This is a genomic window from Pseudomonas weihenstephanensis (assembly GCF_001043055.1).
Classification (GTDB): domain Bacteria; phylum Pseudomonadota; class Gammaproteobacteria; order Pseudomonadales; family Pseudomonadaceae; genus Aquipseudomonas; species Aquipseudomonas weihenstephanensis.
Map to the genome: position 1 here is coordinate 1 of NZ_JYLF01000005.1, position 115,343 is coordinate 115,343.

Below are 115,343 nucleotides of genomic sequence, written 5' to 3' on the forward strand. Positions count from 1 at the left end.
ATCACAAACTAATCATGTTCTTGTGATTGCAGATTATATTTAATTCATTACTTTCAATTTTGTTCACGCTATACAATTACGTAATACACAGACTTACCCTATGAAAGACATCATCCGCCTAGGCGACGCCACAACCCATGGTGGTGTCGTGCTTGAAACTTTCCCCCGGACTGACGTCAACGGTAAATCGATTGCCGGTGTTGGTCACAACGACAGTTGCCCGTTGTGCAAAGGGGTTTTTCCCATTGCCGAGGGCAGCGCGACTTACTCCGTTGACGGCATTGCCGTTGCACTCGACGGAATGAAAACAGCCTGTGGTGCCGCACTGATTGCCAGTGGCCCGAAAGGCGCAGTCAACCGTTGAACCGCTACACCGTTCTTTAAAAACTCAGCCGGTACGGATTGATATTCACTGCTGGCACAACGGCCAACAAAGCCAAATGCGCTGGGATCTGTTCGACCGTCTGGTGCGCTTTAAAACTACACACAACGAACGGGCGCGCAAACAGCGCGAACTGGGTTGCGGCTTCACTTCATTCGGCCGGGACGGCGACACACTCGGCGATATCATTGGCATAGCCACCTGACAGCAGAACAGGCAGCGAAGTACCATTGGCAATGTACGGAATATGATGTCGGGTCATCAAATCACGCCTCAATGCTTAAATCCACCCTCTCTAAACCACGTCATAAGTGCATGGGCATCCAGTGGCTGGGTTATCAAGAACCCCTGAGCCTCCGAGCATCCCCACTCAGTGATGAGGCTCAATATTGCTTCGTTTTCAACACCCTCGGCCACCACTTGGTAATTCAGTCCTTTGGCCAGCTCGATTAATGTTTTCACCAAACGTCTGTCTTGCGTGCTGTTTTGGAGTGTGGATATAAGCGATTGGTCGAGTTTTACTGTCTGTGCCGGAAGTTGTCGCAGGTAAGCCCAATTGCTATAGCCCGTACCGAAGTCATCAATGGCAATTTTTACCCCAAGGTTTCTGGCACGTATCAGCTCACGCACAACTGACCCCGGCTTGGATATAAGCATGCTTTCAGTCAATTCAAGTTCTATGGCTTGAGGGTTTAGGCGCTGGTTGTTGATGAGCTGTTGTATTTTGTCGACAAGACGGGAGTCCTTGAAATCACTGACAGTGACGTTCATTGCAATTCGCAGTGCCAAGCCTTGGTCAGCCCACGCACGAGCCTGTTTAACCAGGGCCTCTAACACCCAGAAAGTGATCGACTGCATCAACGCTGTTGTTTCAGCCAGTGGAATAAACTCCGCTGGGCTGACAGCTCCCAGTATCGGGTGATTCCAACGTAGCAGTGCTTCAACGCTTTCACAGGACCAACCCGGCAGTTTCACCTTCGGGTGATACACCAGACTGAACTGGTTATCACTGCACAGCGCTTGCGGGAGTGAACTCAAGAGCATAAAAGCCCGGCGCTGTGCGGCATCAAGTTTAGGCTCGTAGAGGGACCATCCTGAATGTTGGTCTCTGGCAAAATCAGCGGCACTCACGACCAGACGTAACCAGTCCTGGTCTTTCTGAGCCGCATCGACGATGGGGAGAACGCCAACCCCGATTTGCAATGGAACAGGGATGTTCCGGCATTCAACAGGCGCTTTAAAACCCTCAATGATTGTTTGGCACACTGTGTCAATTGACGTCTGCTCTGAAAGAATAAAACCAAAACGCGTGGGACTCACTTTATAGAGCAAGCAACCGGGAGCAAGCAGCGCTTGCAAGCGAGCCTTGATGGCAAGCACCAGGTCGTTGGCGAAATTGTACCCAAGGGCTTTGACGACATCATTGAGAAACTGGGGCGTGATCACGTCCACTGAATAGACGTGGCACGTTTTATCGTTGGAGAGGATTTGCCGAATGTCTTCTTCGAAGCGAAGTCTATTGAATAATCCCGTAGGTTGGTCCACAAAATTGCGCGAACGCACGCCCGAAATCCGCAGCATCGTCAGTTCAGCAAAATCCATGAGCATGCTGGCGGCCCGCTCGCTCATGGGCGGGCGTGGCCGAGTATCAATAATGCAAAGACTGCCCAAGTTGAAACCATCAGAGGTTATCAACGGGGCGCTGGCGTAATAACGAATGTTAGGGCTGCTTACGACGAGATCGTTATCTTTGAAGCGTGGGTCTTGGGTGGCGTCAAGCACCTCGAACAGCCCGTTCTCGGTCAGGGTGTGCGCACAAAATGACTGGTCTCTGGGCGTTTCATGCCGGTCAAGTCCAACATGCGCTTTAAACCATTGGCGATGTTCTTCGACAATCGAGATCAACGCAATGGGGGCATCGAAGTAGGCAGATGTCATCGCGACTATTTTGTCGAATGCTTCATCTTGTGCTTCGTGAGGCGGGCACAGCTGGGCGACGCGCCTGAGTCGTTTAATTTCATAAGAGTCGATCCATTCATGCTCATCCATCATTCCCCCTCCCTAGCCAGCAACCCGGACAACGGTAGCAAATTTGCGTGGCGCATCAAGTGAAGTGATTGCTAAATTCGGCGCGGTTTATCCTCTTATGCAACTGGCATTTACTGAGCTGGATTGCGGCTGTCAGCCAGGTCAAGGTTTTTCGATCTCGCACACGTCTTTTTTCATACACCATGCTAGCTTTGTGCCCGCAGCGCGCGAATGTCAGCTTGATAATCCAGGCTGCGCCGATAGGTTCGATGAACAGGCAGGGCAGAGGGTATTTCTTTGGAATATTACGCGTGGGTATTGGCAAAATTTGTCGCGGGGTTTGTGATCATTGCGACCCATATGTATCTGTCGGGGCGTACGCAACTGTCTCAGATGACCGCTATCGATCTGATCGGCAACTTTATATTGGGCGGTATCATCGGTGGGGTCATCTACAGCGATACGATCCCCTTTCGGCAATATCTGACCGTGCTCTTACTGGGTGTGCTGTTGATTTATTTGCTGAACGCGGCAACGAAACATATTCAGGTGTTGCGCGGGTTCGCCATTGGCAGCCCTATCCCGATCATTAAAGATGGCAAGTTTTTGGTTGAGAATCTGGTTAGCAATAAACACAAGATTGATATCTTGCGGGTGGCTTCTCAGTTACATGCTCAGGGCGGGCTCGCTTTTCAGCAGGTTTATTACGCGCAGATCGAACCGGGCGGTGAACTGACCATCATTTGCGATGAAAAAGACATGCCCTCGGTGGTTGTGATGTACAACGCAGAGGCGCGAATCGCGCAGTTGGAGTCGATCGGGCACGATGCCGAGTGGCTGTTTGCAGAACTCAGTGAGTTGGGTGTTGAACGCGACGAAGTGTTTTTGGCAGAGTTCTGGCGTGGGGAATTGTGCGTCACACTCAAAGACGGCAGCGAATTGTGTCGCAATCAACCCGCTTGAATGCTTGCTCATTATCAGTGGCGCCTGGCATGACGTCAGGCACCCCCGCAGGCGCGCTTGGCTGTTGTTTAAAACGTTGCTTTTGCTTGCAGCCCCATCACCAGTGCGTTTTGAATCTGTTCGCCAGAGAAAGCACCGGGCTCGATGATGTATTGCAGATCCGGGCGTAATAACAGCCAGGGTGTAGCCTGATAGCCGTAGCTGATTTCCAGCAATTGTTCGCCCGAGTCAAGGTTGGGTACAAACTCACCGTGGGCTATTGCAGCATTTTCCAGAACGTCGCGGCTGCGCGGGTTGGGCACTGCGCGACCATAGCCGATGCCAAAGGTGTCGTGCGGGCGTGCCGCGAATGGCTTGTTCAGCACCATACCCACGCCACACCACTTGGTAAACGGTGATGCAGCACTGCTCGCTGCCGAATACTGCCCAAACACATGCACGCTGCGACCTTTGGAAGTGGTTGAGTTCCACACCGCCTGATCGACCAGCAAGTAGTGTCCACCCCGGCCGGCTACCTCTTTATCACTGCCAATGCGTTTGGCATCGGAGCTGTCGTAGTAATACCCCAGTTTGTATTCGCCAGGCAGATCGCTTTGTTGTTTGTACACCAACTCAATTGGCACCACAGTGCCAGTGGTGTGCTTGGGGCCCACGTGCCAGGCTCGGCTGGAGTTGCCGTTGCTGGTTGGGTCGACGTTGAAGGCCGCCACTCGCAGTTGCCAAGAGGGCGAGAGGTCGTATTTGATGCGAACGCCCAGATGCGCATTGGGGTAGTTGGTCCAGCCACTGCCGCCTGACATGTTCAGCGGATGGCCGCAAAAACCTGCGTTCATGAAGTTGCACAGGATGCCGCTGTCCAGGCCGCCGATGTCATTGCCCATTGCCATGTAGCCGAGCTTGACGTTCAGGGCCGGGGTAAACAGGCTGCGCTCGTAGCTCAGCTCGGTGAGACGGGTGTAGAGCCCGCCGTAGTTTTCCTGGATGGGGAGGCGGTTACCTACCAAGTCTTCGGATGCGCTGTTACCTCTTCGGTCATTGAGGGTGAGTTGCACCTTGCCCGCGTTGTCCAGCCCATACAGTTTTGAGAGGTCAAACTGCACGCCCAACTTGATGTTTTGCGAGTAACGGGCCGAGCGGTGCAGTCCGCCGTGCAGGTTATAGGCGGTTTCGCCGGTGTAATCGCCAGTGAACTTGAGCCCGTCATCTTCCAGTTGATGACGCAGGCCGCCCCAATTGCCGATGAGGGTTTTGCGTGAGAACACATCCGTATCGTTATCAGGCACATCTGCAAACGCAGATTGAGTCATGGCGCAGGCGAGTCCGACCAGAAGACCTGGTATCAACGGAGCGCGGTGGGGAAGGGAGCAGAATGAGTGCTTCATGTAAAACCTTCTAACACTTAAACAGAACGCGGCGCCCGAAGACGCCGCGTGGAGGAACAAACCGAGGCTTATGGCAATGCGTAGGCCATGACGTAGTCACCACGATCAGGTGACTGTCGGGCACCGCCAGCCGTGATGACGATGTACTGCTTGCCGGTTTTCGGCGAAACATAGGTCATCGGGCCGCCTTGGCTGCCGACGGGCAGGCGTGCTTTCCAGATTTCATCACCGTTGCCGCTGTTGAATGCCCGCAGGTAGAAGTCCTGTGTGCCCGCGATGAAAATCAGCCCGCCCTGAGTCGAGAGGGTGCCGCCCAGCGTGGGTAGACCCACAGGAATCGGCAAGTGCATGCGGATGCCCATCGGCCCCGTGTCTTCAACAGTGCCGACCGGCACTTGCCACGCGATCTTTTGCGTTTTCATGTCAATGGCGGTCAGGGTGCCAAAAGGCGGTGCCTGGCATGGAATGCCCGCGACGGACAAGAAACGGTTTTTATTGACCGCATACGGCGTGCCTTTGAGCGGCACTGCGCCCATGCCGGTGTTAAGCGCTTCACCGCCGCTAGAAGCTTTGGCATCTTTTGCCTGTGGAACCATTTGGCTCCACAAACCCAGACGCATGTCGTTGATGAAAATGAAACCGTGAACCGGGTCTGTCGAGATACTGCCCCAGTTCATGCCGCCCAATGAGCCAGGAAAACTCAGCGACACATCGGTGCCCGGCGCTGTGTACAGACCGTCGTAGCGCATTTTTTTGAAGTCGATGCGGCACAGCAATTGGTCAAACGGTGTAGCCCCCCACATGTCGGATTCAGTCAGGTGTTGTGCGCCGATTTGCGGCATACCCACGGACAAAGGCTGGGTAGGGGAGTATGGCTCGTTCGGGATGTCGGCGGCCTTGACCGGGACTTCTTTGACGTCGGTCAATGGCTGGCCGGTCTTGCGATCAAGGACGTAGATCTGGCCCGCTTTGGTGCCGATTACCACAGCAGGTACTGTGCTGCCGTCGGCTCTATCGAAATCAATCAGGCTGGGCTGCATAGGCAGGTCAAAATCCCAGAGGTCGTTATGCACCGTCTGGTAGACCCACTTCTCATCGCCTGTCGTCGCGTCCAGCGCCAGGATCGAAGCACCGTATTTGTGGTTCAGTGCGGTGCGTTCAACCCCATAGATATCAGTAGACGAGCTGCCCATTGGCAGAAACAGCGTGTTCATCTGTGGATCGTAGGACATCGGTGCCCAGCTGTTCGGCGTGCTGCGCACATAGGTGCTGCCCGAAGCGGGTGCCTGCTTGTCATCAGGGTTGCCCGGATCGAACGCCCAGCGCATGTTCCCGCTGATGACGTCAAAGCCGCGAATCACACCACCCGGCATGTCGGTCTGAACGTTGTCAGCGACCCGACCGCCCACTACCACGGTCGTACCGGCCATCAGCGGCGCGGAAGACAATTGGTAATACGAGTCTGGCACGTTGCCCAGACCGGCTTTGAGATCCACCTGACCCTTGTTGCCAAAGCCTTGGCAGAATTCGCCGGTGTCGGCGTCAACAGCAATCAGGCGCGCATCAATGGTGTTGGTCAGTAAGCGACGCTGGCAGTTGGACCCGGCCGGTACGGTGGCAGCCATAATCGGCGAGCTGTTGGCTTGTGTCGGCTGGGCGATCGGTGCGGTGGCATCGAAGTAGGCCATGCCGCGGCAACGTTGCCACACCGCTGATTGAGCGTTGATCTGGTTTTTCCACAATTCTTTACCCGTGTCGGCATCGAGTGCGATCAGGTTGTTGTGAGGCGTGCAGATAAACACTTTGTTGCCCACTTGCAGGGGCGTCAGTTGGTCTTCTGCACCGTTACCGTCGCTGATGGCCACGTCACCGGTGTGATAGGTCCACGCCACTTTAAGTTGATTAACGTTGTCACGGTTGATTTGGTCCAGCGCCGCGAAGCGGCTGCCACCTTCGGTATTACCGTAGTGGCTCCAATCCTTCTGCTCGTGGCCAGGATCGACTGCAGTCAACCCTGGGCCATTGCCGGTCGGGGAAACACTTGGATGCGCGACGAACATATTGCCAGCAGCCACCACCAGCAATACAGCCAGTGCCCCGGCGATTGCATAAGCGCGGTGACCGGGTGTGCGCCCGGCAGCGCGGATTAGCTGCGGATAGATCAGCAACACGACAAGGCCGATGGCACTGAACATGAACAGGCGCGAAAACAGGGGCCAGAAGTGCAAGCCTGCATCAGCCACCGCCCATACCAGGCTAGCCACAAGAAACAGGCCATACAGCCAGGCGCCGACGGGTTTGCGCAAAGCAATCAGGCCGCCGGATACAAACATGGCGGCACCGGCGCAGAGGAAATACCAGGAGCCGCCCAGTGTCACCAATTGGATGCCTCCGGCTGCCAGTGCAATGCCGAGCAAGGCAATGACAATGCCCAATCCAATGGAAATAAATGTGGAAGCGCGCGCGCGCTTTTTTGCAGTCATGCGTGGGGGTCTCGCGTAGGAAGAGTCTTGGACTAGATGATTAGCTTGCTAAGTATAAAGTTGTTACAAATCGGGATGCCAGTAAAAAATACCAGCCTCTTTTGAACCCAGTGTGCGCAAGGACAAGCGGACAAAGAATCAGATGATTCTTAAAGCATCAGCCGATGCGACATTGCCCATGCAGTGACCACTCATTGAACGCCGCGATGCTGTGCTCAACGGCCTGGATGAGGGTGGGGGCGTCTTGCCACAGCGAGTCGTCAACCGATTCAGAAAAAATCTCCAGCACATAATCACCGGCGTAACCGCTCGCTGCCAGTGCGCCCAGCAGGTCTCTAAAGGGGATTTCCCCGTCACCCAGCGCGCGACGATCATGCAATGAACGAGGTCTGCGCCAGTCAGCCAACTGCACAATAAACAGCTTGTGCGCGCTGATGCTCGTAAGCAGTGCTGCATCCTGCCAACTGTTGTACAAGTCCAGGCAAAGGCCGAAGTGCGGGTGGTCGACCGCATTTGCCATCGCGTGTGCCTGACTGAAGGTGAACAGCACCGAGTTACGGTTCATCAACGACGGACCCAGTGCTTCGAGCGCGATACGCATGCCTTGGCGCTCGGCATGCACGGCCAATGTTTGATAATGCTCAACGCAACCGTCCCACACCCGGGCTTCATTGCCGTTGCTGTCAGCACCGGTGTTGGTGATCAGGGGCAGCCCTGGCCAAAAGGAACTGAAGCGCTCCACTGACATCATCAATTGCTCAAGCCGGACCTGGGGGTTGCTCGGCTGGGGCGCCGAGGCAGACGGAAAAATGGTCAATGTACGTGGCTGTATTGAGGTAATGCGTACGCCACTTTCCTTGATCTGCTCCAGCTGTTCGCGCGCGCGTCCTGAATCGTCAGACAGTTTCTTTTCAGCAATTTCCAGCGCGCAACCCAATCTCAGGCAGAGCAGCAAGTCTTGTTCCAGAGTAAGCGGGGACGTAGTGATCTGACTGAGAGCCAAGGGCTGCATGATGACCTCTGTGGTTTGACGCGATGGCCAATTCAGAGCTTGCGCCTGATCTAAAAGTTCAGCATGCAGGCACTTTGATGCCGATGTGTGCTATTGCTTGCCCCGCGGCATGGAGCCGTTTCAAGGAGTGAACATGCAGATCAAACACCGCATTGCAGTCTTGGGCTGTGCTTTTTTGTTTGCCGCATTGTCGGGCTGCGCCCACAACCCTCAATTCAAGGGCCAATCGGTCACCGACCCAGTGTTGCGCAAGGATGTGATGAAAAGCGTCAAGTTAATGTTCTCGGCCATGACTCAATGCGGCTCTATTGACACCGTCACTACGACTATTGCCGCCATCAGTCAGCAACCCTCAGGGGCTGTCGACCGGGCCACTGAAACCTGGGACGTCACAGGTTGTGGCACGTCCAAGTCTTATAAAGTCGAGCTGCGTTCAGATGCCAGAGGTGAAACGGACTACTCGGTTTCGCCCCGGCTGTGACGCCTCGCAGGGCCAAAGGCGCTTATTTGACCTGTGGCAAGGGCATTTAAACCGAAGACTGCTTTACTGGACCGCATGACTTTTGAGCTGCCCGTCATCCTGCAAGCGATGACGGACACGACAGACTTCTAATCGGATAAAGGAAAGCCACCATGAAAGCGCTCACTTATCAGGGGCCCGGTCAAAAAGCATGGGCCGACATCCCCAAACCCGTTATCGACAAGCCCACCGACGCCATTGTGCGAATTCTGCACACCACCATTTGCGGCACCGACCTGCACATCCTCAAAGGTGACGTGCCTGCGGTCACGCCGGGCCGGGTACTGGGCCACGAAGGGGTCGGGATAGTAGAAGCCGTGGGGCCAGCCATCCGTAATTTCAAACCCGGCGACCACGTTCTGATTTCCTGTGTAACTTCCTGCGGCAGTTGTCCAAACTGCCGGCGCCAGATGTATTCCCATTGCGCTGACGGCGGCTGGATTCTCGGTCACATGATTGACGGTACGCAGGCCGAATATGTACGCATCCCCCATGCAGATAACAGCTTGTACCCTGTCCCTGAGGGGGCCGATGAGCAAGCGCTGGTGATGCTGAGTGACATCTTGCCGACCGGCTTTGAAATTGGGGTGCTCGCAGGCAAGGTCAAGCCAGGGGACAGCGTGGTGATTGTCGGAGCAGGGCCAGTGGGCATGGCCGCGCTGTTAACCGCGCAGTTTTATTCCCCGGGCCAGTTGATCATGGTCGACGGCGACAGCAATCGGCTCGAGGTGGCCACACGTTTCGGTGCGACCCACGTCATCGACATCAAGACCGAAAACGCGGTTGAACGTATTTTTGAATTGACCGGCGGTGTGGGCGTAGACGTTGCGATCGAGGCCGTCGGTATTCCCGCATCGTTTGATACCTGCCAGTCGGTGATTGCGCCCGGCGGCAATATTGCTAATGTCGGGGTGCATGGTAAAAGTGTGGAACTGCACCTTGAGAAGTTGTGGATTCAAAATATTAATATTTCCACCGGGCTGGTCAATACAAATACCACTCCGATGTTGATGAAGACCGTACAGTCCGGGAAAGTCGATGCGGGCAAATTGATTACTCACCGTTTTGCGCTGGGCGATATTCTTCAAGCCTATGAAGTCTTTAGTAATGCCGCCCAGGAAAAAGCCATGAAAGTGATACTTACGCAGCAGTAAGCGGATCTAAATAATCCCGTACTTGCCTGGTTAAAGGCGGGTTGACCTATGCGCAGGCCGGTGCCAGACAGTGTCAGGCACCGGGCGGCGTTAATGTGGTCGGTCGATTATTAAGTCTGCCGCGACGGCATTGAACATTCAGCCCTTATTGCGACGTAGGATGTTTGGTTTTATGAGTTATTGCGCTTTTCTTTTTGACAGTCGCCGCCTGCGCAACTATGTTTCTTGCGGCGCAAGTGACGTCATTGCCATCTTTGATAATAGGGAAATGTTCAGATGAAAAAGCACATTGTTTTAGTCGGCGCTGCCGGTTTGTTTGCACTCTCGACACTGGCTCAGGCCGCGGATGCCAAGCAGCCTGTTTCTGCATGGACCTGTGAGAGTTTTCTTGCCGTAGATGAGAGTTTTCGACCTACCGCAGTGGGTTTGGGCGAGGCGGTGAACAAGTCTGGCAAAGTTGAAGATGCGGTGCTGGACGTGGCGGGTGTAGAAAAAATCACGCCACTGGTGGTGACGGCCTGCGAGAAAGATAAAAAAGCCAGCTTCGTGCAAAAACTCAAAGAAGAGTGGGCCAAAGTCAAAAAAGACGTTTAACGTTCCACGCCTGCACTTGTTGCGAGTGCAGGCATTTTTGCCCCTTTGCAGCCTTCCACCCTGTCGCTCTGGTTGATATTTCGTTGAATTTCTCTGTCTGCTGACGCTCTACATCCTTGCAGCCGTGTTTGGGCCGCTTCAGGCCGTAGTAGACTGCTCGCGTTATGTCTTTATTTGTCAGGGGAATTTCATGTTAATCAGATCATTGGCCGAACTTGATCGCATTCGGGACGAGTGCAAATCCATGGTCACCCGGCGTTCTGCGGTCTCCGCAGGGGCGGCCGCCGTTCCGATCCCCGGACTGGACATCGGCACGGATGTGGCCTTGCTGGTTGAGATGTTGCCAGCCATTAACAGCAAATTCGGACTGACGCCTCAACAGATCGAGCAGTTGGATACCCGCTCCAAGCGCTTGATCGTGGTCGCTGCCTCGGGCATTGGCAGCGAGATTATTGGCAAGTTCGTCAGCCGTACCCTGGTGATGTCCTTGTTGCGCAAGATGGGGGTCAAGGTCGCGACCAAATCCATTACCCGTTTCATTCCCTTGGTAGGGCAGGCCGTGGCCGCCACCATCAGTTTTGGGGTGATGAAGATGGTCGGCAACGACCACGTCGAAGATTGCTACCAAGTCTGTCGCCAGGCACTGCTCGACGAAGCCAAACAATCGACAGTGATTGAAATTGGCCCCGAAGACTACGCACACGTTGAATCACCAACTCATCCGTAAACCCAGCGAACCACTGATAGCCTCTTGATTGCGACTGTCGATGTTGGTGCTGTAGTCGGTGCTGGCATACACGCTGATGCTGGGGTTGAGGTGAGCGACAATGCCTGCGCCCATGTCCATAGTGCTGGCACTGTGATCGGTCTTAAGCGCTTGTTGCCCATCGAAACGGGTGGCGTGCCGCCCCCCGAAACTGCGCCATACGTTAGCGCGCACGTAAGGTTCTACAGGGACATCGCCCACGGTATAGGCGCCTTTGAGGCGTGCCCCGGCGCGACCTTTCAAATAATCCTGAGTGTCAAAACCAACGCGAGAGATGCCGTCATTGGCCGTGTCCATTGAGACGCGCTGGCCTATGAGTTGCAGTTGAGGCTCAATGTGCCAGTGCGTCGACAGCGCGACCGGATAGCCCGCTTCTGCGGACACGCTGGCGGCATGCCCGTCCAGGTCCAGCTTGACGCCGCGTTCTGACCGGCTGCGACCGTCATAACGCGTGCCCATCGCAACAATATCCAGGTAAGCCGATTGCGGGCTGATCAGGGTCCAGTAAGCGCCCAAGCTATCGCCGTCGAGTCGCACATCGCCGGCCTTGTTGTCTTCGAAACCCACATTAAATCCGCGCACATCGCCGTCCAGACGTGCATGGCTGATGAATAACCCGACGCGCTGCCGATAACCATTGGCGTGTGTAAAACCGTAGATATCGTGGCCCACCTGATAACCACTGATCGAGCCATCGAAGCTGGGTGCCACCGTACCTGACCAGCTTTGACGCACCGAGCTGCCAAAAGCCCGTACCCATCCGCCCGGCAGCGCGCCGGTTTCGGTCAACAAACTCTGTTCACCCTGACGTTCGTGAAAGGTGCCTAGTGTGGTCTGGGCCAGCAGTGCCGCAACCGGAGGCACGACGGCATACAGCGGCACTTCCTGGCGATACAGCACAATGCTTTGCCCTGGGGCGGCGACGGGCAGAGCAGGCGTACCGACCGCCGCTATCGGAGGCGGTTGCACGGGGGTGACAGGCGCGGGTTCTCCCGGTACAGGCGTTACCGCTGGCGGGGTGGCAACCGTTGAGCGCAAGAACCAGCTGTTTTCACTGCCCGCCGTAACGCCACCTTTAAACAAGTAGTACTGGTAGGCGCCTGCCGAGAGTGGTTGGCCGAGGGTGAAGGCCCCCGCGTTACTGGTGGCACCTTGATTGGCTTCAACCACTTGGATCCCGTTCTGCGTCGTGAGGGCGCCGGTCCCGCCGATGTTGGTCACATTGATGGCGGTCAGGCCACTGATTTGACCGCTCGATACAACCAACCGGTCCGACGCCGCATCGTCGGCGGCCAAAACACTGTTTAGGTTCAGCCGCGCGCCGTCGCCCTGATAATTACCCACGATGGTCAACCGATCAGCTGTCGAAGCGCCGCTGGCGGTGAGGTCAATGAGCCCCGCATTATTCACGCTGACTTTTTGCCCGTTGATTAAAGGCGAAATGACGCCTTGGCCCGCATTGACACGGCTGCTGGCATCAATAGTGAGGACGCCTGTACCGCTCACGCTGTCGCCGAGAACCAGCGTGTCGTTAAGTGTCAGGCGAGTGTCTTTACCCAGGTTGATGTTTTCCCAATTGATATAGCGCGCACCGGTTTCAGGGCGGCTGGTTTCAAAGGTCAACGTGTCGGTGCCTGGCCCGCCATCGACGCGCGGGGTGGATGACACAATGCTTTCAGTCAGGTTGGCCAGTAATGCTCTGTCGTTACCGTCGCCCATCAGCACGGCGCCTTTGATCGTGCCGCCATCGCGCCAGGTGAAGGTGTCATTGCCGAAACTCATGAGGATTTGGCCGCCCACCGAGCCGCCGCTGATCGTGACGTCATCATCGCCACCGCTGACGCTGATATTGCCGCCGATGCTGCCAGACGAAACGATGATTGTATCTTTGCCAAACCCGGTGACCAGGTTGCCCAGGATTTGGCCTCCAGACATATCGAAAATATTGTTGTCGAGCTTCATGTCGACCCGGCCAATGCTGCCGCCGGTCATTTTCGCTACATCACCGTCTTCAAAGGCACCCACGATGGTGCCGCCGGTCATCAGGAAAGTATCGCGACCATCGCCTTGGGCCAGCGACTGAATTTGCCCGCCTGTCATCACAAAGTCATCAATACCGTCGCCTTGGCTTACTGCCCCGGAGATCAGGCCGCCATGAACGGTGATGCGGTCCGCGCCCGCGCCGAACCTGACAGGCCCGATGATGCTACCTGTGCTGTTGGCCGGCAACGTCAGGCTGTTGTCGCCCTGTAAATCAATCAAAGATGGGGCGCTGCCGCTGTCGCAAATAAAACTGTCGTTGCCCGCGGTAGGCGTGAAGTTGCACGCGGCCTGCGCATTGTGCAAGGCGAGGCTCAGCACAGAGAGCGCAAACAGTTGAGAGGCATGTCGTTTGGTCATGTTGATCATCCTGATCTGATGCCTTGGGCAGAGGACTCTTACGGCTAGCCACTCAGGCAGAGGTTCACATTAGGACTGGTTATAAACATATCGGAATGCCCACGTAAGCTGTCAGAAGTGACAGCTTGTTCATATAGGAAACTAGATGCTTATTGGTGAGCTTAGTTACATCACGTCACATATCGGTGAGTGCGCATTGGCTGTGCACGTTTTAAAACGAACCTGTCGACTCAAACGTAATCCAACTCTCAAGGGCAACTCACTCAAGGAGAGCGTGATGAAATGCATCAAGTACGGTCTTTTAGTGGTGTGTGCAAATTTCGCCCTGACGGCCCACGCGTTTGCCCCGGTTGAACCCGACACTCAGGTGCTGGCTCAGAACAGCCTGACCACGGGCAGCGCGCCCACCGACAACACCATCAGGCGCATCAACCCCAACAGCCGCCAAGGCACCACATCGAGTGTGCCGCCGGTTCGAGGGCCTTCGACGTTGCCTATACAGCCGACCCCCTCGCTCGAAAATGGCCAGATCCGCAATGGTTACTCACGGCCCACGACACCGCCACCGACACTCAAACCCACCGCGCCGTCGTTGCAACCACGCGATAAACGCTAAATCAAACAAGGAATGACTGATGTTAAGAAAAACCTTGCTGGCAACCCTCTGTGCCACCTCATTGCTGAGCACGATGGTGTTGGCTAACCCGCAGACCTTCGACTCTGAATTGGGCACGGTCAGTGCCGAAACGGTGGTGCAGGGCCTCAATCATCCTTGGGCCTTGGCTTTTTTACCGAATAAGCAAGGCATGCTCATAACAGAGCGTGGGGGCAACCTGCGGGTGGTCAGCCCCGAGGGCAAATTGTCGGCGCCGGTTTCAGGCGTGCCTCAGGTGTGGGGCAAGGGGCAGGGCGGTTTACTGGATGTGGTGTTGTCGCCGAATTTCCAAAAGGATCGGTTGGTGTATGTGTCCTATGCCGAGGGCGGTGGCGAGGACGGCAAAGCGGGCACTGCGGTCGGGCGGGGACGCTTGTCCGATAACCTGACCAAACTCAGTAACTTTGAAGTGATCTTTCGTCAGCAACCCAAGCTATCGACGGGCAACCACTTTGGCTCGCGGTTAGTGTTTGATCGTGATGGCTATTTGTTCATTACCTTGGGTGAGAACAACCAACGCCCAACGGCGCAAGACCTCGACAAACTGCAGGGCAAAGTGGTCCGTATCTTTGCTGACGGGCGAGTGCCGGATGACAATCCATTTGTCGGGCAAAAGAATGTGCGGCCCGAAATCTGGTCGTTTGGGCACCGTAACCCGCAGGGCGCCGCCTTGAATCCGTGGACGGGAACGCTGTGGACCCATGAACACGGGCCGCAAGGCGGTGACGAGATCAACCTGATTGAGCGCGGCAAGAACTATGGCTGGCCGCAGGCAACCCACGGCATTGATTATTCCTCAAAACCGATTCCCGAAGCCCAGGGGCAAACGGTCGAGGGAACGGTCATACCGCATCATGTGTGGGAGAAATCGCCAGGCATCAGTGGCATGGCGTTTTATGATGCCGCGCGTTTCAAACCGTGGCAGCACACTCTGTTTATTGGCGCGCTGGCCGATAAAGACGTGATCCGATTACAGCTCGATGGCGACAAAGTAGTGCATGAAGAGCGCCTCTTAGGCGAATTGAAATCACGTATTCGCGATGTGCGCCAAGGGCCGGACGGTTACCTCTATGTACTGACTGATGAAGACAACGGCGCCTTGTATAAAGTCGGGCTGCAGTAGGTATCAAGCGTGTCGATGGACCTGCGCCATAAGGCGCAGGTCGATCACAACGTTACTCAACGACGGCTTGTTTGACTTGCTTGGAGGCGGACCAAATGCGGTAGCGCACTTCAATGTCCTTGGGTACATACACCACGATCGGCAGCTTGCTGTTGTAGCGCAGCATGAAACCATCGCCAACGACCGGGACAAATTCAGCATGGGTTTTGCCTTCAGGGCAAGCCATCATCGTACTGGCAGGGCCGCTGACTTTGTTCAGGCGGTACATCGGATAGCCCCAACCCTTGAGGGTTTTCTCTTCGAGCTTGCCACCCAACCGCTGTTTGTTGCAGTCGACTTGCAGGGTCTTGCCCGCAATGATCTGGACTTTGTAGTCGTCTTCGTTTTTCTGCGTCGGCAGGTGAATGACTTGTCGGCTGAACCCGGCTTCGGCTTTAGGGTAAGGCGCCACGTCTTCCAGTTTGGCGGCGTTGGCAACGCCGCACAGCGTGCTCAACGAAAACAAAAGTGCCGCGCTGATGACCAGTGGTTTCATGTTGTGTCCTCAATTCAAAGCTTAAAATGTGCGCCCATTTGGATCATCGAAACGCAACTAAGTGCCATAGTTGTGCCATGTGGCTGCACGTGTTGCAAATGCATGCTGCTCAAAACACACGAACTAGAGCATTAAATCAATAAAATTGAGCTCAGTTTGGTGCTGAAGGGATAGATCGCTTCTCGCCAGTGTCGAAGTGCCAGTAAACTGCGTTTTTTCCTCCGAATCATTTATTTCCCGAGGTTTTGCATGACACTCAGTCCTCTTGCGGGCAAACCGGCTCCAGCAAACCTGCTGGTCGATATTCCGCGACTGGTGACCGCTTATTACACCGGTCAACCCGATGCAGCGATGGCTACTCAGCGTGTCGCGTTCGGTACGTCCGGGCACCGCGGTAGCTCGTTTGATTTGAGCTTTAATGAGTGGCATGTGTTGGCCATCAGCCAGGCCATTTGCCTTTACCGCCAGTCCAAGGGTATCAACGGCCCGTTGTTTGTCGGGATCGACACACATGCGTTGTCGACCCCTGCCGGGGCCAGCGCCCTGGAAGTGTTTGCCGCCAATGGTGTTGAAACCATGATCGCTGCACATGACGAATACACGCCAACCCCTGCCATTTCCCACGCCATCATTTGCTATAACCGGGGCCGTACAAGCGGGCTGGCTGACGGGGTGGTCATTACGCCTTCGCACAACCCGCCGGAAAGCGGCGGCTTCAAGTACAACCCGCCCAACGGCGGCCCTGCTGATACCGATGTGACCAAGTGGATTGAGGCTAAAGCCAACGAACTGCTGGCGGCTAAATTGTCGGGCGTCAAGCGCATCAGTTACGAACAGGCGCTTAAAGCCAGCACCACACACCGCCACGATTACCTGAACACCTACGTTGCTGACCTGAAAAATGTCATCGACATGGACACGCTGCGCGGTGCGAACTTGCGTTTGGGTGTGGATCCGCTGGGCGGGGCGGGCGTGCGTTACTGGTCGGCCATCGGTGAGCATTACGGCCTGAACCTGGAAGTGGTCAACACCGCAGTCGACCCAACTTTCCGCTTTATGTGTGTGGACTGGGATGGCCGTATCCGTATGGACCCGTCCTCCAGCTACGCCATGCAAGGCTTGATTGGGCTCAAAGATCGTTTCGACGTGGCGTTCGCGTGTGACCCGGACCACGACCGTCATGGCATCGTGACGCCATCGGGCGGGCTGCTGGCGCCCAATAACTACTTGGCGGTGTCAATTGACTACCTGTTCCAGAACCGTGCGCAATGGCGTGCAGACGCAGCCGTCGGTAAAACCGTGGTCAGCAGTGGCTTGATTGACCGCGTCGCCGCGCGCCTGGGGCGCCGTTTGTATGAAGTACCGGTCGGGTTCAAGTGGTTTGCCGACGGTTTGTTTGAAGGTTCGCTGGGCTTCGGTGGGGAAGAAAGCGCCGGGGCCTCGTTTTTGCGTCTCGACGGCACGGTATGGTCGACGGACAAGGACGGTTTGATTCCTTCATTGCTGGCTGCTGAAATGACCGCCCGAACAGGGCGCGACCCTTCACAGCTGTATCAGCAAATGACGCAAGACTTGGGTCAGCCGTATTCCACCCGCGTAGATGCCAAGGCCACACCGCAGCAAAAAGCCTTGCTTGGCAAGTTGTCGCCGCAGCAGGTCAAATCCACCACCTTGGCCGGTGAAGCCATCACGCAAATCCTCAGCCATGCGCCCGGTAACAATCAGGCGATTGGCGGGCTTAAAGTGATGACCGAAAACGGCTGGTTCGCTGCGCGGCCGTCAGGCACCGAAGACATCTACAAAATTTATGCCGAGAGCTTTGTCGGTGATGCGCACCTCAGCCGTTTGGTCGAAGAGGCTCAAGTGCTGGTAGACGCGGCCATCGCGTAAAACCGCCCGTGCAAAAAAAACCTGACCCCGTTACCGGGGTCAGGTTTTTTTATTTCAGCGTCAAGGGTTTCAGGCCTTGGTGTTGAGTTGCACCACTTGCAGCATTTGCTCGTTGCAGTTTCGTGCGTCTTTGAGCATCGCTTCAAACGGCGCGCTGATAATGTCGTCGTGGCTCAGCCAACTGTGCTTTTGGGTGACGGTGTACAGGTAACGGTACTCACCTTTACTGCGTTTACCGCTCAGTTCGACATCAAACCATGGCGAGTTCACCGTACACGTTTTGATCTCTTTACCCACTTTGGCGCCAGACAGCGTGATGTCATAGGTCAGCTTTTCTGGATCGCCCAGGTACAAGTCGGCCAATTGCCCGTTGCGCCGGTAGTTCATCAAACCGTCCCAACGTTCACCCATAAAGGCCGGTTTGTACACGTGTTGCCCTGACAGGCTTTCAAGGGGACGCAAATTGGTCAGGGTGGCGTTGATCCGGTAGTGGTCAGGCACCACGAAACCGGTTTTTTCACGGGTAATGTTGCAGTCCGTGACTTCTTTGCCAAAGTTGTTGCACAGGTCCAGGTTGGTACCGGACACGCCCGAGGTGGTGTCGAAATAGCTGAGTTGCATCAGCGTCATCTGGCTCATTTCGACAGTTGCCGTGGTGCGAGCCTGCCCCTCGCGATTGAAGTGCTCGAACTTTTTCAAGTTCATGCTCAACGCGGGTTTCTCTTCGGGGATATGGTCTTCGCGCACCTTGCCCTGCGCATCGATAACCAACGCCCAGCGGTCTTGAATGTCGGGCATGCTGCGACCCGGCAAAAACACAGGGTTGGTCGGGTCGAGCCACCAGACCTGGCCGTTGACTTGCGCCCTGACGATGGCATGGTTAGGTGCGTTGGTGCCTGGCAGCATCAGGCTGAGCGTGTTGGTGCCACGGCTGACCCAGGTGGTTTCAGCCTTTACGCCGCTGGCATTGAGCATGGCGGTCAGCAATACGGCGAGGTCCTTGCAGTCGCCGTAGCCACGGTCCTCGATCTCGCTCAGGGTAAAGGGCACATAACCACGGTCAGTGGCACGCCAGTCGCCCATGTAGCGATAGTGATCGTGCAGGTACTGCATCAGCCCAGCCACTTGTTGCTCTGGGGGCAATCCCTTAAGCCCCGAGACCGCTTTGGCAGCACTGGCAGGCAGGCGGGCGGCCAGGATTTCGTTGTAACGCTTGGCGAACTGACCGAAATAGTCTTGCAACTGGGTTGAACTGCCCAGTTCGACCCGGGGTACGTGGCGAATATAAGCGTTGCCTGATTCATTGATGTAATTCACGAAACGCGGCTTTTTTTGCTCAATGACCAACGTTTTGTTATCGGCAGACGGGGTGAAGGTGAAGTCCTCCATCAACTCACTGCGCCACACAATCGGCTTTTCGGCACTGAAGGTGCTTTTGAAACGGTCGGAGCGCACAGCGTTTGGACCGAACATCATGACGTAATGGAAGTTGTCCATCAGCGGCTTGGCGGCAGTATGTTCACGCAGGGTGTAGGTGATCTGAGTGCCGATGCGCAAATTTGGAAAGGCAATCGAGGTCTGCTTGGAGCGTAAAAAACCCTGATCCGGGTTAGGTGCCATGCGCGTGTCGATTTGCGATTCGGCTAACGCAATGGGCTTGCCGCCGGGCTGGGTCGATTGTGCGTTGATGACCTCCAGTTGGTCGGTTTCCGCAAAACTGAAGTCGATACGCGACAACATCTCTCGACCATTATTGGTGAGGAGGGTGTAGCGATAGGTGGTGGTGCAATCGGTACTGGTGTCTTTATTGAAGTGGCAGGCCTTGTCGATTTCGCTGGCCAGGTCAGCTTCGGACTCTGGTTGAAATGCCGCAAAAGTCGGCAGACAGACAAACCCCAATGTTGCGCAAATCAAAGATTTGCTAAAAGTAAAGCGGTGCATGAGCGCCTCAGGTTATTCCCTTAAAACAGCACCCAGCGACGTTTTTTTGAGGTTGATTTGAAGTAGAAGGGTGCTGCGCGAGCGGCGGATGATAATCGATCTCAACAATAATTACTATATTGTCAGACAATTAATATCGCTGAGAGGCCCGACCTAGAGCCTTCGCTCTAATTTAATGGCTGATTTTGGCGTTGTGTTGGCGTTAAGCCCTCGAGTATTTAATCGCGCGGACCGCACCTGTTGCGGGCATCGCTTGGGTGGACCATTTTGAGACATGAAGCCAGAGGCGCGCCGGGAATGCGCGCTCTGGCTGAGTGGCGGTTAGATATCGAGGCAGATTTTGCCGAAATGCTGGTTGGTTTCCTGATATTTGAACGCTTGCACAATCTCGCTCAGCGGGAAGTGACGATCAATCACAGGGCGCATGCCGTTGGCATTGATGGCACGAATCATGTCTTGTTGCTGGCTACGGCTGCCCACCAATACACCTTGCAGGCGCACTTGTTTGATCAAGGCGGGCACAAAGTTCATTGCGCCGCTGACGCCGCTCAAAATGCCGATGATGGAAATGTGCCCGGCCACCCGGATCGCGATCATCGACTGCTCAAGGGTCGCAGGACCGCCCACTTCAATAATGTGATCCACGCCACGCCCCCCCGTGAGGGCGCGTGCCGTTTCACCCCATTGGGTGTCTTTGCGGTAGTTGATGACGTGGTCGGCACCCAGTGCTTTGAGGCGTTCCAGCTTTTCATCGCTCGAAGAGGTGGCGATCACGGTAGCACCGGCCATTTTGGCGAATTGCAGGGCGAAAATTGAAACACCGCCCGTGCCTTGTACCAGCACAGTGTCACCGGGCTTGAGCGAATCGTCGGCCATCAGTGCACGCCAGGCCGTCAGGCCAGCAGTGGTCAGGGTTGAAGCTTGGGCGTGGCTATAACCTGTTGGCGCGAGGGTGAAGGCGGTGGCTTTGGCAGTCACTTTCTCACGGGCATAGCCGTCAATGCCGTCACCCGGCACGCTGACAAAGCCTTCAACCAGCGGGGTGCCATCAATCCACTCGGGGAAGAACGTGCTGACCACCGCATCGCCCACTTTGAACTCGGTCACGTGCGCACCGACTGCAATCACTTCACCGGCACCGTCGGCCATCGGAATGCGCTTTTCACTCGGCGCCCACATGCCACTGACCACGGCAAAATCGTGGTAGTTGAGCGAGTTGGCATGCAAGCGCACAGTGATTTCGTCACTTGCAGGCTCGCGCACGTCACTGCTGCCGACAACCACGTTGTCATAGCCGCCACCCGGTTGGACGAAGATGGTTTTATTGCTCATGGGGCTTCCTCATATTTTCTAATTACGCAAAATAACGAAATGAATGGTTAAAAATTACAACTCGATTTTCAGCCTAGCCGCAAAGTCATTAATCGCCTGCTCGTTGCGTCGGTAGTAGGTCCACTTGCCAATGCGGGTGGTCAGTACAAAACCGGCCCTTTGCAAAATGGCTAGGTGCGCTGAAGCGGTCGACGGCGACAAGCCTGCCTTGTGCTGCAAATGCGTCACGCACACACCGATGGCAGGATCTCCATGATCTTGCGGCGGGAAATTAGTCAGCGGGTCTTTAAGCCACTCCATCATTTGCATGCGAGTGTCATTGCCCAGCGCTTTGAGCTGTTCGAGAATCATGGGCGGCGATACTACGCTTTTTAACGAAATGTTCAACCCTCCACGCATTGCGCTGATTGACGCAGAACACGCCAACCCTCAGCGCTTGCGGTGGCTCAAAGGCGGGCTGGGTGTGCTGCGGCAATGGGCCGCATGCTTTGCATTTGCTGTTTCAATCCTGTATTTGTGGCGCCATTGAGCCTTGGCCAAGGCTCGCTTGTCTTATGAACCTGCCCTCAGGAACCATGATGCCTAACCAGTTCCCTTCTGTTCGCCCGCGCCGCCTGCGCCGTTCACAAACCCTTCGTGACATGTTTCAAGAAACCGAATTCAGCCTGAGCGATTTGGTGCTGCCGATCTTCGTCGAAGAAGAAATCGACGATTTTGTGCCCATCACCAGCATGCCGGGCGTGATGCGCATTCCTGAATCGAAACTGGCGGGCGAAATCGAGCGCTACGCCCGCGCAGGCCTCAAGTCGGTGATGTTGTTTGGCGTCTCCCATCATCTGGACGCTACCGGCAGTGATGCCATGCGTGAAGACGGCCTGGTGTCGCGCATGGTGCGTATCAGTAAAGATGCCGCGCCAGACATGGTGGTCATGAGTGACACCTGTTTTTGCGAGTACACCTCCCACGGTCATTGCGGCGTAATGCACGACCACGGCGTGGACAACGATGCAACGCTGATCAATCTGGGCAAACAAGCCGTGGCCGCTGCTGCGGCGGGCGCGGACTTCATCTCGCCCTCGGCGGCGATGGACGGACAGGTGCAGGCGATTCGCAGTGCGCTGGACGGCGCCGGTTTTCTCGACACCTCGATCATGGCGTACTCGACCAAATTCGCCTCGGCCCTCTATGGCCCGTTCCGCGAAGCCGGTGGCAGCGCACTCAAAGGTGACCGTAAGTCTTACCAGATGAACCCGATGAATCGCCGCGAAGCGATTCGTGAGTCGCTGCTGGACGAGCAGGAAGGCGCAGACGTGTTGATGGTCAAGCCCGCCGGCGCCTACCTGGACATCATTCGCGACATCCGCGAAGCCTCGCGCTTGCCTTTGGCGGCCTATCAGGTCAGCGGTGAGTACGCGATGATCAAGTTCGGCGCTCAGGCGGGGGCTATTGATGAAGCCCGTGTGGTGCGTGAAAGCCTGGGCTCGATCAAGCGCGCAGGCGCTGACATGATCCTCACCTACTTTGCTATGGACCTTGCCCTGCAAGGCATCTAAGCCCTCCTGGCGGCGGCGGTGCTCACACCGTTTGCCGCTCATTGCACCTTCCTTGACGTCCATCAATATCGTTTCAGCGCTTTTTGTCATATTACTTGGGGTTGATTTTTCCTCGCGTGCGAGCGGAAGTTGGCTATGGTCATTAGATAAAAAAGCCTGAGCGTATCCTGTCACCGTGAGACAGGAGCGACTCTGTATCCGGCATAGCGCACGGATGTTGAGGAGATTTATGGACGTCGGCAGAAGACAGTTCGTCAAACTTTGTACGGCCGGTGTTGCCACGGCCACGGTAGCATCACTCGGTTTTGCCCCCGGACTTGCCCAGGCAGATCCCTCCCGCCAATACAAATTGCTGCGCGCCAAAGAAACCCGCAACAACTGCACCTATTGTTCGGTGGGTTGCGGGATTTTGATGTACAGCCTGGGCGACGGTGCCAAAAACGCTAAAGCGCGAATTTTTCATATTGAAGGCGACCCGGATCACCCGGTCAGCCGTGGCTCGTTGTGCCCAAAAGGCGCGGGCCTGATTGACTTCATCTACAGCGAGCAGCGGCTTAAATACCCTGAGTACCGCGCCCCCGGCTCCAACGAGTGGCAACGCATCAGTTGGGACGAGGCGATCACACGCATCACCCGGTTAATGAAAGATGACCGCGATGCCAACTTCATTGAGAAGAATGCTGACGGCGTGACGGTTAACCGCTGGCTGACCACGGGCATGCTGTGCTCGTCGGCAGCCAGTAATGAAACCGGTTTTCTGGATCAGCGTTTTACCCGTGCTTTGGGCATGCTGGGCATCGACTGCCAGGCACGGCTGTGTCACGCCCCGACGGTATCGGCACTTGCGCCAACGTTGGGCCGGGGCGCCATGACCAACAATTGGGTCGACATCAAGAACGCCAACGTGGTGTTGATCATGGGCGGTAACCCGGCTGAAGCGCACCCGGTAGGTTTCAAGTGGGTGGTCGAAGCCAAGATCCGCAATGGCGCCAAGGTCATCGTCGTCGACCCGCGCTTCAACCGCAGTGCGGCCGTGGCTGACATTTACTCGCCGATTCGCGCCGGTTCCGACATCGCTTTCCTGATGGGCATGATCCATTACCTGATCACCCACGACCGTATCCATCATGAATACGTGCGCGCCTACACCAACGCGCCGCTGATCGTGCGCGACAGCTACACCTTCGAGGAGGGCCTGTTCAGCGGCTTTGACCCTGCCAAGAAGCAGTACGAACGCAGCGAATGGATGTACGAACTCGACGCCGACGGTTTTGCCAAACGCGATGAAACCTATAGCCACCCCCGCTGTGTCTGGAACCTGCTCAAACAGCACGTCAGCCGTTACACACCCGAGGTGGTGACCGACATCTGCGGCACGCCAAAAGAAGACTTTCTGGAAATCTGCCGCATCATTGGCGAAACCAGCGCGCCAAATCGCACTACTACGTTCCTGTATGCGCTGGGCTGGACCCATCACTCCAGCGGCGTGCAAATGATTCGCGGCGCCGGGATGATCCAGCTGCTGCTCGGCAACATCGGCATGGCGGGTGGCGGGGTCAACGCTTTGCGCGGGCACTCCAATATTCAGGGCTACACCGACATCGGGCTGCTGTCGCTGCGCTTGCCGGGTTACATGAACTTGCCCAGCGATCAACAAACCAACCTGGCCACTTACCTCAAGCAAACCACGCCCAAGGCGCTGCTACCGGAGCAGGTCAACTACTACCAAAACACGCCGAAATTTTTCACCAGCATGATGAAAACGTTCTGGGGTGATAACGCGACGGCGGCCAACGACTGGGGCTTTGACTGGCTGCCCAAGTGGGACAAAAGCTACGACGTGCTGCGTTATCTGGAAATGATGCATGACGGCGAAGTCAATGGTTACATCGCCCAGGGTTTCAACCCGATAGCGGCCTTTCCGGACAAAAACAAGGCCAGCGCGGCATTGGCCAAACTCAAGTATCTGGTGATCATCGACCCGCTGGTGACCGAAACCTCCAGCTTCTGGAAAAACTACGGCGACCAGAACGACGTTGATACGGCCAGCATTAAGACGGAAGTCTTCCGCTTGCCGTCTTCGTGCTTTGCCGAAGAAAACGGCTCCATCGTCAACTCGGGTCGCTGGCTGCAATGGCACTGGGCTGGTGCGGCGCCGCCGAACGAGGCATGGCACGACGGCAAGATTCTAGGTCACCTGTTCGTCAAGTTGCGCCAAATGTACGAACAGGAAGGCGGTGCCAACCCCGCGCCACTGCTGAACATGGCCTGGAACTACCGCGACCCGCTGGACCCGACCCCTGAAGAGGTGGCGCAAGAGGCCAACGGTTTTGCCCTGGAGGACTTGAAAGACGCGCAAGGCAACATCACGGTGCGCAAAGGCGAATTGCTCAGCGACTTCTCGCAACTGCGTGATGACGGCAGCACCGCCAGTTTTAACTGGATCTTTGCCGGCTCCTGGACCCCGCAGGGCAACCAGATGGCACGCCGCGATAACGCAGACCCGTCAGGCTTGGGCAGTACCCTGGGATGGGCCTGGGCCTGGCCACAAAATCGGCGCATTTTGTACAACCGCGCCTCGGCTGATCTACAAGGCAAGGCGTGGGACCCGCAGCGAGTGGTTATCGAGTGGAACGGCCAGCGCTGGACCGGCATTGATGTGCCCGACTTCCCGGCGACGATGCCGCCAGGCAGCAAGGCCAACCCCTTTATCATGCTGCCCGAAGGCGTCGGGCGCTTGTACGCCATCGATGCGTTGGTCGACGGCCCGTTCCCCGAGCACTACGAACCAACAGAATCGCCTACGGGGCGTAATCCCTTGCACCCGAGCATGGTTTACAACCCGACCGTGCGTATTTTTCCTTACGACCAGGCCCGCCTGGGCACTGCGGCAGAATTCCCTTACGTCGCCACCACCTATTCGATCACTGAGCTGTTTCGTCACTGGACCAAACACTCACGGATCAACGCAGTGTTGCAGCCCGAGCAATTCATCGAGATCGGTGAAAACCTGGCGAAGAAAAAAGGCATCGTCCAGGGCGATTGGGTCAAGGTCAGCACCAAACGCGGCTACATCAAGGCCAAAGCGGTGGTGACCAAACGCATACGTACGCTGCAAGTGGGCGGACAAGAGGTCGATACCATCGGCATTCCTTGCCACTGGGGCTATGAAGGTGAAACCCGTAAAGGGTATTTGGCCAACACCCTGACCCCGGCCATCGGCGACGCCAACGCGCAGACGCCTGAGTACAAGGCTTTCCTTGTCAACGTGGAAAAGGCGTAAGGGAGAAAGCTCATGTCCATGCAATCCCAAGACATTATCAAGCGCTCTGCGACCAATAGCCTGACGCCTGCACCTCAAGTGCGTGACAGCGAAGTGCAAGTGGCCAAACTCATCGACGTGACCATTTGCATCGGCTGCAAAGCCTGTCAGGTGGCGTGCGGGGAATGGAACGACCTGCGTGACGAGGTGGGGCATAACGTCGGCGTGTACGACAACCCGGCAGACTTGTCGGCTGAAACCTGGACCCTGATGCGGTTTGACGAGGTTGAGGATGAAAGCGGCAAGCTCGAATGGCTGATCCGCAAGGACGGCTGCATGCACTGCGCCGACCCCGGCTGTCTCAAAGCCTGCCCGGCGCCAGGGGCGATTGTGCAATACGCCAACGGTATCGTCGATTTCCGCTCCGACCACTGCATTGGTTGCGGCTATTGCATTGCCGGCTGCCCCTTTGACGTGCCGCGCATCAGTAAAAAAGACAACAAAGCTTACAAATGCACGCTGTGCATTGATCGGGTGAGCGTGGGGCAAGAGCCTGCGTGCGTTAAAACCTGCCCCACCGGTGCCATCAACTTTGGCAGCAAGGCCGACATGAAGCACCTGGGCAATGAGCGGGTGGCAGAACTCAACACCCGGGGTTTTGCGAATGCGGGGGTATACGACCCGCAAGGAGTCGGCGGCACCCACGTGATGTATGTGTTGCAACACGCTGACAAACCGCAGCTGTACCACAACCTGCCAGCCGATCCGCGTATCAGTCATGTGGTTGAAGGGTGGAAGGGCTGGCTTAAACCGGTAGCGGCTGTGGCGTTTTTTGCGACCCTGGCCGGAACACTGTTCCATTACATCGGGGTTGGTCCACTCACCACCGATGACGCCGACGATGAAGTTGAACGCGAAGAGGGCGCGGCACACCAGGATCAGGAGAAGCACTCATGAAGCATAAAGACATGATCTTGCGCACCCCGTTCGCGGAGCGGATTTGCCATTGGGTGATGGTGATCTGCTTCATGTTGGTGGCGTTAACCGGGTTGTCGTGGTTCTTCCCCTCCATGAGTTGGCTGAGCAACGTGCTGGGAACGCCGCAACTGGCGCGCATTCTGCATCCGTTTTTGGGCGTCGTAGTGTTTTTGGCCTTGATGTTTTTATTTGTGCGCCTGGTCAAATACAACTTGCCTGAACCCGAAGATCGTCTGTGGTTTGCCAACGTTAAAGACGTGCTGATGGGGCGTCACAACAAAGCGTTGCAGGTGGGTAAATACAACGCCGGGCAAAAGCTGTTGTTCTGGGGAATCATGGGGCTGATTAGCCTGCTGCTAATCAGTGGTGTGCTGATCTGGCGCCCGTATTTCGCACCGTTTTTCCCCATTCCCGTGATTCGCGTCGGGGCGTTGATGCACTCGCTGACGGGCATCTGCCTGATCCTGTTGATTATCGGTCACGCTTACATGGGGTTCTGGGTCAAAGGCTCGATTGGCGGCATGGTCACCGGTTACGTTTCGCGAAAATGGGCCAAAACCCACCACGACCGCTGGTTCAAACAGATCAATACCAAGAAGGACAATCAATGAGCAGCATTAAGCTCACGCCGATAGAGACACCTACCGGCGGCATTGGCCGGATAACGCCGTTGTTGTTACCCACCCTCAAGCAGCACTACACGCGGCGTGCCGAACGGTTGCAGGCGTTGGCCATCGATCATCCGATGGGCGATTACCTGAACTTCGTGGCCAGTCTGGTACAGGCTCAGCAGCGGGTGTTGGAACAGCAGCCATTACCGCGCAATCTGGCCGAGCGCGCGGCGGCGCGAATAGGCCAGCCACTGGCGCCACTGGATTACGTGAGCATGCAGCGCGACAGCTACTGGCAACAGGCGTTGGGGGCGTTACTCGATCAATTACCCTTGGCGACAGTGGCCGTCCAAGAGGTGGTTGCAGCATTGCGCGATACGCCACCTGAGCAACTTGAACAGCAGGCCAGCGCTCTGCTCAGCGGCCACCACGGCGAAGTGGGCAGCGCTCGCGCGTTGTTTATCTGGGCGGCACTGTCGTTGTATTGGACGCAACTGGCGGCACAATTGCCCGCCAGTGGCCACGCGGACTATGGCGAGCACCGCCAGTTTTGCCCGGTGTGTAACAGCGAGCCATCCGCCAGTGTGGTGTTGGGTGGCGCACAAAGCGGCCTGCGGTATTTGCATTGCCGTTTATGTGAAAGCCGCTGGCACATGGTACGGGCCAAGTGCAGCAACTGTGAGCAAACGGGGAAACTGGACTATTGGTCACTGGACACCCAGGAGGCGAGTATCAAAGCCGAAAGTTGCATGGATTGTCACAGCTACCTGAAGGTGTTGTATCTGGACCGGGACACACAGCTGGAAACCTTCGCCGATGATCTGGCGTCACTGATACTCGACGCCAACATCGAAGAGCAAGGGTTCGCGCGCAGTGGGCTGAACCCATATTTGTTTCCGGGATAAACCATTCGAACGCATGCCGGTGGAGCGTTTTGGCTGCATCCATCGGTGTGAAGCCCTGAATTTTTTACGCGATCGGCGTTCAATGCTGTACACCGTGATAACTAAATCTTACTTAATAAAAGTTAGGTTTCTGATGAGCCAGGCAGCAACTTTATCGAGCGCTTAGTGTCAGAGCAGCCAACGTTATAATGCGCTGGCTGTGAGGGGTCAGGGCGACCTCTGGAACTTATTAGGGCATGACTGCCACACACGCAATACCTGTGACTTACTTTAGAACGCCTTCACTTGTGACTGGGAAGGTGATGTCAGCAGGACGGTCATGCACATAAATAGTTTGGAGATTCGCTATGTCTAACACGCTCTCTCTCGGCCCCGTCTTTACTGCGACACTGCCTGCAGCGCGTAAACCAGGGCTTGATGACACGCCTCAACATCACCCACGTGCATCGGAACAGAGCGCGGGAAGTTTGAATTTCGGCTCGATAAAAGTGGGGCCAAGGAATGGGGTAAAATTCCACGAAGCTTATAATGCTACGGTCATTCTTTCTGGTACTAATCAATTTTCGGGTAAAACTGACAGAGAAATCGCCCAAGCGCTGAGGAACAATTTTGATGCGTTCGAGGACCCCAATAATCCGGGGACTATTTCTCAGAAAATGCTACGCAATATGGCCAATAATCAGTTAACCGGCAACTATGCCGACGATCAAAATATCATGCTGGCGCGTGAAATCCTTAACCGGCCTGACTTGAATAAACTGCTGGATCAAGATAGCGAAACCGGTAAGCAAGACGGCTTGATTCATAGGGAGAATGCGGAAATTGCTGCGAACGGCGGCAATCCACTCTCCGCCAAGTCGGACAAGAAAGTTGCCCAGGAAATGCTTAAGAACTTTGACAAGCTCAAGGATGATTACTGGACGAGTTCAATTAAGATCGACACCCTCAAAGAGATATCTAATCGCACGCTGACCGGTAATGCTGACAAAGACCGACTCACTCACATTGCAAGAGAAGTGCTGAGCCGCCCTGAACTTCTTAAGAAGCTGGACAATATATACAGTAAAGATGGTGACGGCTGGATACGTTGGGAAGCACTTAATTACATGAAGGATTAAGTAATCACTGAGTCGCTTTCTTTACCAGGAAGAATGCCCCGATACTGTCGCGGCATTCTTTTCCATGTGCAGGATGTTGTTATTTAAGCCCAATGGGTCGGGTCATCCACGACGGCCTGGAGCCCCTCTAATGTCTTGGGAATTTCCTGCTTAAGAAATTCGACCCACGTCTTGACCTTGGCATCCAAAAACCTTCGCGAAGGGTAGAGCGCATAGATGCGCTTCTCATGCAGCCGATAGTGGGGCAGCAAACGTACCAGAGCGCCACGCCTGTAAGAGCCAACGGCGACGTAGTCCGGCAGCAGGCAGACCCCCAGCCCTGCTTCCGCCGCCTGCGCCATGGCTTCGGCCACATTGACCTGAAACACGTCCCCGGGACGAACAGACTGCTCACCCTGAGCGTCGTGAAAGGTCCAGCTATCCGTAAATAGCGGGTCAACCAGATGCAAACACCGGTGCTGTTCGAGGTCATTGGGGGTGAGCGGGGTACCGTTTTTTTCAAGGTAGGAGGGGGCGGCACTGATCACGCTAGAGATCGTCCCCAATTGTTGGCCTACCAGCTCCGAGTCGGGCAGGTGAGATGACAGTGTGATGACCACGTCATGGCCTTCCTCCAGCAAGTCGGGCTGACGTTGTGAGAGAGTCAAGTCCACACTGACCTGCGGATACAACTCAGCGTAGCGAGCAACCAAAGGCGCCAACAGTTGAATGCCGATCCCTGTGGTTGATTGCACCCGCAAATGGCCCCGCGGCGTCAAATGCGCACCGCCTGCCTCGGCGTTGGCGTCTTCAACCTCTTTCAAAATCAGACGGCATCGCTCCAGATACCGGGTCCCGACTTCCGTCAATGCCAAGCGCCGTGTGCTGCGTTGCAACAGCCGGGCCTGCAATGAACCTTCTAGCTCTGATAACAGCCGCGAGGTTTGGGCCGTGGAGTAACCCAACGCTTGAGCCGCTGCCGTAAAGCTGCCGGTTTCGACCACGCGCACAAAGACACGCATCGCCTGGAAAATATCCATCCTGATTTTTACCCCACACGTAAGCGTGTTTTTTGTCGGGGGATGATTACACAGACTGATCAAATATGCCGCTTTGACATCATCGCGCCGGGGCTGATCCGTGCGCGCAAGCTCGTGGCAAAACCGGTGGCCATTCTATCGGGGGCGCATCACTCAAATGGCATATGTGAACCGCTGTGTTGAGAAAAAAACCTTAAAACCTGTTCTACGGCGTGAATAATGCCTTAGGGACTTTCTGAAATTTATGTAAGTCAATTGTCAATGAAATGAGAAACAGCCGCTGAAAACCATAATTATGCTAGATATCACTTTGGCATCACTTGCTTTTATTGAGGTATGTGCTTGATTCTTAAGCGTAGGGATCTTTTTCAGGAATGGTCTGTCAGATAGGCATTGAAAACGACCTAACCTAGATCTGCTTAAACAGTCAAGCGGTGAACTTGCCAAGAAGTTCTACTCACAAGGTGCCTTTTTTTGAAAACTATTCAGCATCCGCTAGCAGAGACTTCGCCTGATGAAATCGACCTGTTTGCTTTGATTCAATCGTTATGGCAACAAAAAAAGCTGATTGCAGGTACCACCGCTGCGGTGGGTGCGCTCGCGTTGGGCTATGCGCTGCTGGCGCCGAGTGTGTACCAGGCCAGTACCGTGTTGCGGCCTGCGGCCATTAATGAACTCGATGCCCTGAACCGCTCCGAGGTGTACAAGCTTCCACCGACCGATGCGTTGCTCAAAGTCGGTTCAGCGCTGGACTCTTATGAGACGCGGCTCAACTATTTTGAATCGCATCAGGAACTGTTCAAACCGCTGGAAAAGAAAGGCATCTCGCTGGAGCAGAGTTTCGAAATTTTCAACCGCGATGCGATTAATCTCACCCAACCGGATCCAAAAAAGCCGGACTCGCTAAGCCCCTTCATCAAACTGGAACTGACTTACCCCGACAACGTTGACGGGGTAAAAATCCTTAACGGTTTTGTTGAATACGCGATTAACAATCAACGTGCGCAAATTGGGGCTGACCTTAAAGTCATCATTAATAATCGCCTCAGAGAGCTGGAAGAAAAAATTGATGCGGCCCGCTCAGGTTATAAATCTGACAAAGAGGGCAAGATCGCGACGTTGGTTGAATCAGACACGTTGCAGCGCGCCAAGCTCAATGACGAATTACAGGCCCTGCGGTTGCAGTTAAAAATCGAGCGGGAATCGCGGATTGCCCAGTTGTCCGAAGCGATCTCGATAGCCCGCTCATTGGGTATCACGCGCCCGACGACACCTTCAGCCATGTCGGATGCAGCCCAAGGTTCGAGTCGAGTCATGCGCACTGAAATCACATCGCAGAACATCCCTCTCTACTTTATGGGGACTCAGGCGCTGGAGGCTGAGCGCACGGCGTTGCTCAAACGCACCTCGGATGATTTCAGCGACAAAGGCATTTCTAATATTGGTAAAAAACTGCACATGCTGGAGGTTAACCGCCAGGTCGAAATGCTCGGCAAGCGTGCCAACGAGGATCTGTTTCTGAAAAACATCGAGCCGTTGCGGGCAGAGGTCGTCCGCCTTGGCAACCTGAACACGGATATGGGCAAGCTGGGACTCGTCAGCATTGATCGCAAGGCCCAAACGCCGATCAGCCCTATCAAACCCAAAAAGGCGCTGATTATCGCATTGGGTCTGGTGTTGGGCTGCTTGCTGGGTATCGCAATTGCGAGCACACGTTACTTGATCAGTCGACGCCGACCATTGCTCTGAAGCGATCAGGCCAGTACGGCCACGGATTTGATTTGCGCCCACATCTGCTGGCCCGTGGTGAGATTCAATTGATCGCGCGAGTAGCGGGTGATACGTGCCAAGAGCGCTGTGCCACAAGCATCGAGGTGGACCAGCACATGGGCCGGATTGTCGGCGGGCGCCTCGCTGATGACCGTCACTTGCAGGCAGTTGAGGATGCTGCTGTGTGCGCCCGGCTCAAGGTTCAAGCTGATGTCGCGTGCCTGGACCTTGATTCGCAGGATTTGGCCCACAGGCAAAGAGACATGCGCTACCCGCAACCCTTGGTTGCTATTGGGCAGGCGCAGGCTCAGTAATTGATAGTGGGCATCGTATGCGTTGACCACGCCCTCAATGACTACCCCGGCGTCATCGCCTTGTGCCAAAGGTAAGTCGAGCCTGGCGAGGGTGTGCGCAATCGGGCCGCTGGCCAATGCTTTTCCTTCACTTAGCAGCACGATGTGGTCGGCCAGGCGCGCGACTTCATCCTGCGAGTGGCTGACGTACAGCACTGGAATATCCAGTTGCGCATGCAGGCGTTCAAGGTAGGGCAGGATTTCGCGTTTACGTTGGTTATCCAGTGCCGCCAGCGGCTCGTCCATCAGCAGCAACTTGGGGCTGGTCAGCAATGCGCGGGCTATGCCCACGCGCTGGCGCTCACCACCGGACAGATGACTGGGCGAACGGTCGAGCAAATGGGTGATACCTAACAGTTCGGCGGCGTCAGCCAACTCGACGCGACGCTCATTGCGTGCGATACGCCGCAGCCCAAAGGTAAGGTTTGAACGCACCGACAGGTGTGGGAACAGACTAGCTTCCTGAAAGACATACCCCAAAGCACGTTTGTGCACGGGCACAAACAGACTGCGTCGAGTGTCTTGCCACACTTCACCGTTGATCGCTACATAGGCCTGACTGGCACGCTCAAGCCCGGCAATGCAGCGTAAACAGGTGGTTTTGCCCGAACCGGAATGTCCATAAAGCGCAGTGACGCCTTTGCCGGGCAATTGCAAATCCAAGTCCAGGGCAAAGCCGCTGTAACTGAGCTGGAGACGAACGTGGATATCCGACTGCATGTTCATCCCCATTGGCTTTGGCTTCGCCGGCTTGAATACAACGCCAGTAGCACCACAAAGGAAAATACCAGCATCGCCCCGGCCAACCAATGTGCTTGAGCATATTCCAGCGCCTCTACGTGATCGTAGATCTGCACGGATACAACGCGGGTTTTCTCTGGAATATTACCCCCGATCATCAAGACCACACCGAATTCGCCCACGGTATGGGCAAAGCCTAGAATCGCGGCAGTCACAAAACCGGGCCGGGCCAGGGGTAATATCACGCTGAAAAAAGTATCCCAGGGGCTCGCGCGCAACGTTGCGGCCACCTCAAGCGGTCGCCGGCCAATGGCTGTGAATGCGTTTTGCAGAGGCTGTACGACAAAAGGCATTGAATAGATCACAGAGCCAATGACCAGTCCGGCAAAGCTGAAGGTCAATGTGCCGAGGCCGATAGACTGCGTGAACTGACCTACAAGGCCATGCGGCCCCATCGCCAGTAACAGGTAGAAGCCGATGACCGTGGGTGGCAATACCAGGGGCAAGGCAACAATCGCACCAATAGGCCCGCGTAATCGCGAGCGGGTATGCGCCAGCCATAACGCGATCGGCGTGCCGATCACCAACAAGATCACCGTGGTTAACGACGCCAGCTTGAAGGTCAGCCAAATAGCGGCGAAGTCAGCAGCCGAGAGCGGCATTTAAAGCTGGTAACCGTAAGCTTTGATGATGGCCGCCACTTTAGGCCCTTTCAGGTAGTCCGCAAGGGCTTTGGCAGCCGGATTGTTCGCGCCTTTTTTAAGGATCACGGCATCTTGTTTGATGGCGTCATGCATCGAGTCTGGAACGATCCAGGCAGAGCCGGCGGTGATTTTGCCATCTTTGTAAATTTGCGACAGGGCGACAAAGCCGAGTTCAGCATTACCGGTAGAAACAAACTGGTAGGCCTGAGTAATGTTTTGCCCTTCGACAATTTTGTCTTTGACCTTGTCTGTCAGCCCCAGTTTGGCCAGTACCTGTGTGGCGGCCAGCCCGTAAGGCGCGGCTTTGGGATTGGCGATAGACAAGTGGGTAAATTTATTCGCGAGTAACGCCTGATCAGTGCCATTGATGTAGCCGTCTTTGGCTGACCACAACGCCAGTGTGCCAATGGCGTAGGTGAAGCGCGAACCTGGGACGATGTCGCCTTCTTTTTCGAGTTTTTGCGGCGTGCTGTCATCAGCCGCCAGAAATACTTCAAAAGGCGCACCATTTGTTATCTGCGTGTAAAACTGCCCGGTCGCGCCGTAGGCTGCGATTAATCGGTGCCCCGTGTCTTTTTCAAAGTCACGGGCGATGGCCTGGATCGGGGCCGTGAAATTGGCGGCTACGGCGACTTGAACTTCATCCGCTTGTGCTGACAATGCACAGAGGCACCCGATCAGTGTGGCGAGGACCGCAGGGGCAAAGCGAAACGCTTGGGCAGTCATGTCAAAACTCCTTTTAATGGCGAAGGCAGCCCAAGATTTTCAGGGTGTAGTGGGCGATAGGAAGATAATCGGTATGTATAAAAATATATAGCGATTTGTCAGCCTGCGCTCTGCGCTAAAGAAACCCGTCTGGGTGTGGCGATTCAGCCTGCCTTGCGCAGAGTGATATTGATCCGTTGTTCCCCCAGCAATGAATGGTGCCCCGGCTTTATCGGCAGCACGCCATGAAAGCGCAAGCGATCAACGCCGCCCCATACCACGATGTCGCCATGGAACAGTGAGATGCGTTGCGTGGGATCGTTGCGCTCAAAACCGCCAAACAGGAAGATAGCCGGCAGCCCCAGCGAAATCGAAACAATGGGCGCAGTGTAGGCGCGCTCGTTCTTGTCTTGATGCAAGGACATTTTTGCACCCGGGGCGTAGGTATTGATCAAGCACGCATCGGGCGCAAAGTGATCAAAACCTGCTGCGTGTGCAGCGGCCTCGGCCAACTTCAGGAAAGGATCGGGCATTGCAGGCCAGCGTGCCCCGGTCAAAGGGTCCAGGGCGCTGTACCGATAGCCTGCAAGGTCGGTGGTCCAGCCCAGATCACCGCAATTGCTCAAACGCGCTGACATGATGGAGCCGCCAGGCGTTTGCATCTGTCGAAAAGGGGCCTGCGTCAAAACCTGCTCAAGCGCCGTGAGCAGTGTATCTACCCATGGCAAAGCAAAACCGCGCAATACAAACGCCTGCTCACTGATTTTTTCAATCCGTGCGGGTTGTTGCAGGTCCTGCTCGGCAAACAGGTCAAAAGACATGGCGGGTTAGAGTGCCTTGCTCACTTTGATCTCGGTGATGACTTCATCGCTCTTGTGAATTTTCTCAAGCGCTGCGCGGGCTTCTTCTTCGGAGCCAGTCTGCAGCTGAGCAAACTCAAATCGGCGCTCGCCATCGAGTTTGTACTTAATCACGTACTTAGTGGTTTCCACGGGATGTCCTGTCTAAAAGGGTGCTGATGTCAGGCTTAGCGGAGTTTGGAGCTAGAGCGACGAACAATTTTGATCGAGTGCTTCAAGGTCGGTTTGCGCGTCACGCTCACAGCACGGGTGCTGACGGTATCGATCGTGATGTTCCAGAAACCGGTGCTCGGCGCAGTGATGCGGGCCGGAAATTTATCAAATGCACCGCCATGGTAAGAGTGGCGGCCACCGTTTTTAAAGCTGCGAAAATGTGCATCGCTCATCAAGCGGATATTGCACGGGTGTGAGCACTCGATGACGACAATGTCATCTTCATTGAGGTGCTCACGCTGGTGAATAAATTTCATTGGGGCTCCAAAGGGGGCATTTGTTAAAAAAAATAGGACGATAGCATGTGCTTTAGTCCAAGTTGGAGGCGAAAGCAGCTTATTATGCCGCCGCGCAGAAAAGTCTGACGTCTGGCAAGTCGAAATTGCTACTTTTTAAGTATTAATTCCCTGTCATCAGGGAGAAATTTTAAAGATCGCTGGTCGTAAGGTCTTTAACGGAGGATTTGTATGAAGTGGGGCGTGTTGGTCGCAGTGCTGGCTTTGGGAGGCTGTGCATCAGTTACAGATATTGAGCAGACAATGCCCACCATGAGCGTGATCTCGGGAAAGAAACCGGACGCTTACGCCCAATGCTTGGTGCAGCAGTTGTCGCGCACGCGCAAGGCCCCGCAAATAGAGCCTCACAAGGAAGGTTTGCGGGTAATCGTTCCGCAAAAACTGACCTCGGGGCCTACAGCGGTGATTGATATCGAAGAGCGCTCAGGCGGGAGCAGCATCAAGGTGTATGAAAGCATGTCGAATGTACCCATTCGTCCGGGTGACATCCGCGGTGCCGCAACGCACTGTATTTCGGGCGACTAAGCGTCAAATCTGATTTATATCGTTTGACGACTCAAAAGCCTGGCGTCGCTTTACGTGATGTCAGGCTTTTTTTCGCCTGATGACCAGGGTGCCGCGTCAAAGCAAGTGACGTGGCGACAGCGTTGGAGGTCAAACGCTCAGTGCTGATGGACTGAAGTCTTCAGTAAACTGCGCGCATTTAGATGTACTGGTGCTGAAGCCCTGCGCTTGGGCGCCAATTTTCAGGAGAACGCGATGAAGCGAGAACACGTCAAGCAGCGACATGCCGAGGGCAGCATTACAGCGACCCATGCCATCCAAAACCCGGCGGCGACGGGGGAGTGGATCGTATTTTTTAAGAAGAGTGCAGGGCGTAGCTTCTTTTTAGTTGACAACAACGACGAAGTTGAGTCGTTCGAGAGTCTGGATGCGCTGGTCGAAACCATTCGCTCGCTCGGGATCAAGTTCGTCGAAGTGCATATCTGACGCCAGGCAGGTGCTAATTATTTGCACATCACCACGACAGTCCGGCTTGTGAAATTACCGACATCGACCCCCAGGGTTTTTTCACTGTCCTGGACAGTTGATGAGCCATCGGTGCCCACAATGGTGTATCCCGTTCCGGCACACGAGGCGTCGGCTTTTTCATAGCATTTGCCCCAAGACATGGCTTCGCCAGAACAGTCTATGCTCAACCCTTGCTTGCCATCGGGCAGGTAGGTATTGGATGCAGTGGCGCAGCCGCCAAGGGCTAGCAGTACAGCTATCAGGGTCTTTTTCATTGAGTGCCAGTTACCGCGAAATAAGGGTCAGATTTTGTTTTTACGTTTGCGTGCAGGTGCATCAGGTTGATCTTGAAGCACAGCAGCCACTTCCATGGCGCTGGTTTCAGAGGCAAAAGGGCCCGCTACCTGCGCCTGGGCTGCGTCCAGTACCCACCATGCGCCCGGTGTAACTTCTTTGATCAGGTAACCGTTGACACTTTTGATATCCGACATTGTGAGGCGTGCTCATTGATTTGAAAGTGCGCAATAGTACCGTCAAACAGCCGTGGCGTGCTCTGGTGCATACTCAATGGCCATTACGTCCAAGCAGACCCTGTCGACGCTTCATAGGTTCAAGACAGTGATCCAAAGCATGAAAAATAAGTCACAAAGGAACTAAGTGGCACAAATTTTCTCTATGTTGGCATCAGTATGCTATCGGGGGCATTGTAACGTCGCTGCCGCCTGATTAGACTGCGCCAAATTCGTACGCACAGCCCTTTTAAGGACTCATATGATCAAGAAATGCTTGTTCCCAGCAGCCGGCTATGGCACTCGCTTTTTGCCAGCGACCAAAGCGATGCCTAAAGAAATGCTGCCGGTGGTAAACAAGCCACTGATCCAGTACGGCGTTGAAGAAGCACTGGATGCTGGTTTGAACGAAATTTCCATCGTGACCGGTCGCGGCAAGCGAGCGCTGGAAGACCATTTCGACATCAGCTATGAGCTGGAAAACCAGATCAAGGGCACCGATAAAGAGAAGTATCTGGTCGGTATTCGTCGCCTGCTGAGCGAGTGCTCTTTCTCTTACACCCGCCAAACCGAAATGAAAGGCTTGGGGCACGCCATCCTGACTGGCCGTCCGCTGATTGGTGACGAGCCCTTTGCAGTCGTGCTGGCAGACGATTTGTGCGTCAACCTGGAAGGTGACGGTGTGCTGACCCAGATGGTCAAGCTGTACAACCAGTACCGCTGCACCATCATCGCGATTCAAGAGGTTGACCCTCAAGAAACCAATAAGTACGGCGTGATCGCTGGCGACTTGATCGGTGACGATCTGTACCGCGTGCGCAACATGGTCGAGAAGCCTGCGCCGGAAGATGCACCGTCAAACCTGGCGATCATCGGCCGCTACATTTTGACGCCGGACATCTTCGAGCTGATCAAGCAGACCGAGCCGGGCAAGGGTGGTGAAATTCAAATCACGGATGCTTTGATGAAACAGGCGCAAAACGGTTGCGTAATCGCCTACAAATTCAAAGGCAAGCGTTTCGACTGCGGCGGCGCTGAAGGCTACATTGAAGCGACTAATTTCTGCTTCGAGAACTTCTACAAAACCGGCAAAGCCTACTAAGTAGAGCGAGCCTGCTGACTGCTTCAACAGAAAGCCACCTACGGGTGGCTTTCTCGTTTTTCGTCTTCAACAACGCCCGCGCGCTGTTCAATCGTGCTGGAGCGATTATGCTGATGGACTGCTCAGGAGATAGAAATGTCCTACGAATTTGATTTGTTTGTCATTGGTGCGGGTTCGGGCGGCGTACGCGCTGCGCGCTTTGCGGCCGGTTTTGGTGCAAAAGTAGCGGTGGCTGAAAGCCGTTATCTGGGGGGGACGTGTGTCAACGTCGGCTGCGTGCCGAAGAAACTGCTGGTCTACGGCGCACATTTTGCTGAGGACTTTGAGCAGGCGTCTGGTTTTGGCTGGACCTTGGGCGAATCGAGTTTTGATTGGGCTACCCTGATTGCCAACAAAGACCGTGAAATCAATCGACTCAATGGAATCTATCGCAACCTGCTGGTCAATAGCGGCGTTACGTTGATCGAAGGCCATGCCCGTATTACCGGCCCCAACGAAATTGAGGTCAATGGTCAGCGCCATAGCACCAAGCACATCTTGATTGCCACCGGCGGCTGGCCGCAGATCCCCGAAATTGCTGGCCGTGAGCACGCAATCAGCTCCAATGAAGCCTTCTTTCTCAAAGAGCTGCCTAAACGTGTACTGGTAGTGGGTGGTGGTTACATCGCTGTGGAGTTCGCCGGGATTTTCCATGGTTTGGGCGCGCAAACATCGCTGCTTTACCGCGGCGACATGTTCCTGCGCGGGTTTGATGGCGCAGTGCGTAAGCATTTGCATGAAGAGCTGACCAAGCGCGGTATGGATATTCAGTTCAATGCCGACATTGCGCGCATCGACAAGCAAGCAGATGGCAGTTTGAAAGCCACGCTCAAGGATGGTCGAGAGTTGGAAGCGGACTGTATTTTCTATGCCACGGGGCGCCGCCCAATGCTCGACAACCTCGGACTGGAAACCACGGGTGTAAAACTCGACAAGCGCGGTTTTGTTGAGGTGGATGACCTGTATCAGACGGCTGAACCTTCGATTCTGGCCATTGGTGATGTGATTGGGCGTGTGCAATTGACGCCCGTTGCATTGGCGGAGGGGATGGCGGTTGCGCGTCGCCTGTTCAAGCCTGAGCAATATCGTGCGGTGGATTACGCGATGATCCCGACAGCGGTGTTCAGCCTGCCCAATATCGGCACCGTCGGTTTGAGCGAAGAGCAAGCAATTGAAGAGGGGCATGCGGTACAGGTCTTCGAGAGCAGTTTCCGCCCAATGAAGCTGACCCTGACCGATTGCCAGGAGCGCACATTCATGAAACTGGTGGTGGATGCCAACACCGACAAGGTGCTGGGCTGCCACATGGTTGGCCCTGAGGCCGGGGAAATTGTGCAAGGACTGGCGATTGCATTGAAGGCAGGCGCAACCAAGCAGCACTTTGATGAAACCATTGGCGTGCATCCTACCGCCGCTGAAGAATTCGTCACCATGCGCACGCCGGTTAAGCGTTAAGCAATCAAACCACCACTGGTGAGGCTGTGTTGTTGCGGCCTCACCGGCAGGTAGGTCTGGCTGGCTTACTCCTCGGGTGTCGCATCCCTCGCAATGCTTTGGGCTTCTTTCTGTGCCTTGAAGCTCTCAAGTGCCGCTTGCGCTTTCATCGCTTGCATTGTCAGCTCCGTTTGAGCCTGCTGCGATTGCGCGTAAGCCTGTCTCAAAACCTCGCTTTCTTGAGTGGCCACGCGCAGGCGCTCCTGAAGCAGTGTGCGCTCACTGTCCAGCAGGCTTAATTGCTTGTTCATCTGCTCATTGAGTTGGCTGGTTTTGTGTTGCTGAGCATTGGCGTGCTGCAACTCCTTGGCCAGGGCGCGACTGTCGCTGTGTACGCGCTCGTTATCACGGTGCAATTGGGTGATTTCGTCCTGGCGTACCAGTGCACTTTGTTGCGCCTGGCGTAACTCCATCTGAACTTGCTGAACTTGACCTTCATGCCGGCGCTGATCTTGCTCGCGTTGCTCCTTGACCGAGTTACGGTAGTGCTCAAGGGCGTCGCGCGCGTGCAGGTGTTTTTCTTCCAGCGAGCTGATTTGTTCGTCGCGATCCTTGAGGCGTAGCTCAAAGTCGCTGCAAGCTTGATTCAGGGCGGCGTTGCGCGTCTGCTCGGTTTGCAGCATAGAGCGCGTTGACGCCAGGCTTGCGGTTTCCTCAGTCAAGGCTTGCGCCTGAATCTCCAGTTGCTGCTGCAAAACACCCAGCGCTTGCTGGGCCTCGGACAGCTGATCTTGCAACTGGTTTTTAAGTTGCTCGTAATGAGCCTGTGCGCGATCTATCGGCTCCTGGGCCTGTACCTGCAAGCGATGGGCGAGGCGGGCGACCAGTTCAGCCAGCTCATCCTCCAGCTCGGCATGCGATACGCCGCGGCGCGTATCGCTCTCGTCCAGCTCCTTTAGATACCGGTGAATGGTGGTTTTTGAGCCGGTATTGCCCATTTCAATACGTACAGCATCGATGCTCGGGTGTTCGCCACGGGCAAGGATTGCTGTGCGCGCAATTTGGACCACTGCTTTGTTAACGCCGCCACGGGCCATGGCTGTCTCCTACGATTATGTACTGTGGTATGTATCATGTAATTACATACTATATTGTTTTATAAATCCTGTCTTTTATTCGTGATCTTAAGGCGGGATATACTGGTATTATCCCGTGTCAGAGCCTTGGATTCGTTTTTAGGGCCTGTTTTCAGTACACCCGCCAAGAGAACTACCCCATGAGCGATCTGGATCGCTACCTAAACGCGGCGACCCGCGACAACACCCGTCGCAGCTATCGTGCTGCAATTGAGCATTTCGAAGTGACCTGGGGTGGCTTTCTGCCGGCTACCAGCGACAGCGTGGCGCGCTACCTGGTCAATTACGCAGGACAACTCTCGCTCAACACCTTGAAACTGCGCCTTTCGGCCATAGCTCAGTGGCACAACAGCCAAGGCTTCGCCGACCCCACAAAGGCGCCAGTGGTGCGCAAGGTTTTCAAGGGCATTCGCGCGCTGCATCCGGCGCAGGAAAAACAAGCGCAACCGTTGCAGCTGCAACACCTGGAAAAAGTGGTCGACTGGCTTGAGGACGAAGCACAGACCGCGCGGGCCAACCAGGATCACCCCGGACTGCTGCGCGCCAGGCGTGACTACGCACTGATCTTGCTAGGTTTTTGGCGCGGGTTTCGTAGCGATGAGCTGTGCCGCTTGCAGATCGAGCACGTGCAAGCGGTGCAAGGCGCGGGTATCACGCTGTACGTACCGCGCAGCAAGGGCGATCGCGATAACCTGGGCAAAACCTTCCAGACGCCAGCGCTGTTACGGTTGTGTCCGGTGCGCGCCTATATCGAATGGCTCAATGTATCGGCCTTGGTGCGTGGCCCCGTGTTCAGAGGGATTGATCGCTGGGGCAACCTGGCGCAGGAGGGCTTGCACGCCAACAGTGTGATTGCGCTATTGCGCCAGGCACTTGAGCGCGCAGGTATCCCTGCCGAACAGTACACCAGCCACTCATTGCGGCGCGGTTTTGCGACATGGGCCCATCAAAGTGGCTGGGATTTGAAGTCGCTAATGAATTACGTCGGCTGGAAGGACGTAAAGTCAGCGATGCGCTATGTTGAAGCGACCCCGTTTACCGGGATGAGCGTCACCACTGAAAAAAGTATCGGTCACTGATTGGGATCAAGAGGCGAGGGTGCGCAAAGGGTGATAGTCAGATTCAGGTTTCTTCTATTAATACAGTGACCTGATAGCCAAAACCAATCACCTGCATCAGCTTTCCCAATGAGCCTGATACAAAATGTGTTGTTAGGATTCACCCCATCAACTTTTCAACCCTGACGGAGAGACAACGATGCCTATCATCAACAGCCAAGTAAAACCGTTCAAAGCCACTGCTTACAAAAACGGCAGCTTCGTGGAAGTGTCGGACGCCGACCTGAAAGGCAAATGGTCCGTTGTGTTCTTCTACCCAGCTGACTTCACCTTCGTTTGCCCAACCGAGCTGGAAGACCTGGCTGATAACTACGAAGCGTTCAAAAAGCTTGGCGTAGAAATCTACAGCGTGTCGACTGACACTCACTTCGCTCACGCTGCCTGGCACAACACCTCGCCAGCCATCGGCAAAATCCAGTACACCATGATCGGTGACCCAACACTGGCGATCTCGCGCAACTTCGACGTGCTGATCGAAGAAGCTGGCTTGGCTGACCGCGGTACGTTCGTGATCAACCCGGAAGGTCAGATCAAAATCGTTGAGCTGAACGATGGCGGTGTGGGGCGTGACGCTTCCGAGCTGCTGCGCAAAATCAAAGCGGCTCAGTACGTTGCTGCACACCCGGGCGAAGTCTGCCCAGCCAAGTGGAAAGAAGGTGAATCCACCCTCGCTCCATCGTTGGACCTGGTAGGCAAGATCTAAGCCTGTGAGTCAGCCAAGGGCGGTGACCCGCACCTGAGTTGTAAGCTGCATCGCCCTCAAAACGCCCGGGCGACATTCGCTCGGGCGTTTTTTTTACACAGTCTTAACGTTAAAGGAGATCGCCCGTATGTTGGACGCCAATCTAAAAGCTCAGTTGAAGTCATACCTGGAGCGGGTTACCCAGCCAATCGAGATCGTTGCTTCGCTCGACGACGGCGCGAAATCCCGTGAAATGCATGACTTGCTGAAAGAAATCGCCAGCCTTTCCAGCCAGATCACCTTGCTGGACAACGGCACCGATGCGCGCAAGCCTTCGTTCTCGTTGAATCGCCCGGGCGGCGACATCAGCCTGCGTTTTGCAGGCATCCCAATGGGCCACGAATTTACCTCGCTGGTACTGGCTTTGCTGCAAGTCGGCGGCCATCCCTCGAAAGCCAGTGCAGAAGTGATTGAGCAAATCCGTTCGCTTAAAGGCGAGTTCAACTTCGAGACGTATTTTTCGCTCTCGTGCCAGAACTGCCCGGACGTTGTTCAAGCGTTGAACCTGATGGCGGTACTCAATCCGAACATTCGCCACGTTGCGATTGACGGTGCTTTGTTCCAGGACGAAGTGACCGAGCGCCAAGTAATGGCAGTGCCAAGCGTGTACCTGAACGGGGTTAACTTTGGTCAGGGCCGTATGGGTCTCGAAGAAATCCTCGGCAAGCTGGACACCAGCGCGATTGAACGCCAGGCCGAAAAAATTAGCGCCAAAGACGCTTTTGATGTGCTGGTGATTGGCGGCGGCCCGGCCGGTGCGGCGGCTGCAATTTACGCGGCCCGCAAAGGTATTCGTACGGGGGTGGCAGCTGAACGCTTTGGCGGTCAGGTCCTTGACACGATGGCCATCGAAAACTTTATCTCGGTTCAAGAGACTGAAGGACCCAAACTGGCCACGGCACTGGAGGAGCACGTCAAACAATACGACGTGGACATCATGAACCTGCAACGTGCGGATCAGTTGATCCCTGGCAAAGCGGGCGAGTTGCACGAAGTCAAATTCGCCAGCGGTGCCTCGCTCAAGGCCAAGACACTGATTTTAGCGACGGGTGCACGCTGGCGTGAAATGAATGTGCCGGGCGAGCAAGAGTACCGCAGCCGTGGTGTAGCCTACTGCCCACACTGCGACGGCCCACTGTTCAAGGGTAAACGTGTCGCGGTGATTGGTGGGGGTAACTCAGGTGTTGAGGCCGCCATCGATCTGGCCGGTATCGTTGCGCATGTGACGTTGCTTGAGTTTGATACCAAGCTGCGTGCCGATGCGGTGTTGCAGCGCAAGCTCAACAGCCTGCCTAACGTGACCGTGATTACCAACGCCCAAACCACTGAAGTCACGGGTGACGGGCAAAAAGTCAACGGCTTGCGCTACAAAGAGCGCCAGTCTGGCGAGGTGCGTGACATCGCACTGGAAGGCATTTTTGTGCAAATCGGTTTGCTGCCTAACACCGACTGGCTCAAAGGCACGATTGAATTGACGCCTCGCGGCGAGATTGTTGTCGATGCGCGCGGTGAAACTTCAATCCCCGGCATTTTTGCCGCCGGTGACGTTACCACAGTGCCTTACAAGCAAATTGTGATTGCGGTCGGTGAGGGCGCCAAAGCATCCCTGAGCGCATTCGATCACTTGATCCGCACTTCAGCTCCCGACTGATTAATTGGCAATAAAAAACCCATGAGCAATCATGGGTTTTTTATTGCCTGCGTTTTACAGCGGGGTGGGCTGAATAATCTCGACCCAATAAGCATCCGGGTCTTTGATGAAGGCCAGGGACTTCATGCGGCCATCGGTCAGGCGCTTTTGGAAATCCACACCCAGCGCTTCGAAGCGCTCACACGCAGCCACGATGTCAGGCACCGAAATGCAGATGTGACCAAAGCCGCGCGGGTCCGTATTGCCGTTGTGGTAAACAACACTATCGTCTGTTTCAGAACCATGGTTGTGAGTGAGTTCGAGAATGCCGGGGATCGACTTCATCCACACGGTGCGAGCCGCGTCATCGGACGGGATTTGCGCTTTGTCGACCAGCGCAAGGAAGTACAAGCTGAATTGAGCGTCAGGGAAGTCGCGCTTTTCGACCAGCGAAAAACCCAACACCCGCGTGTAGAAATCCAGGGACTTCTCGATGTTTTTCACACGCAACATGGTGTGATTGAAAACGAAATTTTGGGTAGCGCTATCTGGAGCGGCAGTCACGCCAGAGATGTTGTTCAGGTCTTGCAGGCTCATGAACCCTCCGAATGTATTGCTTGGGTGATCGGTCGCTGCGGTGAGCGTGATGGGCGAATGATACGGAATGTGACGTCGTGCGCCAAACGGGTTTTAGGAAAACGTGAAATGGCGCATCGGATTCGCAATGGGGATTTAGGTAAATTTCAGGCAAAAAGAAGCCCGCCGAAGCGGGCATGGGGCGCTAGTCCTTTAGCAGCCTCCATCCTGATACGTGCGATGTGAAAAAAATGTGAATAAGGGCATGTCTACGACTATTGGTCGAGTTGCGCAGTCAATAAGCCGCAACTCTTCATTTCAGCGATGCATGAACAAACCGATAAAGCGTTGAGTGCGTGTAAACAACGTCTTCTCTGTGGCGGTGTATTTATCCTGAAAAGGAAAAAAACTCTACAGGACAGGGCGGGGCAGGGGAAACAAAATGCATCAGGTACGAACCCAGGTCTCTACAGTGGCGGCCCCGTATTGCTCTTTCCAGGCCTTAAGCCCGCGGTGATTGCCGCCTTTGGTTTCAATGAGTTCGCCGGTATGCGGATTTTGATACACCTTGAGCACACGCGCCTTCCGCTGTTTGGGGGCTGATGATGTTTTGGACGTCGTGGGGCCTGGATCAAGAATGGCAATAATATCCCGCACGTTTTTATTGTAAGACTTCATCAACCCCTGGAGCTTCTGCTCGAACTCAATCTCCTTTTTCAAACCGGCATCATTCTTTAAGGCTTCTAACTGCGCCAACTGTTCTTGTAGCGCCTTTTCGGCAGCGCGAAATTCAGCAAGTCTGGACAAAGTCATTACTCCAATCGTAGGTCGGCAGGCTAAACCGATGAGATGAATGATGTATTAGCCACATGGCATGGACACAATAGTTTTACCGTCGTTCAGCCTGAATCTGGACTCGGCGAAACGAGTATTAAGGTGTTCTGTCATCAGTCAAAAAATTGTAGTTGTTAATTTGCAAAGTGCCAATGGCCCTTCACGGTGACAGTGCTGCGCCGCTCTGCAAGTTCTACCCCCCCCTGTTTTTAGTTCATTGTTTGTTGTGGTCGCGCCTGCACCGATTTAATGAATTGCTCCGGTGGCAGCGGGCGTGAAAACAGATAACCCTGAAGAAACTCGACCCCGCGCGAGGTCAAGTAGTCGCGTTGCTCTTCGGTTTCGATGCCTTCAGCCACAACGCCCAGTTCCAGCTTTGCACTCAGCTCAATGATAGTGTCGAGAATGTGTTTGGATAATGCATCTGCACCGATCATGGCGACAAAGCTCTGATCAATTTTCAAGTAATCAACGTTGAATTCGCGTAAATACGTGAGGCTTGAATGCCCGGTGCCAAAGTCATCGATCGCGATCATTACGCCGATCGCGTGCAGTTCAGCGAACAATTGGAGCGTCACATCGCTTGGCACGATCAACTCTCGCTCTGTCAGCTCCAGTACGAGTTTGATATGGCCGGGTGCAAACGCTTTTAAAAAGGCTCGGCAGTCATCCACCAATCCCAAGTCCTGACAATGGCGGGCGGTGATATTGAAGCCAATATGAAAGCCCTGCGTCAGATTCGCTGCTTGGGGTGAGAGCAAGGTTGCAGCTTGCTGCATGAGCGATCGTGTCATCGGTACGATTAGGCCGCTATGCTCCGCGAACGGAATGAACAGATCAGGGCGAACCAATCCTTCTCGCGGGTGTTGCCAGCGCATGAGTATTTCGACTCCTGCCCACTCCTGCGTGTCGCTGCGCACAATCGGCTGGAAATAAGGAATGAACTCACCCGCCTCTAGGCCACGCTGTAGTTCATGACTGGGTGATGACGCACGCTTTTGCAGCCAGTGCACTGTCCCCGCTGATATCAGTCCCAGAAAAACCAGTAATCCCATCAATACGGGATATTCCACAACGGCGTACCGGCCAATTTCACCCTCACTAAAACCTGCCACGACGCGGTAGGGGTATTGCGCGGAGGGGTGACTGACTTGCGCCACGGGATATTCAGGCAGGGCGGCGTTGCTAACTAGACCATAGCGGTCTATCCAGGTGTTACCCACTTGAATCAATAAATGTGTTTTAGGGTTGATCAACCCCAGCACATTGACTAAATGAAAGCCATACAGGCTCACCAATACACTCTGGTGCCCGTTCTGCTTGCGCAATACCAGTAAAGGTTCATAAGGTGTAACGGGATTACCGGGCATTAACCACAATGTGCCTGCGGTGTAATCGCCGGGATTTACGTTCTCCTTGAAGCGGCCGAACAAGGAGGTGCAATACAGCTTATTGTCCCAGACCAAATTAACCGAGCGCACAAAAGGGCGACGTGTCACTTGATCACGCAACGCCAATTCGACTTGTGCGCATTCTTGTCCAGCCAGCGGTAAAACCACATCGGCGGCCAAGGCTGCATTGTCGAGCATTTGATCGAATTGCCGGGCCGCTTCCTCAGAGGTATGCAGGGCAATCAGTTCCAGCGAGCGGTTGGCCTGCCACGCCAGGATGAACAAGCCAAGTACAACGGGCAGCAAGCCACTGAGTACAATCAACGCGTAACGATCTGTCCACGTGCGGGTCAATTTCAGCGTTAAAGGCATTCAAGTTCCTGAGCGTGCAAATAAAGACGATGTAGAGAGAATAGGCGCAAATCGTGAAAGGCTAGCATCACGAGGCGACTAATTTAAAGGTGGCCGGGACAAACATGATTACGCCATGTAGAATCCGCTTACGCATACAAGAATAATGACTTCTGCAAGCAGAAGCCCCGCCCGTATAGAGATGGGTCGACATGAAGACACTCGGGTTCCAACTGATCTACGGTGATTTCCTTGCGCGCAGTGTACGTGGCATTTCCTGCGCACCGCCTGTCAGCCTCTGCATTCTTAGCAAATAACCCTGCGTTAATTCTAAAAATGACACTGATGAGGCACCAACATGACTGATCTATACGAAAACCCAATGGGCTTGATGGGCTTTGAATTCATTGAATTCGCGTCGCCGGCCCCCCATACACTCGAACCCATTTTTGAAATCATGGGTTTCACCAAAGTGGCCACCCATCGCTCAAAAGACGTGCATCTGTATCGTCAGGGCGACATCAACCTGATCCTCAACAACGAGCCGCACAGTGTGGCGTCCTACTTCGCGGCTGAACACGGCCCGTCTGTGTGCGGCATGGCGTTTCGTGTACGCAATGCCCAGCAAGCCTATTCCCGTGCATTGGAACTGGGCGCGCAACCGATCGAAATCCCGACGGGTCCGATGGAACTCAACCTGCCAGCGATCAAAGGTATCGGCGGCGCGCCGCTGTACTTGATCGACCGTTACGGTGAAGGCAGTTCGATCTATGACATCGACTTTGTGTTCATCGAAGGTGTGGATCGCCATCCGGTGGGCGCCGGCCTGAAAATCATCGACCATTTGACCCATAACGTGTATCGCGGCCGCATGGCGTACTGGGCTAATTTCTACGAAAAACTGTTCAACTTCCGTGAAATTCGCTACTTCGACATCAAGGGCGAATACACCGGCCTGACCTCCAAAGCCATGACGGCCCCGGACGGCATGATCCGTATCCCCTTGAACGAAGAATCGTCCAAAGGTGCAGGGCAGATCGAAGAGTTTTTGATGCAGTTCAATGGCGAAGGCATTCAGCACGTCGCCTTCCTCAGTGATGACCTGATTAAAACCTGGGATGCACTGAAGAAAATCGGTATGCGTTTCATGACCGCGCCGCCAGAGACCTACTACGAAATGCTCGAAGGCCGCCTGCCTAATCACGGCGAGCCGGTGCATGAGCTGCAATCGCGGGGCATCCTGCTGGACGGTTCATCCGATAAAGGCGATCAACGTTTGCTGTTGCAGATCTTCTCCGAAACCCTGATGGGGCCGGTGTTCTTCGAATTTATCCAGCGCAAGGGCGACGACGGTTTTGGCGAAGGCAACTTCAAGGCGCTGTTCGAGTCCATTGAGCGCGACCAGGTGCGTCGTGGCGTACTGACAGCAGACTGACAACACGTGTAAAAAAAACGCCCATCCGCTGTGTCGGTTGGGCGTTTTTTTATGGGTTTAAAACAAGCCTGCCGCGATATTGATCGAAAACCCGAGGACCGCGGTGTTGAACAAAAAACCCAACAACGAATGAGCAAGGACTGCTTTGCGCATCTCGCGCGTCGCAATGGCGACGTCCGCCGTTTGCACCGCCACGCTGAGCGTGAAAGAAAAATACATAAAATCCCAATAATCAGGGCTCAGTTCGCCCTCCGGGAAGCGCAGCGCCGGTTCAGGCCCCTCGTTGTTATAGAACAACCGCGCGTAATGCAGACTGAAAATAACCCCGATCATCAGCCACGAGCCGACGATGGTCATGCCGGTAAAGGCGTAATGCATGATCTGATCGGTATCGCTCAGTTTGCTGTTGCCTGACAGCTCAAGCGTGATGGCCGCTAGGCTGGCCACGGCAGCAATACACACCGTGAATAGCACCATGCTGGCATTTTCATCTTCCACCTCGGCTGTGCGCTTCACGTCACGGGCCTTGGCGCGAATAACCAACCACAGCGTCAACGCTAAATACAGCCAGACACCGGCGTTCCATCCCAGCAAAAATTTAGACGTCAGCGTCGCAGCAGGAGCAAAGATACCAACCGCGCCCCCCAACACAGTGGCAGCGGTCAGGCGAGGGTGAGTGCGTGCAAGATGCGGCATAAACAATCCCTGTTACTCGGTATTGCTGCACCTTAGCACGCGCGGTGGACGCTTAAAGCGATCGCGATTTGCTTCTGACCAGTTTCATCACCACGACGAAGAAGACGGGCACAAACACCACTGCCAGTGTTGCCACAATCATGCCGCCAATCACCCCCGTACCGATTGCCTGCTGGCTCGCGGAGCTTGCACCGGTGGCAATCGCCAAGGGCACCACACCGAGAATAAACGCCAGCGATGTCATTACAATCGGTCGCAAACGCAAGCGGGCGGCCTGCACGGTGGCGTCCACCAAGTCATGACCTTCGTCATACAGCGTTTTGGCGAACTCAATGATCAAAATCGCGTTCTTGGCTGACAAGCCAATGATCGTGATCAAGCCCACTTTGAAAAACACATCGTTAGGCATCCCTCGCAAGGTCACTGCCAGCACAGCACCCAAAACGCCCAGCGGCACGACCAACAGTACCGCCGTAGGAATCGACCAGCTTTCATATAGCGCCGCCAGGCAAAGGAACACCACCAGCAATGACAGGCCCAGCAGAATCGGGGCCTGTGCGCCCGAGATTTTTTCTTCAAGGGACAGACCGGTCCATTCCATGCCCATGCCTGCTGGTAATTGAGCGACCAGGCGCTGGATCTCTTCCATCGCTTCGCCTGTGCTGTGGCCCGATGCGGCTTCACCCGAAATGCTGATGGCCGGGTAACCGTTATAGCGCGTCAACTGAGAAGCCCCTTGAATCCAGCGCGCTTCGACAAACGCTGAAAGCGGCACCATTTTCCCCAAGTTGTTGCGCACATTGATCTTGAGCAAGTCTTCAACCTGACTGCGCTGATCGCCCTCGGCCTGAACCACCACGCGCTGCATACGGCCCTGGTTCGGGAAGTCATTGACATACGCCGAGCCAACCGCCGTGGACAGCACATTGCCAATGTCAGCAAACGAGATGCCCAACGCGTTGGCACGCTTGCGATCAACCTCCAGTTGTACTTGCGGGCTTTCTGCCAGCGCACTTTCACGCACATTAGCCAGCACCGCGCTTTTCTCGGCCAGCGCCAACAGTTCGGTACGCGCTTGCATCAGTACGTCGTAGCCTGCGCCGCCACGGTCTTGCAGGCGGAATTCGAAGCCGCTGGATGTGCCCAAGCCACTGACTGGCGGTGGCAGGATGGCAAACGCCACGGCGTCTTTTAGCTCGCTGAAGGCGGCATTCGCTCGATCGGCAATGGCCGAGGCAGAGTCCTTGGCGCCGCGCTCTGACCAATCCTTCATCGTTGTGAACGCCAGTGCCGCGTTTTGGCCGTTACCCGAGAAGCTGAACCCCAGAATCATCGTCGTATTGCCCACGCCAGGCTCGCCTGCGTTGTGGGCTTCAATCTGCTCGGCGACTTTTATTGTGCGGCCCTGACTGGCTCCCGGCGGTAACTGGATATCGGTGATGGTGTAGCCCTGGTCTTCCACGGGTAAGAACGAGGAGGGCAGACGGGCAAAGCACAGCACCAAGATCACGAGCAGCGCCCCGTAGAGCAACAAGTAGCGGCCACTGCGCTTGATGACGTGCACCACCCAGTGCTCGTAACCTTGGGACATACGCTCGAAGCGTGTATTGAACCAGCCAAAAAACCCGCCTTTGGCATGGTGTTCACCCTTGGCGATTGGCTTGAGCAGCGTTGCGCACAACGCCGGGGTCAAGGACAGCGCAAGGAAGGCCGAGAACAAAATGGAGGTGGCCATCGACAGCGAGAATTGCTGATAAATCACCCCCACCGAACCCGGCATAAACGCCATAGGAATAAACACGGCGACCAGCACCAGCGTTATACCGATGATGGCGCCGCTGATCTGGGTCATGGCTTTGCGCGTGGCCTCACGGGGCGACAGCCCTTCTGTGACCATGATCCGCTCAACGTTTTCCACCACCACAATGGCATCGTCCACCAGAATCCCGATGGCCAGCACCATGCCAAACATGGTCAGCACGTTGATCGAAAACCCCAGGACCAGCATGGTGGCAAACGTGCCCATGAGGGCGACAGGCACCACCAGTGTCGGAATCAACGTGTAGCGCACGTTCTGCAAAAACAGGAACATCACGGCAAACACCAGCACCATGGCTTCGACCAGGGTGTACATCACTTTGGTAATCGAAACCTTCACAAACGGCGAAGTGTCGTAGGGAATGCTGTATTCGACCCCGGACGGGAAGTAACGGCTCAACTCGTCCATTTTGGCGCGAATCAATGTCGCCGTACTCAGGGCGTTAGCTTCGGGCGCTAATTGAACGCTGAACGCGGTGGCCGTTTTGCCATTCAGGCGAGTGCCGTATTGGTATTCCTGACTGCCGATTTCTACGCGCGCCACATCCCGCACGCGCACTGTCGAGCCGTCGGGGTTGGCGCGCAGCACTATGTCGCCAAACTCTTCAGGCGTCGACAACTGACCCTTGACCAGCACCGTCGCGGTGATTTCCTGGGTGGGGCGCCCTGGTAAGTCACCAATGCTGCCCGCTGAAACTTGAGCGTTCTGATTGGCAATCGCCTGATTGACATCGGCAGGCGTAAGGTTAAAGCCAATCAGCTTTTGTGGATCGATCCAGACACGCATGGCACGTTCTGCGCCATAAAGCTGGGCCTTGCCCACGCCCTCGATGCGCTTGATTTCGTTCATCACGTTGCGCGCAAGGTAATCGCTGAGCGCGACCTCATCCAGCGGGCTGTCATTGGCGGTCAAGGTCACCAGCATCAAAAAGCCGGAGGACACTTTCTCGACCTGCAAACCCTGCTGCATCACCGCTTGCGGCAGACGAGACTCCACGGCTTTGAGCCGGTTTTGCACATCCACCTGCGCCATTTCGGGGTCAATCCCCGGCTTGAACGTGGCGGTAATGGTTGCGCTGCCCAAACTGCTTTGGGATTCGAAGTACATCAGGCCGTCGGTGCCGTTGAGCTCTTGCTCAATCAGGCTAACCACGCTTTCGTCCAGGGTTTGGGCCGAGGCGCCAGGGTAGACGGCGTAGATTTCGACTTTAGGCGGCGCCACGTTGGGGTATTTGGCCACCGGCAGTTGCGGGATGGCCAATGCGCCGGCCAACACAATGAACAACGCGACGACCCAGGCAAAGATAGGCCGATCGATAAAGAACTGCGGCATGCTCACTGATCCGTGGAGTGTACGAGAGGGAGTGCGGGGTCATCGATCTGTACCTGCTCGCCGGGGCGCGCATGTTGCAGACCTTCAATGACAATGCGGTCACCGGCCTTGAGGCCGCTGTTAACAATCCAGCGATCATTTTGTGCATTGCCCAGTTGCACGGGGTGTTGCTTGACGCGGTTGTCCGCCTCAATCAGCAACACCTGCGCCACGCCAGCGCTGTCTCGCAAAATGGCGCGCTGCGGCACGCTGATGCCTTGCTTGTTCATCGCCTGCTCCAGGCGCACGCGCACAAAGCTGCCAGGCAACAAGTCGTAATCGGGGTTGGGAAATTCGCTGCGCAGAACCACCTGGCCAGTGCTGGGATCGACGTTGATATCGGTGAACAGCAATTTACCGGGCAAGGGGTAGAGGCTGCCGTTGTCGCGGACTAGCGTGGCGCGAGCTTGATGGGCCCCAACTTGTTGCAGCTCACCAGCGCGAAATGATTCACGCAAGTTGTCCAGATCGCGCGTGGACTGAGTCAGGTCGACGTGCACAGGGTCGAGTTGCTGAATGCGGGCTAGCGGGGTGACTTCTCCCTGACCGACCAACGCGCCTTCCGTGACCAATGCCCGACCGATGCGCCCGGAAATAGGGGCTGTTACGGTGGCATAGCCTAAATTCAGGCGGGCGCGCTGCACAGCAGCCTTGTTTGCGGCGACATCGGCTTGCGCCTGTTGCGATTGGGCACGGGCGTTATCGTATTCCTGACGGCTGATGGCACTGCTTTCAATCAGTGCGCTGTAGCGTTCATCTTGCTGCCTGGCTTGCAGGGCCAGCGCTTGGGATTTACGCAGAGCGGCTTGCGCGCTGTCCAGGTCAGCCTTGAACGGCGCAGGGTCAATCAAGAACAACACCTCACCGCGTTTGACCTCACTGCCTTCCTCATACACGCGCTTAAGGATGACCCCCGCGACGCGGGCGCTGACCTGCGCCACGCGTGGTGCAACGATCCGCCCACTCAACTCGTTATTGATCGACAGGGGAGCGGTTGTAATGACTTCGGTGCGTACCTTGACCAAGGGCGCTTTCTGTTCAGCGTCGGGGCTTTTGCCGCAACCGCCGAGGGCCAGTGCCAGCGCTGAAAGGCATAGCGGGGCAAAGAGCTTTTTCAATGAGCGTGCCTTCTTATAAATGCAGGATAGTTCTGTAAGTGCTTGCGAATGCTAAGCGCAGCACGCAAGAGGCGTTGTGAAGCTGTGTAGGAGGTGTGTGAAAAAGTGTGAAGGTTATGCTCCTATTCATGTGAGGTTGTATATCCTTTGGGTTTCCCCAAGTTGTAAGCATTTATTATGCCCACTATTTTGCTGGTCGAAGACGACGCTGCGCTCTCGGAGCTGATTGCCAGCTACCTGGAGCGTAATGGCTATGAAGTCAGCGTGATTGCTCGTGGCGATCAGGTACGTGATCGAGCCAAAAGTAACCCGCCAGACCTGGTTATTCTTGACTTGATGTTGCCGGGCCTTGATGGCTTGCAAGTGTGCCGTTTGTTGCGCAACGACTCGGCCAGTCTGCCGATCCTGATGTTGACGGCCCGCGACGATAGTCATGATCAGGTGCTAGGGCTAGAGATGGGTGCCGACGATTATGTGACAAAACCTTGCGAGCCGCGTGTGCTACTGGCGCGAGTACGCACTTTATTGCGCCGCAGCAGCCTGATTGAGCCACAAATGGCCAATGACCGAATCCTGATTGGCAACCTGTGCATCGACCTTTCTGAGCGCACCGTATGCTGGCGAGGCCAGGACATCGAGTTGTCCAGCGGGGAGTACAACTTGCTCGTGGTGCTGGCAAGGCATGCCGGAGAAGTGCTCAGCCGCGATCAGATTCTTCAGCGTTTACGCGGTATTGAATTCAATGGCACAGACCGCTCCGTTGATGTGGCCATCTCCAAATTGAGGCGCAAGCTCGACGATTGCGCGGGCGAAGCCCGCAAAATCAAAACAGTGTGGGGCAAAGGGTATTTGTTCAGCCGTTCCGAGTGGGAATGCTGAGCGATGTTCAAGGTTCTGCTACGGCTTTATCTGGTCACGATGGTGACCTTCGGCGCAGCCATTTATCTGGTGCCGGAGCTGATCGTGACGGTGTTTCACGAGCGTTTCATGCATTACAACGTCGACATGTCCCGTGGCATGCAAACCCTTCTGGTCAAACAGTTCCACCCGTTACCCGCTGAACAGTGGCCAACACTGGCCCGCGAGCTGGACACGAAATTCTCCCCGTTGCGGGTCAATTTACTGTCGATCAACGACCCTAAATTCAACGCCCGGGAGCGCCATCAACTGGAGCAAGGCCAAGGTGTGCTGCGCATCGGCGAGTGGGGCTGGCGCACATTAGTGGTTTCCCCCCTGAACCGACAACAAGCGATTGAGCTGGTGATGCCCCCCGACCCGTTCGACATGAACGTGTTGTATTGGAGCATCAACGTTTTGATCGGCGCAGCCTTGCTCGCCTGTCTGTTGCTGTGGTTGCGTCCGCACTGGCGTGACCTTGAGCGGCTCAAGCGCACGGCCGCACAGATTGGCCAGGGCCACTTGAGCGCGCGCACCCACATCTCGCCACGTTCCAATGTTCATGCACTGGCCAGCGCTTTTGACACCATGGCGCAAGACATCGAAAGCCTGCTCAACCAGCAGCGCGACCTGCTCAATGCGGTGTCTCACGAACTGAGAACGCCCCTGACCCGGCTCGATTTCGGCCTGGCGCTGGTGCTGTGCGATGACCTGCCGCCTGCCAGCCGCGACCGCCTGCTGGTGCTGGTTGGCCACATACGCGAGCTGGATGAGCTGGTGCTGGAGCTGCTGTCCTTCAGTCGCCTGAAAAACCCGACGTTGGTGCCGGAACGTGTCGATGTGTCGCTGGACGAGTTCATTGACAGCATTCTTGGCAGTTTCGATGAAGCGCTCGAAACCCCGGACATTGTGCTGGACGTGTTGATGCAAGGGACTCAGGCCCGATTTGCCCTTGATCCCCGGCTGACAGCGCGCGCGCTGCAAAATCTGCTGCGCAATGCCATGCGCTATTGCGATCACCGCATTCAAGTAGGGGTCAATGTCACACCCCAAGGCTGTGAGTTATGGGTGGACGACGACGGTATTGGCATTGCCGAGGTGGATCGCGAGCGGGTTTTTGAACCGTTCTACCGCCTGGATCGCAGCCGGGACCGCGCAACGGGGGGCTTTGGACTTGGATTGGCCATCAGTCGACGCGCCCTGGAAGCCCAGGGCGGTACGTTAAAGCTTGAGCAATCCCCCCTGGGTGGGGCGCGCTTTAGACTGTGGCTGCCTGCCTGACTTAGAGAGAGCGGCGCTGGCGGCTCACATGCTTGAGGCCTTCGAGCACCAGCACCCCGACGGCCAGCCAGATCGGTCCGTAGGTCAGCCATTGCCCTTCTTCCAGGCTGTCGCCCAGCAACAGGGCGACGGCCACCAGTAACACCGGTTCGACGTAACTGAGCAGGCCGAACAGGCTAAACGGCAGCAAGCGGCTGGCCAAGATGTAAGCAAAACCTGCGGCGGCACTGATAATACCCATCAGCGGAACGAGCGCGAACAACAGCGGGCGCTGCGCATCGAGATCGACATGCTCGCCGGCAAGTACAAACCATAGCGCAACCGGCACCATCAACAGCATGTCCAGCCACAACCCGCCCAAGTTGTCGATGCCGATTTTCTTGCGCAGCACGAAATACATCGGGTAGCCGATGGCGACCACCAGCGTGGTCCATGAAAAACCACCGGTACGGTACAACTCGTTGGCAACCCCGACCACGGCCAGGGCGGTGGCGATTTTTTGCAGGCGCGAGAGGCGTTCGCCATACACGATGCGTCCAGTGAGAATCATGGTCAGTGGTAGCAAGAAATAACCCAGCGACACATCCAGCCCGTGGCCATTCAAAGGCCCCCACATAAACATCCACAGCTGTAGGCCCACCAGAAAGCTGGTGACGGCGACGCAAGGGATCAGAGCCGGTTGGGCGCGCAAGCGCTGAAATATGAGCGGCACCCATTTCCAGTCGCCGCTGAGGCAGATAAACAGTGTCATGAAGGGCAGCGAAATCAGGATGCGCCAGCCGAAGATTTCTTGACCGTTGAGCGGCCAGAGCACAGACGTGAAGTAGTACAGGACGCCGAACAGGCACGACGCCAAAATCGATAAAACAATACCTTTAGACACAACAACCTCAATGGATCTACAGCGTTACTCGTGTGAGTGGGCACGTAGCTTGAGGCTGTGGAACATCATTGGCAAATCTCTTTTAAACCAATAAGTTGGCTTTTAAACCTAGCCAAACAGGTAATGCGCGTAACTTCCAAGCAAATACTGGGCCAAAGACGTTTTAAACGAGCGTTCGTGTTTTCAAAAAAAAAGATTAACGGTCATGCTCAGGCCCAGTACGCACCTTCCTAGACTGATTTTCTCTGACGCACCAAATGCTTGAACCCTTCAAAAATCAGCACCAGCACCGCCAGCCATATCGGCAGATACGTTAGCCACTGACCCGAATTGATGCTCTCACCCAGCAGCAAGGCGACACAGACCAACAGCACCGGTTCGACGTAACTGAGCAACCCGAACAGGCTGAATGCCAGCATGCGGCTGGCCATGATGTAGCTGATCAAGGCCAGTGCGCTGATCACCCCCAGCAGCGGGATAAGCGTATACAGCGCAGAGCGCTGACTGGCGACATCAAAGCCATGCTCACCCCCCTGCACGAACAAGAACGCCACAGGCATCAACAACAGCATGTCCAACCAGAGGCCGCCGAGGTTATCGGTGCCTATACGTTTGCGCAGCACGAAGTAGAGCGGGTATCCAATCGCAACCAATAGCGTGGTCCACGAGAAACCGCCCACACGATAGACCTCGTTGGCCACGCCCAGGGTAGCCAGTGCGGCAGCGATCTTTTGCAAACGCGACAAGCGTTCGCCATACACCAAACGGCCGGTGAGGATCATGGTCAGCGGTAACAGGAAGTAGCCCAGCGACACGTCGAGGCTGTGGCCATTTAATGGTGCCCACAGGAACAGCCACAATTGCACACCCACCAACGCACTGGAGGCTATCAGGCCGCCCCAGAGCATGGGTTGTTGGCGCAGACGGGAAACTATCGCCGGAACCAGCCGCCAGTCCCCGGAGCAAAACATGAATACGCTCATGCACGGCAAGGTAAGGAGCATCCGCCAACCGAAAATTTCAGCACCACTCAAGGGATAGAGCAGGGATGTGAAGTAATACATGACACCGAACAGGCTCGATGCCAGAACCGATAGAACAATACCTTTGGACACAACAGCCTCGTTACACGCGCATTTTGATTGTTAGAGGCGCGTAGCTTGAGGCCCTGAAGCCCTTAGGGCAAATGCATAAAAAAATGGTCCGGGGTGGCATAGCCGTTGCCGAAGGCGACCTGCGATGGCGAAGCGCTCGTAAACCCGATAACCGGGGTGTCAGTCAGACACCGCCTCGGATGGGCTTTGACGGCTACGCCGCCGGACGTAGCCTTGCATTACTCGTCAACGGCTAGCGTTTTTAAGTGCGTATGGCCCAGTCAATTACGCGTTGTTCATCCCCCGCGTCATGCGCAGCGCCAACACACTGCCGCCCACAATCACGGCGGCCAGCAAATAGAGCGCGACGTCGGTCGAACCCGTGGTGTCTTTCACAAACCCCACCAGGTACGGGCTCAAGAACCCGGCCATTTGCCCCATCGAGTTGATCAGGGCCAAGCCCCCGGCCGCTGCACCGGCACTGAGCATGGCGGTCGGCACCGGCCAAAACATCGGCAGGCCGGTGAGGGCGCCCATTGTGGCAATGGTCAGCCCCAAAATGGCGATTGCCGGTTGGGTGGCAAAGTTGACGGCGATGATCAGCCCCAGTGCGCCCATCAACATCGGCACCACCAAGTGCCAGCGGCGTTCTTTGCGCAAGTCGGCCGAACGCCCCACCAGCAGCATGAACACTGCGGCGAGCAGGTAGGGGATGGCACTCAACCACCCAATCACCAACGTGTCGCTGAACCCCAAATTTTTGATGATCGAGGGCAGCCAAAAGTTAATCGCGTACACGCCGCTCTGAATGCAGAAGTAGATCAGGCCAAACGCCCAGATCGCGGGGTTCTTGAACACCGCGAGCAGTGAGTCGCTGGTGGTAGGCGGTTTGTTCGCGGCGTCCAGCCGATGATCGGCTTGGAGCACTTCGCGCTCATGAGGTGTGAGCCATTTGGCGTTGGCGAAACTGTCATTGAGCAGAAAGATCGCCAAGCCACCGAGGATTACAGTTGGAATACCTTGCAACAGGAACATCCACTGCCAGCCGGCAAGCCCACCCTGGCCCGCCGCGAAGTGGCTGAGGATCCAGCCCGAGAAAGGCCCGCCCACCAGGCCCGACACCGGGATGGCCGACATGAACAGTGCCATGATCCGGCCACGACGGAATGTCGGGAACCATTGCGACAGATACAGCACCACACCGGGGAAGAAACCGGCTTCAGCTGCACCTGTAAACAGGCGCAGGGTGTAGAACTGGGTTGGCGTGGTGACAAACATCAGGCAGGTGGACAGCAGCCCCCAACTGACCATCATCACGGCGATCCAGCGTTGCGGGCCAAACTTGGTCAACGCCAGATTGCTGGGTACGCCGCACAGCACGTAGCCGATGAAAAAGATCCCGGCACCCAGGCCGTACACGGTTTCGCTGAATTTCAGCGCGTCGAGCATCTGTAATTTGGCAAAGCCAACGTTTACCCGGTCGAGGTAATTGAACAGATAGCAGATGAAAATGAAGGGGATCAAACGCAGGGTGATGCGCTTGTAGATGGCGTTTTTATCGTCATCGCCGGTCAGCGAAGCGGGGGCGCTCTGTGACATCTCTTGTCTCTCTTTATTATGTTTTTTTGCGATCCGAGGTTAACGTTGGTCGCTGCTTGAGTCTCGGTCACCCTTACGTTGCTGTCTTTGTGCTATTGCACAGCATTTTTGCGCTCAGGCTGTGCCTAAGAACAAATGTTTCCAAGGATTGTCACCCTATGTTTGAACTGGATCATGATTTGGCGCAGGACATCGTGGATCGCGCGATGGCCATCTTGCCGTACAACGTTAACGTGATGGACAGCCAGGGGCTGATCCTGGGCAGTGGCGAGCCGGAGCGTATCAACACCCGACATGAAGGGGCGCAGTTAGTGTTGGCCAACGGACGGGTGGTGGAGATCGATGCGCACACCGCCAAGTGCCTCAAGGGTGTGCAGCCGGGCATTAACCTGCCCTTGCTGCTCGATCAACGCCTGATCGGTGTGCTCGGCCTGACCGGTGAACCCGAGCTATTGCGCACCTACGCCCAACTGGTGCGCATGACTGCCGAGATGCTGGTGGGCCAGCGTCATCAGCAGGCCGAGCAGCAATGGCGACGCCAGCGTTGCGACGATTTGGTGGCCTTGTTGCTGAGTGAAGGCGGCGATTCTCCGCGCTTGATCGATGAAGCTCAGCAGTTAGGTCTCAAACCCCAACTGTCGCGTATTCCGTATCTGTTTGAGCTGGGCAAAGGTCTCACCGGCGAAGCCCTCGGCTCGTGGTTGCAGTCACGTTACCCGGACAGCTGGTGCGTGTGCCCGGCCAACGCATCGCTACTGTGGTGCCGGCCGGCCACCACCACGCTGGATGATATGCGGCTGTTGGAGCGTCTCGACACCCAGGGCTGGAACGTGCTGCGCATTGCCGCTGGAGGCCAGGCCGATGCGCTCAAAGGGCTGCGTCGTTGCTACCGTCGTGTCGGGGATTTGCTGGCCTATGGTCGCGATGTATTACCTGACACACGGCTGCTGAGTCTGGATCGCTATCGATTGCCCGTCATGCTGTGGCGCCATCGCAATGACGACGCGCTGGAAGAGTTGCTCAATCCGTTGCACAAGGTGGTGGCCAAAGACAGTAACGGCCAATTGATCGCTACCTTGCGCAGTTGGTGTATGCACGACGGTCAAAGTCAGGCCTGTGCCGACGCGCTGGGTATCCATCGCAACAGCCTGCGCTATCGCATGGAGCGCATTGGCGAGTTGAGCGGAGTCGATCCGCTGAGCCTGAACGGCATGCTGGCGCTGTATCTGGGGGTGCAACTGCTGCCATATACCCGACCTTCAGTGATTTGAACGCAAAAAAAAGCCCCGCGACCGAATGAACGCGGGGCTAAACGGTTGGATGCGACCAACCAAAGGAGCCGTTAAATCAGTTGAAACTTAGCGCGCACTGGCCAGGGTTTCGACCTGCCAGCCGCCACCCAAGGCTTTGTAGATCGCCACAACGCCGCGATACAACTCAACCTCGGCTTGCGCTTGGCTGTCTTCGGCCGCCAGTCGTTCGCGCTGGGCATCGAGCAGCACCAAAAAGTCCACGGTGCCTTCACGGTAACGAATGGCTGCCAAATCCGCCGCGGTGCGACTGGACTCGCTTTGTCGAATCAGCGACACCAAGCGTTGCTGACGTTTGCCGTAGTCAGTGAACGCGTTTTGCGACTCTTCCAGCGCCAACAACACTTGCTGCTCATAGCTGGCCAAGGCGCCATCGGCTTGTGCATCCGCACCGCGCAAGCGGGCGCGCACGCTGCCCAAATCAAATGCAGGCCAAGTGATACGCGGGCCTAAGGCCCAGGCATTGGCAGCAGCCGAACCGATTTGCGATCCACGTCCGGCGGCAAAGCCGAGGAACCCGCTGAGGCTGACCCGCGGAAACAGATCCGCCTTGGCTACGCCGATACGGGCGGTGGCGGCGGCCAACTTACGTTCAGCGCTCATGATGTCCGGACGACGTTGCAGCAGATCGCCGGGGTTGCCGATGTTCAACGCTTTAGCAATGGCAGGCAGTTTGGCCGGGCTCAGATCCACACTCAGTTGCTCTGGCCGTTGGCCCAGCAACGTTGCGATGCGGTTGCGCTCACGCGCCTGTTCGGCCTGCAATTGCGGCACGCTGGCTTCAACGGCGGCCAGACGTGCATCCGCGCGCATCACGTCCAGCTCATCACCCACCCCAGCATCGCGCAGGCTTTCGGTGATGGCTTTGGATTCCTGCTGGTTTTTCAGGTTGTCCAGGGCAATGCGTTCACGCAATTGAGCGCCGCGCAGTTCGCCATAGGCATCGACCAACTCAGCAATCATCGTCACTTGCAACTGATACAAATCCGCTGCCGCTGCTTGCTCGTCAGCGTCGCTGGCTTCCAATTGACGCTGGATACGCCCGAACAGATCGATTTCCCACGCCATGTCCAGGCCCAGGTCGTAGCGCTCACTGTTGACGCGCTTCTCGGTCTGCCCTGGAATTTGCCCCTTGCCCAGGTCACTGCTGGCACGGCTGGTGATGGTCGGCATCGCATCGTTGCTGACGTCATCACGAATGGCCCGTGCTGCACGCAAGCGGGCAAACGCCACGCGCAGTTCACGGTTGCCGGCCAACGACTGAGACACCAATGCATTCAAGGTTGGATCGTCGAACTGTTGCCACCAGATCCCTTCAAAATGCGCACGGTCAAAGCCTTTAAGGGTCTCGGCGCTGATCTGCGCCGGCTCAGTCTTCGGTGTTTGGTAATCCGGGCCTACGGCACAGGCGCTCAACGCCAGGACCAACAGGCTTGGAAGGAAGGCTTTCACGCTCATTGCTGCGGCTCCAACTTCAAGTGCTTGGCGGCTTTGCGCGCTTCACTGCGCTCCACATAACGGCGAATCAAGACATAGAACACTGGCGTCAGCAGCAGGCCGAAGAAGGTCACACCGAGCATGCCGGAGAACACCGCAACACCCATTGCGTGACGCATTTCAGCACCCGCACCGCTAGAGAGCACCAGAGGCACCACGCCCATAATGAACGCGCACGAGGTCATCAGGATCGGCCGCAGACGCAGGCGGCAGGCTTCGAGCACCGCCGCCAGCGGGTCGAGGCCTTCTTCCTGTTTGTCCTTGGCGAACTCGACGATCAAAATCGCGTTCTTGCACGCCAACCCCACCAGTACGATCAAGCCGATCTGAGTGAAGATGTTGTTGTCACCGCCCGAAATAATCACCCCGGTAATCGCCGACAGCAGCGTCATCGGCACAATCAGGATGACCGCCAGTGGCAGGCTCCAGCTCTCGTATTGCGCAGCCAGCACCAGGAACGCCAGCAGCACGCAGAGCGGGAACACAAACAGTGCGGTATTACCCGACAGGATTTGCTGATACGTCAGTTCAGTCCACTCATAGGTCATGCCGTTAGGCAGTTCTTCTTTGAGCAGTTTCTCCATGGCCGCTTCTGCTTGCCCGGAGCTGTAGCCCGGTGCCGCGCCGCCATTGATTTCGGCAGTGACGAAGCCGTTGTAGTGCATCACGCGGTCGGGGCCTGCGGTGTCGCTGACCTTGATGAAGGTTGCCAGCGGGATCATTTCGCCTTTGTTGTTGCGCACTTTCAGTTGGCCAATCTGCTCAGGCTCCAGGCGGAACTGCTGCTCAGCTTGAACGTTGACCTGATAAGTGCGCCCGAAACGGTTGAAATCGTTGGCATACAGCGAACCCAGATAGATCTGCAATGTGTCAAAGATGTCGTTGATGGCCACGCCGTGGGTCTTGGCTTTTTCCCGATCAATCGCAGCATCAACTTGTGGCACGTTGACTTGGTAGCTGGTGAACAACCCGGCCAGCTCTGGCACGTTATGGCTCTTGGCAATCACGTTCTGTACTTCTTTGTACAGTTCGTCATAACCCAGATTGCCGCGGTCTTCGATTTGCAGGCGGAACCCGCCAATAGTGCCCAGACCTTGTACCGGAGGTGGCGGGAAAATCGCGATGTAAGCGTCCTGAATGTCCGCGAACTGGGCGTTCAAGGAGGCTGCAATGGCGGCAGCCGACTGGCTTGGGTCCTTGCGCTCATCAAACGGCTTGAGCGGGGTGAACACGATGCCGCTGTTCGGGCTGTTGGTAAAACCGTTAATCGACAGACCAGGGAAGGCCACCGAGTTGGCAACCCCCGGTTGTTTAAGCGCAATTTCGGACATGCGCTTGATAACGGCTTCAGTACGATCCAGGCTCGCGGCGTCTGGCAATTGGGCGAAGGCCACCAGGTATTGCTTGTCTTGCGGTGGTACGAAGCCGGTTGGCGTATGGGCAAAACCGGCCCACGTCAGCACCATCAAGCCTGCGTACAGCAACATGGCGATACCGCTGCCACGAATCACACGGCGCACAGTGCCGACATAACCGTTACTGGCCTTGACGAAGAAACGGTTGAACGGGCCGAACAGCCAGCCACCGAACAGACGATCCAGCACACGGGTAAAACGGTCTTTCGGCGCGTGATGGCCTTTCAGCAATACCGCTGCCAGTGCAGGGGACAACGTCAGCGAGTTGAAGGCCGAGATGACCGTGGAAATAGCAATGGTCAGGGCGAACTGCTTATAAAACTGCCCGGTCAGACCCGAGATAAAGGCGGCCGGAATAAACACCGCACACAGCACCAGTGCCGTGGCAATGATCGGGCCGGTCACTTCACGCATCGCCCGCTTGGTGGCATCTACGGGGTTGAGTCCCAGCGCGATATTTCGCTCGACGTTCTCCACCACCACAATCGCATCGTCGACCACGATCCCAATGGCCAGTACCAGACCGAACAGCGACAGTGCGTTGAGCGAGAAGCCGAACATGTGCATTACGGCAAACGTACCGATCAACGACACTGGCACGGCCACTAGCGGAATGATCGAGGCGCGCCAGGTTTGCAAAAACAGGATAACGACCAGTACCACCAGAATCAGGGCTTCAAACAGGGTATGCACCACGGCTTCGATCGAACCACGAACGAAAACGGTCGGGTCATACACGATGTCGAAGTCCATCCCTTGCGGGAAGTTCTGCTTGAGTTCGGTCATTTTTGCGCGAACGTCATCGGAAATCTGGATCGCATTGGAACCAGGACGCTGGAAGATCGGTATCGCCACTGCCGGTTGGTTATTCAGCAACGAACGCAAGGCGTACTGACTGGAGCCCAGCTCAACCCGTGCAATGTCCTTCAAACGCGTGATCTGCCCATCGTCACCCGAGCGGATGATGATGTTCTCAAACTCTTCTTCAGTGACCAAACGGCCCTGGGTGTTGACCGACAGCTGGAAGCTGGTGGCATTCGGCGCTGGCGGGGTGCCCAGGGCACCGGCAGCAACCTGACGATTTTGCTCACGAATGGCCGTGACCACATCGGTAGCGGTCAGGTTGCGTGAAGCGGTTTTGTTCGGATCAAGCCAGACCCGCAATGAGTAGTCGCCCATGCCGAACATCTGCACATCGCCGATCCCGTTCAACCGTGCCAACTCATCCTTGATGTTGAGGATGGCGTAGTTAGACAGGTACAGCATGTCGTAACGCTGGTCCGGAGAGGTCAAGTGCACAACCATCGTCAGGTCGGGCGAGGCCTTGTCCACGGTAATGCCGATGCGCGTGACTTCCTCAGGCAGCTTGGGCTGCGTGCGCGTCACACGGTTTTGCACTTGCACCTGAGCGTTGTCCAGGTCAGTGCCCAGCGCAAAGGTGATGGTCAGGGTGATCTTACCGTCAGCGGTGGACTGTGAAGACATGTACAACATGTTTTCAACGCCGGTTATCGCTTGTTCCAGCGGCGCGGCAACGGTATCGCCAATCACTTTCGGGTTGGCGCCGGGGAAGTTGGCACGCACCACCACGGTCGGCGGTACCACTTCCGGGTATTCGCTGATCGGCAATTGGAACAGCGAAATGCCACCCGCAATCAAGATCAACAATGAAAGTACGGCCGCGAAAATGGGCCGCTGAATGAAGAACTGGGAAAAATTCATCGAAGTTATCGTCCCTTAACCACGAGGAGTCGCGACACTGGCCAGTTTCGAAGCGCCAGTGGCGGGCTTGATTGGCGGCAGGTTGCTGGCTTCCAGGGCTTGTCGTTGTTGTGCCAGTGCGGCGAGGGTCTGTTCGTTGGCCATCGGGATGACTTCAGGTGTCACCGGCGAGCCGGGGCGCACTTTCTGCAAGCCCTTGACGATGATCGTGTCGTCTTTGTTCAGACCGTTACGAACAATGCGCAGACCCTCGATTTTTGGGCCCAGATCCACCGCGCGGTAGGTCGACTTATTGTCAGCATCCATCACCAGCACGAACTTTTTGCCCAAATCGGTGCCCACCGCTTCGTCATTGATCAAGACGGCAGAGTAGGTACCGCTGCCCACCAGTTTCAGCCGTGCATACAGCCCCGGCGTGAAGCTGCCATCAGCGTTATCGAACACCGCGCGGCCGCGAATGGTGCCGGTTTTCGGATTGACCTGGTTGTCGACGAAGTTCATTTGCCCCAGGTGTGGATGACCGCCTTCGTTCGACAGCCCCAAGTACACCGGCGTGGTCTGGCCGCGCTGGCCTTGACGGGCCAGTTGCGTGTACTTGAGGAAGACGCGCTCGTCGGCATCGAAATAGGCGTAGACCTTGTCAGTGGACACCACGCTGGTCAGTGGCGAGACGTCGGCCGTCACGATGTTACCGGCAGTGATTTCAGCACGGCTGACGCGGCCGCTGATCGGGGAAGTCACACGGGTAAAACTCAAGTTGAGCTTGGCCAGGTCCAGCTCCGCCTGAATCGCGGCAACCCCGGCACGGGCTTGCGCAGAAGCCGTAGTGCGCGACTCGGCCAACTCGGCCGAAATGGCATTGCTTTCACGCAAGCGCTCACCGCGCTGTGCTTCGTTCTGACTGCGGGTGGCATTGGCGCGCGCCTGCTGCACTTGAGCTTCAAGACGACGCACTTGGGCCTGGAACGGGCGCGGATCAATCTGGAACAACAGGTCGCCTTTCTTCACCAAAGCACCTTCGGTGAAAGCAACCTGATCAATCTGCCCGGACACGCGCGGGCGAATCTCGACAGTTTCGGGGGCCTCAAGGCGCCCGGTGAACTCATCCCATTCATTGACCGGCTGTTCAAGTACTTTGGCCACACTGACTTTTGCAGCAGGCGCTGGAGCAGTCGCTTGTGGAGTTTTGCCGCATGCGCTCATCACCACGATGGCCAAGGCCGCGAGCGGGAAGCGCAAATGTTTAAGTGACTGTTCCATGAGAGGGGAGTCCGCCAATCTATTGAGATGGGGCGGATAATGCTGGCGCGCATGCTGGCGCACGAATCGAACCCAGCGAAGGTCACTATCATCCAGAATGATATAAACCCTGAGCAAGCGCTCTAGCCTGCGCTTTTTGTTAGGGGGCTATCAATTAATCTTTATCGTTTGCTGCGAACAATCAGAACTTGCGCAGAAACATTCAGAAAGGCCCTACAGCATCCCAGAACCTCTTGTCATTAGGGTTTCCCACTCACCGACATAGAGTGGACGTTATGGCTAATCACGGTGACATGACCCTCACGGGCAAAACGTCAGGATTAATATCCGCGGCGTATCTCGCCCCCCGTTCGCACACGCTATTCCTGCTCCGTTTAGCTGTCTGTCCTGCGAGTGCTTACCTGTCAAAAGTGCCCACCATTTTCGTTCGACATGACAAACCAACCGGATCGCCCAAAACATCTGAATACGGGAGCGTAACCAACGTGCCCCCGGATCGTTGTCTTGAGCTCCGCGCCACGCCATATGCACTTCAAACGCCGGGTAGCGGGGATCTTACGCGCACGCACCGCCTAAGGCGGTCAGCGCATCAGCGGTGCAGTCCGGCACAGTGGCGAGATTGTCGGGGCCCGCCAGCAATGTACTCAAACCATTAAATTAGCCATGCAGGCGGCGAAGATGATCCCGGGGATCAAATTGATTGAATTCACCGGTATGGGCCACGCGCCGTAAATGGAAGACCCAACAGGATGCATCGCCCCCCTGATCAAGCACTTGAGCCTGAAACCGGGGCTATTTATTAAGTCCTCATTGCCCGCGCAGCAGACCGGCTAGTGGCCATGCTCTTTGCCGCGAACCTTGATTTAGACGCTTTTAATGCGTTATAGCTAAAAAGGAGACCTATTTGGACACAGGAAATAACATACCTTATGGACGGAAGCACACGTATCCATCGCCAATCCGGCTCACGATCCGCACCCCTGATTGCGAATTGTGGGCCTCACATCAAGCACTGCGCATTCGCAGCTACAGGGTACATTTCCCGACTCCTGATCTTCATGGCCTTACCTTATCTTCGTCCCTGTTTCTCAGGGAACTGCGCCGACTGGCGCCATTGCTACGTCCCCCCGCCTGACACCGACTGAACGCTGCTGCCTCTCGGCACTTCATCTGACCCTCATTGCCTGATCTGAACCCGGTGGACGGCTAAATTCCGTGCACGGCGTGCAGCGACGATCCTCTTTCCACGCGCCTGCCAAACATTTCCACTGGCGCGAGCAGTACAAGGAGTTACACCCCCAATGATCTATTTCCAGGGCAAACGCATCCTTAGCGCCATCTTCGATATGGACGGCACGATGTTTGACACCGAGCGTTTACGCTTCAAGACCTTGAAGCAAGCGGCGATGGAGATTTTCGGCAGCCCGCTGAGTGATGAAACCCTGATCGGCTCACTGGGTTTAAGTGCCAAACGCGCTGAAGCGCTGGCCAAAGCCAATCACGGCGAAGACTTTCCCTACGCCCAAGTCAGGCAACGGGCAGACGAGCTTGAGCTGGCGCATGTGCGCAATCATGGCGTGCCCATCAAAGACGGCTTGCTCGACGTGCTAGAGCGTCTGCGCCGCTGTGGCCTGACCATGGCCGTGGCCACCTCCAGCCGACGCGCGATTGCCGAGGAGTATTTGATCAACGCCAACGTGCTCAAGTACTTCGACATCACGGTGTGTGGTGATGAAGTGGAGCAAGGCAAGCCGCATCCCGAAATCTTCCTCAACGCGGCCAGCGCGCTGAACTGCCTGCCCGAACACTGCCTGATGCTTGAAGACTCTGAAAACGGGTTGCTGTCAGCGATCCGCGCGAACGGGCAACCCATTCTGATCGAAGACATAAAGTCCCCGGCGCCAGAAGTCAAAGCGGGTGCGTTGCAGGCCTATACCAGCATGAGCGAATTTTTGGCGGACTTGAGCGACTGCATGCCTCACTTGGGTGTGCCTGAATTGACCGAGCCGTTTCCACAGGCCCTCAACCAGTTCAGCGTCGGCATCCACGGTTTCGGAGCGATGGGGGGTGGTTACCTGGCGCAAATTTTCTCGCACTGGGATGGTTACACCCGGCCTTGCGAAATCATTGCTGCGACCCGCTCGCCGATGCTGCGCGAAACCATCCAGGCGTTCGGTCGCTACAGCGTGCGCTACGGCGCCACCTCGTTTGATCAAACCATCGAAAACATGAACATGATCGACATGGATGACGAGCAAGCCGTCATTCGCATGTACGACGTGGCCGAAATCGTTGGCCTGAGCCTTCCCGAGTCTGCGATCCGCAAGCAAGCGGGCGTGATAGCCCAGGGCTTGATTCGTCGTTTCGAACGCAGAAGCCGGGTACTCACCCTATTGATTGTCTTGAACAAGGTCGGCGGCGCTGCATTCGTGCGCGAGCAAGTTGAAGCGCATTTACGCCGCCTGGCCTCGCCGCAACTGTGTCAGCGCATCCTCGACAACACGTATTTTGCAGAAACCGTGGTCAGTCGCATCGTGTCCAAACTGTCCACCGACGCGTTGCTGCGACAGTTACGGATCAAGTCGAAAATGTTCGAAAACACCTTGAGTGAAGAGAGCCGCACACCGGCCACAGCCTCGAAAAAACGAGTGCCTGACTATGAGCGGCTGATCAGCCGCTTCCGGCCATATGCCCAATCCAGTCAGGCGCTTAGCCAGTTGCATCTGATCCTGTTCAATAGCGAACCGGACATGCCGCTGTACGCCGAACGCTGCGGCCATTTGCTTGAGCGTCTGCGCCAGGTCAAGACAGTTGCAGACATTACCCAGACCCAAGTGATCAAGAATTTGCTGTGGAATGGCCCGCATGCCGTGATCGCCTGGTACGCCAGCCTGCTGGGGCATACCTGGCTGGGGCAGGGGATGGGCGATACACGGGTCAGCGCGCTGGCCCATCGACTTATCCGCGAAGAGGTCGGTCCGGCATTAATCGCGCAAAACCCGGAAGCGGCTGATGCTGTTGAAGATTTCTCGCAGGTTTTCCTCAAGCGCTGTGCCACCTCCTTCAAAGATCCCTGTGCCCGCGTAGCACGAGACCCACTGCGCAAGTTGCAACGTCACGAACGCATCTTTCGCAGCATTGATCTGGCCCGCAAACACGGGATACCCACTCCATCCCTTGAGTTTGGGGCGGCTTTAGCCGTTCATTACGCCCTGCGCAACCCCAATGAGAAGGATCAGGAGTGCCTGTTGATACGTAAGATCTATCGTGAAAAGGGGGAGCTTTTGTCTGTTCTGAGCTATGTGGGCGACTACAATGGGCGTCCTTATTCAGGGCTGGATCCGGTCACCGACAAGGATTTGCTTGAGTCGATTTCCCGCCGGTTCATTGAACTCAAAACGCCCAATTAAAGCCCCGAAAATCGAAAGGGTGATCCTGTAAAAGGGCTCTCTTTCGTATCAGCGATACTGACGTCAGGTGTGAGATATAACGAGGTGGTTGCGAAAAGTAGCATATAGCCATGATGCGCAAGAAGTTGCGCACTCGAATGTGGATAACCCTGTGCATACATCACCACAGCGCTCATAAGACGTGAGCTGTAGAGGAGTGCGCAAGAAGTTGCGCAGCACTGCGCAACTTCTTGCGCACTTTGTCGATGTTTCTTACGTGGAAATCATCGTTCCGATTGACTTAAACCTGTTATCTCATTGATTAGCATGGTTTTTATTAGCTTTGGCATGAACCTTGACTGTCTCTATCGGCACTTGAACGGCATTTGGGCCTTTCAAGTCCTTTTTTTCAGCAAGGAGAGCATCCATGGCGACGCCAGCGTATATGTCCATCACGGGCACCAAACAGGGTCTGATCACTGCCGGTGCGTTTACCGCGGACTCAGTGGGCAATACCTATCAGGAAGGTCATGAAGACCAGGTCATGGTTCAGGGCTTCAGCCACGAAGTGATCATTCCTCGTGACCCGCAATCCGGCCAACCGACCGGCCAACGCGTTCACAAACCGGTAAAAATCACCAAGGTCTTCGACAAGTCCTCGCCGCTGCTGCTGGCTGCGCTGACCTCTGGCGAGCGCCTGACCGAGATCGAAATCCAGTGGTTCCGCACCTCGGCTGCCGGTACCCAAGAGCACTACTTCACCACCAAACTTGAAGACGCGATCATCGTCGACATCAAGGACTACATGCACAACTGCCAGGACCCGTCGAATTCGCACTTCACGCACCTGGAAGACGTGGAATTCACCTACCGCAAAATCACCTGGACCCACGAAGTGTCCGGTACATCCGGTTCGGATGATTGGCGTACTCCGGTCGCGGGCTAAGGCTGCGCGAGCGCGTTAAAGCCCCGGACAGTCAACTGTCCGGGGCTGCTCACCTTCCAGCGTTTTTACCCGTCGCAAATGCCCACTCTTTTGACTAAGGAACAGTTAAATGCGTCAAAGGGATTTGAAGTTCACCTTCAGCGTACTGACCAGTCGGGCGCAATTCGAGGTAGTAGAGTTCACGTTGGAGGAGGCTATCAGCGAGCCTTTTCGCCTGACTCTGCAACTGGCCAGTGATAACCCCGCCATAGAGTTTGCCCAGATACTGGATCAGCCCGCGTTGCTCACACTGTGGGCTGGCTCCACGGCGGTACGTTACGTTCACGGCCTGGTTTCAAGCTTCACTCAAGGCAAAACCGGCTTTCGCCGCACGCGCTACAGCTTGGTGGTTGAGCCACAGCTTGCGCGGTTGGGTTTGAATAGCGACTGGCGCATCTATCAGCAAAAAAATGTTCCCGAGATCATTAAATCGGTGCTGAGTGAACACGGCATTCTTGAATATGAAACACGCATCAATACTGAGCATTTACCGCGTGAATATTGCGTTCAGGCGGGTGACACCGACCTCTACTTCTTTGATCGCCTTTCATCCGAAGAGGGGCTGTTCTACTTTTTCAAACACAACGACAGCGCCCACACCCTGATTCAAGGCGACAAATTGTATGTGCAGGAGCGCATTGCGGGCGGGCCGGTGCTTTACACCTCGCAACCGGCGGCTGATGCCACCCAACCTGTGTTGTACGCTTTCAGCTACACCGAAAACGTGCGCACGGTTGAGCACACCGAGCGCGACTACACGTTTAAACGTCCTGCATTCGACTTGCAACAGCATGCGGTAGGCGAAGACATGCAGCGTCAATCCTTGCCCTATGAACGCTACGAATACCCGGGCCGTTACAAAGCCAGCACCGCCGGTAAACCGTTCACCCAGGACCGCCTGCGCGGTTACCGTCACGATGTTCAAGTGGCCGTGGTGCAAGGCGATGATCCACGCTTGATTCCGGGGTTTTCATTTCAGCTACGCGGCCATCCACGCGAGGATTTCAACCAGTGGTGGCGCTCAGTGCGCATTACCCACCGTGGGATACAACACGCCAGTCAGGAAGAAGAATCCGCAGATGCTGACATGGGCGTAAGTTATGACTTCACTGCCCAGATCATTCCGGAGTCAGTGGAATGGCGATCATCACCATTGCCCAGACCGCGAGTTGAGGGCCCGCAAATAGCCAGCGTGGTGGGACCTGACGGTGAAGAGATCTACACCGATGAATATGGCCGGGTAAAGGTTCAATTCCCGTGGGACCGTGAAGGCAAAGACAATGACTTCAGCTCCTGCTGGATTCGCGTAGCGCAGAACTGGGCCGGGGCAGAGTGGGGCCATATGGCGATCCCGCGAATTGGCCAGGAAGTCATCGTTGATTACCTGGATGGCGATTGCGATCAGCCGATCATCACCGGTCGCACTTACCGCGCGACAAACATGCCGCCGTACCCGCTACCGAACCTCAAAACCCTCAGTACCATCAAAAGTAAAGAATACAAAGGTGGGCGGGCCAATGAGCTTCGCATTGACGACACCACTAAAGAGATCAGTGCAGCGTTGATGAGCGACCATGGCAGCACCGCTTTGCACTTGGGCTACTTGACCCATCCACGGCCCGAGGGGGGCGCCCCTCGGGGTGAAGGTTTTGAACTGCGCACGGATGAGAAAGGTGCGCTACGGGCGGCCAGGGGTTTGCTGCTCAGTACGGAGGCGCAACTGGAGGCTGGTGGTGGCCATCTTGACCGTGGCACCGTGGTGCAAGTACTCGAAGCGGCACTGCAACTGGCCAAGGGCTTGGGAGACTATGCCGTCGATAACCAAGGTATCGACCATGACACCGATCCGCAAAAAACACTCAGTGAAGCAGTGCGCGATTTGGGCCATGGCGCCAACAACGAACCGGACAAGCCCAATGGCGGCAACCCCGCAATAGCGCTGAGTGGTCAAGCCGGTGTTGCAGTCACATCACCTGGCAGCATTACCGTGGCTGCGGGCGAGCACATCGATAGCGTGGCCATGGAAAATCAGCAGCTCACTTCAGGACAAAAGTTTGTGGTTAACGCAGGCACCGATGTGGGGTTATTTGCGCAAAGTGGTGTGATGCGCCACATCACCCATCAGGGCCTGCTACTGTTGCAGGCGCAAAAAAACAATATTCGGCTGGAGGCGGACCAAAGTGTGGAAGTCACCGCGAGCAACCAGCATGTACTGGTATCGGCTAAAGAGCACATCACCCTCATGTGCGGAGGTGCATACATCACCCTCAAAGGCGGCAATATCGAATTGGGCATGCCGGGTAATTTCACGGTAAAGGCAGCCAAACACAGTCATATCGGTGGCACTAGCCTGGAAGCCGAGTTGCCAGCGTTCAAAGTAGGGGACACCCAGCGGCGCTTCATGCTCAAACAAATTGATGGCGCCACCGCGATGGCCAACGTGCCCTACAAAATCACATTGGGCAATGGCGAGATTATTGAAGGCATCACTGATGCGACAGGCGCCACGGATCTGTTGCAAAAAGATGCGATGAACATTGCCAACGTACGCATGATGCAACCCAAGGCAGAGTCATGAGTCTTATTGACACAACGGACGTGGTTAATCACCAGCAAGGAGCACACCCATGGGCGAAGCCGCTCACATGAGGACTATCGTTTCAGCCAAAGCCATCACCTTGCCCGGCGGCGGTGATGTGCATTTGATTGCACCGCCGCCCAAGCCCTGCGTGACGATCCTCGTGCATGGGGTTAACGACCTGGCGGGGTGTTATGCGCGCATCGAAAGCGGGTTATGCCAAGGGCTGAATGAACGCTTGGACATGCCAGAAACGTTACCGGGCGGCATAAATAATCCCGGCTATATGAGATCGGCGGGTTACAGTTTGCCTTCGGACGACTCCGGCAAAGCTACGAACCCGGATGCGATGTATTACCGGCGAAAATTTAATGCAGCTGACGATGCCAAACCGACGCGTAGTGTAGTGATTCCGTTTTATTGGGGTTTTCGCGAAGAAGAAGCCCACATCAATAAAACCGCCCCGCACGGGGAGTGGATGGACCGCAACAATAACCGCCTGGACAAGGCCGGAACCAAGGAGGGCGGGCAGTTTGCCAACGCCACTACTAACTTGCCGGACATGTGGGGCAAGGGTTTCAACGGCAAGCTGTTTGGTTTCATTTCTCTGGATAAACTTGGCGGCGATATGACCCACCCGCTGCACTCGGCCGCAGGGCGGCGTTACATGGTGCTAGCGGCGATGCGTCTGGCCATGGTGATCAAAATTATCCGTAAACGTTACCCGAACGACACCATCAACGTTGTGGGGCATAGCCAAGGCACGCTCCTGACCCTGCTGGCTCACGCCTACCTCAAAGATGACGGTGTGCGAGCAGCCGACTGCGTCGTGATGTTGAACTCACCGTATAGTTTGTTTGAACCGTTCACCGAAAAATTCCAAAACACGAAGGGCAGTCAGCAAACTTCGCAAGCCCGGATTGCCACACTCAACGGTATTTTGCAGTTCATTGCTCAAGCACCTAATTCATACCCGGCGCTATCAAATGTCGCCCTGAAAAACTGCCCGGGCTACGGTGCCATTGGTGGTTCAGGCTGGACCGGCGGTGCGGGGAGTCAAGCCAGTATCAAAGGGGTAAAAATCCCTTTCAATGAGCGGGATAACCGAGGCAGTACCTACCTCTATTTCACGCCTCAGGACCAGACTGTGGGTTTGGCTAACGTGAAGGGCATAGGCTGGCAAGGGATAGCAGACGAGGTATATGGCCAGCCCGTCCGCTCACTGCTACCCCTACGTTTTCACCAACGGGTGTTCACTCTGCGCAAGCGTGCAGGTGAGCCAGAACTGGTGGGTAAACATACGCCGCCTTACGTCTATCCCCTAAGACTAAAAGGAGAAGGAACATGGGACGACACCGGGCTGCCATTCAAACAAAAACTGTCATTAGTCCGTGCCGAACTTGAAGTGGGCGGGAAAGTGCTGCTTACCGCGCCGTTATTGCCTGTTGCGGCAGTAGCGGATTTCAAAGCAGATGGTGTGGTAACTGCGCCAGGCGGTGATTCGCCAAGTGGTATTTACCAATCGACGGACTCGCTGGACCCTATAGATGCAGCTATTGCCGTTAGCAACAAGGGCTGGATGCCGCAAGACACCCGACATGCCAGGCACGCACTCATGAGTGAAGCCGATGCCTTCAAGCAGGGGCGTGACAACGCAAGTATTGAAGCGGTCCTTAATGAAGGTAAAGAAAAGGCACACATGACTCACGTGTTTAGCGCTCGCGCCAAGGGTGACGGTCAAGTGCTAGTGACACGCTCTGAGACGCCTTATGAAGCAAGATTGCGTTTACAAAAGGAACACAACGAACCGTTGTCGTTTCACTCCGCGATTCCCAACAACCCGGAGCATAGCCGGCAAGTATTAGCGTATGACGTAGCGATTGGGGCAGGGGAGAGCGTGGATGATGTGCCGTTTTATGCGTATCTATGCCGCGTGGCTGATTGGCGGCAGGATTGGAAGGCAAAAGATAAAGGAGGGCGAAGTCAAGCTGATGCCGAGATTGAGATGCCAGATGAAAATGCATTGGTTTTTTACAGAATAGAAAATGACCAAAATCGATTTTTGATTGACTCTACGGTTGCATATCGCATGACCGGCGATTTCCCCACGACGGTGGGTAGCCATATTCCTTCTTTGGTTGTTTCTCAGACATCTGCCAGTCGCGAAGCATCAAAATCTTCTACTGTCGGGAGGAGCGTTTAGTGCAGCGAATATTGACTTATGGATTGGTCTCGGCCCTTTCACTTGCAAGCACTCAAAGCTATGCAAATGAAACGGCGCTTAGAATTAAGCACTGTTTCTCTACTTCAGACACCGCTGTGACTGTTCAAACTTTAGATAAAAAGGCCTTTAGCATGCCTATTGATTCCGCCTACAGAGCGCCAACAACATCCTCTCAACTCCAAACTTTAGATGTTCTTAGTATTGGAATGAGTATGGATGTCTTCAGGCAAGAACAATCTTGGACAGCATTGCAAGCTCAAAACACGACACACCCCGAGGCTTTACATGTTGGCAGCATCCTGCCGATGGATCCGAAAAAATACCCGATAACTGCTGATGATAAAGATGTGGCGTGGGAGAAACGCAAGGCTGATGCACTCGAGATGGGATTGAAAGACTTTCTAGAAAAGTGGCCGATCCCTACCATTACTGTCGTGGGTGATTGGAATCCTGAAACACCCAATTTACGTTTAACTTCCCATGAAATAAACGACATGTTAACGAGCATGGTGAACAGCTACCGAGTCGAAGCAGGTTTACATTGGCACCGGATCCGAAATTTAAAAAACGGCACTGTTTGTCATTCAACTCCCGAAGGGCTGGTGGAAGGTGTATTCCAACTATTTGAGAGTAATCCTGACCTCCCCGCGGTGCTTATCTACAGTGTTGAAGGCTTTAATATGGCCCTGGCCCTGACAACTAAAGATAATAGGCCAATCGGTGTTGGGACAGGCCCTAGACAGCCCGGCGAACTCACTGACGCCATGGTTGCCCTGGTCGTAGGCCGCCCTGAGCGGGTCGAGTGGCTGCGTTACTACGCGCAATACGCCAAGGTCAACGATAACAAGATCGATCCCGAGTTCCGTGGCTGGGGCTGGCGTAAACCACCGGTTGAGTTCCAACCCTCCGAATTCATCCCGCAACCCTGGACTCAGCGCGCTTTTGAGCAATGGGATGCCATGCAGGTTCTGGCCAAAATTCATCGCCCTGTGACGGTCTCACTCAAGCGACCCGATAACGGCGAACGCCTGAAGCGCGAAGCACTCTCAGCACAATTGACTGCCGGATGGGATAAAGCCACAGACGCACTCACCCCCAAACCTGCGCGGCTATTTTATGACGGTGGATTGAACAGCAGCCCCATTGCCGAGCTGTCCCCGGCATTGCACGCCGCCCACAGTTCTCTGGACCTGCTCGATTCGCGCGAAAGCTACGACCTGACCCAGCGCCTGGGCGACACCGGTTCTGCGTCACCGTTTGTGGGCATCGCCCTGGCCACAATGGCCAGTTACCTGAATGCGGACACCAGCGTGGTCATGCCCATGCGCCGTCAGGATCAAGCGACGATTATTCCGATTACCTCCGCCACACCGGGCAAAAAACCTGTCGGCAACCCGTTTGGTATCAACCTCATGCCACAGACAGCCAGCAGCGATGAGACGCCTGAGATAAAACCCGAACCTGTGCGACAAGTGCCAGCCATCCGCCCGCTAGCAGACGAGGACTACACCCTCGAAGAGTTTTTAGCCGAGCAGAACAAGAGCCGAAACTGGATGGATGAGTTGTAAAACTGCGCGAGGCCATTGCTTAAAAGCAGTGGCCTCGCGGGGCCATGCCTGCGTTTTTGACTGAAGTATCAGGCTGCCCCTATGAACGTCTTCCGTTAGCCGAGCCCGCTCGACGTCAACGAACGGTCGATACCAAGGTACTTGACCCATGAACGTGTAAGGTTTGCGTTCGAGATTACAAACTATCCGGATCCCCAAAAAACATTTGAATACGGGAGCGTAGCCAACGTTCCCCTGGATCGTTGTCTTGAGCACCGCGCCAGGCCATATGCAGTTCAAACGCTGGGGTGTCGAGCGGGGGATCTTCCGCGCGCACACCGCCCGCGGCGGTCAGGGCCTCAGCGGTGTAGTCCGGCACGGTGGCGAGAATGTCGGTGCCCGCCAGCAATGTACTCAAACCATTGAACTGGGGAACCGCCAGTACCACATGCCGCTTGCGGCCGAGCTTCTCCAGTTCGGTGTCGATAAACCCGCTCAAATCGCCAGCGAATGAAACCAGCGCATGCGGGCGGGCACAAAAATCATCCAGCGACAGTGCGCCAGGGACCGTGTCGGCCCGCAACAATTTGGGTTTGCTGCGGCGCAACACTTTGCGCTTCGCATTGGCGGGCAGGTCGCTGGTGTAACTGACACCCACCGATATCTCGCCCGACGCCAATAGGGGTGGCATCAGGATGTAGTTCACCCGTCGCACCACCAGAACGATACCCGGTGCTTCGGCACGCAAGCGTTTGAGCAGCATGGGTAGCAGCGCAAACTCCACGTCGTCCGACAAGCCAATGCGAAAGACCGACGTGCTGGTGGCCGGGTCAAACTCCGAGGCACGGCTGACAGCCGTGGAAATTGAGTCCAGTGCCGGTGACAGCAGGGCGAAAATCTCAATCGCCCGTGCTGTTGGCTCCATGCTGCGACCGGTGCGCACAAACAATGGGTCATCAAACAGACCGCGCAGGCGCGACAACGCTGCACTGATCGCCGGTTGTCCCAGAAACAATTTCTCTGCGGCACGGGTCACACTGCGTTCATGCATCAAGGTTTCAAAGACGATCAGCAGGTTCAGATCGACGCGACGCAAGTCGTTACGGTTCATCTAGCAGGCTTCACAGGCGGGTCTACAGACAATGAGGTAACGGATCTTACGGTGATAGATGTCGAATCGTCACTGCCTAGATTGGCTTTCTTATTGCCTGATCCGATTTTCTTGCTACTCAAAACGCCTTCGAGCGTGGGTTCATCCGCTTGAATCTGTCTGCGGATCAATGTCAGGCATGTCGACTATTAATGCTGTCTGGTAGTCTTGCGCCCAAAGCCCCGATAAAGTCCTGGGGTATTAGCGATTTATTTGGCGAGGTTTGCAATGTCGCGCACGATCCGTTTTCACAAATTTGGCTCGGCCGAGGTGCTCAAGTGCGAAGAGCACGAGGTCGCTGCGCCTGCGTCTGATGAAGTGCAGGTGCGCGTCCAAGCCATAGGCATCAGTTGGTATGACGTGCTCTGGCGTCAGAACCTGGCGCCGTCGCAAGCCCGCTTGCCCGCAGGTCTTGGCCATGAAATGGCAGGCGTTGTCACGGCCGTGGGCGAAGACGTGACCGATTTGCAGGTCGGTGACAAGGTGGCCAGCTTTCCCGGTCAGAGTGCCAATGAGTACCCCACGTACGGCGAGCAGATTGTCATGCCGCGCTCAGCACTCACGCGCTACCCGGATGTCTTGACGCCGGTCGAAGCCAGTGTGCATTACACGCCGTTACTGATCGCCTACTTCGCGTATGTCGAGCTCGCGCGGGTCAAACCGGGGCAAACGGTATTGATCACTGACGCCAGCCATTGCTCTGGCCCCTCGTTCGTGCAAGTGGGCAAAGCACTGGGGGTCAAGGTGATCGCGGCGACCAAATCGGCTGAGGAGCGTGACTATCTGTTGGGCCTGGGCGCCGACAAGGTGATCGTGACCGAAGAGCAGGACCTGCTGATGCAGATCAACAAGCTCACGGACAACCGGGGCGTGGACGTGGTATTTGACGGCCTGGGCGGCCCGCAAATGTCGGTATTGGGCGATGTGTTGGCACCGCGTGGCAGCTTGATCCTCTACGGTTTGCAAGGCGGCAACCAAACGCCGTTTCCGGCCTGTGCCGCGTTCCAGAAAAACATTCAATTCTACGTACACTGCATCGGCAACTTTACCGGCAAACCTGAACTGGGTATTGCGCAGGACGTCGAGGCCATGCAGCGCGCACTGCGCGATATCAATCAATTGACGGCAGATAAAATCTTGCGGCCGTTGGTGGTTCGGGTTTTCCCCTTTGAAGAGTTTGTTGAGGCCCACCGCTACATGGACGACTGCCCATGCCGCGGGCGGGTAGCCTTGGCGCTTGAAGCTTGAAGCTTGAAGCTTGAAGCTTGAAGCTAATATTCCTTCGGTTTAAAAAACGCTGCTGAGCACTTTGTTCAGCGGCGTTTTTTCTGAACCACACTTCAACTGCTTATACAACACTGACCATGTTTGTTTAAGGTGCCAATAGCCTGCGTTTAATGAAGCTGGCGCACACCGTCAATATTCCATCGTTTTAACCCGACGCCTCCCGTCACGCGAGAAAAGTTAAATGCTCGACTTGGCTTTTCATCGCAACATAAATACTGATAGTTTGTGAGTGAGCACTCATTCAATTATGAATCTCGAAATAAATATCTTATTGAGTGCTTATTTGTAGGATTATTCTTATGTACATACAATGCGCACCTTTAGTCTTTTGGCGGAATCAGAACATTTGAAGCGTCACTGACGAGGCCATTGAATAATAATTCGATATGACGGAGGCTTAACCAATGAGCACTTTCCATGAACAAGCGATGAGCTTTGTTTATCAACAAGTCTTGCATCGACTGCTGGGTCTTTTTAATCGTCACGAGCGCGTTGCACTGCAACTGTTGATCCAGCGCTTATTGGTCGCGGCAGGCGGTATCGAACGTATTGGGCACTTTCGCGTGATGGTGGTGCATGAAGGCGGCAAGGAAAGCGCTTATACCTTGGCGTTTTTAAGGGCTGCACAGCTAAGCATCTCTGCGCGTGCGCCCGAGACGTTCATCCTGCGCCTGGTCGTGCTGCGTCAGGCACGACTCACACCCTCGGTCATGGCCCGTTTTCAAAGCCAGTGCAACGAGTTATTTCTGTATGACGACGGTCGCGTTGAGTTGTTGCAAGTTGACGAAAGCGGAGCACAAATCCTTAACCGGCACACGCTGTTCAATGAGCGTCCCCCTGAGCTGAACCGGGTGCAAGTGCTGATGTCCGGGCATTTGAGCCAGGGCGAGGCGCGCGTAACGTTCTTGTATGCCGATCTGTTATCACGCGCCAAATTATTTCGAACGGCCTGCTCGTGGGGCAGCCCCGTAAGCGCGTTGATTGACAGACGCCCCCCGCAACATCTTGGCGAGTACGCACAATGGATGCTGCGCGTGGCCGAGCATTTGGGCTATGTAAGGCCAACCGGTTACGGCGATGCAATCGCTGAGGCGGTCCATGTGTGCACCACACTGGATGACGACTTCAAACACTTGCTGTGCCAACAATCTCCCGCGGAGGAGAAAGATCAGTCAATGGCCAGGAGCGGCATGGCCATCATCAATGTATTTGACTGTTTGTCACATGAGACAGAAGTGCTGAGTTCGCCCGCACTGCTCTTTACCGAGGGGCCCTGGCCTGCTCAGACGTTTAATATTGAAGAGCCGCAAGTGGCGGTTATATTGGTGGCCGCCCACGTACAGGGGTTGCGCTGTCAGTACCAGGTCGACAATGACTATTGCAGCGGCGTGAGCCATTACCTACAGAGCGCCAGCGCACAGAACGCATTCAATGAACGGTATAAAGGGCAACTGACAAAACTTATTGGAACGACTTTTAATACCCCTAAACGAATTCAGAAGTTACGCCGACAGATGGAACAGTACCTTAATGACATTCACGGTCTGACAAACGAGCAACTTAACTGCCTGATTGAATCGCCTTTTGTTGAACAAGGGGCAGGGCTGGAAGCGTTTTTGCAACGTCATTACCCCGACAAGTTGCAGTGGGCCAGCGACCTCCACTATGCCTTGGGCGCACATGACCAGGCTTGCGCGCGTCACTCGGCATGGCTGCAAAGCATCAGTGGTTTACCCTTGAGCTCACTGCAAGTGCTCTACACAATGCGCAAGGTTGATTGTGTCGCGGGGCAATCGCTGATCGACCTCATGTGCACGCACGACCCGCACAAGGGCGTGCCTTGAACCACTGATCCAATAGGAGTTGCCAGGGCACCGGGCAAACTGCTATCTGTACGCCCATCCAGTACTTAACGCCAGTGGTCCGCTCTGCCTGTGATCTCCAATCCCTTAGAAGATACGTTTTACTACCTGAAGAATTTCCAGCATGTGCTCGCCTGGATCAAATCGCGGTATGACGATGTACTGAGCCTTGATGAGCAGGTTTTCATCGAGCATTTCCTCCTGCTGCCCAGCGGCTCACAGGCGCTGTGGGTCCGACTGGTGATGCGTAAAGGCCAGCATTTTCGGGCGAGCAAACTCTGTTATCCGGAAATCGGTGATATCGCACGGGCCGCGGCCCCCTTGCTCGAACTGGGCTGGATTGACGATCACGCGGCACTGAGCATCGCAGAGGTGTTCGATGTGCTGCAAAAAGCGGAAATACAGCACGCTTTCAGCGTTCATATCACGCACCCCAACGCTAAAAAAACCGATTTGCTGGCCGCATTGAGTCAGGCGTTGACCCACATTCAAAGCCTTTCGATGTGGTGCCCATCCCTCCAGGACACCTTGTACACGTTGACTAACCGCCCGTTGAGCGATCGCCTGCGCTTGATGTTTTTCGGCAATCTGAGCCAGGACTGGTCTGATTTGGTGCTGGCTGATCTGGGGCTCTTTACCTACGAAACGGTTGCGTTCAGCCCCGACTCGCGGGCATTGCGTTGCAGAGCGGACATTGAAGGGTATTTGCACCTGCATGCGTGTCGCGAGCAGCTCGAAGCCCCCGGTGACTTGGAACAGGTATTTGCGCAATTGCTGGAGTACCAGGCCCAAAGCCGCTGGTTGCAACGTCGCCGTTCACGCCTGCTGTTCCAACTGGGTCAACACCATGAACGGGCTTGCGACTACGCACGCGCATTGCAGATTTATCCCCACAGCCAACACCCACAAGCCCGAGGCCGTACGGTGCGTGTACTCGAGCAACTGGGTGAACATCAACAAGCCCTGGCCCTGGCACAGACCTGCGAACAAGCGCCTTGCTCCGATGCCGAGCTTCAGCAGTTGCAGCGCATGATTCCACGCCTGCGGCGCAAGCTGGGCATGAGCGCAAGGGTGCGCGCCAAACCTGCTGTTCCAGAGCGCCTTGACCTGCGTTTGGGGCGCGAAGATCCAGGTTCTGTTGAGTCCAAAGTGGCTGCACACTTGCATACCCTCGATGCGCCGGTGCATTACGTGGAAAACACATTAATCAACAGCCTGTTCGGTTTGCTGTGCTGGCCCGCTATTTTTGCGCCGTTGCCCGGTGCGTTTTTTCACCCGTACCAAAGTGGTCCCGCCGATTTGCTCGAAGAGGATTTCCACGAACGGCGTTGCGCGTTATTTGAAGCGGCGTTTGCCCAACTGCAAGACGGGCGCTATCAAGACACCATTCGCGACACCTACGCGCGCAAATTTGGCGTGCAATCGCCGTTCGTGGCTTGGGGCAGCCTCAGCGAGGCCCTGCTTGAAGAGGCCCTGAGCTGCTTGCCACCTGAGCATTTGCAACTGTGGTTTCGCCGTTTACTGCTGGATATAAAGGCCAATCGGGCGGGCATGCCTGACCTGATTCAGTTTTGGCCCAGACAAAAGACCTACCGCATGATTGAGGTCAAAGGGCCGGGCGATCGCCTGCAAGACAACCAACTGCGTTGGTTGGCCTTTTGCGAGCAGCATCAAATGCCGGTGACGGTATGCTACGTGCAATGGCAAGAAGGTGATGCGTGAATTACCGCATCGCCGTGCGGGCCTTGTGTGAGTTCACTGCCAAGTGTGGGGATCTGGATTTACGCTTTACTCCTTCGCCCAGTGCACAACAAGGCATTGCAGGGCATCGCACCGTGGCTGCGCGACGCAGCGCAGATTATCAAGCCGAACTCAGCCTCGAAGGTCAGTACAACAACTTGAACGTACGGGGCAGGGCAGACGGTTATGACCCGGCCGGCAATGTTCTGGAAGAGGTCAAGACCTATCGCGGTGACTTCAATGCCATCCCTGCCAACCATCGACACCTGCACTGGGCACAAGCACGGGTTTATGGCTGGCTTGTGTGCCAACACCTGGAACTGCCCGAGGTCAACCTGGCGCTGGTGTATTTCGACATCGTCAGCGAGCAGGAAACCCGCCTTCAAGAAACCTGGAGCGCTGCGCGACTGCAACAATTCTTTAACCTGCAATGCCAGTTATTCCTCGCCTGGGCCGAGCAGGAAGTCGCCCACCGAGCCGCCCGTGATGACGCCGCCCGCGCACTGAAGTTTCCCCATACACAGTTTCGTACCGGGCAGCGAGCGTTGGCTGAAGCCGTCTATAAAAGCGCCAGTACGGGCCGCTGCCTGATGGCGCAGGCCCCCACCGGGATTGGAAAAACCCTGGGCACGCTGTTCCCGTTGCTCAAAGCCATGCCCGCCCAGGCACTGGACAAACTGCTGTTTCTGACGGCCAAAACCCCGGGGCGTCAGTTGGCACTCGATGCTGCGCGGGTACTGTATCCAACAGGTTCGGCCCAAACGTTGCGGGTACTGGAGCTGGTGGCGCGGGACAAGGCGTGTGAGTACCCACAAAACGCCTGCAATGGCGATGCCTGCCCTTTGGCCAAGGGGTTTTATGATCGGTTGCCAGCCGCACGGCAGGCCGCGGTGCAGCAGGGGTGTCTGGATCAGGCCACCCTGCGGGATGTGGCTTTGGCGCATCAGGTGTGCCCGTATTACCTGAGCCAGGAAATGGCCCGCTGGGCAGATGTTGTCATTGCCGATTACAACTATTACTTCGACTTCAGCGCGCTGTTGTACGGCCTGGCGCAAGCCAACCAATGGCGCGTTGCAACCCTGATCGATGAAGCCCACAACCTGGTCGACCGTGCTCGGCAGATGTACAGCGCCCATCTGGACCAACAGCGCCTCAACGCTGTCAGGCACAATGCCCCCGCAGCACTCGATAAATCCTTCAAACGCCTGAACCGCGAATGGAATGCACTGCACAAAGAGCAAGTGGCGCCTTATCAGGCGCATTCACAACTGCCTGCCAAATGGTTGAACGCGTTGTCGGCCTGTATCAGTGCTATCGGTGATTACCTCAATGATCACCCACAAGGCATGACGGGCGAGTTGCAAGCGTTCTACTTTGAAGCCTTGCAGTTCAATCGAGTGGCGGAGCTGTTTGATCCGCACTTCATTTACGACGTCAGCCTGCGCGAGGTCGGCAAGCGGCGCACCTCGCAACTCAACCTGCGCAATGTCGTGCCCGCCGCCTTTATTGGCCCGCGTCTGGCCAGTGCACACAGCAACGTACTGTTTTCTGCCACCCTCAGCCCGCGCCAGTACTACGCGCAACTGCTGGGTCTGGCTGGCGACACGGTGTGGGTCGACGTCGAATCGCCCTTTGAGGCCCGGCAACTGTCCGTTAAGGTCATCAGCCAGATCTCTACGCGTTTTGCGCATCGCCAAGCCTCCGTAGCGCCGATTGTTGAGCTGTTTGCAACCCAGTTCCAACAGCAACACGGCAATTACCTGGCGTTTTTCAGCAGCTTTGATTACCTGCAACGCGTGGCGGGGCAACTGGCCGCCAGCCATCCGCAGATCCCGCAATGGCAGCAGTCAAGGCGCATGGATGAGGCGGCGCGCCAGGGGTTCCTCGATCAGTTCACTGACACGAGTCGAGGCATCGGGTTTGCCGTGTTGGGCGGTGCATTCGGCGAAGGCATTGACTTGCCCGGAGCGCGGCTGATTGGCGCTTTTGTCGCCACCTTGGGGCTGGCGCAATTCAACCCGGTCAATGAGCAGATCAAGCAGCGCATGGCCGGGCTGTTTGGCGCAGGTTATGACTACACCTACTTGTACCCTGGGCTGCAAAAAGTCGTACAAGCGGCCGGGCGAGTCATCCGCACCCAAAGTGACCAAGGCTCATTGTTCCTGATTGATGATCGCTTTGCCGAGCCAAAGGTGCAGCAGCTACTGCCCAAGTGGTGGCATGTGCAATGAACTTTCCACTGATCGGAAACCCCCGAAAACAGTCTCATGGGCAATGTCATCGTAATATCACCGACTGATAAACTGCGCGCCGCTGAAAACCTGCCGCGTACCGCAGGTTGGCCCCCTCGCAGTTGAGTACCTCGTTTGAAGCGTGCGTTTTTGCTTTATATAGCCTGCATGGCGATTGCCATGGCCGGTTTTTCTTGGATTTTCTTTACCCTATATTCGTAGTGCGCAGCACTCGCCGCGAAAACCTGTTCACGGAGGTGTGTCTGACGTATTCAGCTTGAATGGTTTATGACGGCTACGCAGTCTGCGGACGCTGCCAGGCAATAGCAGCGGCGCAAATACGCGGTCAATCGCGGAAGAAAACTTGCACCAAGTGGTAACCGAACTTGCTTTTCACGGGGCCGTGGATCACCCGCAGCGGCTTTTTGAAAATGATCTGGTCGATAATCCCCACCATTTGCCCCGGCCTTACTTCCCCCAAATCGCCCCCACGCTTGCCCGAAGGGCAGGTGGAGAATTTTTTGGCCAGTACATCGAAGGCTTCACCCTTGGCAATGCGTTGCTTGAGAGACTCGGCTTCTTCAGCCGTTTTCACCAGTATGTGGCGGGCTTGCGCTTTCATGGGGCGGTTACCTTGCATCTGTAGGGCGTATTTCGAGGGCGCGGATTATGCCTGATTTTTCGTCGGGATCATTCCTCGAATCATGGTCGCCAGTTGTTCGACCGAGAAAGGTTTGCCAATCATGTCCATACCCTGTTCAAGAAACCCCTGACGCTCAGCCGCCGTTTCGGCATAGCCCGTCATAAACAGCACATTGAGCCCCGGTCGGTGTTGGCGGGCAATTTCGGCCAATTGCCGACCATTCATCCCCGGCAGCCCGACATCCGTCACCAACAAGTCAATGCGCAGCGATGACTCCAGCAGCGCTAACGCGGTTTTCGCATCGGGGGCTTGATGGGCGGTGTATCCCAGTTCATCCAGCACATTGAGGACCAGCATGCGCACGGCCGCGTCATCCTCCACCAAGAGCACGCATTCACCTTCGATGGCGCACGGTGCATCGACGCTGCTGGACGCAGGCCGGGGTTGGATCTGCGGGCTGTAATGACGGGGTAAAAACAGGCGGACACAGGTGCCATTGCCACTTTCGCTGTCCAGGGTGACATGCCCGCCGGACTGCTGGGCAAAGCCGTAGATCATCGACAGTCCCAGCCCCGTGCCTTGACCGATGGGCTTGGTCGTAAAAAAGGGATCAAAGGCTTTAGCCAGTACCTGCGGCGTCATCCCCGCGCCGTTGTCACTGACCTCAAACATCACGTAATCACCGGCTTTAACCGGTTCGAGCGTGCTGATATCGCTGCCATCCAAATAGCTGTTGAGGGTTCTGATCGTCAATTGCCCGCCTTGGGGCATTGCATCCCGGGCATTGATGATCAAGTTGAGCAGGGCACTTTCGAGCTGGCTGGCATCCGTGTTGACGGCCCACATATTAGCGCCCAGCACCACGCTCAGGTCGATATGCGCCCCTTTGGTACGCCTGAACAGCTCCTCCAGCGAACTCACCAAGTGATTAGGGTCCAAGGGTTGGCGGTCCAGTGACTGACGCCTGGAAAACGCCAGCAAGCGATGAGTCAGCGCGGCCGCACGCTGCGCAGATGAGACTGCCGCGTCGGTGAAACGCCCGATTTCAGCGCTGCGTCCTGCGGCGATGTAGCGCTTCATCAAGTCCAGGCTGCCAATAATGCCGGTCAGCATGTTGTTGAAGTCATGGGCAATACCGCCGGTCAACTGGCCCACGGCCTCCATCTTTTGCGCATGCCGTAACGCGTCTTCGGCCCGCTCGCGCTCAACCATTTCCTGTTGCAATTGCAGATTGGCTTCGGCCAACGCCTGGGTGCGCTCGGCCACGCGCTCCTCCAGGGTTTCATTGAGATTAAGCAGGGCCTGTTCGGTTTTTTTGCGCTCGGTGATATCCAGCGCAGCCCCCATGAACCGGCGCGTGCGGTGAGGTTCAGCACTGAAACAACGGCCGCGGGCAAAAATCCAGCGCACGTGGCCGTCAATACCCAGTAGGCGGTACTCCTCGGCGTATTCGCTGTTGTTAGTGATGCAGGTTTTGATCGAACGCGTCAGCAGCCCCCGGTCTTCAGGGTGCACGCCTTGTAAATACGCGGTAATCGGCAACTGCCCGGACAGTTGCGGCTCAATGCCATGCATCTGTGCAAACCGACTGTCGGTGACGAACAGGTCTTCGTCGATGTTCCAGTCCCAGGTGCCCACACCATTGGTGGCGGTCAGGGCCAGTCGCAAGCGTTCCTCGGTGTCATGCTGCGCTTTGCGGCTGGCTTGCGAACGTTGGCGCAGCTTGATGGCCGTGCGCCGGCGACGGGATGTTTTGACGGCCATCATCAAAATACCGGCCACCTCGCCTGACTCATCGCACACCGGGCTGAACGTCAGGTCGAGCCACATCTCGCTGGTATGCTGGCGATCCGGAATCAGAAAGTACTGGTCAATGTAGGTACGGCTCTCACCGGCCAACACAGCCTGGATGATGGGCTGGGTAAAGTCGCGGTATTCAGGCCAGCTTTGATGAACCGACTGGCCGAACGAAGTGGGGTGCTTGTCACCGGCCAACACCGCAAAACTGTCGTTGTAGACCTGGGTGAGCTGCTTGCCCCACAGCAGCAGCATGGGCATGGGTGAATTCATCACCAGTTGTACGCAAGTGCGCAGGCTCTGCGGCCAGTCAGCCACCTCTCCCAGAGGGGTCAGCGTCCAGTTCAGACGCTGGGACAAGGGGGTGAGCTGACTGAGGGTAAATACGGCACTCATGAAAAATCCTGAGGGGTCAATCGTTGGTGTGTCTATTTAAGGCCGGATGTGGGCGAAACGCTATTAACTAAATACCGGCCGCTTAAACCTTGGCAAAGCGCCACTACGTGCGACTAAGGTCCAATGAGGCTCAGGCTTAGCCTTTCGTATAATTGCGCTCCCCTTTGTATTGAACGGCTTCGCCCCGGTTTATGACCGCAGGCGCGGGTTCAATTGTTTTCGTTTTGCGAATGATTCGCTGCTGGAGCTTGTACATGGTTGTCCCTTTTTCGTTGTTGGCGCAGTGCCGGGTTGCACGCCTGAGCGCTCTGGCAGTGTGTGCCGGTGTTGCCGTACAGACGCAGGCTGGCGGTTTTATTGAAGACAGCAGCGCCAAGCTGGAAGCCCGAACGGTGTACTTCAACCGCGACTTTCGAGATGGCAGCGCCTCAAACCCGCAAGGGGCTTCCAAGCGTGACGAAACAGCGCAAGGTTTTATCCTGAATGTGCAATCGGGCTACACCGAAGGCACGGTTGGTTTTGGTCTGGACGCGCTGGGCATGCTGGGTTTGAAGCTCGATTCAAGCCCGGCGGACAGCAACAGCGGCTTGTTGCCTTCGACCGGCAGTGACCCGCGTCGTTCCAAGGATCAGTACGCAAAAATCGGTGTGACCGCAAAAATGCGTGTGGCCGACACCGTGCTCAAATACGGCGCCTTGCTGCCCGACCTGCCATTGCTCAAGTACAACGATGGCCGCTTGCTACCCAACATGTTCAATGGCGCGATGCTGGTGTCCAAGGATGTGAAAGACCTGACGATCATGGCTTCGCGCCTTAACCGTTACACCGCCCGTGACTCCACTGACGCCCAGGACCTGCGCCTGAACTGCAAGAACAAACGATACGGCTGCAACATCACCGCCGATCACTTCAACATGTACGGCCTGGACTACAAGGTGAACGAGCGCCTCACCGCGCAGTATCACTACGCCGAACTCGAAGACATCTATCGCCAGCAATTCGTCGGCTTATTGGCCAATCAGCCCGTGGGGCAGGGCGTGCTGTCGGCCGATGTGCGGTTGCTCAAAAGTGACGATGCCGGTTCGGCCAAAGCCTCGAACATCGACAACCGGGCGATGGGCGCCATGCTCGGTTACGCCTTGAGCGGGCATAAAGTCAGCGCCGGTTGGCAGCGCATGACCGGCGACACCTCGATGCCGTACCTGGATGGCAGCAACCCGTACCTGGTCAACTACCTGCAAGTCAACGACTTTGCCAACGCCCAGGAACGCTCCTGGCAACTGCGCTACGACTATGACTTCAAGGCCATGGGCCTCAATGGCTGGTCATTCATGACCCGCTACGTGAATGGCGACAACATCAAAGTGCTCGGCCGTGCGCAAGAAGGCAAAGAGTGGGAGCGCGACACCGAGGTCAAGTACATCGTGCAAAGCGGCACCTTCAAAGACTTGAGCCTGCGCTTTCGTAACGCCACCTACCGCACCAACTACTCAAAATTCGCCCGCGACGTGGACGAAACCCGCCTGATCGTCAGCTACAACCTCAACATCTGGTAAGCCTGGCGTGCGCGAATCAGACCTGAGCCAGGTCTGATTCGCGGTGCTTTCACCTGCGCAGCGCTCTATAGTCAGCGGCACGACTATTGCGGAGCCTTGTGTGCATGAAAACCCTCCTGCTGATTGGCATGGGCGCGGGCGATCCCGAGCACATCACTGTGCAAGCGATTAACGCGCTCAACCGTGCCGACGTCTTCTTTGTTCTGGACAAAGGTCAGACGACTCACGACCTGGTGCGCTTGCGGCTTGAGATTTGCCAGCGTTACATCCGTGAGCCGTCGTACCGCGTGGTGCAGGTCAGCGACCCGAAACGCGACAGTTCAACGCCGTCCTATACCGCTGGCGTTGAGCATTGGCACGCGCAACGTGCCGACGTCTTCACCCGCCTGATCGAAGACCAGCTGGCAGAAGGCGAGTGCGGGGCTTTTCTGTTATGGGGCGAGCCGGGGCTGTATGACAGCACCTTGCGCATACTCGATCGGGTCCGCGCACACGGCTGTAACGGTTTTGACTATGAAGTGATCCCCGGTATCAGCAGCGTTCAAGCACTGGCCGCGCGCCATCGCATCCCCCTGAATGACATCGGCCAACCAATCCGCATCACCACCGGGCGTCAGCTCAGCGCGAACGATCTGGACAACGTGGTGGTCATGCTCGACGCCCACTGTTCATTCGACGCGTTTATTGAGCACGACGTGGACATCTACTGGGGCGCTTACATCGGCACGCAGGATGAAATTCTGATCGCCGGAAAGTTGTCCCAGGTGTGTGACCAAATCAAACAGGCGAGGGCGCAAGCCCGTCAGCGCAAGGGCTGGGTGATGGACACCTATTTGTTGCGCCGCCGCACCTGAGCACGCTCAAGCGGGAACAAGGCGATTTTTGGCCTCGATCCATTGCGACATGTACTGCGTACTTTTGTGCTGATGATGACGCAGCATGGCGCCGGTAAAGTTGTTGCGCCGATGCGCCTCAAGTTGCGCCCGGCAGGCTTCGATACGTTGCACCAAGGCCGGGCCATGGACGCTGTGCAGGTAGCGCTGAGCCAACAACGCCCGCCCGTTCAACTGGGCCTGATGCCAGGCCGACGGGTTGCGATACAACTCAACGGCGGCTGCCGCAATGGCGCTGGCGCTTTGCGCAATGGCTCCGGCCCAGGGCATCTCACCGTGCATACCCTCGGCGCCCACCGGCGTGGTGACGTTGGGTGTGCCGCACAGCATGGCATCGGCAATTTTGCCTTTGATACCCGCACCAAACCGCAGTGGGGCCAGGCATACCCGTGCGTTGCTCATCACCGCCAACGCATCCTCTGCCCAATTGAGCACATGAAAACCCTGTGCCGGGTTGTGCAGGGCGGTGGCTTTGGGCGGGGTGTAAGCACCGTAGATGTGCAGTTGTGCCATCGGTAGCTGCTGGCGAATCAGCGGCCAGATGCTGGTTTTCATCCATAACACCGCGTCCCAGTTCGGCGCATGGCGAAAGTTGCCAATGCTCAAAAAGTGCTGGCGCTGCTCATACGGCACATACGTTGCGGGTACGGCGTCCACCATCAGCGGGCACGCATGCAGCACGTTTGCGGGAACGTGGAACTGCTCGACCAGCAGGTCGATCTCGTACTCGGAAATCATCAGGCTCAAGTCGCTGCGGTAAATCGCGGCGATTTCACGCTGGGCCAGGTCGGTCGCGGCCATCTGCTCGAATGTCTCGCGCGGCGCCGGGGCAAACAGATCGCTGAAGTCGTCCAAATCGGGGTTGTGTTTGAGGCGCGCCTTGAGCTGCTGCTGACGTGCGTCACGCAAGCTCTGCAAGTCTGAGGTTTCCAGCACGCGAAGGGCGTCAGGGCAATGCAGTTCGACCCGCCAGCCGAACTGCTCTTGCATCATGAAACGGTCAAATAACACGATGTGCGGCGCCAGCTGGCTGATAAAGGCATCAAAGCTGCTGTTGTTCAGTTCAATGCTCACCTCATCAATGCCCAATGCAGCGAGGTCTGCCTTGTGTTCGCCAATGCCGGCCGGGCTGCTGAAGGTGATATGCCAGCCTTGCTGCAAAAAACTCTCGATGATTTGCATCATGTGCCCGCCCGCCGCGGATGAGCGCGGTTCTGGCCATACGTAACCGATGATCAGAACGCGGGTGGGGGCAGTCGACGGCATGGGGCAGGTCCTTGAAACGCTGAGGCTGAAAAAGGCGGCAATTAGAACACAACAGGGTGGGAGCGAGTCCGCTTTGACGATGATTGCAGTCGATTGCCCAAGCCTTCATCTGCGGCCTCGGCCCGTTTATGGACGCAGCGGTCAGTGCCTTGGGCTGGCACCGGCCAACTCGCCGACCGTTGAGCCCAGCACAGACGCCAAAATTCAGTCCTACACCGCGTGGCAGGCCGGGTCGCAGTTCTTCATGGACCTGAACTCGGGGCAATACGCGGGTTACGGCATGACCAACGAGTCGAAAAAAGGCCCGATTTTGAATGAAGAGAAGTTCACCATCGACCAATACACCGCTGACGCGGCCAGGGCGATGGGGCGCTAATGTCATTGCGTTGACGACTCATGCGAGGCTGCGGAGCCACACCCCAATCACCGGGTTTACGAGCGCTTCGCGCCCGATCGCAGCCTCGTACCTCGACAGCGACTACAGGGCGTAGTCGTTGACGAGTCATGCGAGGCTACGTCCGGCGGTGAAACCGTCGTGAAGCCATTCAATCCGGTGCACCAGATTCGTGCCTCGAGAGCGGCTACACGTGTGGCGTTGGCCATTACCGGAAGTCGGCGTACGGTATCAGCGGTTCTACCGGCAACGGTAAATTGCCTTGCCAGGTGTCAAACGTATACCGCAGGTACATCAACGCACGGCTGGGTGCGTAGTCATCGCTGTGTTGGTAGAGCACGCCACCGCCCAACACCAGATTGTCGGTCAACCTGCGCTCAACCAGGCCCTGCAGGCGGTAACCAAAGCCGCTGCTGCTGCCACCATCGGTTTCACCCCCCATGGCGACACCGTTAAAACCCAGATCAATCACAGCGTCCGACATTTTCGAATTCAAACCATTCAACGGGTACAAATCGCTTGAGCTGCTGTGCGCATGGGACCAGCTGAGCGAGCTTTCCAGCGACACCGACCAGTTAGCCGTCCTGAAGGCATAGTTCAACGGCACGCCAATCGAGTAGTACTCCTGCGGGCTGTAATAACCGCCCTGGCCCAAGGTGTATTCGCTCAGGTCCTTGTCGTAACCCCAATACATCAGGGTCAGGCCGGTGCGCATGCGTTCATCCGCGCTCTCCATCAAACGGTAGTAGTAACCGCCCATTGCGGTGGTTTTGTGGTTGTTCTCGACGTTTTTACCGCGCAACCAGTGTTGACCCAGGCTGGCCCATACGCCATCCACGCCACCTTCGTCGTGATTCAGCCCCAGTGTGAGGCCATTGGAGGTCACACCGCCCCACGTGATCCCGGTGGTGCGGTCCTTGGCGCCCGCATAAGACAGGATCGAGTTACTCAATGGGCGACGCGACCCGGTCAGGGTCCAGCCCAGCGAACCGATTTTGTCACTGTAGGCCACACCCCCCAGCCAGTTGGGCACATCAAAGGTGTCTGGGGTGCGGCCGATGTCGATGTCCCAGGTGTCATTTTTCCAGCCGGTGGCCATCGTGGTGCCACGCGCCGATTGCGAGTGGTTGTCGCACCCCGGATACAGCAGACGGTTCGAGTCTTTTTGCCGTACGCCGACGCCACAGGTGCCGTATTGCTCGCGCACCCGGCCGTCGGCGTCGGTGTCGAATTTACCGGCGTCCATGTCCAGCTGTTCTGCGCGCACCCAGCCTGTGCCATCGGCAATAGGCAGGTCCAACTGCAAAATGGTGGTCGTGGTGTCGGTGTCCGAAGTGCCTTTGGAGGCATCGTCCGAACGCCAGCCGTAATCGGTGTACAGGTGCACCGTCGGGTTTTGCCGTTGATAGAGGCTGTCCACATCACTGCGCAAGCTGCTGGCCAACCACTCGTCATGGTCTTTGGCGCGGCTGGCCAAGGTCATGGCGCGGTTATCCCGCGGATCGGCTTGTGCAGGGGTCATCAACCCGGCACCGACCATGCCCTTGGCGTAATAGTCCAATGCCTGTCGTGGCTGTTTGGCCGCGATCAGCCGCGCGGCATCGCGGTACACCACCGGATCAGCCTGCGGGGTTTTGAGCAGTTCGGCGAACAACGCACTGGCTTTGTCCGGTTCACCGACCTCAGACCAGGCATTGGCCAGACGACGTTGCTGCGATGCGGTCAATACAGCGCTCGCTGACGGCTTGAACTGCGCTAACTGTTGACGCGCTGGCGCCAATTGCTGGCTGGCAATCAGGTTCTCAATCTGGCCCAGATGCGCTTCGGTATTGTCCGGCTGTTTTTGCAACACCTGACTATAGAGGCGCTGCGCTTGATCGTAGTCACCCCGTTCCTGCGCCCAGCCCGCGACCGTCATCAGGTCATCGCTGTTGGGCGCTTGCATTAGCAACGCGATGGCTTGTGGCTCCTGACCCGCCTTACGCAAACTTTGCGCACGCGCCACCAGCACATTACGTTGCAGGCGCGTGCCCAACTCGCGCATGGCCTCACTCCATTGCGGGCGCGGCAGTTGCTCCAGCGCGCTTAACGCGCTGGCGTCGCGCTCGGTGCCCGACAGGTACAGCGCGTAGGCATACAACGCTTCAGGGTTGTGCCCCTGGCGGCGCATCAGTTGCTTGAAACTGTCATCGGCGGCGCCCGGCTGGTTGATTTCACGCTGCGCGTTGGCCAGGCGATAGGTCAACCACGGCTCGTCCGGGGTCAGGTTGCGGATTTTGCTGAGTAGCGCGACCACCTGCGGCCAGTCCTTGCGGGCGGTCGCGGTATCGGCCTGCTGGTTGAGTTCATCCCGCTCAAAACCCTGACGCAGGCTGGCGAATTCTTTCTGGCTGGCGGCGGGCAAGCGGTTAAGAAAGGCTTTGGCTTTTTCTGGCGATTGCGCGCTGTACAAACGCACCAGCGCGCGTACTGCGCTGGCATTACCCGGTTCCAGTTTGCGGGCTTGCAGCAACAAGGCTTCAGCTTGAATGTCGTTGAGTTCGCCGCGAGCGACACCGGCCAGGCCAATCAAGGCATCGGCATCGCCGGGTTTGGCTTTGCGCGCTTGTTCGAAGGCCCTGCGCGCCGTGGCGTAGTCTTTACGATCCAGTGCCTTGTCGCCCTGACTGAGCAGCATCAAGTAATGACTGGCGTCCATCAGGTCTTGCCACTGGCTGATGAACGAGGTGTCTTGCTCTTTGTTGCGCGCTTTGATGAATGTGGCGTTGGCGTCTTCATAACGACTTTGACGCAGCAGCGCCAAACCCAGTGCGCCGTAAAGGCTTGGATCGTCGGGGTAGCGTTTGATCGCACGGCGCAGCAGACCTTCAGCCACCACCGGGGTGCGTTGCTGCTCGATCATTTGCTTGCCCTGCGCACCCGCCAGCCAGGCGGGATCCGCCAGCAGGCGCTGTTGGGTTTGCAGGGTTTTGTTGGCCTCAAGCACCGTCGGGGAGGCGGGGTAGCGTTTGATAAACGCCTGCCATGCCTGCACGGTTTTGCGGTCGACGGGCAAGGTGTGGAGGTATTCGTACTCTCGGTCTGCCGCCGCATTGCTCGCCTGCGGATCGGTGGCCAACTGTTCCAGTACAGCCAGCGCCTCAGGCGCACGCTTTTCTCTGAACAGCAAATCAACCAGGGTTTGTCGCAAACCGGCGTTGCCGGGGTACTGGCTGTCGAGGGCGCGCAGTTGTTCAATCACCCTGGGCCGTTGGCCGGTAATGTTGCTGCGAATACGCAGGTACTCCAGCGCCGTGGCAAAGTCGGGCGGGGCGTCGCCAAACAGCTGTTCAAAAATGGCTGTCGACTCTTCAGGGCGCCCCGCAGCCGCGAACAGTCGCGCCTGTTGCAGGGCTTTTTGACTCTGCGGGTCTTGCAGCTTCATCAGGCTTTGTGCCTGACGTAAGGCGCCAGAATCGGGGGCTACTTGCTGCAAATGGGCGAGGCGCTCGCGGGCCAGATCCGTTTTTTTTTCCAGCAGCGCCTGACGAATAGACGCCACCAGCGCTTGGGGATTGTTGGGGGCGATCAATTCCAGTCGCGCCAAAGAATCGCGCACCAGGTCTTCGCGGTACATGGCCTCACCGACCCGCACTTGCTCCAGCAACCATTGCTGTTGTTCTTGCACCGTGGCGGGCTGAGCGAGGGCCGTGGTCGACAATCCCGTGAGCAAAAACGCCCATGTTTTTAGTTTTTGCATGTGTCAATCCAGGCCGGTAGCAGCTGTCCATCCTTGTCAAAGCGATAGCGTTGTTGATCAAAGCCCTGGCCAAACAACACCAATGACTGGTTGTAGTAGGCGTCGGCGGCGGGCGGGTCTTGCTGCAAACGCAACGTTTGCACCGCGTAGGCAGGCGAGTCGCTGCCCGCCAACAGCGGCAACAGTGCCGCCGAGAAACCGGCCGGGCCTTTGCCGGTGTATTGACCGCTCAGTGCATCGACACTTTCCGGGGGGTAGCCCAAGGTTTGGGTGAGGCTGACCATCGGCGCAAAATGCTGTTGCAGAGTTTTGCGCTGGGGAGCGTCCTGGGCCAGCATGCCGACCCACAGGTACACGCGGATCGCATCGTAGTCGCCCGCGCTGCCGTCCTTGTTGTCAGGCGCCCAACCGCTACCGGCTTTCCACAGCAGCCAGTCCGGGGCAAAACCCTTGGGCGAGCCTTCGATCAGCACACGCTGCTGATTGGCCGCCAACTCGCTCCAGACCGGCGACAGTTGGCTGAACCGCGCCAGTAACTGCGGCGGCAAGTAGCTGGGGTTGAGCCGCCAGCCCTCTGGATTGTCAAAACCCAAGTCGCCGGGCAACAACATCAACCCCAGCTTGGGCAGTTTGCGTAGGCTTTGTGCGGCGCTGCGCCACAGCATGTTTTGCCCCATTGCGCTGTACTCGGGCACCTGCCACAGGCGCCCGGCTTCCAGCAGGCTGTAGGCAATCCACAGGTCGGCATCGGTGGCGTTGTTGCTGTCGAGCACTTGCCATTTGCCCGCCTTGGAGCGTCCCCACAACCAGGCCGGTAAGTGCGCTTCAAGGCTGCCATCGGCCAGGTTGTTACGGGTCCACTTCAAGATCTTCGCGAAGCTGGGCTGATCGTTGGCCAGCAAGGCGAAAAACAAGCCGTAGCTCTGGCCCTCCGACGTGGTGATCAACTGCTCGGAAGAGCGGTCGATGATGCGCCCGTCACTGCTCAGCATGGCTTTTTTGTAGCGGTCCCAGGCGGGCCAGTCACAGCTGGCCGCGCTCGCCAGTGCAGGCAAACCGAGGGTCAAGGTCAGGGCGAGCGCGGCAAAGGGCTTCATGGTTTAGTCATCCTTCAAACGACGATTGGCCGCCCAGCTCAGGGCACGCCACAGCAAGAAGGCGCTGAGCAAGACACTGATCACGGCAATCACCGCCAGCAGTACCGGGTGCTCGGACAGCTGATACCAGAGCAGCAGCCACCAGGGCAGGTTGCCAACAAAGTAGTTATCGCCTACCAGTTGGCTGTACACACCGCTGCTGCGGATCAATGCAACAGAACCTGCTACGGCATTGAGCTTGCCGGTGTCGGCCAGGGTTTCACGCAACAAGGCGTAATCGGCATCGTCATTGCCTAACAGCGCCACGATGCTGCGCTGGTTATGATGCGGCGACTGCATGCCCATGATCGCGGCAATCGGTGCTTGTGCGCTGACTTCGACCCGGGTGGCTGGCTGGCTGCGCTCATCCACTGAAGGGCCGCGGCGTGCGCTTTGCTCAATACCCGCGTTGCTGTAAGGCTGAACCAACATGTCGCGCTGGCGTTGCAACAACAGACTCAAGTCCGGGTTGTCACGCATATCCTCAGGCATTTGCCCCAACAGCAGCACATCTGCGTCTTGTTTAACGGCGCTGTTCACATCATTGCTCAGGCGCAGGCCAAAGGCCGGGTAACCGGTGCGGGCGCTAATGCCTGCCACCGCTTCGAGCAGGGTGCTGACTTGCATCGGCGTTGAGCTGCCCGGTACTACCACGATCGATTCGGACATGTCGGCCATGCGGCTGAACGGGAAACCACTGCGAGCGAACGCTTTAAGGTCCGGCATGCTGATGTAGTGGTGATAGCCCGACAGGTCGATGGTGGAGTCTTCATCGATGATCGCCTGGGTGTTGGCCGGCAGAATGGTCTGGCAACGGTCACGCTGTGCACTGCCCACGGTGCTGGCGAAGTTGAAGTCGAAGCGCAGGCGGTTACGGTCACCGATTTTCAGCGACGGGACGATCAGCTTGTCGTTGGCGTTGGCCGAGTCGTTGGACAGCACCGCCAGGCGCAGCTCTTCGAGGTTGCTGGTGTTTTTGCGCTGCAACGCCAGGCTGGTGATGAACTGATCATTGAGGCTGATGTTCAAGCGCGAATCATCATTGGCCGACGGCGCCGTGTAACGGTACTGAGTGCGCAGCGGAATACCCTGGTTGCGCCACACAAACAGGTCGGGTGGCAGGTTGACGTCCAGGGTGATGGGGCGCGGTTGCAGGCCACTGACTTGCAACTGCTGCGGGTAGGTAATCAGTTCGGCAAAACGCACAGGCCGGTCGGTGCGCATCCATGCGGGCGCGTCATAGGGTTTACGCGGTTGCAGCGCCTCGACTTTGTCGATGGTGGCCTTCTGACCACGCAGCAAGTTGCCGCCCAGGGCCAGCGCTTTGGCGGCGGTGGCGAGGTCATCTTCGTTGCGGCCCATGACCAGCAGGATCTTGCTGTATGGCGCATCGGGGTGATCGATCAGTTGCACCACCGGGGCGGTGACCGCCGGGAATTTTTCCAGATCGTTCATGAACGCCGGACGGTGATCGTTGGTAGCGAATACGATTGAGGGCTGTGTGGCTTCCTTGCTTTGCACGCTGGGCAAGGTGTCAAACAGCACTGGGAAGTCAGCGCCACGCCAGTTGGACTGGCTGCCAAAATAGGACGCCAGTATCGCGGCGGCTTGTTGTTCGCCCAAGGTCGGGTTGGCAGCAAACACGAACGGCAGTTTCAGTTTTTCGGTGTTGCGCGGGTCAAAAAACGGCAGCGGGAAAAACGCGAGGTCGTTTTTCAGGCTCAGGGCCTGCTCTTGCAAGGTGATGCTGCTGGCACGGCTGATGTTGACCCACAACGTGTTATTGGCCGGGTCTTCGCAGATGTCGGTGTAATGGCCAATAAACTCAAGGCGCACGCGGTTGAAGTCTGCAATCAGGCGCGGGTCCAGTGCCATTTGCTGGGTGGTCTTGCGCCCCAACTGGTCTTTCTCGATAGGTAAGACGCCCATCAACACATCGTTGAGGTACACCCGCAGGTGGGAAACGGTCGGGATCAGCGAGGGGGAGGCGGTGTATTCCAGTTGCAAGCGCGCATCGCTGGCAATCCGGTCGCGGCGCACGCTGAATTCCACCTGCTCGGCACTGTTGATACCTAGCAACAACGTGTCTGTCGCGCGGCCCAACTGCTCAAAGGTGCGTGTGACTGTCCAGCTCGGCAACGGCTGCTGGGTGTCCTCCAGCGCAGGCTTGGGCAATGGCGCCGGTGAGCTGCCCGGCAACGGTAATGGCGCCGCCATCAACTGTGAGGCGAAGGTCATCAGCGCAAGGCTGGCAAAGAAAGCTTTTTTAGAAAAACGACTCATGATTCGCTCACTGGCCGGGAGGTAATAGGGGCAGAGACGGGCATGCGCGGCAAAAAGCTGCCCAGCCACTGAAGAATTCGCATGAACGGGCGGGCGATGCGCCGCACCCAGGCAGGCAGGTATTCATAAAGGCGGTAATAGCCTTTAACGCCCAGGGCGAGAATTTCGCTGAGGCTCTGGATCGGCTTGTCGGCTTCAAACTCGCTGTTATGGCCGAGCCAGGCATCGGCGCGGCCGAAGGTGCACTGCACGAACTCGATTTTTTGCGCAGGCGTCAGCTTGGCGAAGTTCAACCCCATGAACAGCTCGCTGGAGCGGGTCAAGTAGCCGGGGAATACAAATTCGCGAGTGCCCCGTTGCAGAATCAACGACACCGGGGTGCCCACCGGCAGTTGCAATGCCTGACCCAGTTGCAGGCCCACACCACCGTCGGAGTAGTCCACCAGTTCGCACGGGTAGCTGTGGCCGTCGAGCAGTTTGATGGCGCCCGGCAAGCGCGTTTGCACACGGTGGGTTTGACGCACTTGACGCACTTCAGCGGCCACGGCCACTGCCGCACCTATGATCAACAGGTTGTAAACCACCCACAACACACTGACCAGGATGGTGATGATTTCATCCTTAGGCCCGGTGAACAGGCGCCACACGGCAAAGCCCAGGCCCAGCAGGTTGAGCAGTGACAGCACCAGATACGGGCGCGCGGTCTGCCAGTCAAACTGGTTTTCTTCCATCATCCCGCCCTTGGCGGTGACGTTGAACGTGCCCCGCGAGGGGCTGAACAGGGCCACGGTGGTGGGGCGGGCGATGTACCACGCCAATACGGTTTCATACACCTCGCCCCAGAACGTCTGGCGATACGCACCCTGCATTCGGGAGTTGGTCAGGCTGGCGTGGATCATGTGCGGCAACACGTAGAGCAGGATCATCACTGCCGGGGCATAGATGATGTAGGCGTGCAGCAACAGGAACGCCAGCGGCGCGGTGAGGAAGATCAAGCGCGGCAACCCCACCAGAAAGTGCAGCATGGCGTTGGCATAGCAAATGCGCTGGAAGAAGCTCAAGCCTTTGCCCAGCAGGGGGTTGTCGGTGCGAAAGATCTGCACCATGCCCCTGGCCCAGCGAATGCGCTGACCGATGTGCGCCGACAGGCTTTCGGTGGCCAAACCTGCCGCTTGCGGGATGCGCAAGTACGCCGAGTTCCAGCCTTTGCGGTGCAGGCGCAACGCGGTGTGGGCGTCTTCGGTCACGGTCTCGACGGCAAAGCCGCCAATGTCGTCAATTGCAGTGCGGCGCAAGATGGCGCAGGAACCGCAGAAGAACGCGGCGTTCCACATGTCGTTGCCGTCTTGCACCAGCCCGTAGAACAACTCGCCTTCATTGGGGCGATTGCGGAAGGTGCCCAGGTTGCGCTCAAACGGGTCCGGGGACAGGAAATGGTGCGGGGTTTGTACCAGCGCCAGTTTTGGGTCTCGCAAGAACCAGCCCACGGTCAATTGCAGGAAGGAGCGGGCGGGCATGTGGTCGCAGTCAAAAATCGCCACCAGTTCGCCGTCGATTTGCGTCAGCGCATGGTTGAGGTTGCCGGCCTTGGCGTGGCGGTTGTCGGTGCGCGCGATGTAGTGGATGCCCACCTCTTGGGCGAATGCCTTGAAGCTTGGGCGATTGCCATCATCGAGCAAGTGGATGCGCAATTTGTCTTTGGGCCAGTCAATGCCCAAGGCGGCATACACCGTGCCGCGGGTCACCGACAACTCCTCGTTGTAGGTGGGGATCAACAGGTCAACCACCGGCCATTGTCCCGTATCGGCCGGCAATTGCGCCGGTTTGCGGTTCAGCGGCCAGGACGTCTGGATGTACCCCAAGATCAGAATCAGCCAGGAGTACGTTTCGGCGGCCAGCAGGATCAAGCCGCAGGTCAAGTCCAGCCAGTCGTTCCAGTTTAGGGTGGAGGTGTAGCGCCACCACAGGTAACGGCACGAGACAATGATCGACAGCGAAATCAGCAGCAGCGTCGGAAACCGCCCTGGCATGCGCCGCACCAGCATGGCAATGGCCCACAACAGCACCACGAATACCAACTGCGCGAGATAGCCGAATGGCTCGGTGACGCAAATCAGGATCAGCACCAGCGCAACCACACCGATGGCGATGTACAGCACCTTGCGGGTTTTCCAGCGAATCGCGTTCCACCAGCGCGAGCCTTTGTGCACCTGCGGGCTGAGGGTCGACGGCAAACGTTCAAATGCATTGGACAGCGCATTCCACGGCCGTTGCAGCACCATCAGCCACGAATACAGACGAGCACGAAACTGGCGACGGGCACGCTGGCGGCGCAGGTGGTTTTCGTCAACGGGGCGCACGATGAGCAACCACAGGGTTTGAATGGCGTAACGCAACGGGTCGCCAAGGGTCGGGCGCTTGGTGGCCAAATGCGGATACCAGCGCCGGTGCTGTTCACGCAGGGCCTGCCAATTAGGCGACTCCAGACGCAAAAAGACCCAGCCCAGCGCCTGGATCAGCGCCAGGATGAACGCGGTAAAACGCGTGCAGTTTTGATCGCGACGCAAGCGTGTATAGGGGAACCAGTCGGCGATCATGCCTGCCTCCGGCCACGCAGCAGGCACCAACTGGCCAGGCTGATGATGTCTTGGGCAATCAGACTGCCGGGCGCGTAGCGGCCCACCGGTTCGCGACTGGCCAAGGCTTCGCCCATTGCTTCGTCGGCGTGCAGGTTAATCGGCACCACCGAAGCGGCGTAACGATGGTGCCAAATCAGGGCCAGATCGCGCTGCAATTGGCTGCCCGCGTCATACCGGTTAACCACAAACACGGTGCCTTGCCGCGCGTGGGTCTGCAACAGCACATGGCAGGCGGCATCGGCGTTGAGCACAGTGAAGGAAAAAGCACACTGCGCATTACCCGCATGCCCCGGCAAGCGCTGCGGCAGGTCGAACAGCACCCAGTCAAACGCCTGATCAAGTGAGGCCTGGCGCTTGCTCCACAACTGCGGGCTGACCAGCAACAAGGCCTCAAGCCGGGTGTGTTCTGCGCCCTCAAGTTGGCCGTATGGCAGCACGCAAAGGCCGGGGGTCACCGTCCAGGCCTGTTGCTGCCAGGGTTGTTGGTCCAATGTGGCGCGCGCCCAGCCATCCCGCGGCGCCAGATCGAGGTTGAAGTGCAGGCCCAGGGTGTTTTCCGGGCACATGTCCACCACCAACACGCGCTGACCCAGCGTGTGCAATGCATACGCCAGTGCGGCGAGGGTTGAGCTGGTGCCCACGCCACCGCGAATACCCCGCAGGCTGATGGCGATCATCGGGTCGTCTCCGGGTGCGCTTGCAGCGCCAGCGCCGGGCTGTTCGCAGGCAGGACCAGGCGCTGCGCTTCAAGATGAGCCAGTAAGGGCCAACGCTCCAGCGCCTGCATCAGTTCCATTTGCGCGGACACGTCGACATAACCCAGCGTGGGCAGGTCCATCATCGACTTGAGGCGCGCGATGTCGTCCGCCCGCGCAGTGCGCGAGAGGATGTCGGCGCTTATTTGAAACGCTGTGGGTAGGGCAGCCATCCGCCGTTCTCCTTGATTCGCACATAGGGCTTGCCGTTGTAATCCAGCACCACCGTTCCCGAGTTTTCAGACACTTTGGCCGTTTGCGGCAGGTTGCTCAGTAACTGCGACCAGTCCAGGTTTTGCCCGTTGCTCAAGGCTGGATCGGCGTACAGGCGAGCAATGATTTCAGCAATGGCCAAATAGCTGCTGGGTTGAGTGACATGCACAGGGGCCGTGTGTGGGTTTTGGCCCATGTTGATCAACTTGATGCCGACCGGAACGTGGGTGATGGCATCGCTGGGGATCTCACGCATCCCGGAGATTTGCATGCGGTCACCGTGCAGCGCCGCGCCATGCTCAGGCACGATGGCCACAACCACCCGGCGTCCGCTCTTTTGCAGCTCTTTAAGGAACGCGTTCAGGTCATCCAGCAGCACCTGCGCGCGGCTGCTGTAGTCAGCGCGTTGGGTGCCACCGTCCGCCGTGACTTGACGATTGCCGTCATGCAGGGTGGTGGTGTTATAGAACAGCGCCATATTGGGTTGGTCTTCAGCCAAACGGTGCTGCCACCACTTGCTCAACACATCACGGTCGCGCCAGATCGGCGAGCCGTCGAAGCTGACATACGCCCGTGGCACGCCCGGTGCAGTGCCCAAAGCGGGCGGCGGCAGTTGACCCTGCTCACGCACTTCTTGCAGGAAGCCGTCGAACTCGCCGGTGTGGTTGAGCATCAGTTCGTCCGCAAACCCGAGCTTGCGCAGGTCATCAAATAACAGGCATTGGTCGGCGGGTGTTTTGTACAGCTGCGCGTGGGAGGTTTGGCCACAGCTGGCGCGCAACAGGCGAATCGCCGCCGGGCCGCTGTAGGCAGTGGCCGAGTTGAAATTGTCGAAAATCACGTCCATCTGGCTGAACAGCGCGTTGTCACGCAAGCCCACTTCGTCCAGGTCATCCCAGGCCATCGAGCAGATGTTAATCACCAGCAAATCAAACGGCGGCGGCTTGACGGCCGGCTCCTTGAACTCGACTTTGCGCTGAGCTTCGCTTTTATAGAACGTGTCGAGATACGCATTGAGCGTTGTGTCATCCGGCTCACCGGTACTGGCGACAGGGGCGACGGCGCCGGGTTGCACGTTCGCCACCGACGGCTGGGCGACCTGCGCGATCATGTGTTGCAGATTGCCCATGCCCAGCCAGCACAAACCCAGCAGGGTGAAGGTGGTCAGGCGCAACCACTGATTGAGAAATGCGTAGCCGATGATCAACACCAGCAGCATGGCGCACACTTGCCAGTCGATAAAGCGGCCCAGCAGTTCGACGATGTAAACCACCGAGAAGTCGAGCACGCCGGGCTGGGCGAGCAGACGGCTAAAAGGCGGGAACCAGGTGTCCTGATACAGCAACGCCACGGCCACCGGGATCGCAATCACGCTGCGCACACGACGCAGCAGCGGGTGGGCGAGGGGGATCAGCAACACCAGTGCGAAGACCAGGTTGGGCAGCACTTGAAAATTCAAGTGCCCGGTCCAGGCCAGCAGGAACTTGGCGAGGAAATACAGGTTCCAGCCGCCCAAGCCTTTCCACTTTCCGGCGATCTTGGCGGTGGGGGAAGACGACTTAAACAAACTCATCAGGCGTTCTCGAAGACGAACTGGCAGAAGCGCGACGACGTACGCCGCGAGATTTCATGTAGCGGGGGCGCAAGTACTGCTCCAGGGAGACTTTCAAGCGCAGGCGAATGCGCCGTGACAGCAAGGTCAGCACCACCGTCACGGCACTGGTCAGGACAATCACATCGAGCAATTCAAGGAACGTCATGGCGCAGGCTCGCTGAGAGGCAACGTGAATCTTTGCGCGATTAACGGTGGGTGATTGAGCGGTGTCAGGGGGGCCGTCACGCTGTGTTCAATCGGGATATACAGCCCCAGGTCAGTCACCGGCGCCTGCATGAAGGCGTCTTCAGGCAGGTCAGCCATGCCGTTCAGCACCTGGCGATGGTTGAACAGGTCTCGCCACGGCAGGCGGCAGATATTACCCAAAGCAGGGTCCAGGCCATCGGCACGGCAAGCGAACAAAAACAGGTACAGCTCGCCATTGAGCAGGCATGCGATGTCACCAAAACGGCGCAAACACATTTGATTGAGGAACAACTGCGGTTCAAGACCCGGCACCGGCTGGAACTTGAGCAGTTGATGGGTCACTTCCCCCGAGCTGTCTGCGACGATTTGCTCCACGGCGTCATAAAACACGCGCGGGCTGACCAGACCGCGAATTTGCGGTGGCCGCTGGCGCTCCAGCAAGGTTTCGAAATCGCTGTTTTGGCTGTATTGCCAGCGCTGGCCCTGCACGCTTTCGATCATGCTCAAAAAGCGCGACAACACGGTGCCCTCCGGAACAATCAGGTTGGCACCGCACGCCAGCAACAAGCGCTCATCGCGATAACGCACGGCCGGTTCCATTTCCCGCACCACGACTTTCAGTTCAGGGCCGCATTTTTCCCGCAGGTCATGCAGCTGCTGCGCCAGTTCAAGCAGTTGATGGCTGTTGTCGATGCTCACAATGACCGTGGCAGCCCGCGCCGATAGGGCTTCTTGCAACAGCGCTTGACGGTCTTCAAACAGGTACCAGTGCCTGGACAATGAAGGCGAGTTTTCAAGCACGGCGCGCTCGACCAGATACACGTGCTGGTCGTCCGCTACGCGCGGCTGTGTATCGACCCCTGATTGGGGGATCAGGGTGAAGCACTGTTTATCAATCGACAGCTTGAATTCCTGGCCAGCGCTGACGCCCAGCCGGTTATGCCAGAAGTGCAATTGGTAACGAATATCGCCGTTGTGCCGGTACAAGCGGCTTAATCCGGACAACGTCTCATTGAGCTGCAACAGCTCGCTGTGCAATGACGAAGCGTCGCCGTGAGCGATCACCAGCAATGTGGCCTGGCGCTCTTGTAACCAGGCGCACACCCGTTCACACCAACGCTGTAAACGCTGCGACCCCACTTTGTCGCCCCAACTGCTGGCAGGTGCCACCAATACAACCTGGTTCGCAGGACCAATGCCGGCGCGGCTCATGTCTCGGGTCAGCGTGGCCAGGCCCGGTTTGATCTCGCGCACGGGGATCTCGAACAGTTTGAGCTTGGCGGGGCCGCGATCGGGTGCCAGGTCACTGATGATGCTGTGCGGTGTATTGGCACTGGAAATCAAGGTCGACGGTATTTGCGGCGCGAGTGCTTCAATGAACTGGCGAGCCACAATTTTTGCGTCAGTCGGTTGATCGACGGTAACCCAGTACACACCTCCCGTGCGTAAAGCGATCTGTTGATCCAGCAACCCGCGGATGGCCAAAGTGGTAAGAGCCAAGCGAAACGTCCCCCCATGGAAGCGTACGAATAAATAGTGCGAATGCAGTCGGGTACAACGATCACACACATCGCAGGTTGCGCAGATTGCATAACGTTTAATGACGTCAAACAAATGGCGATATTTTTTTAACCTGTTAAGCGTAGACGATTATTCGTACACGTCCCTGTTAAATTAGTCCTGGCATACGTAGGACAAAGCCTTGGCACATGCCAGAAAGCGCGCATCCTATCACCGCAAAAAGGGGACCGCTCATGATTTAAAACAAGTTTCGTCAAAAAAATGCTGCAAGCAGCACTCAAGTCATTAAATTGACAAATTTTTGGTTCAGGGCACTAAAGAGCACCCGCGGCTTTCTGAGTGCGCCATAGCGTGCTATTGGTTAACAGGCGTTGGGCGAGCCGCCAAACGTGTCTGTTTGGGTTCACTGAGTGAGCCTGCCCCGTCACCGCAACGAACATGAGGTGCAGATATGCCGGTTAAACATGACTTGCCTGAGGACTTGGGCATTACCCCAGAGACCTTGAACACGCTCAAGGCTCGCAACCCTCACCTGACAGCGCTCATACACAAGTATGCGCAGGCCGATAAAAAGGTGCTCGATGCCGAAAAAGGCGATGCCGTCGCCACGCCCGATGCGGTGCTGACTGAGCTAAAGTCCAGCCGTTTAGCCTTGAAAGATCAAATTGTCGAGGCGTTGAAAGCCTCACAAAAGAGCCAAACAGCGCAGGAGCAGTAATGTCTAACATCATCAAAATTGTCGCCACGCTGCGCGCAAAGCCGGGCAAAGGTCAGCACCTTAAACAGGTATTGCTGGCGTGTGTAGAAGGCTCGCGGGCCGAACCCGGCTGCTTGTTTTATGACTTGCATGTAGACCGCAGCGATGCAGAACGGTTTGTGTTCATTGAAGGCTGGAAGGACATGGCGGCCATCGAGCACCATAAAACCACCGCGCATTATCTGACGATGGGTAAAGCGGCCGCAGATCTGGTCGACACGCGTGAGGTGCTACAGCTCGATGAAGTGAGTGAGCCTGCCGTGCGCCGCTGATGGACGCTGCATGATGGTTGGCGGCCCTCATCAGGCCGCCATTTTTATAGGGACTTAAAAGCTGGCAGCGTCCAGCTCAAACAATGATTCGCTGCCCGCGCGAATGGTTTGCTCCAGGCTGAGCGTGCGCGGCAGCACGCGACTGAAGTAAAACGATGCGGTGGCCAGCTTGGCGTCATAGAACGCAGGTTCTGCCTCCCGTGCACGTTGCGCCACATCCGCCATGCGCGCCCACAGCCAGGCGTAGGCCACGTAACCAAACAGGTGCAGGTATTCAACCGAGGCCGCGCCCATTTCGTTGGGATTGAGGGTGGCTTGTGTCCGCAGCCAGTCACTGACGTCTTCAAGGCGCTGCACGGCTTCGAGCAGCGGGTTTGCATAAGGCGTGCCGGGCAGGGCGGCGAAGTCACGGATCTGGCGGGTAAACAACTGCAACGTGACACCCTCATTGGCAATCACTTTGCGCCCCAGCAGGTCCAGCGCCTGAATCCCATTGGTGCCTTCGTAGATTTGCGCAATGCGCACATCACGCACCAACTGCTCCTGACCCCATTCACGGATATAGCCGTGGCCGCCGAACACTTGCTGGCCCAGCACGCAGCTGTCAAAGCCGGTGTCGGTGAAAAACGCTTTGGCCACCGGGGTGAGCAGTGCCACAAGGGCGCTGGCCTGTTGTTGTTCTTGCGCATCGGCCGAGTACTTGGCCAGGTCCAGTTGCTGGCCGACGTAGCTGGCAAACGCACGGCCGCCCTCGGTCAGGGCTTTGATGCTGAGCAACATGCGCCGCACATCCGGGTGCACGATGATCGGATCGGCGATTTTGTCCGGCGCCACTTTGCCAGTGGGGGCACGGCTTTGCAGGCGTTCACGGGCATAGGTGCGCGCGTTCTGGTATGAAGTTTCAGCGCATCCAATGCCCTGTATACCGATCGACAAACGCTCGTAATTCATCATGATGAACATCGCCGCCAAGCCTTTGTTGGCTTCGCCGATCAACCAGCCGCGGGCACCGTCAAAGTTCATCACACAGGTCGCCGAGGCCTTGATACCCATTTTGTGTTCGATGGAGCCGCAGGTCACCGCGTTAGGCTCGCCCAAGGAGCCATCATCATTGACCTGAATTTTAGGCACCAAAAACAGCGAGATCCCTTTAGGCCCCGCAGGCGCATCGGGCAGCCTGGCCAACACCAGGTGAATGATGTTTTCGGTCAGGTCCTGATCGCCGCCCGTGATGAACATTTTGCTGCCAGAGACGCGGTAGCTGCCATCGGTCAAGGGTTCTGCGCGCGTGCGAATAAGCCCCAGGTCGGTGCCTGCATGGGCCTCGGTCAAACACATGGAACCGGCCCAGCGCCCTTCATACATGGGGGGCAAGTAGGTCGCTTTGAGCGCCTGGCTGGCGTGAGCATCGATTGCCAGGCACGCGCCACTGCTGAGCGCTGAATACAGGGCAAAGCTTGAGTTGGCGGCGTAAAGCATTTCTTCAAACTGTACCGCGAGCATTTTTGGCATGCCCATACCGCCAAATTCAGGATTTCCCGACACCCCGACCCAGCCACCTTCAATGTAGGTGGCGTAAGCAGACTTGAACCCGGCCGGAGTGGTGACCTGGCCCGCCAGCCAGTGCGCGCCTTCTTCATCTCCCGCACGGTTGAGCGGAGCAATCAGTTGGCCGGTGACTTTGGCGGCCTCTTCGAGAATGGCATCGGCGGTGTCGGCGTCGACATGATCGGCCAGCGCAGGCAAGCGCGCCCACAGGGCTGGCGCTGCAAACACTTCGTGCAAGACAAACCGCATATCACGCAGCGGCGCATTGAATTCAGGCATCACAAAACCTCGTGGTGGCACAGCGAATAGGGGGCGCGTACCTGCTCAAAGGGCTTTGGCCATGTCGCGCAATACGTATTTCTGAACTTTGCCCGTAGACGTTTTGGGTAACAGGGTAAACACCACGGTGCGCGGCACTTTGAACCCGGCCAGGTATTCGCGGCAAAAGCTGATGATTTCAGCCTCACGCACATGCCCATGGTCTGCTTTGAGGGTGACAAAGGCGCAAGGGGTTTCACCCCATTTTTCGTCCGGGCGCGCGACAACAGCGGCCTCCATGACACCGGGATGGCGGTACAACACGCCTTCCACTTCGATGGTAGATATGTTCTCACCACCGGAAATGATGATGTCTTTGAGACGGTCCCGAATTTCAACATAGCCATCAGGATGGCATACCGCCAGGTCGCCAGTATGAAACCAGCCGCCCTCGAAGGCTTCTGCCGTGGCGCTGGGGTTCTTCAGGTAACCCTTCATCACCGTGTTACCGCGCATGAATATCTCACCCATGGTTTCGCCATCTCTGGGCGTAGGTTGCAGGGTTTTGGGATCGGCGACCATCAACCCTTCCAGCGTGGGGTAGCGTACGCCCTGACGGGATTTGATTTGAGCGCGCTCTGTCAACGGCTGCTCATCCCACGCATCGTGCCAGGCGCAAATCGTCACCGGGCCATAGACCTCGGTCAAACCATAGACATGGGTGACCTTGATGCCCATTTCCTCCACGGCGCCAATCACTTTGGCCGGAGGTGCCGCACCGGCCACCAGCGCATGCACCGGGTGGTCGATGGCGGCCTTGGCAGAGGCTGGCATGTTGACCAGCGCGTTGAGCACGATGGGCGCGCCGCTGAGGTGGGTGACCTGATGCTCGCGAATCAGTGTGAGGATTTTTTGCGGGTCGACTCGGCGCAAAAACACATGCACGCCCGCCAGCGCGGTAATGACCCACGGGTAACACCAGCCATTGCAATGAAACATCGGCAAGGTCCACAGGTACACCGGGTGGTTACCCATAGCCCAGACCATCTGATTGCCCAACGAACTCAAATACGCGCCACGATGGTGATACACCACGCCTTTAGGGTTGCCGGTGGTGCCGGATGTGTAGTTAAGCGCGATGGCGTCCCACTCATTGGCGGGCCATTGCCATTGGTAATCCGGATCACCCTCGGCCAGCAGGGCTTCGTAATCCAGCGCACTGAGCGGCTGGCCTTCGCCGTACTCCGGGTCATCGACGTCGATAATCAGTGGCGGGTGATCGAGCATGGCGACGGCCGCGTGCACCACGTCATGGAACTCGCGGTCTGCGATCAGCACTTTGGCTTCGCCGTGGGCCAGCATGAAGGCAATCGCTTGCGCATCGAGGCGGACATTGAGGGCATTGAGCACGGCGCCGATCATCGGCACGGCAAAATGCGCTTCCAGCATCGCCGGAATGTTGGGCAGCATGACCGCCACAGTATCGTTTTTGCCGATGCCGCGCCCGGCCAGCGCGCAGGCCAGCCGTCTGCAACGGCTGTAGGTTTGGGCCCAGGTTCGACGAATCGAGCCATGAATGACGGCGGGGTAGTGAGGGTAGACGCTGGCGGTGCGTTCGATGAAGCCCAGCGGGGAGAGGGCGGTGTGATTGACAGCAGCAGACCCGAGGCCTTGCTCAAAAATCGACATAGTGGTCATTCCGGTGGCTGATTGTTAGCTCTATGGCTGCCCGTTCTGCCAGTGGCGCGCGGGTCAGTTTGATGTCCGGCCCGAGTTATATCCCACTCTGCATTTGATATGGAAGTAATACCTAAGCAATATAGTAGTTGTTCTATAGCCTCTAACCTCAGGACCTCAAATGCCTGCTTCTCTCTTGCTGCATGACCCGCAACCCACTGTAGTGCTCGATGCAGAGGGCTTGCCGGTCACGGCCAATCGCGCGATGACCACGTTGCTGGCCGGTGCGCCGCTGGATCAAGCACGCGCATGGCTGCCGCATAACACGCCTGAACTGGTGCGTTCATGCCTGCAACAGGCTCGCGCGATTGAACAGGTAGAGGCCCAGTGCACGGCACAACTGTGGCTCTGGACACTGATCCCTGATGTCGCCAGCCAATGCGTGGTGGCCCGTGGCCGGGAAGCCAGCGAGGAGCGAGTGGCAGGGCGCGAAGCCGCGAAAGCCAGGCGCCTGTACCGTCTGATTACCGAAAACACCACCGACCTGATTTCACGGCACACCCCGGACGGGCGTTTTCTGGATGCCTCGCCCGCTTCCTGGACCTTGCTCGGTTATTGGCCCGAAGCCCTGCGCGGCACGCTAGCGCAGCGCCTGTTCCATCCTCAGGACCTGGCCGGGGTGATGCTTGAAGCGCGTGATGCGCTGTACGTGGAGGGCTATCACACCATGACCTACCGCATTCGCCATGAGGCTGGGCATTACCTGTGGTTTGAAACCGCCAGCCGTGCCATTCGTGAAACCTATACCGGGGACGTGGTGGAGGTGGTCAGCGTGTCACGGGACATCACGCCGCGCGTTCAGGCCGAGGAGAACAGGCGCCGATTGGCAGACGTGGTTGAGGCCCAAAAGCGTCAGCATCAAGATGAAATGGCACACACGGCGCGACTGGTCACCTTGGGGGAGCTGGCCTCGGGGATTGCCCACGAGATCAATCAGCCGCTGGCCGCCGTGGTCAATTACGCCCACGCCAGCCAACGCTACCTGCAAAACCTGGCCAACAACCCGCAAGCGGTCGAGCGGGTTGCCGAAGGTCTGGAACGCATCACCCTGCATGCCAACCATGCTGCTGAGGTGATCAAACGCTTGCGCAGTTTTTTGCGTAAGGGCCGGCGCAATGTGCAAGCGCTGGACGTGGGGGAGGTGATACGCCAAGCCGTGAGTTTGTGTGCCTGGGAGGCTAGCGCGCGCCAGATCAGTATCGACCAGCAACTGGCGGCCACATTGCCGCGGGTGTATGCCGACCGGGTTCTGTTGGAACAGGTACTGCTTAACCTGTTGCGCAATGCCATTGACGCCAACCACGAGCAACATCCCGGCTGCCCTTCGCGCCTGCTGTTGCGCGCACATACCTTGAGCGACGGGCGCCTGCACATCAGCGTGCACGATCAAGGACCGGGGGTGAGTGATGAGCAACTGGAGCAGCTGTTTACGCCGTTTTACACCAGCAAGGCCGACGGTCTCGGGCTGGGCTTGTCGATGAGCCGCAGCATCATTGAAGGTTTTGGCGGCGAATTGTATGCGCAACCGCAACCTGAAGGCTTATTGGTGTGTTGCATCCTGCCGTTGACCGGGTCAATCACCCAACAAAAACAAGAGAGTATTTAAAGCATGACGATTGCAGTTCAACCCAAGGTGTATGTGGTCGATGACGACCAGGGCATGCTCGACTCAACGGTGTGGCTGCTGGAGTCCGTGGGGCTGAGCGCGCTGGCGTTTACCAGCGGGCAGGCTTTTTTGCAGGCCTGTGACGCCAGGCTAAACGCCTGCGTGATCCTCGACGTGCGCATGCCATCAATGGGCGGCCTGCATGTGCAGCAGGCACTGATAGAGCGCGGTATTAACTTGCCGGTGATTTTTGTCAGCGGGCATGCCGATGTGCCCATCGTGGTGCGCGCGTTCAAGGCCGGCGCCCATGACTTTATCGAGAAGCCCTATAACCAGCAGTTGTTGCTCGACAGTGTGCAGCAGGCATTGAGTGCCAGCATGGCGCAGCGCGTGACGAGTCAGGCACTGCGCGATGTGCAAGAACGCCTCGATAGCCTGACGCCTCGCGAGCGCGATGTGTTGCTGCCACTGGTCAAGGGCTGCACCACCCGCGAGATAGCCGAGCGACTGGCCGTTAGCGTCAAGACCATTGATCTGTACCGCTCCCGGGTCATGAAGCGCATGCAAGCGCAGCATTTGCCTGATCTGGTGGGCATGGCCATCGCTGCCGGGCTGGTAGACCCGCTCAACCTGCGCTAATCAACAGCGCCTCAACGGCCGCCATCACCTGAGGATCATCGGTGTGGGCGACATTGAACCTAAGCTGTCGCTGGCGTGACGGGGCATAACCGAACAACGTCCCCGGCGCGAGCACCATGCCCTGTTGCAATGCCGTGTGGGCCAAGGCGTCAGCATCCAGACCGGCTGGCAATGTGGCCCAGATAAACAGCCCACCCTCGTAGGGCTGGCTCAAGGTCATGCCTAGCCCGTGCAACCAGGCCGCCACCCGCGCACCGCTGCTCAATAGGTCGCGCAGCACACGCTTACGGTGTTTGTGATAACTGCCGTCGTTGAGGGTTGAGCACACCAGTTGCTCAAGCATCTCGCAGGTAATACCGCCGCACATCAGTTTCATGTGCGTCAGGCGGGCTGCTTGCTGCGCGGTCGTCACCACATAGCTGACCCGAAAATTGGCGCTGAGGGTTTTGGAAAAGCCGCTCAGGTAGGTGACGTGCTCAGGCCCCGCCAAGGTGGACAGTCGCAGCGGCGGGTCAGGGTGCAGGTCACCATATAAATCGTCTTCGATGATGTGGCAACCGTAGCGCTTGGCCAGCTCTAAAATTCCATAGGCTTGACTGGGCGAAAAGGAATGCCCGGTGGGGTTATGCAGCACGCTGGTGGTCAAGTAAACGCTGGGGCGTTGTTCAATCAACAGTGTTTCCAACGCTTGCAAATCCAGACCTTGAGCCGTGCGTTCAAGCGTTACAACCTGCGCACCGTGCAACGCCAGGTTGGCGTGAAAATTGAAATAGCAGGGCGCATCCAGCAGCACGGTGTCTCCCGGCCGAAGGCGTAGACGCAGCAGCATGTCCAAAGCCTGGATCGTGTTGCTGCTGGTGATGATCTGTTCAACAGGCACATCGAGGCCCTGGCTCGCCAGCTTTTGCTGTAATGCCTGGCGCAGCGGCAGATAACCTGCCGGGTCGCCATAACCGGTCAACCGCAACTGGGCTGAACGACTG

General features: G+C 56.6%; 89 protein-coding genes and 2 pseudogenes (1 of these 91 running past the window's edge). 43 read left to right on the forward strand and 48 right to left on the reverse strand.

The window, feature by feature from the left end; genetic code table 11:
• Positions 1 to 100 precede the first annotated feature (100 nt).
• The gene (locus tag TU86_RS13205) at positions 101 to 364 is read left to right on the forward strand and encodes a PAAR domain-containing protein (RefSeq protein WP_048364772.1); all 264 of its coding nucleotides are present in this window, start codon (positions 101 to 103) and stop codon (positions 362 to 364) included.
• Positions 365 to 655: 291 nt separating this feature from the next.
• Here the strand turns inward: TU86_RS13205 and TU86_RS13210 are convergent, their stop codons facing one another.
• Positions 656 to 2,431 (reverse strand): sensor domain-containing phosphodiesterase, encoded by a 1,776-nt coding sequence (locus TU86_RS13210; RefSeq protein ID WP_048365091.1) that lies wholly within the window; start codon positions 2,429 to 2,431, stop codon positions 656 to 658.
• A 276-nt stretch (positions 2,432 to 2,707) separates the two neighbouring features.
• On the opposite strand from TU86_RS13210, the gene TU86_RS13215 reads away from it, so the two are divergent.
• Complete coding sequence (locus TU86_RS13215) at positions 2,708 to 3,373, forward strand: DUF421 domain-containing protein (protein WP_048364773.1); 666 nt, start codon at positions 2,708 to 2,710, stop codon at positions 3,371 to 3,373.
• A 68-nt stretch (positions 3,374 to 3,441) separates the two neighbouring features.
• Here the strand turns inward: TU86_RS13215 and TU86_RS13220 are convergent, their stop codons facing one another.
• The 3 genes from TU86_RS13220 to TU86_RS13230 all read right to left on the reverse strand — a co-directional run bounded on the left by TU86_RS13220 (position 3,442) and on the right by TU86_RS13230 (position 8,250).
• Positions 3,442 to 4,755 carry a carbohydrate porin gene (locus TU86_RS13220; RefSeq protein WP_048364774.1) on the reverse strand — a complete coding sequence of 438 codons (1,314 nt, stop codon included), beginning with the start codon at positions 4,753 to 4,755 and terminating at the stop codon, positions 3,442 to 3,444.
• A gap of 68 nt (positions 4,756 to 4,823) precedes the next feature.
• On the reverse strand, positions 4,824 to 7,238 hold the full coding sequence (locus TU86_RS13225; RefSeq protein WP_048364775.1) for a glucose/quinate/shikimate family membrane-bound PQQ-dependent dehydrogenase: 2,415 nt from the start codon (positions 7,236 to 7,238) through the stop codon (positions 4,824 to 4,826).
• Positions 7,239 to 7,395: 157 nt separating this feature from the next.
• Positions 7,396 to 8,250: a sugar phosphate isomerase/epimerase family protein gene (locus tag TU86_RS13230; protein WP_048364776.1), complete on the reverse strand. Its 855-nt coding sequence runs from the start codon at positions 8,248 to 8,250 to the stop codon at positions 7,396 to 7,398.
• Positions 8,251 to 8,383: 133 nt separating this feature from the next.
• On the opposite strand from TU86_RS13230, the gene TU86_RS13235 reads away from it, so the two are divergent.
• The 4 genes from TU86_RS13235 to TU86_RS13250 all read left to right on the forward strand — a co-directional run bounded on the left by TU86_RS13235 (position 8,384) and on the right by TU86_RS13250 (position 11,245).
• Complete coding sequence (locus TU86_RS13235; RefSeq protein ID WP_048364777.1) at positions 8,384 to 8,731, forward strand: hypothetical protein; 348 nt, start codon at positions 8,384 to 8,386, stop codon at positions 8,729 to 8,731.
• Positions 8,732 to 8,883: 152 nt separating this feature from the next.
• On the forward strand, positions 8,884 to 9,924 hold the full coding sequence (locus TU86_RS13240) for a zinc-dependent alcohol dehydrogenase family protein (protein WP_048364778.1): 1,041 nt from the start codon (positions 8,884 to 8,886) through the stop codon (positions 9,922 to 9,924).
• Positions 9,925 to 10,200: 276 nt separating this feature from the next.
• Positions 10,201 to 10,518, forward strand: coding sequence for an acid-activated periplasmic chaperone HdeA (gene hdeA / locus TU86_RS13245; protein WP_048364779.1), 318 nt, complete (start codon positions 10,201 to 10,203; stop codon positions 10,516 to 10,518).
• A 190-nt stretch (positions 10,519 to 10,708) separates the two neighbouring features.
• Entirely contained in the window at positions 10,709 to 11,245 is a 537-nt protein-coding gene (locus tag TU86_RS13250; protein WP_048364780.1) for a hypothetical protein, read from the forward strand.
• Here the strand turns inward: TU86_RS13250 and TU86_RS13255 are convergent.
• Positions 11,228 to 13,684, reverse strand: a complete 2,457-nt coding sequence (locus tag TU86_RS13255) for an autotransporter family protein (RefSeq protein ID WP_048365092.1) — start codon at positions 13,682 to 13,684, stop codon at positions 11,228 to 11,230. The two genes, TU86_RS13250 and TU86_RS13255, sit on opposite strands and share 18 nt — an antisense overlap.
• 277 nt (positions 13,685 to 13,961) lie before the next feature.
• On the opposite strand from TU86_RS13255, the gene TU86_RS13260 reads away from it, so the two are divergent.
• Complete coding sequence (locus TU86_RS13260) at positions 13,962 to 14,300, forward strand: hypothetical protein (protein WP_048364781.1); 339 nt, start codon at positions 13,962 to 13,964, stop codon at positions 14,298 to 14,300.
• 19 nt (positions 14,301 to 14,319) lie between these two features.
• The gene (locus TU86_RS13265) at positions 14,320 to 15,462 is read left to right on the forward strand and encodes a PQQ-dependent sugar dehydrogenase (RefSeq protein WP_048364782.1); all 1,143 of its coding nucleotides are present in this window, start codon (positions 14,320 to 14,322) and stop codon (positions 15,460 to 15,462) included.
• A gap of 52 nt (positions 15,463 to 15,514) precedes the next feature.
• Here TU86_RS13265 and eco read toward each other — a convergent pair whose 3' ends face one another.
• Positions 15,515 to 15,997 carry a serine protease inhibitor ecotin gene (gene eco, locus TU86_RS13270; RefSeq protein WP_048364783.1) on the reverse strand — a complete coding sequence of 161 codons (483 nt, stop codon included), beginning with the start codon at positions 15,995 to 15,997 and terminating at the stop codon, positions 15,515 to 15,517.
• A gap of 249 nt (positions 15,998 to 16,246) precedes the next feature.
• Here eco and pgm point away from each other — a divergent pair, with 249 nt between their 5' ends.
• Complete coding sequence (pgm, locus tag TU86_RS13275) at positions 16,247 to 17,887, forward strand: phosphoglucomutase (alpha-D-glucose-1,6-bisphosphate-dependent) (protein WP_048364784.1); 1,641 nt, start codon at positions 16,247 to 16,249, stop codon at positions 17,885 to 17,887.
• A gap of 69 nt (positions 17,888 to 17,956) precedes the next feature.
• Here the strand turns inward: pgm and TU86_RS13280 are convergent, their stop codons facing one another.
• The 3 genes from TU86_RS13280 to TU86_RS13290 form a co-directional block, all read right to left on the reverse strand.
• The gene (locus TU86_RS13280) at positions 17,957 to 19,828 is read right to left on the reverse strand and encodes a DUF3857 domain-containing transglutaminase family protein (protein WP_048364785.1); all 1,872 of its coding nucleotides are present in this window, start codon (positions 19,826 to 19,828) and stop codon (positions 17,957 to 17,959) included.
• A gap of 321 nt (positions 19,829 to 20,149) precedes the next feature.
• Entirely contained in the window at positions 20,150 to 21,160 is a 1,011-nt protein-coding gene (locus TU86_RS13285) for a zinc-dependent alcohol dehydrogenase family protein (protein WP_048364786.1), read from the reverse strand.
• Positions 21,161 to 21,214: 54 nt separating this feature from the next.
• Positions 21,215 to 21,511 carry an ArsR/SmtB family transcription factor gene (locus TU86_RS13290; protein ID WP_048364787.1) on the reverse strand — a complete coding sequence of 99 codons (297 nt, stop codon included), beginning with the start codon at positions 21,509 to 21,511 and terminating at the stop codon, positions 21,215 to 21,217.
• Between the two features lie 227 nt (positions 21,512 to 21,738).
• Here TU86_RS13290 and hemB point away from each other — a divergent pair, with 227 nt between their 5' ends.
• The 6 genes from hemB (at position 21,739) to TU86_RS13325 (ending at position 29,587) form a co-directional block, all read left to right on the forward strand.
• Positions 21,739 to 22,713 (forward strand): porphobilinogen synthase, encoded by a 975-nt coding sequence (gene hemB, locus TU86_RS13300; protein WP_048364789.1) that lies wholly within the window; start codon positions 21,739 to 21,741, stop codon positions 22,711 to 22,713.
• 229 nt (positions 22,714 to 22,942) lie between these two features.
• Positions 22,943 to 25,996, forward strand: a complete 3,054-nt coding sequence (fdnG, locus tag TU86_RS13305; protein ID WP_082149429.1) for a formate dehydrogenase-N subunit alpha — start codon at positions 22,943 to 22,945, stop codon at positions 25,994 to 25,996.
• Between the two features lie 18 nt (positions 25,997 to 26,014).
• The gene (gene fdxH, locus TU86_RS13310; RefSeq protein WP_275575767.1) at positions 26,015 to 26,932 is read left to right on the forward strand and encodes a formate dehydrogenase subunit beta; all 918 of its coding nucleotides are present in this window, start codon (positions 26,015 to 26,017) and stop codon (positions 26,930 to 26,932) included.
• Positions 26,929 to 27,564 carry a formate dehydrogenase subunit gamma gene (locus tag TU86_RS13315; RefSeq protein WP_048364791.1) on the forward strand — a complete coding sequence of 212 codons (636 nt, stop codon included), beginning with the start codon at positions 26,929 to 26,931 and terminating at the stop codon, positions 27,562 to 27,564. The genes fdxH and TU86_RS13315 overlap by 4 nt, the downstream gene beginning before the upstream one ends.
• On the forward strand, positions 27,561 to 28,469 hold the full coding sequence (gene fdhE / locus TU86_RS13320) for a formate dehydrogenase accessory protein FdhE (RefSeq protein ID WP_048364792.1): 909 nt from the start codon (positions 27,561 to 27,563) through the stop codon (positions 28,467 to 28,469). Before TU86_RS13315 ends, fdhE begins: the two co-directional genes overlap by 4 nt.
• Positions 28,470 to 28,816: 347 nt before the next feature.
• The gene (locus tag TU86_RS13325; protein ID WP_053076022.1) at positions 28,817 to 29,587 is read left to right on the forward strand and encodes a hypothetical protein; all 771 of its coding nucleotides are present in this window, start codon (positions 28,817 to 28,819) and stop codon (positions 29,585 to 29,587) included.
• 83 nt (positions 29,588 to 29,670) lie between these two features.
• Here TU86_RS13325 and TU86_RS13330 read toward each other — a convergent pair whose 3' ends face one another.
• Positions 29,671 to 30,606, reverse strand: a complete 936-nt coding sequence (locus TU86_RS13330) for a LysR family transcriptional regulator (protein ID WP_048364793.1) — start codon at positions 30,604 to 30,606, stop codon at positions 29,671 to 29,673.
• Between the two features lie 474 nt (positions 30,607 to 31,080).
• Here TU86_RS13330 and TU86_RS13335 point away from each other — a divergent pair, with 474 nt between their 5' ends.
• Positions 31,081 to 32,355 carry a Wzz/FepE/Etk N-terminal domain-containing protein gene (locus tag TU86_RS13335; RefSeq protein WP_048364794.1) on the forward strand — a complete coding sequence of 425 codons (1,275 nt, stop codon included), beginning with the start codon at positions 31,081 to 31,083 and terminating at the stop codon, positions 32,353 to 32,355.
• Positions 32,356 to 32,360: 5 nt separating this feature from the next.
• On the opposite strand, the gene modC is transcribed toward TU86_RS13335, so the two are convergent.
• The 6 genes from modC to TU86_RS13360 form a co-directional block, all read right to left on the reverse strand.
• A complete protein-coding gene (gene modC / locus TU86_RS13340) occupies positions 32,361 to 33,449 on the reverse strand; it encodes a molybdenum ABC transporter ATP-binding protein (protein ID WP_048364795.1) in 1,089 nt (362 codons plus the stop codon).
• A gap of 2 nt (positions 33,450 to 33,451) precedes the next feature.
• A complete protein-coding gene (modB, locus tag TU86_RS13345; RefSeq protein WP_048364796.1) occupies positions 33,452 to 34,132 on the reverse strand; it encodes a molybdate ABC transporter permease subunit in 681 nt (226 codons plus the stop codon).
• Entirely contained in the window at positions 34,133 to 34,900 is a 768-nt protein-coding gene (gene modA / locus TU86_RS13350; protein ID WP_048364797.1) for a molybdate ABC transporter substrate-binding protein, read from the reverse strand.
• A 143-nt stretch (positions 34,901 to 35,043) separates the two neighbouring features.
• Positions 35,044 to 35,700 (reverse strand): DNA oxidative demethylase AlkB, encoded by a 657-nt coding sequence (gene alkB / locus TU86_RS13355; protein ID WP_048364798.1) that lies wholly within the window; start codon positions 35,698 to 35,700, stop codon positions 35,044 to 35,046.
• A gap of 6 nt (positions 35,701 to 35,706) precedes the next feature.
• Complete coding sequence (locus tag TU86_RS23075; RefSeq protein WP_088500064.1) at positions 35,707 to 35,871, reverse strand: hypothetical protein; 165 nt, start codon at positions 35,869 to 35,871, stop codon at positions 35,707 to 35,709.
• 35 nt (positions 35,872 to 35,906) lie between these two features.
• Positions 35,907 to 36,209, reverse strand: a complete 303-nt coding sequence (locus tag TU86_RS13360) for a DUF1883 domain-containing protein (protein WP_048364799.1) — start codon at positions 36,207 to 36,209, stop codon at positions 35,907 to 35,909.
• A gap of 210 nt (positions 36,210 to 36,419) precedes the next feature.
• On the opposite strand from TU86_RS13360, the gene TU86_RS13365 reads away from it, so the two are divergent.
• On the forward strand, positions 36,420 to 36,773 hold the full coding sequence (locus tag TU86_RS13365; protein ID WP_048364800.1) for a hypothetical protein: 354 nt from the start codon (positions 36,420 to 36,422) through the stop codon (positions 36,771 to 36,773).
• Between the two features lie 234 nt (positions 36,774 to 37,007).
• Positions 37,008 to 37,238: a hypothetical protein gene (locus TU86_RS13370; RefSeq protein WP_048364801.1), complete on the forward strand. Its 231-nt coding sequence runs from the start codon at positions 37,008 to 37,010 to the stop codon at positions 37,236 to 37,238.
• A 17-nt stretch (positions 37,239 to 37,255) separates the two neighbouring features.
• On the opposite strand, the gene TU86_RS13375 is transcribed toward TU86_RS13370, so the two are convergent.
• Positions 37,256 to 37,534 (reverse strand): hypothetical protein, encoded by a 279-nt coding sequence (locus tag TU86_RS13375; protein WP_048364802.1) that lies wholly within the window; start codon positions 37,532 to 37,534, stop codon positions 37,256 to 37,258.
• Between the two features lie 27 nt (positions 37,535 to 37,561).
• Complete coding sequence (locus tag TU86_RS13380) at positions 37,562 to 37,750, reverse strand: hypothetical protein (protein ID WP_048364803.1); 189 nt, start codon at positions 37,748 to 37,750, stop codon at positions 37,562 to 37,564.
• Between the two features lie 280 nt (positions 37,751 to 38,030).
• Here TU86_RS13380 and galU point away from each other — a divergent pair, with 280 nt between their 5' ends.
• Both galU and gorA read left to right on the forward strand, forming a co-directional pair.
• Positions 38,031 to 38,870 carry a UTP--glucose-1-phosphate uridylyltransferase GalU gene (gene galU / locus TU86_RS13385; protein ID WP_003445709.1) on the forward strand — a complete coding sequence of 280 codons (840 nt, stop codon included), beginning with the start codon at positions 38,031 to 38,033 and terminating at the stop codon, positions 38,868 to 38,870.
• Positions 38,871 to 39,005: 135 nt separating this feature from the next.
• Positions 39,006 to 40,364, forward strand: coding sequence for a glutathione-disulfide reductase (gene gorA / locus TU86_RS13390; RefSeq protein WP_048364804.1), 1,359 nt, complete (start codon positions 39,006 to 39,008; stop codon positions 40,362 to 40,364).
• 65 nt (positions 40,365 to 40,429) lie between these two features.
• Here gorA and TU86_RS13395 read toward each other — a convergent pair whose 3' ends face one another.
• The gene (locus TU86_RS13395) at positions 40,430 to 41,440 is read right to left on the reverse strand and encodes a DNA-binding protein (RefSeq protein WP_048364805.1); all 1,011 of its coding nucleotides are present in this window, start codon (positions 41,438 to 41,440) and stop codon (positions 40,430 to 40,432) included.
• A 179-nt stretch (positions 41,441 to 41,619) separates the two neighbouring features.
• Between TU86_RS13395 and TU86_RS13400 the strand changes: the two genes are divergently transcribed.
• From TU86_RS13400 to ahpF, 3 genes are all read left to right on the forward strand, one after another.
• Positions 41,620 to 42,558 (forward strand): site-specific integrase, encoded by a 939-nt coding sequence (locus tag TU86_RS13400; RefSeq protein WP_048364806.1) that lies wholly within the window; start codon positions 41,620 to 41,622, stop codon positions 42,556 to 42,558.
• Between the two features lie 178 nt (positions 42,559 to 42,736).
• On the forward strand, positions 42,737 to 43,300 hold the full coding sequence (gene ahpC / locus TU86_RS13405; protein ID WP_048364807.1) for an alkyl hydroperoxide reductase subunit C: 564 nt from the start codon (positions 42,737 to 42,739) through the stop codon (positions 43,298 to 43,300).
• Positions 43,301 to 43,427: 127 nt separating this feature from the next.
• The gene (gene ahpF / locus TU86_RS13410; RefSeq protein ID WP_048364808.1) at positions 43,428 to 44,990 is read left to right on the forward strand and encodes an alkyl hydroperoxide reductase subunit F; all 1,563 of its coding nucleotides are present in this window, start codon (positions 43,428 to 43,430) and stop codon (positions 44,988 to 44,990) included.
• A 54-nt stretch (positions 44,991 to 45,044) separates the two neighbouring features.
• Here the strand turns inward: ahpF and gloA are convergent, their stop codons facing one another.
• The 3 genes from gloA to TU86_RS13425 form a co-directional block, all read right to left on the reverse strand.
• A complete protein-coding gene (gloA, locus tag TU86_RS13415) occupies positions 45,045 to 45,566 on the reverse strand; it encodes a lactoylglutathione lyase (protein ID WP_048364809.1) in 522 nt (173 codons plus the stop codon).
• A gap of 426 nt (positions 45,567 to 45,992) precedes the next feature.
• Positions 45,993 to 46,352 carry a histone-like nucleoid-structuring protein, MvaT/MvaU family gene (locus tag TU86_RS13420; RefSeq protein ID WP_048365095.1) on the reverse strand — a complete coding sequence of 120 codons (360 nt, stop codon included), beginning with the start codon at positions 46,350 to 46,352 and terminating at the stop codon, positions 45,993 to 45,995.
• A gap of 236 nt (positions 46,353 to 46,588) precedes the next feature.
• The gene (locus tag TU86_RS13425; protein WP_048364810.1) at positions 46,589 to 48,142 is read right to left on the reverse strand and encodes an EAL domain-containing protein; all 1,554 of its coding nucleotides are present in this window, start codon (positions 48,140 to 48,142) and stop codon (positions 46,589 to 46,591) included.
• A 337-nt stretch (positions 48,143 to 48,479) separates the two neighbouring features.
• Here TU86_RS13425 and hppD point away from each other — a divergent pair, with 337 nt between their 5' ends.
• The gene (gene hppD / locus TU86_RS13430; protein ID WP_048364811.1) at positions 48,480 to 49,556 is read left to right on the forward strand and encodes a 4-hydroxyphenylpyruvate dioxygenase; all 1,077 of its coding nucleotides are present in this window, start codon (positions 48,480 to 48,482) and stop codon (positions 49,554 to 49,556) included.
• A gap of 57 nt (positions 49,557 to 49,613) precedes the next feature.
• Here hppD and TU86_RS13435 read toward each other — a convergent pair whose 3' ends face one another.
• The 3 genes from TU86_RS13435 to TU86_RS13445 are packed head-to-tail and all read right to left on the reverse strand — an operon-like array spanning position 49,614 to position 54,560.
• The gene (locus tag TU86_RS13435) at positions 49,614 to 50,252 is read right to left on the reverse strand and encodes a DUF1345 domain-containing protein (RefSeq protein WP_048364812.1); all 639 of its coding nucleotides are present in this window, start codon (positions 50,250 to 50,252) and stop codon (positions 49,614 to 49,616) included.
• Positions 50,253 to 50,304: 52 nt separating this feature from the next.
• Entirely contained in the window at positions 50,305 to 53,403 is a 3,099-nt protein-coding gene (locus TU86_RS13440) for an efflux RND transporter permease subunit (protein WP_048364813.1), read from the reverse strand.
• Between the two features lie 2 nt (positions 53,404 to 53,405).
• Positions 53,406 to 54,560: an efflux RND transporter periplasmic adaptor subunit gene (locus tag TU86_RS13445; protein WP_048364814.1), complete on the reverse strand. Its 1,155-nt coding sequence runs from the start codon at positions 54,558 to 54,560 to the stop codon at positions 53,406 to 53,408.
• A gap of 177 nt (positions 54,561 to 54,737) precedes the next feature.
• Between TU86_RS13445 and TU86_RS13450 the strand changes: the two genes are divergently transcribed.
• Together TU86_RS13450 and TU86_RS13455 are read left to right on the forward strand one after the other, a co-directional pair.
• Positions 54,738 to 55,439, forward strand: a complete 702-nt coding sequence (locus TU86_RS13450) for a response regulator (RefSeq protein WP_048364815.1) — start codon at positions 54,738 to 54,740, stop codon at positions 55,437 to 55,439.
• Positions 55,440 to 55,442: 3 nt separating this feature from the next.
• The gene (locus TU86_RS13455) at positions 55,443 to 56,738 is read left to right on the forward strand and encodes an ATP-binding protein (protein ID WP_048364816.1); all 1,296 of its coding nucleotides are present in this window, start codon (positions 55,443 to 55,445) and stop codon (positions 56,736 to 56,738) included.
• Position 56,739: 1 nt separating this feature from the next.
• Here TU86_RS13455 and rarD (TU86_RS13460) read toward each other — a convergent pair whose 3' ends face one another.
• The 3 genes from rarD (TU86_RS13460) to TU86_RS13470 form a co-directional block, all read right to left on the reverse strand.
• A complete protein-coding gene (gene rarD / locus TU86_RS13460) occupies positions 56,740 to 57,621 on the reverse strand; it encodes an EamA family transporter RarD (RefSeq protein WP_048364817.1) in 882 nt (293 codons plus the stop codon).
• A gap of 230 nt (positions 57,622 to 57,851) precedes the next feature.
• Positions 57,852 to 58,736: an EamA family transporter RarD gene (rarD, locus tag TU86_RS13465; RefSeq protein ID WP_048364818.1), complete on the reverse strand. Its 885-nt coding sequence runs from the start codon at positions 58,734 to 58,736 to the stop codon at positions 57,852 to 57,854.
• A 264-nt stretch (positions 58,737 to 59,000) separates the two neighbouring features.
• Entirely contained in the window at positions 59,001 to 60,314 is a 1,314-nt protein-coding gene (locus TU86_RS13470; protein WP_048364819.1) for an MFS transporter, read from the reverse strand.
• Positions 60,315 to 60,472: 158 nt separating this feature from the next.
• Between TU86_RS13470 and TU86_RS13475 the strand changes: the two genes are divergently transcribed.
• Entirely contained in the window at positions 60,473 to 61,585 is a 1,113-nt protein-coding gene (locus tag TU86_RS13475; protein WP_048364820.1) for a sugar diacid recognition domain-containing protein, read from the forward strand.
• 87 nt (positions 61,586 to 61,672) lie between these two features.
• Here the strand turns inward: TU86_RS13475 and TU86_RS13480 are convergent, their stop codons facing one another.
• The 4 genes and pseudogenes from TU86_RS13480 to TU86_RS23000 all read right to left on the reverse strand — a co-directional run.
• Positions 61,673 to 63,082, reverse strand: a complete 1,410-nt coding sequence (locus TU86_RS13480) for an efflux transporter outer membrane subunit (protein ID WP_048364821.1) — start codon at positions 63,080 to 63,082, stop codon at positions 61,673 to 61,675.
• Positions 63,079 to 66,258 (reverse strand): efflux RND transporter permease subunit, encoded by a 3,180-nt coding sequence (locus TU86_RS13485; protein ID WP_048364822.1) that lies wholly within the window; start codon positions 66,256 to 66,258, stop codon positions 63,079 to 63,081. Before TU86_RS13485 ends, TU86_RS13480 begins: the two co-directional genes overlap by 4 nt.
• A 15-nt stretch (positions 66,259 to 66,273) precedes the next feature.
• Complete coding sequence (gene mexE / locus TU86_RS13490) at positions 66,274 to 67,518, reverse strand: multidrug efflux RND transporter periplasmic adaptor subunit MexE (RefSeq protein ID WP_048364823.1); 1,245 nt, start codon at positions 67,516 to 67,518, stop codon at positions 66,274 to 66,276.
• Positions 67,519 to 67,915: 397 nt separating this feature from the next.
• Positions 67,916 to 68,175 (reverse strand): annotated as a pseudogene (locus tag TU86_RS23000) (hypothetical protein); the annotation flags it as partial.
• Positions 68,176 to 68,819: 644 nt separating this feature from the next.
• Between TU86_RS23000 and mtlD the strand changes: the two are divergent.
• The 5 genes from mtlD to TU86_RS22490 all read left to right on the forward strand — a co-directional run bounded on the left by mtlD (position 68,820) and on the right by TU86_RS22490 (position 78,262).
• A complete protein-coding gene (gene mtlD, locus TU86_RS13495) occupies positions 68,820 to 70,928 on the forward strand; it encodes a bifunctional mannitol-1-phosphate dehydrogenase/phosphatase (protein WP_048364824.1) in 2,109 nt (702 codons plus the stop codon).
• Between the two features lie 406 nt (positions 70,929 to 71,334).
• A complete protein-coding gene (locus TU86_RS13500) occupies positions 71,335 to 71,853 on the forward strand; it encodes an Hcp family type VI secretion system effector (protein WP_048364825.1) in 519 nt (172 codons plus the stop codon).
• A 109-nt stretch (positions 71,854 to 71,962) separates the two neighbouring features.
• Positions 71,963 to 74,470, forward strand: coding sequence for a type VI secretion system Vgr family protein (locus TU86_RS13505; RefSeq protein WP_048364826.1), 2,508 nt, complete (start codon positions 71,963 to 71,965; stop codon positions 74,468 to 74,470).
• A gap of 49 nt (positions 74,471 to 74,519) precedes the next feature.
• Positions 74,520 to 76,673, forward strand: a complete 2,154-nt coding sequence (locus tag TU86_RS13510; protein WP_048364827.1) for a T6SS effector phospholipase Tle3 domain-containing protein — start codon at positions 74,520 to 74,522, stop codon at positions 76,671 to 76,673.
• Positions 76,673 to 78,262 (forward strand): type VI lipase adapter Tla3 domain-containing protein, encoded by a 1,590-nt coding sequence (locus TU86_RS22490; protein ID WP_338053666.1) that lies wholly within the window; start codon positions 76,673 to 76,675, stop codon positions 78,260 to 78,262. Before TU86_RS13510 ends, TU86_RS22490 begins: the two co-directional genes overlap by 1 nt.
• A gap of 175 nt (positions 78,263 to 78,437) precedes the next feature.
• Here the strand turns inward: TU86_RS22490 and TU86_RS13520 are convergent, their stop codons facing one another.
• On the reverse strand, positions 78,438 to 79,352 hold the full coding sequence (locus tag TU86_RS13520) for a LysR family transcriptional regulator (RefSeq protein ID WP_048364829.1): 915 nt from the start codon (positions 79,350 to 79,352) through the stop codon (positions 78,438 to 78,440).
• 267 nt (positions 79,353 to 79,619) lie between these two features.
• Between TU86_RS13520 and TU86_RS13525 the strand changes: the two genes are divergently transcribed.
• The 4 genes from TU86_RS13525 (at position 79,620) to TU86_RS13540 (ending at position 86,511) form a co-directional block, all read left to right on the forward strand.
• The gene (locus TU86_RS13525) at positions 79,620 to 80,639 is read left to right on the forward strand and encodes a zinc-dependent alcohol dehydrogenase family protein (RefSeq protein WP_048364830.1); all 1,020 of its coding nucleotides are present in this window, start codon (positions 79,620 to 79,622) and stop codon (positions 80,637 to 80,639) included.
• 443 nt (positions 80,640 to 81,082) lie between these two features.
• Positions 81,083 to 82,522, forward strand: coding sequence for a hypothetical protein (locus TU86_RS13530; RefSeq protein ID WP_048364831.1), 1,440 nt, complete (start codon positions 81,083 to 81,085; stop codon positions 82,520 to 82,522).
• 90 nt (positions 82,523 to 82,612) lie between these two features.
• Positions 82,613 to 84,262, forward strand: a complete 1,650-nt coding sequence (locus tag TU86_RS13535; RefSeq protein WP_048364832.1) for a VRR-NUC domain-containing protein — start codon at positions 82,613 to 82,615, stop codon at positions 84,260 to 84,262.
• Positions 84,259 to 86,511 (forward strand): ATP-dependent DNA helicase, encoded by a 2,253-nt coding sequence (locus TU86_RS13540; protein WP_048364833.1) that lies wholly within the window; start codon positions 84,259 to 84,261, stop codon positions 86,509 to 86,511. Before TU86_RS13535 ends, TU86_RS13540 begins: the two co-directional genes overlap by 4 nt.
• A 346-nt stretch (positions 86,512 to 86,857) precedes the next feature.
• On the opposite strand, the gene TU86_RS13545 is transcribed toward TU86_RS13540, so the two are convergent.
• Together TU86_RS13545 and TU86_RS13550 are read right to left on the reverse strand one after the other, a co-directional pair.
• The gene (locus TU86_RS13545) at positions 86,858 to 87,133 is read right to left on the reverse strand and encodes a peptidylprolyl isomerase (RefSeq protein ID WP_048364834.1); all 276 of its coding nucleotides are present in this window, start codon (positions 87,131 to 87,133) and stop codon (positions 86,858 to 86,860) included.
• 45 nt (positions 87,134 to 87,178) lie between these two features.
• A complete protein-coding gene (locus TU86_RS13550) occupies positions 87,179 to 89,347 on the reverse strand; it encodes an ATP-binding protein (protein ID WP_048364835.1) in 2,169 nt (722 codons plus the stop codon).
• Between the two features lie 254 nt (positions 89,348 to 89,601).
• On the opposite strand from TU86_RS13550, the gene TU86_RS13555 reads away from it, so the two are divergent.
• Complete coding sequence (locus TU86_RS13555) at positions 89,602 to 90,903, forward strand: OprD family porin (RefSeq protein WP_048364836.1); 1,302 nt, start codon at positions 89,602 to 89,604, stop codon at positions 90,901 to 90,903.
• Positions 90,904 to 91,007: 104 nt separating this feature from the next.
• Entirely contained in the window at positions 91,008 to 91,757 is a 750-nt protein-coding gene (gene cobF, locus TU86_RS13560; protein ID WP_048364837.1) for a precorrin-6A synthase (deacetylating), read from the forward strand.
• 6 nt (positions 91,758 to 91,763) lie between these two features.
• Here cobF and TU86_RS13565 read toward each other — a convergent pair whose 3' ends face one another.
• The gene (locus tag TU86_RS13565; protein WP_048364838.1) at positions 91,764 to 93,062 is read right to left on the reverse strand and encodes a glycosyltransferase; all 1,299 of its coding nucleotides are present in this window, start codon (positions 93,060 to 93,062) and stop codon (positions 91,764 to 91,766) included.
• Between the two features lie 214 nt (positions 93,063 to 93,276).
• Here TU86_RS13565 and TU86_RS22905 point away from each other — a divergent pair.
• Positions 93,277 to 93,438: pseudogene (locus TU86_RS22905) on the forward strand (DUF1329 domain-containing protein); the annotation flags it as partial.
• Positions 93,439 to 93,664: 226 nt separating this feature from the next.
• Here TU86_RS22905 and bcsC read toward each other — a convergent pair.
• Genes bcsC through bcsE form a run of 9 tightly spaced genes read right to left on the reverse strand, consistent with a single transcriptional unit; the run spans position 93,665 to position 107,522 of the window.
• A complete protein-coding gene (gene bcsC / locus TU86_RS13575; RefSeq protein WP_048364840.1) occupies positions 93,665 to 97,195 on the reverse strand; it encodes a cellulose synthase complex outer membrane protein BcsC in 3,531 nt (1,176 codons plus the stop codon).
• Positions 97,183 to 98,292 carry a cellulose synthase complex periplasmic endoglucanase BcsZ gene (gene bcsZ / locus TU86_RS13580; protein WP_048364841.1) on the reverse strand — a complete coding sequence of 370 codons (1,110 nt, stop codon included), beginning with the start codon at positions 98,290 to 98,292 and terminating at the stop codon, positions 97,183 to 97,185. Before bcsZ ends, bcsC begins: the two co-directional genes overlap by 13 nt.
• A 3-nt stretch (positions 98,293 to 98,295) precedes the next feature.
• Positions 98,296 to 100,614, reverse strand: a complete 2,319-nt coding sequence (gene bcsB, locus TU86_RS13585; RefSeq protein ID WP_048364842.1) for a cellulose biosynthesis cyclic di-GMP-binding regulatory protein BcsB — start codon at positions 100,612 to 100,614, stop codon at positions 98,296 to 98,298.
• The gene (gene bcsA, locus TU86_RS13590; protein WP_048364843.1) at positions 100,611 to 103,211 is read right to left on the reverse strand and encodes a UDP-forming cellulose synthase catalytic subunit; all 2,601 of its coding nucleotides are present in this window, start codon (positions 103,209 to 103,211) and stop codon (positions 100,611 to 100,613) included. The genes bcsB and bcsA overlap by 4 nt, the downstream gene beginning before the upstream one ends.
• Positions 103,208 to 103,930 carry a cellulose biosynthesis protein BcsQ gene (gene bcsQ, locus TU86_RS13595; protein WP_048364844.1) on the reverse strand — a complete coding sequence of 241 codons (723 nt, stop codon included), beginning with the start codon at positions 103,928 to 103,930 and terminating at the stop codon, positions 103,208 to 103,210. Before bcsQ ends, bcsA begins: the two co-directional genes overlap by 4 nt.
• A complete protein-coding gene (bcsR, locus tag TU86_RS13600; RefSeq protein ID WP_048364845.1) occupies positions 103,927 to 104,181 on the reverse strand; it encodes a cellulose biosynthesis protein BcsR in 255 nt (84 codons plus the stop codon). The genes bcsQ and bcsR overlap by 4 nt, the downstream gene beginning before the upstream one ends.
• On the reverse strand, positions 104,151 to 105,794 hold the full coding sequence (bcsG, locus tag TU86_RS13605; RefSeq protein ID WP_048364846.1) for a cellulose biosynthesis protein BcsG: 1,644 nt from the start codon (positions 105,792 to 105,794) through the stop codon (positions 104,151 to 104,153). Before bcsG ends, bcsR begins: the two co-directional genes overlap by 31 nt.
• On the reverse strand, positions 105,781 to 105,981 hold the full coding sequence (gene bcsF / locus TU86_RS13610; protein ID WP_048364847.1) for a cellulose biosynthesis protein BcsF: 201 nt from the start codon (positions 105,979 to 105,981) through the stop codon (positions 105,781 to 105,783). The genes bcsG and bcsF overlap by 14 nt, the downstream gene beginning before the upstream one ends.
• Positions 105,978 to 107,522 carry a cellulose biosynthesis protein BcsE gene (bcsE, locus tag TU86_RS13615; protein ID WP_048364848.1) on the reverse strand — a complete coding sequence of 515 codons (1,545 nt, stop codon included), beginning with the start codon at positions 107,520 to 107,522 and terminating at the stop codon, positions 105,978 to 105,980. The genes bcsF and bcsE overlap by 4 nt, the downstream gene beginning before the upstream one ends.
• Before the next feature lie 472 nt (positions 107,523 to 107,994).
• On the opposite strand from bcsE, the gene TU86_RS13620 reads away from it, so the two are divergent.
• Both TU86_RS13620 and TU86_RS13625 read left to right on the forward strand, forming a co-directional pair.
• Positions 107,995 to 108,261, forward strand: coding sequence for an HP1242/YdcH family protein (locus TU86_RS13620; RefSeq protein WP_048364849.1), 267 nt, complete (start codon positions 107,995 to 107,997; stop codon positions 108,259 to 108,261).
• On the forward strand, positions 108,261 to 108,572 hold the full coding sequence (locus TU86_RS13625; protein WP_048364850.1) for a putative quinol monooxygenase: 312 nt from the start codon (positions 108,261 to 108,263) through the stop codon (positions 108,570 to 108,572). The genes TU86_RS13620 and TU86_RS13625 overlap by 1 nt, the downstream gene beginning before the upstream one ends.
• Before the next feature lie 54 nt (positions 108,573 to 108,626).
• Here the strand turns inward: TU86_RS13625 and TU86_RS13630 are convergent, their stop codons facing one another.
• Together TU86_RS13630 and TU86_RS13635 are read right to left on the reverse strand one after the other, a co-directional pair.
• Positions 108,627 to 110,399 (reverse strand): acyl-CoA dehydrogenase C-terminal domain-containing protein, encoded by a 1,773-nt coding sequence (locus TU86_RS13630; RefSeq protein WP_048364851.1) that lies wholly within the window; start codon positions 110,397 to 110,399, stop codon positions 108,627 to 108,629.
• Between the two features lie 45 nt (positions 110,400 to 110,444).
• Positions 110,445 to 112,067: an acyl-CoA synthetase gene (locus TU86_RS13635; protein ID WP_048364852.1), complete on the reverse strand. Its 1,623-nt coding sequence runs from the start codon at positions 112,065 to 112,067 to the stop codon at positions 110,445 to 110,447.
• A gap of 169 nt (positions 112,068 to 112,236) precedes the next feature.
• Between TU86_RS13635 and TU86_RS13640 the strand changes: the two genes are divergently transcribed.
• Together TU86_RS13640 and TU86_RS13645 are read left to right on the forward strand one after the other, a co-directional pair.
• The gene (locus tag TU86_RS13640; protein WP_048364853.1) at positions 112,237 to 113,721 is read left to right on the forward strand and encodes a PAS domain-containing sensor histidine kinase; all 1,485 of its coding nucleotides are present in this window, start codon (positions 112,237 to 112,239) and stop codon (positions 113,719 to 113,721) included.
• A 3-nt stretch (positions 113,722 to 113,724) separates the two neighbouring features.
• Complete coding sequence (locus TU86_RS13645) at positions 113,725 to 114,360, forward strand: response regulator transcription factor (RefSeq protein ID WP_048364854.1); 636 nt, start codon at positions 113,725 to 113,727, stop codon at positions 114,358 to 114,360.
• Here the strand turns inward: TU86_RS13645 and TU86_RS13650 are convergent.
• Positions 114,347 to 115,343 carry the 3' portion of an aminotransferase-like domain-containing protein gene (locus TU86_RS13650; protein ID WP_048364855.1) on the reverse strand. Its footprint extends 404 nt past the window's final position, so the window shows 997 of its 1,401 coding nt (coding positions 405-1,401); its start codon lies off the right edge, out of view — the gene reads right to left on this strand; the stop codon is at positions 114,347 to 114,349. The two genes, TU86_RS13645 and TU86_RS13650, sit on opposite strands and share 14 nt — an antisense overlap.

Coding starts and splice junctions, on each gene's coding strand:
- cobF (WP_048364837.1), top strand. CDS start 91,008: ATGAAAACCCTCCTGCTGATTGGCATGGGCGCGGGCGATCCCGAGCAC.
- TU86_RS13205 (WP_048364772.1), top strand. CDS start 101: ATGAAAGACATCATCCGCCTAGGCGACGCCACAACCCATGGTGGTGTC.
- TU86_RS13265 (WP_048364782.1), top strand. CDS start 14,320: ATGTTAAGAAAAACCTTGCTGGCAACCCTCTGTGCCACCTCATTGCTG.
- bcsG (WP_048364846.1), bottom strand. CDS start 105,794: ATGAGTTTGTTTAAGTCGTCTTCCCCCACCGCCAAGATCGCCGGAAAG.
- TU86_RS13505 (WP_048364826.1), top strand. CDS start 71,963: ATGCGTCAAAGGGATTTGAAGTTCACCTTCAGCGTACTGACCAGTCGG.
- TU86_RS13285 (WP_048364786.1), bottom strand. CDS start 21,160: ATGAGCAATAAAACCATCTTCGTCCAACCGGGTGGCGGCTATGACAAC.
- TU86_RS13520 (WP_048364829.1), bottom strand. CDS start 79,352: ATGAACCGTAACGACTTGCGTCGCGTCGATCTGAACCTGCTGATCGTC.
- TU86_RS13640 (WP_048364853.1), top strand. CDS start 112,237: ATGCCTGCTTCTCTCTTGCTGCATGACCCGCAACCCACTGTAGTGCTC.
- TU86_RS13425 (WP_048364810.1), bottom strand. CDS start 48,142: ATGCCTTTAACGCTGAAATTGACCCGCACGTGGACAGATCGTTACGCG.
- TU86_RS13525 (WP_048364830.1), top strand. CDS start 79,620: ATGTCGCGCACGATCCGTTTTCACAAATTTGGCTCGGCCGAGGTGCTC.
- TU86_RS13625 (WP_048364850.1), top strand. CDS start 108,261: ATGTCTAACATCATCAAAATTGTCGCCACGCTGCGCGCAAAGCCGGGC.
- TU86_RS13635 (WP_048364852.1), bottom strand. CDS start 112,067: ATGTCGATTTTTGAGCAAGGCCTCGGGTCTGCTGCTGTCAATCACACC.
- TU86_RS13370 (WP_048364801.1), top strand. CDS start 37,008: ATGAAGCGAGAACACGTCAAGCAGCGACATGCCGAGGGCAGCATTACA.
- fdhE (WP_048364792.1), top strand. CDS start 27,561: ATGAGCAGCATTAAGCTCACGCCGATAGAGACACCTACCGGCGGCATT.
- TU86_RS13395 (WP_048364805.1), bottom strand. CDS start 41,440: ATGGCCCGTGGCGGCGTTAACAAAGCAGTGGTCCAAATTGCGCGCACA.
- TU86_RS13510 (WP_048364827.1), top strand. CDS start 74,520: ATGGGCGAAGCCGCTCACATGAGGACTATCGTTTCAGCCAAAGCCATC.
- TU86_RS13500 (WP_048364825.1), top strand. CDS start 71,335: ATGGCGACGCCAGCGTATATGTCCATCACGGGCACCAAACAGGGTCTG.
- hdeA (WP_048364779.1), top strand. CDS start 10,201: ATGAAAAAGCACATTGTTTTAGTCGGCGCTGCCGGTTTGTTTGCACTC.
- TU86_RS13555 (WP_048364836.1), top strand. CDS start 89,602: ATGGTTGTCCCTTTTTCGTTGTTGGCGCAGTGCCGGGTTGCACGCCTG.
- TU86_RS13380 (WP_048364803.1), bottom strand. CDS start 37,750: ATGTCGGATATCAAAAGTGTCAACGGTTACCTGATCAAAGAAGTTACA.
- TU86_RS13315 (WP_048364791.1), top strand. CDS start 26,929: ATGAAGCATAAAGACATGATCTTGCGCACCCCGTTCGCGGAGCGGATT.
- ahpF (WP_048364808.1), top strand. CDS start 43,428: ATGTTGGACGCCAATCTAAAAGCTCAGTTGAAGTCATACCTGGAGCGG.
- TU86_RS13255 (WP_048365092.1), bottom strand. CDS start 13,684: ATGACCAAACGACATGCCTCTCAACTGTTTGCGCTCTCTGTGCTGAGC.
- bcsR (WP_048364845.1), bottom strand. CDS start 104,181: ATGGCTGCCCTACCCACAGCGTTTCAAATAAGCGCCGACATCCTCTCG.
- bcsZ (WP_048364841.1), bottom strand. CDS start 98,292: ATGAAGCCCTTTGCCGCGCTCGCCCTGACCTTGACCCTCGGTTTGCCT.
- TU86_RS13470 (WP_048364819.1), bottom strand. CDS start 60,314: ATGTCACAGAGCGCCCCCGCTTCGCTGACCGGCGATGACGATAAAAAC.
- modB (WP_048364796.1), bottom strand. CDS start 34,132: ATGCCGCTCTCGGCTGCTGACTTCGCCGCTATTTGGCTGACCTTCAAG.
- bcsF (WP_048364847.1), bottom strand. CDS start 105,981: ATGACGTTCCTTGAATTGCTCGATGTGATTGTCCTGACCAGTGCCGTG.
- bcsC (WP_048364840.1), bottom strand. CDS start 97,195: ATGCAAAAACTAAAAACATGGGCGTTTTTGCTCACGGGATTGTCGACC.
- TU86_RS13250 (WP_048364780.1), top strand. CDS start 10,709: ATGTTAATCAGATCATTGGCCGAACTTGATCGCATTCGGGACGAGTGC.
- TU86_RS13435 (WP_048364812.1), bottom strand. CDS start 50,252: ATGCCGCATCTTGCACGCACTCACCCTCGCCTGACCGCTGCCACTGTG.
- fdxH (WP_275575767.1), top strand. CDS start 26,015: ATGCAATCCCAAGACATTATCAAGCGCTCTGCGACCAATAGCCTGACG.
- TU86_RS13620 (WP_048364849.1), top strand. CDS start 107,995: ATGCCGGTTAAACATGACTTGCCTGAGGACTTGGGCATTACCCCAGAG.
- bcsA (WP_048364843.1), bottom strand. CDS start 103,211: ATGATCGCCGACTGGTTCCCCTATACACGCTTGCGTCGCGATCAAAAC.
- TU86_RS13260 (WP_048364781.1), top strand. CDS start 13,962: ATGAAATGCATCAAGTACGGTCTTTTAGTGGTGTGTGCAAATTTCGCC.
- TU86_RS13645 (WP_048364854.1), top strand. CDS start 113,725: ATGACGATTGCAGTTCAACCCAAGGTGTATGTGGTCGATGACGACCAG.
- TU86_RS13485 (WP_048364822.1), bottom strand. CDS start 66,258: ATGAATTTTTCCCAGTTCTTCATTCAGCGGCCCATTTTCGCGGCCGTA.
- gorA (WP_048364804.1), top strand. CDS start 39,006: ATGTCCTACGAATTTGATTTGTTTGTCATTGGTGCGGGTTCGGGCGGC.
- TU86_RS13550 (WP_048364835.1), bottom strand. CDS start 89,347: ATGAGTGCCGTATTTACCCTCAGTCAGCTCACCCCCTTGTCCCAGCGT.
- TU86_RS13475 (WP_048364820.1), top strand. CDS start 60,473: ATGTTTGAACTGGATCATGATTTGGCGCAGGACATCGTGGATCGCGCG.
- TU86_RS13630 (WP_048364851.1), bottom strand. CDS start 110,399: ATGCCTGAATTCAATGCGCCGCTGCGTGATATGCGGTTTGTCTTGCAC.
- bcsQ (WP_048364844.1), bottom strand. CDS start 103,930: ATGATCGCCATCAGCCTGCGGGGTATTCGCGGTGGCGTGGGCACCAGC.
- hppD (WP_048364811.1), top strand. CDS start 48,480: ATGACTGATCTATACGAAAACCCAATGGGCTTGATGGGCTTTGAATTC.
- TU86_RS13360 (WP_048364799.1), bottom strand. CDS start 36,209: ATGAAATTTATTCACCAGCGTGAGCACCTCAATGAAGATGACATTGTC.
- TU86_RS13220 (WP_048364774.1), bottom strand. CDS start 4,755: ATGAAGCACTCATTCTGCTCCCTTCCCCACCGCGCTCCGTTGATACCA.
- TU86_RS13480 (WP_048364821.1), bottom strand. CDS start 63,082: ATGAGCGTGAAAGCCTTCCTTCCAAGCCTGTTGGTCCTGGCGTTGAGC.
- TU86_RS13280 (WP_048364785.1), bottom strand. CDS start 19,828: ATGCACCGCTTTACTTTTAGCAAATCTTTGATTTGCGCAACATTGGGG.
- TU86_RS13325 (WP_053076022.1), top strand. CDS start 28,817: ATGTCTAACACGCTCTCTCTCGGCCCCGTCTTTACTGCGACACTGCCT.
- TU86_RS13235 (WP_048364777.1), top strand. CDS start 8,384: ATGCAGATCAAACACCGCATTGCAGTCTTGGGCTGTGCTTTTTTGTTT.
- TU86_RS13230 (WP_048364776.1), bottom strand. CDS start 8,250: ATGCAGCCCTTGGCTCTCAGTCAGATCACTACGTCCCCGCTTACTCTG.
- TU86_RS13365 (WP_048364800.1), top strand. CDS start 36,420: ATGAAGTGGGGCGTGTTGGTCGCAGTGCTGGCTTTGGGAGGCTGTGCA.
- TU86_RS13375 (WP_048364802.1), bottom strand. CDS start 37,534: ATGAAAAAGACCCTGATAGCTGTACTGCTAGCCCTTGGCGGCTGCGCC.
- ahpC (WP_048364807.1), top strand. CDS start 42,737: ATGCCTATCATCAACAGCCAAGTAAAACCGTTCAAAGCCACTGCTTAC.
- hemB (WP_048364789.1), top strand. CDS start 21,739: ATGCCTAACCAGTTCCCTTCTGTTCGCCCGCGCCGCCTGCGCCGTTCA.
- modC (WP_048364795.1), bottom strand. CDS start 33,449: ATGCAGTCGGATATCCACGTTCGTCTCCAGCTCAGTTACAGCGGCTTT.
- gloA (WP_048364809.1), bottom strand. CDS start 45,566: ATGAGCCTGCAAGACCTGAACAACATCTCTGGCGTGACTGCCGCTCCA.
- TU86_RS13225 (WP_048364775.1), bottom strand. CDS start 7,238: ATGACTGCAAAAAAGCGCGCGCGCGCTTCCACATTTATTTCCATTGGA.
- TU86_RS13210 (WP_048365091.1), bottom strand. CDS start 2,431: ATGGATGAGCATGAATGGATCGACTCTTATGAAATTAAACGACTCAGG.
- TU86_RS13455 (WP_048364816.1), top strand. CDS start 55,443: ATGTTCAAGGTTCTGCTACGGCTTTATCTGGTCACGATGGTGACCTTC.
- alkB (WP_048364798.1), bottom strand. CDS start 35,700: ATGTCTTTTGACCTGTTTGCCGAGCAGGACCTGCAACAACCCGCACGG.
- TU86_RS13290 (WP_048364787.1), bottom strand. CDS start 21,511: ATGATTCTCGAACAGCTCAAAGCGCTGGGCAATGACACTCGCATGCAA.
- TU86_RS13545 (WP_048364834.1), bottom strand. CDS start 87,133: ATGAAAGCGCAAGCCCGCCACATACTGGTGAAAACGGCTGAAGAAGCC.
- fdnG (WP_082149429.1), top strand. CDS start 22,943: ATGGACGTCGGCAGAAGACAGTTCGTCAAACTTTGTACGGCCGGTGTT.
- TU86_RS13400 (WP_048364806.1), top strand. CDS start 41,620: ATGAGCGATCTGGATCGCTACCTAAACGCGGCGACCCGCGACAACACC.
- TU86_RS13240 (WP_048364778.1), top strand. CDS start 8,884: ATGAAAGCGCTCACTTATCAGGGGCCCGGTCAAAAAGCATGGGCCGAC.
- bcsB (WP_048364842.1), bottom strand. CDS start 100,614: ATGAGTCGTTTTTCTAAAAAAGCTTTCTTTGCCAGCCTTGCGCTGATG.
- mexE (WP_048364823.1), bottom strand. CDS start 67,518: ATGGAACAGTCACTTAAACATTTGCGCTTCCCGCTCGCGGCCTTGGCC.
- modA (WP_048364797.1), bottom strand. CDS start 34,900: ATGACTGCCCAAGCGTTTCGCTTTGCCCCTGCGGTCCTCGCCACACTG.
- TU86_RS13450 (WP_048364815.1), top strand. CDS start 54,738: ATGCCCACTATTTTGCTGGTCGAAGACGACGCTGCGCTCTCGGAGCTG.
- mtlD (WP_048364824.1), top strand. CDS start 68,820: ATGATCTATTTCCAGGGCAAACGCATCCTTAGCGCCATCTTCGATATG.
- eco (WP_048364783.1), bottom strand. CDS start 15,997: ATGAAACCACTGGTCATCAGCGCGGCACTTTTGTTTTCGTTGAGCACG.
- TU86_RS13530 (WP_048364831.1), top strand. CDS start 81,083: ATGAGCACTTTCCATGAACAAGCGATGAGCTTTGTTTATCAACAAGTC.
- TU86_RS13440 (WP_048364813.1), bottom strand. CDS start 53,403: ATGCCGCAGTTCTTTATCGATCGGCCTATCTTTGCCTGGGTCGTCGCG.
- pgm (WP_048364784.1), top strand. CDS start 16,247: ATGACACTCAGTCCTCTTGCGGGCAAACCGGCTCCAGCAAACCTGCTG.
- TU86_RS13565 (WP_048364838.1), bottom strand. CDS start 93,062: ATGCCGTCGACTGCCCCCACCCGCGTTCTGATCATCGGTTACGTATGG.
- TU86_RS13330 (WP_048364793.1), bottom strand. CDS start 30,606: ATGGATATTTTCCAGGCGATGCGTGTCTTTGTGCGCGTGGTCGAAACC.
- galU (WP_003445709.1), top strand. CDS start 38,031: ATGATCAAGAAATGCTTGTTCCCAGCAGCCGGCTATGGCACTCGCTTT.